This window comes from Peribacillus sp. TH16, from assembly GCF_016651095.1.
Classification (GTDB): Bacteria; Bacillota; Bacilli; order Bacillales; family DSM-1321; genus Peribacillus; species Peribacillus butanolivorans.
The window spans coordinates 2,191,517-2,306,859 of the sequence record NZ_JAEKEM010000009.1; the positions used below are offsets into that span (position 1 = coordinate 2,191,517).

101 protein-coding genes, 22 tRNA genes, 3 rRNA genes, 4 pseudogenes, 2 riboswitches and 1 other annotated feature (2 of these 133 running past the window's edge) are annotated in these 115,343 nt (G+C 39.8%); of the genes and pseudogenes, 45 read left to right on the forward strand and 85 right to left on the reverse strand.

The features are described 5' to 3' along the window. A protein-coding gene (gene gltB / locus JFV29_RS24555) for a glutamate synthase large subunit (RefSeq protein WP_201186968.1) crosses the window boundary here: on the reverse strand, positions 1-3,817 show its 5' portion. The gene continues 734 nt to the left of window position 1, outside the view; the window shows 3,817 of its 4,551 coding nt (coding positions 1-3,817); the start codon lies at positions 3,815-3,817; its stop codon lies off the left edge, out of view. 134 nt (positions 3,818-3,951) lie between these two features. Between gltB and JFV29_RS24560 the strand changes: the two genes are divergently transcribed. From JFV29_RS24560 to JFV29_RS24570, 3 genes are all read left to right on the forward strand, one after another. After that, a complete protein-coding gene (locus tag JFV29_RS24560) occupies positions 3,952-4,854 on the forward strand; it encodes a LysR family transcriptional regulator (RefSeq protein ID WP_056521145.1) in 903 nt (300 codons plus the stop codon). Positions 4,855-5,318: 464 nt separating this feature from the next. Continuing rightward, the gene (locus JFV29_RS24565; RefSeq protein WP_201186969.1) at positions 5,319-5,819 is read left to right on the forward strand and encodes a spore coat protein; all 501 of its coding nucleotides are present in this window, start codon (positions 5,319-5,321) and stop codon (positions 5,817-5,819) included. A gap of 204 nt (positions 5,820-6,023) precedes the next feature. Continuing rightward, positions 6,024-6,599 (forward strand): hypothetical protein, encoded by a 576-nt coding sequence (locus JFV29_RS24570; RefSeq protein ID WP_201186970.1) that lies wholly within the window; start codon positions 6,024-6,026, stop codon positions 6,597-6,599. Positions 6,600-6,823: 224 nt separating this feature from the next. On the opposite strand, the gene JFV29_RS24575 is transcribed toward JFV29_RS24570, so the two are convergent. Both JFV29_RS24575 and JFV29_RS24580 read right to left on the reverse strand, forming a co-directional pair. Further along, positions 6,824-7,825: a hypothetical protein gene (locus tag JFV29_RS24575; protein WP_201186971.1), complete on the reverse strand. Its 1,002-nt coding sequence runs from the start codon at positions 7,823-7,825 to the stop codon at positions 6,824-6,826. Positions 7,826-7,933: 108 nt separating this feature from the next. Then, positions 7,934-8,380, reverse strand: a complete 447-nt coding sequence (locus JFV29_RS24580; RefSeq protein WP_201186972.1) for a hypothetical protein — start codon at positions 8,378-8,380, stop codon at positions 7,934-7,936. 369 nt (positions 8,381-8,749) lie between these two features. Between JFV29_RS24580 and JFV29_RS31810 the strand changes: the two are divergent. Then, positions 8,750-8,937: pseudogene (locus JFV29_RS31810) on the forward strand (hypothetical protein); the annotation flags it as partial. Between the two features lie 110 nt (positions 8,938-9,047). On the opposite strand, the gene JFV29_RS24585 reads toward JFV29_RS31810, so the two are convergent. The 4 genes from JFV29_RS24585 to JFV29_RS24600 all read right to left on the reverse strand — a co-directional run bounded on the left by JFV29_RS24585 (position 9,048) and on the right by JFV29_RS24600 (position 16,362). Next, positions 9,048-12,221 carry an Ig-like domain-containing protein gene (locus JFV29_RS24585; RefSeq protein WP_201186974.1) on the reverse strand — a complete coding sequence of 1,058 codons (3,174 nt, stop codon included), beginning with the start codon at positions 12,219-12,221 and terminating at the stop codon, positions 9,048-9,050. A 370-nt stretch (positions 12,222-12,591) separates the two neighbouring features. Further along, entirely contained in the window at positions 12,592-15,006 is a 2,415-nt protein-coding gene (gene leuS / locus JFV29_RS24590) for a leucine--tRNA ligase (protein ID WP_201186976.1), read from the reverse strand. 54 nt (positions 15,007-15,060) lie between these two features. Continuing rightward, positions 15,061-15,290, reverse strand: a binding site (T-box leader). 158 nt (positions 15,291-15,448) lie between these two features. After that, complete coding sequence (locus JFV29_RS24595; protein ID WP_201186978.1) at positions 15,449-15,712, reverse strand: DUF2524 family protein; 264 nt, start codon at positions 15,710-15,712, stop codon at positions 15,449-15,451. A 98-nt stretch (positions 15,713-15,810) separates the two neighbouring features. Further along, positions 15,811-16,362: an SMI1/KNR4 family protein gene (locus JFV29_RS24600; protein WP_201186980.1), complete on the reverse strand. Its 552-nt coding sequence runs from the start codon at positions 16,360-16,362 to the stop codon at positions 15,811-15,813. 119 nt (positions 16,363-16,481) lie between these two features. Between JFV29_RS24600 and JFV29_RS24605 the strand changes: the two genes are divergently transcribed. The 3 genes from JFV29_RS24605 (at position 16,482) to JFV29_RS24615 (ending at position 18,790) form a co-directional block, all read left to right on the forward strand. Then, positions 16,482-17,444: a TIGR01212 family radical SAM protein gene (locus JFV29_RS24605; protein ID WP_201186982.1), complete on the forward strand. Its 963-nt coding sequence runs from the start codon at positions 16,482-16,484 to the stop codon at positions 17,442-17,444. Further along, positions 17,441-18,013, forward strand: a complete 573-nt coding sequence (locus JFV29_RS24610) for a tRNA (mnm(5)s(2)U34)-methyltransferase (RefSeq protein ID WP_057215376.1) — start codon at positions 17,441-17,443, stop codon at positions 18,011-18,013. Before JFV29_RS24605 ends, JFV29_RS24610 begins: the two co-directional genes overlap by 4 nt. A 381-nt stretch (positions 18,014-18,394) precedes the next feature. After that, a complete protein-coding gene (locus JFV29_RS24615; protein ID WP_056521175.1) occupies positions 18,395-18,790 on the forward strand; it encodes a hypothetical protein in 396 nt (131 codons plus the stop codon). A gap of 62 nt (positions 18,791-18,852) precedes the next feature. On the opposite strand, the gene JFV29_RS24620 is transcribed toward JFV29_RS24615, so the two are convergent. Continuing rightward, positions 18,853-19,656 carry an alpha/beta hydrolase gene (locus JFV29_RS24620; RefSeq protein ID WP_201186983.1) on the reverse strand — a complete coding sequence of 268 codons (804 nt, stop codon included), beginning with the start codon at positions 19,654-19,656 and terminating at the stop codon, positions 18,853-18,855. 212 nt (positions 19,657-19,868) lie between these two features. Between JFV29_RS24620 and JFV29_RS24625 the strand changes: the two genes are divergently transcribed. Continuing rightward, positions 19,869-20,387: a gamma carbonic anhydrase gene (locus tag JFV29_RS24625; RefSeq protein ID WP_201188087.1), complete on the forward strand. Its 519-nt coding sequence runs from the start codon at positions 19,869-19,871 to the stop codon at positions 20,385-20,387. 289 nt (positions 20,388-20,676) lie between these two features. Here the strand turns inward: JFV29_RS24625 and metK are convergent, their stop codons facing one another. After that, complete coding sequence (metK, locus tag JFV29_RS24630; RefSeq protein ID WP_201186985.1) at positions 20,677-21,870, reverse strand: methionine adenosyltransferase; 1,194 nt, start codon at positions 21,868-21,870, stop codon at positions 20,677-20,679. Positions 21,871-22,033: 163 nt separating this feature from the next. After that, positions 22,034-22,197: riboswitch (SAM riboswitch) on the reverse strand. A 553-nt stretch (positions 22,198-22,750) separates the two neighbouring features. Here metK and pckA point away from each other — a divergent pair. Further along, entirely contained in the window at positions 22,751-24,337 is a 1,587-nt protein-coding gene (gene pckA / locus JFV29_RS24635) for a phosphoenolpyruvate carboxykinase (ATP) (protein WP_201186987.1), read from the forward strand. A gap of 538 nt (positions 24,338-24,875) precedes the next feature. Here the strand turns inward: pckA and JFV29_RS24640 are convergent. From JFV29_RS24640 to JFV29_RS24650, 3 genes are read right to left on the reverse strand one after another with little or no spacing between them, the layout of a single operon-like run. After that, complete coding sequence (locus JFV29_RS24640; RefSeq protein ID WP_201186993.1) at positions 24,876-26,177, reverse strand: nucleotide sugar dehydrogenase; 1,302 nt, start codon at positions 26,175-26,177, stop codon at positions 24,876-24,878. 45 nt (positions 26,178-26,222) lie between these two features. After that, complete coding sequence (locus JFV29_RS24645; RefSeq protein WP_242485370.1) at positions 26,223-27,539, reverse strand: glycosyltransferase; 1,317 nt, start codon at positions 27,537-27,539, stop codon at positions 26,223-26,225. 27 nt (positions 27,540-27,566) lie between these two features. Further along, the gene (locus JFV29_RS24650) at positions 27,567-28,775 is read right to left on the reverse strand and encodes a glycosyltransferase family 4 protein (RefSeq protein ID WP_201186994.1); all 1,209 of its coding nucleotides are present in this window, start codon (positions 28,773-28,775) and stop codon (positions 27,567-27,569) included. A 197-nt stretch (positions 28,776-28,972) separates the two neighbouring features. Between JFV29_RS24650 and wecB the strand changes: the two genes are divergently transcribed. After that, positions 28,973-30,130, forward strand: a complete 1,158-nt coding sequence (gene wecB / locus JFV29_RS24655) for a non-hydrolyzing UDP-N-acetylglucosamine 2-epimerase (protein ID WP_201186995.1) — start codon at positions 28,973-28,975, stop codon at positions 30,128-30,130. 99 nt (positions 30,131-30,229) lie between these two features. On the opposite strand, the gene JFV29_RS24660 is transcribed toward wecB, so the two are convergent. The 3 genes from JFV29_RS24660 to JFV29_RS24670 all read right to left on the reverse strand — a co-directional run bounded on the left by JFV29_RS24660 (position 30,230) and on the right by JFV29_RS24670 (position 34,263). Next, the gene (locus JFV29_RS24660; RefSeq protein WP_342366585.1) at positions 30,230-31,936 is read right to left on the reverse strand and encodes a methyl-accepting chemotaxis protein; all 1,707 of its coding nucleotides are present in this window, start codon (positions 31,934-31,936) and stop codon (positions 30,230-30,232) included. A gap of 356 nt (positions 31,937-32,292) precedes the next feature. Continuing rightward, positions 32,293-33,660, reverse strand: coding sequence for an MATE family efflux transporter (locus JFV29_RS24665; protein WP_201186999.1), 1,368 nt, complete (start codon positions 33,658-33,660; stop codon positions 32,293-32,295). A 24-nt stretch (positions 33,661-33,684) separates the two neighbouring features. Continuing rightward, the gene (locus JFV29_RS24670) at positions 33,685-34,263 is read right to left on the reverse strand and encodes a TetR/AcrR family transcriptional regulator (protein WP_201187000.1); all 579 of its coding nucleotides are present in this window, start codon (positions 34,261-34,263) and stop codon (positions 33,685-33,687) included. 249 nt (positions 34,264-34,512) lie between these two features. On the opposite strand from JFV29_RS24670, the gene JFV29_RS31490 reads away from it, so the two are divergent. Both JFV29_RS31490 and JFV29_RS31495 read left to right on the forward strand, forming a co-directional pair. After that, a complete protein-coding gene (locus JFV29_RS31490) occupies positions 34,513-34,692 on the forward strand; it encodes a hypothetical protein (RefSeq protein ID WP_342366586.1) in 180 nt (59 codons plus the stop codon). Between the two features lie 9 nt (positions 34,693-34,701). Next, entirely contained in the window at positions 34,702-34,920 is a 219-nt protein-coding gene (locus tag JFV29_RS31495; RefSeq protein WP_342366601.1) for a VOC family protein, read from the forward strand. A gap of 134 nt (positions 34,921-35,054) precedes the next feature. On the opposite strand, the gene JFV29_RS24680 is transcribed toward JFV29_RS31495, so the two are convergent. The 4 genes from JFV29_RS24680 to JFV29_RS24695 all read right to left on the reverse strand — a co-directional run bounded on the left by JFV29_RS24680 (position 35,055) and on the right by JFV29_RS24695 (position 37,986). Next, positions 35,055-35,825 carry a TSUP family transporter gene (locus JFV29_RS24680; RefSeq protein WP_201187002.1) on the reverse strand — a complete coding sequence of 257 codons (771 nt, stop codon included), beginning with the start codon at positions 35,823-35,825 and terminating at the stop codon, positions 35,055-35,057. Positions 35,826-35,917: 92 nt separating this feature from the next. Further along, positions 35,918-36,385 (reverse strand): DUF523 domain-containing protein, encoded by a 468-nt coding sequence (locus JFV29_RS24685; RefSeq protein WP_201187004.1) that lies wholly within the window; start codon positions 36,383-36,385, stop codon positions 35,918-35,920. Positions 36,386-36,913: 528 nt separating this feature from the next. Next, entirely contained in the window at positions 36,914-37,156 is a 243-nt protein-coding gene (locus JFV29_RS24690) for a DUF2584 domain-containing protein (protein ID WP_053347907.1), read from the reverse strand. Between the two features lie 41 nt (positions 37,157-37,197). After that, the gene (locus tag JFV29_RS24695; RefSeq protein ID WP_201187006.1) at positions 37,198-37,986 is read right to left on the reverse strand and encodes an alpha/beta hydrolase family protein; all 789 of its coding nucleotides are present in this window, start codon (positions 37,984-37,986) and stop codon (positions 37,198-37,200) included. Between the two features lie 161 nt (positions 37,987-38,147). On the opposite strand from JFV29_RS24695, the gene JFV29_RS24700 reads away from it, so the two are divergent. From JFV29_RS24700 to JFV29_RS24710, 3 genes are read left to right on the forward strand one after another with little or no spacing between them, the layout of a single operon-like run. Further along, entirely contained in the window at positions 38,148-39,119 is a 972-nt protein-coding gene (locus JFV29_RS24700) for an ABC transporter substrate-binding protein (RefSeq protein ID WP_201188091.1), read from the forward strand. A 22-nt stretch (positions 39,120-39,141) separates the two neighbouring features. Further along, complete coding sequence (locus JFV29_RS24705; protein WP_201187008.1) at positions 39,142-39,912, forward strand: ABC transporter ATP-binding protein; 771 nt, start codon at positions 39,142-39,144, stop codon at positions 39,910-39,912. Then, positions 39,893-40,693 carry an ABC transporter permease gene (locus JFV29_RS24710; RefSeq protein ID WP_242485369.1) on the forward strand — a complete coding sequence of 267 codons (801 nt, stop codon included), beginning with the start codon at positions 39,893-39,895 and terminating at the stop codon, positions 40,691-40,693. Before JFV29_RS24705 ends, JFV29_RS24710 begins: the two co-directional genes overlap by 20 nt. Before the next feature lie 127 nt (positions 40,694-40,820). On the opposite strand, the gene ytkD is transcribed toward JFV29_RS24710, so the two are convergent. Together ytkD and JFV29_RS24720 are read right to left on the reverse strand one after the other, a co-directional pair. Beyond that, positions 40,821-41,279, reverse strand: a complete 459-nt coding sequence (gene ytkD, locus JFV29_RS24715; protein ID WP_201187012.1) for an RNA deprotection pyrophosphohydrolase — start codon at positions 41,277-41,279, stop codon at positions 40,821-40,823. Between the two features lie 122 nt (positions 41,280-41,401). Then, positions 41,402-41,752, reverse strand: a complete 351-nt coding sequence (locus JFV29_RS24720) for a hydrolase (RefSeq protein WP_201187014.1) — start codon at positions 41,750-41,752, stop codon at positions 41,402-41,404. Positions 41,753-41,979: 227 nt separating this feature from the next. Between JFV29_RS24720 and JFV29_RS24725 the strand changes: the two genes are divergently transcribed. Continuing rightward, the gene (locus JFV29_RS24725) at positions 41,980-42,246 is read left to right on the forward strand and encodes a DUF6154 family protein (RefSeq protein ID WP_376103862.1); all 267 of its coding nucleotides are present in this window, start codon (positions 41,980-41,982) and stop codon (positions 42,244-42,246) included. A gap of 148 nt (positions 42,247-42,394) precedes the next feature. Here JFV29_RS24725 and JFV29_RS24730 read toward each other — a convergent pair whose 3' ends face one another. Then, positions 42,395-42,835 (reverse strand): Dps family protein, encoded by a 441-nt coding sequence (locus JFV29_RS24730; RefSeq protein ID WP_201187016.1) that lies wholly within the window; start codon positions 42,833-42,835, stop codon positions 42,395-42,397. 124 nt (positions 42,836-42,959) lie between these two features. Here JFV29_RS24730 and ytzI point away from each other — a divergent pair, with 124 nt between their 5' ends. After that, positions 42,960-43,115: a YtzI protein gene (ytzI, locus tag JFV29_RS24735; protein ID WP_081113018.1), complete on the forward strand. Its 156-nt coding sequence runs from the start codon at positions 42,960-42,962 to the stop codon at positions 43,113-43,115. Between the two features lie 37 nt (positions 43,116-43,152). Here ytzI and JFV29_RS24740 read toward each other — a convergent pair whose 3' ends face one another. After that, positions 43,153-43,626 carry an S-ribosylhomocysteine lyase gene (locus tag JFV29_RS24740; RefSeq protein ID WP_201187018.1) on the reverse strand — a complete coding sequence of 158 codons (474 nt, stop codon included), beginning with the start codon at positions 43,624-43,626 and terminating at the stop codon, positions 43,153-43,155. Between the two features lie 211 nt (positions 43,627-43,837). Between JFV29_RS24740 and yidD the strand changes: the two genes are divergently transcribed. Next, on the forward strand, positions 43,838-44,059 hold the full coding sequence (yidD, locus tag JFV29_RS24745) for a membrane protein insertion efficiency factor YidD (protein WP_376103936.1): 222 nt from the start codon (positions 43,838-43,840) through the stop codon (positions 44,057-44,059). Between the two features lie 125 nt (positions 44,060-44,184). Then, on the forward strand, positions 44,185-45,132 hold the full coding sequence (locus JFV29_RS24750) for a metal ABC transporter solute-binding protein, Zn/Mn family (protein ID WP_201187023.1): 948 nt from the start codon (positions 44,185-44,187) through the stop codon (positions 45,130-45,132). A 209-nt stretch (positions 45,133-45,341) separates the two neighbouring features. Here the strand turns inward: JFV29_RS24750 and JFV29_RS24755 are convergent, their stop codons facing one another. Further along, positions 45,342-46,406, reverse strand: a complete 1,065-nt coding sequence (locus JFV29_RS24755) for a DctP family TRAP transporter solute-binding subunit (protein WP_201187025.1) — start codon at positions 46,404-46,406, stop codon at positions 45,342-45,344. A 141-nt stretch (positions 46,407-46,547) separates the two neighbouring features. On the opposite strand from JFV29_RS24755, the gene JFV29_RS24760 reads away from it, so the two are divergent. After that, on the forward strand, positions 46,548-48,158 hold the full coding sequence (locus JFV29_RS24760) for an ATP-binding protein (protein ID WP_201187027.1): 1,611 nt from the start codon (positions 46,548-46,550) through the stop codon (positions 48,156-48,158). Then, positions 48,151-48,846 (forward strand): response regulator, encoded by a 696-nt coding sequence (locus tag JFV29_RS24765; RefSeq protein ID WP_053347921.1) that lies wholly within the window; start codon positions 48,151-48,153, stop codon positions 48,844-48,846. The genes JFV29_RS24760 and JFV29_RS24765 overlap by 8 nt, the downstream gene beginning before the upstream one ends. A 51-nt stretch (positions 48,847-48,897) precedes the next feature. Here the strand turns inward: JFV29_RS24765 and JFV29_RS24770 are convergent, their stop codons facing one another. From JFV29_RS24770 to JFV29_RS24800, 7 genes are all read right to left on the reverse strand, one after another. Next, positions 48,898-49,044 (reverse strand): hypothetical protein, encoded by a 147-nt coding sequence (locus JFV29_RS24770; RefSeq protein WP_157443825.1) that lies wholly within the window; start codon positions 49,042-49,044, stop codon positions 48,898-48,900. 652 nt (positions 49,045-49,696) lie between these two features. Then, the gene (menC, locus tag JFV29_RS24775; protein ID WP_201187029.1) at positions 49,697-50,800 is read right to left on the reverse strand and encodes an o-succinylbenzoate synthase; all 1,104 of its coding nucleotides are present in this window, start codon (positions 50,798-50,800) and stop codon (positions 49,697-49,699) included. Beyond that, positions 50,797-52,278, reverse strand: coding sequence for an o-succinylbenzoate--CoA ligase (locus JFV29_RS24780; RefSeq protein WP_201187031.1), 1,482 nt, complete (start codon positions 52,276-52,278; stop codon positions 50,797-50,799). The genes menC and JFV29_RS24780 overlap by 4 nt, the downstream gene beginning before the upstream one ends. 88 nt (positions 52,279-52,366) lie before the next feature. Next, positions 52,367-53,185: a 1,4-dihydroxy-2-naphthoyl-CoA synthase gene (menB, locus tag JFV29_RS24785; protein ID WP_056521242.1), complete on the reverse strand. Its 819-nt coding sequence runs from the start codon at positions 53,183-53,185 to the stop codon at positions 52,367-52,369. Between the two features lie 13 nt (positions 53,186-53,198). Next, the gene (menH, locus tag JFV29_RS24790) at positions 53,199-54,008 is read right to left on the reverse strand and encodes a 2-succinyl-6-hydroxy-2,4-cyclohexadiene-1-carboxylate synthase (RefSeq protein ID WP_201187032.1); all 810 of its coding nucleotides are present in this window, start codon (positions 54,006-54,008) and stop codon (positions 53,199-53,201) included. Next, on the reverse strand, positions 54,005-55,756 hold the full coding sequence (gene menD / locus JFV29_RS24795) for a 2-succinyl-5-enolpyruvyl-6-hydroxy-3-cyclohexene-1-carboxylic-acid synthase (protein WP_201187033.1): 1,752 nt from the start codon (positions 55,754-55,756) through the stop codon (positions 54,005-54,007). Before menD ends, menH begins: the two co-directional genes overlap by 4 nt. Beyond that, positions 55,749-57,158, reverse strand: coding sequence for an isochorismate synthase (locus tag JFV29_RS24800; RefSeq protein ID WP_201187034.1), 1,410 nt, complete (start codon positions 57,156-57,158; stop codon positions 55,749-55,751). The genes menD and JFV29_RS24800 overlap by 8 nt, the downstream gene beginning before the upstream one ends. Positions 57,159-57,455: 297 nt before the next feature. Here JFV29_RS24800 and JFV29_RS24805 point away from each other — a divergent pair, with 297 nt between their 5' ends. Together JFV29_RS24805 and JFV29_RS24810 are read left to right on the forward strand one after the other, a co-directional pair. After that, positions 57,456-58,376 carry a 1,4-dihydroxy-2-naphthoate polyprenyltransferase gene (locus tag JFV29_RS24805; protein ID WP_201187035.1) on the forward strand — a complete coding sequence of 307 codons (921 nt, stop codon included), beginning with the start codon at positions 57,456-57,458 and terminating at the stop codon, positions 58,374-58,376. Positions 58,377-58,521: 145 nt separating this feature from the next. Further along, a complete protein-coding gene (locus JFV29_RS24810; RefSeq protein WP_201187036.1) occupies positions 58,522-59,271 on the forward strand; it encodes a TraR/DksA C4-type zinc finger protein in 750 nt (249 codons plus the stop codon). A gap of 40 nt (positions 59,272-59,311) precedes the next feature. Here JFV29_RS24810 and JFV29_RS24815 read toward each other — a convergent pair. From JFV29_RS24815 to JFV29_RS24930, 24 genes are all read right to left on the reverse strand, one after another. Continuing rightward, a tRNA-Glu gene (locus tag JFV29_RS24815) sits at positions 59,312-59,383 on the reverse strand. 3 nt (positions 59,384-59,386) lie between these two features. Then, positions 59,387-59,477: transfer RNA gene (locus tag JFV29_RS24820), tRNA-Ser, on the reverse strand. Between the two features lies 1 nt (position 59,478). Continuing rightward, positions 59,479-59,553: transfer RNA gene (locus tag JFV29_RS24825), tRNA-Asn, on the reverse strand. A 12-nt stretch (positions 59,554-59,565) separates the two neighbouring features. Further along, a tRNA-Ile gene (locus JFV29_RS24830) sits at positions 59,566-59,642 on the reverse strand. 6 nt (positions 59,643-59,648) lie between these two features. Next, positions 59,649-59,722: transfer RNA gene (locus tag JFV29_RS24835), tRNA-Gly, on the reverse strand. A 4-nt stretch (positions 59,723-59,726) separates the two neighbouring features. Continuing rightward, a tRNA-His gene (locus JFV29_RS24840) sits at positions 59,727-59,802 on the reverse strand. 17 nt (positions 59,803-59,819) lie between these two features. Further along, a tRNA-Phe gene (locus JFV29_RS24845) sits at positions 59,820-59,895 on the reverse strand. A gap of 22 nt (positions 59,896-59,917) precedes the next feature. Continuing rightward, positions 59,918-59,993 (reverse strand) — tRNA-Asp (locus JFV29_RS24850). A gap of 6 nt (positions 59,994-59,999) precedes the next feature. Next, a tRNA-Met gene (locus tag JFV29_RS24855) sits at positions 60,000-60,073 on the reverse strand. Positions 60,074-60,177: 104 nt separating this feature from the next. Further along, a tRNA-Ser gene (locus JFV29_RS24860) sits at positions 60,178-60,270 on the reverse strand. Positions 60,271-60,288: 18 nt separating this feature from the next. Further along, positions 60,289-60,365, reverse strand: a tRNA-Ile gene (locus JFV29_RS24865). A 10-nt stretch (positions 60,366-60,375) separates the two neighbouring features. After that, positions 60,376-60,452 (reverse strand) — tRNA-Met (locus JFV29_RS24870). A 26-nt stretch (positions 60,453-60,478) separates the two neighbouring features. After that, positions 60,479-60,554, reverse strand: a tRNA-Ala gene (locus tag JFV29_RS24875). A gap of 17 nt (positions 60,555-60,571) precedes the next feature. Beyond that, positions 60,572-60,648, reverse strand: a tRNA-Pro gene (locus JFV29_RS24880). Between the two features lie 9 nt (positions 60,649-60,657). Continuing rightward, positions 60,658-60,734: transfer RNA gene (locus JFV29_RS24885), tRNA-Arg, on the reverse strand. A gap of 9 nt (positions 60,735-60,743) precedes the next feature. Beyond that, positions 60,744-60,832: transfer RNA gene (locus tag JFV29_RS24890), tRNA-Leu, on the reverse strand. A 12-nt stretch (positions 60,833-60,844) separates the two neighbouring features. Next, positions 60,845-60,919, reverse strand: a tRNA-Gly gene (locus JFV29_RS24895). An 8-nt stretch (positions 60,920-60,927) separates the two neighbouring features. After that, positions 60,928-61,009 (reverse strand) — tRNA-Leu (locus JFV29_RS24900). Positions 61,010-61,018: 9 nt separating this feature from the next. Continuing rightward, positions 61,019-61,094: transfer RNA gene (locus tag JFV29_RS24905), tRNA-Lys, on the reverse strand. A 20-nt stretch (positions 61,095-61,114) separates the two neighbouring features. Next, positions 61,115-61,190: transfer RNA gene (locus tag JFV29_RS24910), tRNA-Thr, on the reverse strand. A gap of 11 nt (positions 61,191-61,201) precedes the next feature. After that, positions 61,202-61,277, reverse strand: a tRNA-Val gene (locus JFV29_RS24915). A 12-nt stretch (positions 61,278-61,289) separates the two neighbouring features. Further along, positions 61,290-61,405, reverse strand: a 5S ribosomal RNA gene (rrf, locus tag JFV29_RS24920). Between the two features lie 116 nt (positions 61,406-61,521). Next, positions 61,522-64,453 (reverse strand): 23S ribosomal RNA (locus JFV29_RS24925). Between the two features lie 175 nt (positions 64,454-64,628). Further along, a 16S ribosomal RNA gene (locus JFV29_RS24930) occupies positions 64,629-66,178 on the reverse strand. The 16S, 23S and 5S rRNA genes sit together here with 21 tRNA genes alongside, the layout of an rRNA operon. A gap of 454 nt (positions 66,179-66,632) precedes the next feature. Between JFV29_RS24930 and JFV29_RS24935 the strand changes: the two genes are divergently transcribed. Beyond that, positions 66,633-66,818, forward strand: coding sequence for a hypothetical protein (locus JFV29_RS24935; protein WP_141521436.1), 186 nt, complete (start codon positions 66,633-66,635; stop codon positions 66,816-66,818). A gap of 34 nt (positions 66,819-66,852) precedes the next feature. Here JFV29_RS24935 and JFV29_RS24940 read toward each other — a convergent pair whose 3' ends face one another. Beyond that, positions 66,853-67,758, reverse strand: coding sequence for a DMT family transporter (locus tag JFV29_RS24940; RefSeq protein WP_201187037.1), 906 nt, complete (start codon positions 67,756-67,758; stop codon positions 66,853-66,855). Between the two features lie 144 nt (positions 67,759-67,902). On the opposite strand from JFV29_RS24940, the gene JFV29_RS24945 reads away from it, so the two are divergent. The 3 genes from JFV29_RS24945 to JFV29_RS24955 all read left to right on the forward strand — a co-directional run bounded on the left by JFV29_RS24945 (position 67,903) and on the right by JFV29_RS24955 (position 69,840). Beyond that, positions 67,903-68,610 (forward strand): MgtC/SapB family protein, encoded by a 708-nt coding sequence (locus tag JFV29_RS24945; protein WP_053348841.1) that lies wholly within the window; start codon positions 67,903-67,905, stop codon positions 68,608-68,610. A 116-nt stretch (positions 68,611-68,726) separates the two neighbouring features. Next, positions 68,727-68,799 (forward strand) — tRNA-Ala (locus JFV29_RS24950). Positions 68,800-69,609: 810 nt separating this feature from the next. Continuing rightward, positions 69,610-69,840 carry a helix-turn-helix domain-containing protein gene (locus JFV29_RS24955; protein WP_098178080.1) on the forward strand — a complete coding sequence of 77 codons (231 nt, stop codon included), beginning with the start codon at positions 69,610-69,612 and terminating at the stop codon, positions 69,838-69,840. Between the two features lie 332 nt (positions 69,841-70,172). On the opposite strand, the gene JFV29_RS24960 is transcribed toward JFV29_RS24955, so the two are convergent. Both JFV29_RS24960 and JFV29_RS24965 read right to left on the reverse strand, forming a co-directional pair. Next, entirely contained in the window at positions 70,173-70,328 is a 156-nt protein-coding gene (locus JFV29_RS24960; protein WP_201187039.1) for a hypothetical protein, read from the reverse strand. Between the two features lie 792 nt (positions 70,329-71,120). Continuing rightward, complete coding sequence (locus tag JFV29_RS24965; RefSeq protein ID WP_201187041.1) at positions 71,121-71,285, reverse strand: hypothetical protein; 165 nt, start codon at positions 71,283-71,285, stop codon at positions 71,121-71,123. 405 nt (positions 71,286-71,690) lie between these two features. On the opposite strand from JFV29_RS24965, the gene JFV29_RS24970 reads away from it, so the two are divergent. From JFV29_RS24970 to JFV29_RS24985, 4 genes are all read left to right on the forward strand, one after another. Beyond that, positions 71,691-72,608, forward strand: a complete 918-nt coding sequence (locus JFV29_RS24970) for a proline dehydrogenase family protein (RefSeq protein WP_201187043.1) — start codon at positions 71,691-71,693, stop codon at positions 72,606-72,608. Positions 72,609-72,664: 56 nt separating this feature from the next. Then, positions 72,665-74,206 carry an L-glutamate gamma-semialdehyde dehydrogenase gene (gene pruA / locus JFV29_RS24975; protein ID WP_201187047.1) on the forward strand — a complete coding sequence of 514 codons (1,542 nt, stop codon included), beginning with the start codon at positions 72,665-72,667 and terminating at the stop codon, positions 74,204-74,206. A gap of 171 nt (positions 74,207-74,377) precedes the next feature. Next, positions 74,378-75,847, forward strand: coding sequence for a sodium/proline symporter PutP (putP, locus tag JFV29_RS24980; protein ID WP_207205176.1), 1,470 nt, complete (start codon positions 74,378-74,380; stop codon positions 75,845-75,847). A 137-nt stretch (positions 75,848-75,984) separates the two neighbouring features. Continuing rightward, a complete protein-coding gene (locus JFV29_RS24985; protein WP_201187051.1) occupies positions 75,985-77,205 on the forward strand; it encodes a PucR family transcriptional regulator in 1,221 nt (406 codons plus the stop codon). Between the two features lie 214 nt (positions 77,206-77,419). Here JFV29_RS24985 and JFV29_RS24990 read toward each other — a convergent pair whose 3' ends face one another. The 5 genes from JFV29_RS24990 to JFV29_RS25010 all read right to left on the reverse strand — a co-directional run bounded on the left by JFV29_RS24990 (position 77,420) and on the right by JFV29_RS25010 (position 82,373). Next, positions 77,420-78,019 (reverse strand): TetR/AcrR family transcriptional regulator, encoded by a 600-nt coding sequence (locus JFV29_RS24990; RefSeq protein WP_201187053.1) that lies wholly within the window; start codon positions 78,017-78,019, stop codon positions 77,420-77,422. A gap of 19 nt (positions 78,020-78,038) precedes the next feature. Continuing rightward, on the reverse strand, positions 78,039-78,749 hold the full coding sequence (locus JFV29_RS24995; RefSeq protein ID WP_201187055.1) for an MBL fold metallo-hydrolase: 711 nt from the start codon (positions 78,747-78,749) through the stop codon (positions 78,039-78,041). 313 nt (positions 78,750-79,062) lie between these two features. After that, the gene (locus JFV29_RS25000) at positions 79,063-80,715 is read right to left on the reverse strand and encodes a glycerol-3-phosphate dehydrogenase/oxidase (protein ID WP_201187057.1); all 1,653 of its coding nucleotides are present in this window, start codon (positions 80,713-80,715) and stop codon (positions 79,063-79,065) included. 405 nt (positions 80,716-81,120) lie between these two features. Then, positions 81,121-81,366 (reverse strand): DUF2164 domain-containing protein, encoded by a 246-nt coding sequence (locus tag JFV29_RS25005; protein WP_053348825.1) that lies wholly within the window; start codon positions 81,364-81,366, stop codon positions 81,121-81,123. Positions 81,367-81,929: 563 nt separating this feature from the next. After that, complete coding sequence (locus tag JFV29_RS25010; RefSeq protein WP_201187059.1) at positions 81,930-82,373, reverse strand: VOC family protein; 444 nt, start codon at positions 82,371-82,373, stop codon at positions 81,930-81,932. Positions 82,374-82,459: 86 nt separating this feature from the next. Here JFV29_RS25010 and JFV29_RS25015 point away from each other — a divergent pair, with 86 nt between their 5' ends. Further along, on the forward strand, positions 82,460-83,398 hold the full coding sequence (locus JFV29_RS25015) for a helix-turn-helix transcriptional regulator (RefSeq protein ID WP_201187061.1): 939 nt from the start codon (positions 82,460-82,462) through the stop codon (positions 83,396-83,398). 161 nt (positions 83,399-83,559) lie between these two features. Here JFV29_RS25015 and glpK read toward each other — a convergent pair whose 3' ends face one another. The 4 genes from glpK to JFV29_RS25035 form a co-directional block, all read right to left on the reverse strand. Next, the gene (glpK, locus tag JFV29_RS25020; RefSeq protein WP_201187063.1) at positions 83,560-85,050 is read right to left on the reverse strand and encodes a glycerol kinase GlpK; all 1,491 of its coding nucleotides are present in this window, start codon (positions 85,048-85,050) and stop codon (positions 83,560-83,562) included. Between the two features lie 23 nt (positions 85,051-85,073). After that, entirely contained in the window at positions 85,074-85,898 is an 825-nt protein-coding gene (locus JFV29_RS25025; protein ID WP_053348821.1) for an MIP/aquaporin family protein, read from the reverse strand. A 235-nt stretch (positions 85,899-86,133) separates the two neighbouring features. Continuing rightward, positions 86,134-86,676, reverse strand: a complete 543-nt coding sequence (locus JFV29_RS25030) for a glycerol-3-phosphate responsive antiterminator (RefSeq protein WP_053348820.1) — start codon at positions 86,674-86,676, stop codon at positions 86,134-86,136. A 210-nt stretch (positions 86,677-86,886) separates the two neighbouring features. Next, positions 86,887-87,324 (reverse strand): hypothetical protein, encoded by a 438-nt coding sequence (locus JFV29_RS25035; RefSeq protein ID WP_201187065.1) that lies wholly within the window; start codon positions 87,322-87,324, stop codon positions 86,887-86,889. Positions 87,325-87,530: 206 nt separating this feature from the next. After that, positions 87,531-87,626, forward strand: a riboswitch (SAM riboswitch). On the opposite strand from JFV29_RS25035, the pseudogene JFV29_RS25040 reads away from it, so the two are divergent. Continuing rightward, a pseudogene (locus JFV29_RS25040) lies at positions 87,616-88,387 on the forward strand (5-methyltetrahydropteroyltriglutamate--homocysteine S-methyltransferase); the annotation flags it as partial. (Overlaps the previous riboswitch by 11 nt.) Before the next feature lie 99 nt (positions 88,388-88,486). Here JFV29_RS25040 and JFV29_RS25045 read toward each other — a convergent pair. The 4 genes from JFV29_RS25045 to JFV29_RS25060 form a co-directional block, all read right to left on the reverse strand. Further along, a complete protein-coding gene (locus JFV29_RS25045; RefSeq protein WP_098178097.1) occupies positions 88,487-89,524 on the reverse strand; it encodes a PTS transporter subunit IIC in 1,038 nt (345 codons plus the stop codon). A 186-nt stretch (positions 89,525-89,710) separates the two neighbouring features. Further along, positions 89,711-90,244, reverse strand: a complete 534-nt coding sequence (locus JFV29_RS25050) for a hypothetical protein (RefSeq protein ID WP_176527617.1) — start codon at positions 90,242-90,244, stop codon at positions 89,711-89,713. Between the two features lie 714 nt (positions 90,245-90,958). After that, entirely contained in the window at positions 90,959-92,059 is a 1,101-nt protein-coding gene (locus JFV29_RS25055) for a CaiB/BaiF CoA transferase family protein (RefSeq protein WP_201187067.1), read from the reverse strand. Between the two features lie 403 nt (positions 92,060-92,462). Beyond that, positions 92,463-93,947: an amino acid permease gene (locus tag JFV29_RS25060; protein WP_201187069.1), complete on the reverse strand. Its 1,485-nt coding sequence runs from the start codon at positions 93,945-93,947 to the stop codon at positions 92,463-92,465. 473 nt (positions 93,948-94,420) lie between these two features. On the opposite strand from JFV29_RS25060, the gene JFV29_RS25065 reads away from it, so the two are divergent. Continuing rightward, positions 94,421-96,046 (forward strand): M4 family metallopeptidase, encoded by a 1,626-nt coding sequence (locus tag JFV29_RS25065; RefSeq protein ID WP_201187071.1) that lies wholly within the window; start codon positions 94,421-94,423, stop codon positions 96,044-96,046. Between the two features lie 670 nt (positions 96,047-96,716). On the opposite strand, the gene JFV29_RS25070 is transcribed toward JFV29_RS25065, so the two are convergent. From JFV29_RS25070 to JFV29_RS25085, 5 genes are all read right to left on the reverse strand, one after another. Then, complete coding sequence (locus JFV29_RS25070) at positions 96,717-96,923, reverse strand: hypothetical protein (protein ID WP_201187073.1); 207 nt, start codon at positions 96,921-96,923, stop codon at positions 96,717-96,719. A gap of 48 nt (positions 96,924-96,971) precedes the next feature. Next, on the reverse strand, positions 96,972-97,175 hold the full coding sequence (locus JFV29_RS25075) for a helix-turn-helix transcriptional regulator (RefSeq protein WP_034306678.1): 204 nt from the start codon (positions 97,173-97,175) through the stop codon (positions 96,972-96,974). Positions 97,176-97,187: 12 nt separating this feature from the next. Then, entirely contained in the window at positions 97,188-97,586 is a 399-nt protein-coding gene (locus JFV29_RS25080; protein ID WP_201187075.1) for a hypothetical protein, read from the reverse strand. A 295-nt stretch (positions 97,587-97,881) separates the two neighbouring features. Beyond that, entirely contained in the window at positions 97,882-98,010 is a 129-nt protein-coding gene (locus JFV29_RS31280) for a hypothetical protein (protein ID WP_274607083.1), read from the reverse strand. 573 nt (positions 98,011-98,583) lie between these two features. Continuing rightward, positions 98,584-99,147, reverse strand: a complete 564-nt coding sequence (locus JFV29_RS25085) for a hypothetical protein (protein ID WP_201187077.1) — start codon at positions 99,145-99,147, stop codon at positions 98,584-98,586. A gap of 80 nt (positions 99,148-99,227) precedes the next feature. Here JFV29_RS25085 and JFV29_RS25090 point away from each other — a divergent pair, with 80 nt between their 5' ends. Beyond that, positions 99,228-99,479: a hypothetical protein gene (locus JFV29_RS25090; protein WP_201187079.1), complete on the forward strand. Its 252-nt coding sequence runs from the start codon at positions 99,228-99,230 to the stop codon at positions 99,477-99,479. Here JFV29_RS25090 and tnpA read toward each other — a convergent pair. Both tnpA and JFV29_RS25095 read right to left on the reverse strand, forming a co-directional pair. Then, positions 99,435-99,614, reverse strand: coding sequence for an IS66 family insertion sequence element accessory protein TnpA (tnpA, locus tag JFV29_RS31815; RefSeq protein WP_446728264.1), 180 nt, complete (start codon positions 99,612-99,614; stop codon positions 99,435-99,437). The genes JFV29_RS25090 and tnpA overlap by 45 nt on opposite strands. Before the next feature lie 48 nt (positions 99,615-99,662). Then, a complete protein-coding gene (locus JFV29_RS25095) occupies positions 99,663-99,800 on the reverse strand; it encodes a hypothetical protein (RefSeq protein ID WP_201187081.1) in 138 nt (45 codons plus the stop codon). Positions 99,801-100,440: 640 nt separating this feature from the next. Between JFV29_RS25095 and JFV29_RS25100 the strand changes: the two genes are divergently transcribed. Genes JFV29_RS25100 through JFV29_RS31500 form a run of 4 tightly spaced genes read left to right on the forward strand, consistent with a single transcriptional unit; the run spans position 100,441 to position 104,218 of the window. Next, entirely contained in the window at positions 100,441-101,109 is a 669-nt protein-coding gene (locus JFV29_RS25100) for a GntR family transcriptional regulator (RefSeq protein ID WP_053344578.1), read from the forward strand. After that, complete coding sequence (locus JFV29_RS25105) at positions 101,093-101,764, forward strand: DUF2848 family protein (RefSeq protein ID WP_201187083.1); 672 nt, start codon at positions 101,093-101,095, stop codon at positions 101,762-101,764. Before JFV29_RS25100 ends, JFV29_RS25105 begins: the two co-directional genes overlap by 17 nt. Before the next feature lie 12 nt (positions 101,765-101,776). Continuing rightward, complete coding sequence (locus tag JFV29_RS25110) at positions 101,777-103,033, forward strand: MFS transporter (protein WP_201187085.1); 1,257 nt, start codon at positions 101,777-101,779, stop codon at positions 103,031-103,033. 24 nt (positions 103,034-103,057) lie between these two features. Then, positions 103,058-104,218: a nitrilase-related carbon-nitrogen hydrolase gene (locus tag JFV29_RS31500; protein WP_201187087.1), complete on the forward strand. Its 1,161-nt coding sequence runs from the start codon at positions 103,058-103,060 to the stop codon at positions 104,216-104,218. A gap of 194 nt (positions 104,219-104,412) precedes the next feature. Here JFV29_RS31500 and JFV29_RS25120 read toward each other — a convergent pair. After that, positions 104,413-104,616 (reverse strand): annotated as a pseudogene (locus JFV29_RS25120) (AAA family ATPase); the annotation flags it as partial. A gap of 518 nt (positions 104,617-105,134) precedes the next feature. On the opposite strand from JFV29_RS25120, the pseudogene JFV29_RS25125 reads away from it, so the two are divergent. Both JFV29_RS25125 and JFV29_RS25130 read left to right on the forward strand, forming a co-directional pair. After that, positions 105,135-106,351 (forward strand): annotated as a pseudogene (locus tag JFV29_RS25125) (IS110 family transposase). 545 nt (positions 106,352-106,896) lie between these two features. After that, complete coding sequence (locus JFV29_RS25130) at positions 106,897-107,298, forward strand: SET domain-containing protein (protein WP_053348811.1); 402 nt, start codon at positions 106,897-106,899, stop codon at positions 107,296-107,298. 138 nt (positions 107,299-107,436) lie between these two features. Here the strand turns inward: JFV29_RS25130 and JFV29_RS25135 are convergent, their stop codons facing one another. From JFV29_RS25135 to JFV29_RS25145, 3 genes are all read right to left on the reverse strand, one after another. After that, positions 107,437-107,625 (reverse strand): hypothetical protein, encoded by a 189-nt coding sequence (locus JFV29_RS25135; RefSeq protein WP_053348810.1) that lies wholly within the window; start codon positions 107,623-107,625, stop codon positions 107,437-107,439. 181 nt (positions 107,626-107,806) lie between these two features. After that, a complete protein-coding gene (gene nagZ, locus JFV29_RS25140; protein WP_201187088.1) occupies positions 107,807-109,099 on the reverse strand; it encodes a beta-N-acetylhexosaminidase in 1,293 nt (430 codons plus the stop codon). Then, the gene (locus JFV29_RS25145; RefSeq protein ID WP_201187089.1) at positions 109,096-109,296 is read right to left on the reverse strand and encodes a hypothetical protein; all 201 of its coding nucleotides are present in this window, start codon (positions 109,294-109,296) and stop codon (positions 109,096-109,098) included. The genes nagZ and JFV29_RS25145 overlap by 4 nt, the downstream gene beginning before the upstream one ends. A gap of 198 nt (positions 109,297-109,494) precedes the next feature. On the opposite strand from JFV29_RS25145, the gene JFV29_RS25150 reads away from it, so the two are divergent. Beyond that, positions 109,495-109,848: a hypothetical protein gene (locus JFV29_RS25150; protein WP_201187090.1), complete on the forward strand. Its 354-nt coding sequence runs from the start codon at positions 109,495-109,497 to the stop codon at positions 109,846-109,848. Positions 109,849-110,013: 165 nt separating this feature from the next. Here JFV29_RS25150 and JFV29_RS25155 read toward each other — a convergent pair whose 3' ends face one another. After that, positions 110,014-110,796: a TrmB family transcriptional regulator gene (locus JFV29_RS25155; RefSeq protein WP_056523112.1), complete on the reverse strand. Its 783-nt coding sequence runs from the start codon at positions 110,794-110,796 to the stop codon at positions 110,014-110,016. A gap of 239 nt (positions 110,797-111,035) precedes the next feature. On the opposite strand from JFV29_RS25155, the gene JFV29_RS25160 reads away from it, so the two are divergent. Next, positions 111,036-111,806, forward strand: coding sequence for a TSUP family transporter (locus JFV29_RS25160; protein ID WP_201187091.1), 771 nt, complete (start codon positions 111,036-111,038; stop codon positions 111,804-111,806). A 151-nt stretch (positions 111,807-111,957) separates the two neighbouring features. Beyond that, positions 111,958-112,896 carry an oxidoreductase gene (locus JFV29_RS25165; protein WP_201187092.1) on the forward strand — a complete coding sequence of 313 codons (939 nt, stop codon included), beginning with the start codon at positions 111,958-111,960 and terminating at the stop codon, positions 112,894-112,896. Between the two features lie 345 nt (positions 112,897-113,241). Here JFV29_RS25165 and JFV29_RS25170 read toward each other — a convergent pair whose 3' ends face one another. Then, the gene (locus JFV29_RS25170) at positions 113,242-113,682 is read right to left on the reverse strand and encodes a peptidylprolyl isomerase (protein ID WP_053348803.1); all 441 of its coding nucleotides are present in this window, start codon (positions 113,680-113,682) and stop codon (positions 113,242-113,244) included. A gap of 160 nt (positions 113,683-113,842) precedes the next feature. Between JFV29_RS25170 and JFV29_RS25175 the strand changes: the two genes are divergently transcribed. Continuing rightward, on the forward strand, positions 113,843-114,835 hold the full coding sequence (locus JFV29_RS25175; protein ID WP_201187093.1) for an NADPH:quinone oxidoreductase family protein: 993 nt from the start codon (positions 113,843-113,845) through the stop codon (positions 114,833-114,835). 38 nt (positions 114,836-114,873) lie between these two features. On the opposite strand, the gene JFV29_RS25180 is transcribed toward JFV29_RS25175, so the two are convergent. Beyond that, positions 114,874-115,343 carry the final stretch of a PAS domain S-box protein gene (locus JFV29_RS25180; protein WP_201187094.1) on the reverse strand. Its footprint extends 997 nt past the window's final position, so the window shows 470 of its 1,467 coding nt (coding positions 998-1,467); its start codon lies off the right edge, out of view; its stop codon occupies positions 114,874-114,876.

Here is a 115,343-nt window from a genome sequence, read left to right on the forward strand (position 1 = left end):
CTTCAGGCAACCCTTCTTCTCCATAACGTTTGGATACCTCACTACCGACAATCGTTCCGACTACACGGTTCACGTTCGTAATCGGGAAGCTAACATCCACTTGGGTTTGATCATCTAAAGCAGGTTGCACAACCGGTAAGATCTCCCGAATATCTAAGGATTCTTCAATTTTATGATTTTGAGGACGTTGGAAAGTACGAATGCCCTCTGGTTGGAAAAGAAGTGTCGTTAAGTCCAGATGTTTAGCTTTCCAATGCTTTTGAGCGCGTTCACTCACTTGTAAAACATCGGTGCGGCCAACCATTTCCTCCAATGTTCTAAAACCAAGCTCAGCCATTGTTTCACGAACTTCCTCAGCGATGAAGCGCATGAAATTTACTACATGATCCGGATCTCCTGCAAATTTACTGCGGAGCTCAGGATTTTGCGTGGCAACTCCGACCGGACATGTATCCAAATGGCAAGCACGCATCATTACACATCCAAGGACAACAAGTGGTGCAGTTGCAAAACCAAACTCTTCCGCCCCAAGGATCGCTGCCATAACTACATCGCGTCCCGTCATTAACTTTCCATCTGTCTCAAGGACTACACGACTACGAAGGCCGTTCAGCATCAACGTTTGGTGTGCTTCTGCAAGGCCTAGCTCCCAAGGAAGACCTGTATGTTTAATACTCGTTTTAGGCGAAGCACCTGTACCGCCGTCATATCCACTGATAACAATAACATCCGCAGCACCCTTGGCCACACCTGCTGCGATCGTGCCAACACCTGCTTTAGAAACAAGCTTGACGCTGATCCGTGCATCGCGATTTGCATTTTTCAAATCATGAATTAACTGTGCCAAATCTTCAATCGAGTAGATATCATGATGTGGTGGTGGTGAAATCAGACCAACACCCGGTGTAGAGCCACGAACTTCAGCAACCCACGGATAGACTTTGTTCCCCGGCAGCTGACCACCTTCACCTGGTTTCGCACCTTGCGCCATTTTAATTTGAAGCTCATCTGCATTGACAAGGTAATGACTTTTCACACCAAAACGCCCAGATGCAATTTGCTTAATCCCACTGCGGCGGTTATCACCGTTTTCATCCAATTGATAACGGCTTGGATGTTCTCCGCCTTCACCACTATTGCTTTTTCCGCCTAAACGGTTCATCGCAATCGCTAATGTTTCATGTGCTTCCTGACTCAAAGAGCCAAATGACATCGCCCCTGTTTTAAATCGGCTGACGATGGATTCTACGGATTCCACTTCATCTATAGAGATACTTTGGCGCTTCTGATCGAATGAGAATAAATTACGTAAAAACCCGAGTCTCTCTTCATTCGCCAAGTTTGAATATTGTTTAAATAAACTGTAGTCACCTTTTCGGCAAGCCCATTGAAGTGTATGAATCGTTTTGGGGTTGAAAGCATGATGTTCCCCTGTTTTTCTCCACTGAAAGTCACTTCCGCTTTCAAGCGTCTGATCATAAGAATCTGCTGCAGCATTTTGGTGACGAATTAACGCTTCTTCTGCGATAGTTTCTAGCTCAATCCCGCTAAGCTGTGAAGCCGTACCACTGAAATAACGTTCAATCACGTCTGCACTGATTCCTACCGCTTCGAAAATTTGAGCTCCGCGATAACTTTGAATCGTTGAAATACCCATTTTCGACATCACTTTTACGATGCCTTCTGTTAAGGAGCGAACGTATTTGTTTACCGTTTCTTCGTAGCTGATGGATAAACTGCCTTCTGATACAGCCTGCTTGTATGTTTCAAAGGCAAGATACGGATAAATGGCATCTACCCCATACCCGATAAGTGCCGCAAAGTGATGCACTTCCCTTGTTTCTCCTGTTTCAACGATAATGCTCACTTTCGTACGATTTCCATGACGAATAAGCTCTTGATGAAGGGCGCTTGCAGCCAATAAGGAAGGTATAGCAGCCTTTTCTTTGCTCATATTTTTGTCAGACAAAATTAAGAGACTAACGCCTTCAGCAATCGCTTGTTCCGCTTCACGGCAGATTCGATCCAGTTCGCTCTCTAAATCTTCTGAAAATAGAGTTTGAATGACCTTGCTTTTGAATTCCGGATATACAATTTCTTTTAGCTGCTTCATCTGACCTGGCGTCAAAACAGGTGAATCCAATTGAATCCGGCGGCTGTTTGTTTCATTTGGATTCAGAAGATCTCCTTCCGCACCTAAGAAAGTCATCGTTGACGTGACAATTTGCTCACGAAGCGAATCGATTGGCGGATTGGTTACCTGTGCAAAGGATTGCTTGAAATAGTTGAATAACGATTGCGGACGGTCAGATAAGACCGCAAGCGGGATGTCATTCCCCATGGAACCTAATGGATCTTTACCTTCCTTAATAACCGGCAGTAGATATTTTTGAACATCTTCATACGTATAGCCAAACGCTTTTTGTCGGAAAAGTAAATCAGACAACAGTTCCTCTTCAACCACTTGTTCCTCGTTATTTAATTGAACAAGCTGCTCGTCCAGCCATTGCTGGTAGGGATATTCCTGCGCCATTTCGGATTTGATTTCTTCATCTGAAATAATGCGGCCTTCCTCTAAATCTAGTAAAAGCATTCTACCTGGGCTTAAACGATCTTTATATAATACATTCTCCGGCTCCACATCGATCACGCCGACTTCAGAGGAGAAAATAATGTAATCATCTTTGGTCACATAATATCGTGCTGGTCTTAAACCATTACGATCTAAAATGGCTCCAATTTGTTTCCCGTTCGTAAAGGAAATCGCCGTTGGACCATCCCACGGTTCCATCAGCATGCTATGATATTCGTAAAAAGCCTTCTTTTCCTTCGTCATATGTGGGTTTTCTGTCCATGGTTCAGGAATAAGCATCATGGCTGCATGCGCCGGTTTACGACCTGCAAGTACGAAGAACTCAAGTGCATTATCAAGAATCGAAGAATCACTTCCATCTATATCTAATATAGGAAGGACCTTTTGCAAATCATCTCCAAATGCTTCTGAAACAAACTGCTGTTCACGCGCTTTCATCCAGTTTACATTTCCTCTAAGCGTATTGATTTCACCATTATGAATCAGGTAACGGTTTGGATGTGCCCGTTCCCAACTTGGAAATGTATTTGTACTGAAGCGGGAATGTACTAAAGCAAAAGCCGACACAAAATCCTCTTGTTGAAGATCAAGATAAAAAGCATCTACCTGCTCTGGTGTCAACAATCCTTTGTACACAATCGTAGTACTTGAAAGACTAGCAAAATAAAAACGATTACCACGTTCACGAGCCCAGTTTTCAGCTTGTTTTCTAATAATGAATAGTTTACGTTCAAAAGCTAAATCGTCGGATATCTCCTCACTAGCCCCAATGAATACTTGGCGGATCGTCGGACATGTCTCCTTGCCGACCTCTCCGATTTTTGCTACATCGACGGGAACCGTTCTCCAGCCTAAAAGCGTTTGTCCCTCTTGTTCTATAAATGCATTTAGACGTGCTTCAATCTCATTACGTTCCAAATCATTGTTTGAGAAAAAGAGCATCCCCACACCATAGCGCCCTTTAGCTGGCAAATTCATTTCCGGGCATGCCAGTCTGAAGTATTTATCAGGAATTTGCACCATTAATCCTGCGCCATCTCCTGTAAGGGGATCGCTTCCTTGTCCTCCACGATGATCTAATTGACACAGCATCTTTAGTCCTTGTTTGACGATGTCATGTGTAGCAAGCCCTTTTAAATGAGCGTATAAACCGATCCCACATGCATCATGTTCAAATTCAGGATGGTAGAGACCTTGTGCCTTTGGTATTTGATTGTATGTCATATTAATCGCCCCCATCGTATTCTTATACCGTTATTTCACTTACATTTAATTCTAGGTTTTCAAATCAATATAAACAATATATAATTCTATTAAAATCTATCTCATATTGAGATGGATGAATGGAGGATGAATAAATGGAACTACGTCAGTTACGTTATTTTGTTGAAGTCGCTGAAAGAGAACATGTCTCTGAAGCCGCAGCGCACCTGCATATCGCACAATCAGCAATCAGCCGGCAGATCGCCAGACTAGAAGATGAACTTGGGGTCCTTTTATTTGAAAAAGCAGGCCGTAATATTCAGTTAACTCCTATTGGTAAAATATTCTTAACTCATGCAAAAACGGCAATAAAGGCAATAGAATATGCAAAAGATCAAATAGAAGAATTTTTAGACCCTGAACATGGAACAATTAAGATCGGCTTTCCTACAAGTCTCTCCACCCAATTATTACCTACCGTTATTTCCGCATTTAAAGATGAGCAGCCTAATATCGGGTTCCACTTAAGACAGGGTTCGTATTCCGCATTAAAGGAAGCTGTCAAAAACCGCGAAATCGGATTAGCCTTTCTTGGCCCAGTTCCAACACAAGATCCAGATATCGAAGGCCATATTTTATTTACAGAAAACATTTCTGCTTTACTTCCCATCTCCCATCCATTAGCTGATAAGAAGAGTTTGCGACTTAGCGACTTACGAGACGTTCCATTCGTATTGTTTCCAAAAGGATATATTCTCCATAGCATTGCGATCGATGCATGCAAGCAGGCAGGATTCACACCGATCATTGCCTCAGAAGGTGAAGATATGGATTCCATAAAAGGACTCGTATCAGCTGGAATCGGAGTCAGCCTTCTACCTGACAGTACCTTTTATGAAGTAATTCCTAGACTAACTGTAAAAATCCCGATTGATACACCTGACGTCAAGCGGACAGTTGGTATCATCACACCTAAAAACAGGGATTTGGCTCCTTCCGAAAAAGTATTTTACCAGTTTGTCAAAAAGTTTTTCTCGATTCTAGAGCAGTACCAATAATTATTCCAGAATAATATAAATGAATGATACTTACTCAATGCATAGCTCTTGCATAGCCTATTTCCACTTCAATATTGAGAGTATATTGAAAATGGATTAAATATGTGATTGAAATGATGGAACTTTTGAAAAATCGCCCTTCTTCCAAAACTAGCAATTTCGTCAATTGGATTAATGTTCAGTAGATCAGTGTGATGGAAGATAGGAAATTTGAGGTAAAAAGACAGTTGGCCGAGGCACGCAGGAATTCAATCCTAAGTTGCCGAGACCACTGTCTTTTTCTTGTTCTGCCTTTATTTCGGAGTTTGATCAAGCTTGCCGTTGAAAAAACGGAAAGCTTTTCTCTATAAGTAATCTAAGCTAAAATGCAGGTCGATTTTGATCCTCTTTTTTCAAAAGACAACCTTACCAAGAGCCCACTTTACGAATAACGTATCAAGATTATTTGTTCAGGAGGAGTTTATATGAAACCCGCTCATTCACACCTTGCTTGGCACGAAACACTTGAACTTCATGAATTGGTCGCCGCCCAGTCCAATGCACTTATGAAATTGAAAAAAGCTTATCCAAAAGTAAAAGATCCCATTTTAAAAACGATTTACAAGCAAATGATTGATACACTAACTCAAAATATTATGGATTTGCTAAAATTTTATCCGTTGGCACCTAAAACAGAGAGGGATGATGAGGAGGAAGAACAAAGAGACAATATAGCAGCCACGGCTGCCGGAGATTTGCTAGGCTTGGCCAAATCATCTATCAACAATTATGCTACTGCCCTAACTGAAACGGCCACTCCTTCCCTTCGAAAAGTATTTAAAAAGCATTTAAATGGAGCTATTGATAACCATGCCAAAATTTTCAACTATCTATACGAAAGAAACCTATATCCTGCTTATGACTTTAATCAACTGCTTCAAAATGACGTGAATGTAGCTAATAAGGCTCTTTCCCAACAATTCTAAACACAAAAAAGGTAAGTGCACCGAATGGGTGTCCGCTTGCCTTTTTCTCACTTTCCGTTAAATTGCTGGGTCCAGTAGTTTCAATAGCAAACTATGGGACAGATTCGCTTCATTAATATGTTATAATATTAAATAATTGTTTATTATTGGATTACGAATTAAATTTTGGGGGAGAAAATAATAAAAAAAGTATTTCTATCAATCATGATATCCCTGCTCTCATTTTCTTTAGTTGCCTGTAAGAATGCTGAACCGAAATCTGAGACTTCTCTTTCTGTTTCTAAGTTGACTGAAAGAGAAAAGTCCATCCTTACGAATACAAGTGAACACTCCTTTCTTATCGATTTTGATGTTGATGATACATATAAGAAGATGTCCGTTTGGGTCGAAAAATATGAAGCTGGCAAACTTGTTGAAGATGAAATGGGCCTCATGACAACTGGGATTAAAGATAATGGTACGATCATCTTTACAACATCTAAAACGCCCGAAAAACAAAATCTATCGATGTTTAATATCAGTATTCAAAGTGATGATGGTGTGTCTACAGCTACTTATTTAGAAAAGATTGAAGAGAAAGATTCCATCGTAACCGGCAGTATTGAAACGATAAATATGCTGAAAACAAACAAGCTCGTATTAGCGAGTATTTGCTATTCAAGCGGACATGAAGGCATGCATTCTCTTTCTACGGATTTTTATAATGATATGGATAGTCACATAAACGAATTAAAAGATTACGATGTTGTCTATCTTCTGAGAAGTGAATTTACTAAATAAGCTTTTTAGATCTGAATCTAGGGGTATCTAAGATGTTCATTAGCCATGTTCTTTCATTCGTTCTCCCCTAAAGGTTAGGTTATTAACTTTAAGGGTTTTCGTATAGGTTATTTCTATTTCTATTGATTAAATTTACTTCTACCATACAGTTCGAGATTCTATCCTCCCTTATACAGAAAAAAAGACAGCATCCTCGGCTGTCTTTTTTTAATATCTAATAATTGTTATTCTTCAACTTCTATCGTAAATCTATAGGCAGTTTCAGCCATGAAAAAATTATTTTCATTTTTATTCTTAGTTGGGTCAGGTATTATAAAACTTGTAAATTCATATAGTCCTGGTTTATTTGGTGCTATGATGTGAAACGTTCCATATCCTAGTTTTGTTGGTTCATTTTTTAATAACAAATATGTTTTTTCATCCATATTAATTTGATTCCAGTCTAACATCGATAAAATCAAATAGTCTTCTACGTCTTGATATCCTCCTGCTCTATATGCAAGTTTTACTTTTTCCCCTTTTTTAACTTTCAATGAATATGGAGGAAACATCGCCTGATTATCACTTTTAAAATCATTATTTATCATTATTCCTTGAAATTGCACATCCATAATTTTCATTGGATTAGAAGGTTTTTGAATTAATGAAATTTTCCCTTCACCTTCATTGAGAACAAGCTCGTAATCTATTGTTACTCCAAATGTATTGGTCATAGCTTTTATAGTTTTAGCATTTTTTTCAGGAGAAGCATACACTCCTACTGTGATTTTATGTGATTTATTATCCTTTTTTATATCTTTTGTAAGATTCAAGGGGATATTAATGGATTTTAAACTTTCTAGTTGAAATGTATATGACGGATTGTACTCTTCTTCATCTCCAGCTTTAAACTTAATTTCCTCATAATCATAAAATACTTTTAAGATATATTGTCCAGTATTCCCTCTGTTATTGAATTCTATCTCCAATTTATCTTGTGGTGTTTCCATTGAAATTTGACCGTTGAGTTGGCTATCTTCTTCACTATTGGATTTTTTTAATTGTAATCCATAGCCCGCACCAAGTTCTATATCTTCCTTCGATAAATTGGATATTTCGTTGTCATTTTTTATAGATTTAGTAGCCAAATCTTTCTTGTCTTCTTTCAAGAATATAAAAATGATTGCTATTATAGCTAACAATAAAAGAGTGAATGCCACTATACTTTTATTATGTTTCTTAAACATGGCATTGTTCCTCCTATTAAAATATCGATTTTAATTTATAAAAAGTGCAGGGTCATTTGACTCTGCACTTTTTATCCAAAAATCAGTGTAGAATAATTGCTAAGTATTTTAGAATTTTATATTTGTAGTTCTAACCTGCCATGCCGATGTCTTAGTCTTCTTGATTTGATGACTGCCATGGAATTGTGCTTTTTCTGTTGACGCAACAAGTTTCGATGTACTTACTTTACTTGTATTACTTTGTTGTGCCCATCCAGTTGTAGAAGTGCTAGTTCCATTATTGTTAACGTCTACTTTAGCTCTAAGAGATGAAGCGGTGCCACTCTTTGCTGAAGTAGAAGCTACAGCACGGGGTTTTAGACCAATTGGGTTTGAACCTGAAAGTTTAGCATTTCCTACTGATGCACTTATTTCACCAGATGCTGAGTAAGTTGAGGATTCATCTAATATACTAATATTAGCCCCTTCTATTTCAGCCTCCGCTGCGCTGGCATTGATGCCAGATACTGATGTTAAGGTTAAACCTACTACTAATGTTGCTAATACTTTTTTCATTACGATACCTAATTTTCCATATTTTTATTACACTTCCATAATAATACATAAAATTCATTATCACAAAACAAATGTAATATTTTATAACATTTAATAAAAATATGTCATAATATAGACATAAAATAATAAATTTACGAAAATATTGTAATCTTATCAGATTTTGTGTAGCTGTGTCTTTTTAATGAAATGCACCCAAAATAAATGGGGTTAGCAATATATGGTACGGGCGAAGTAAGTTTGAGTGCGATCAAGGCAGAAAAATAACAGGATGTAAAATTCGTCAAGCACTGCGGGCACTAAATCCGCTTGGCCAATTAGCAATTGTAGGTGGTACGCCTGAGATGAATATTAATGTCCATGTAGAATTATCAATTGTTTATTCCTGAATTAGTTGAGTACTACAAGTACGGATTGTTCCCGTTTGATAAATTTGTTAAACCCTATGACTTCGATAAAATAAATGAGGCATTTGAAGATTCAAAAAAGGGGTAGCTATCAAGCCAATTGTTAAAATTAGCTTATATAAACGAAGGAATTTAGCCTGTTATCTTTTATAACGCTTAATAAGGGCTTACTCAAATAAACAGTAACGCCGCCTAAACAAAAAACAGCCGTTTAACATAAATGTTAAACGGCTATACTTTTTATTTTTTATGCTTCTTAACCGTTACTTTTTCTTCTTAACCGTTACTTTTGCTGCTTTACTTGTATTGCCAGCTTTATCTTTTGCTGAGACATATAATACAGAACCTGCTTTTTTCTTGCTGATTTTAACAGAGAATTTCCCATTTTTATCAGCTTTAGCTGTGCCGATATTTTTATCTTGGTACTTCACCGTAACAGTTGAACCGATTTCCGCTTTACCAGTTACGGTGGTGGATTTATCGTTTACTTCATTCACTTTAGGTGCACTTGGAGCTGTTTTATCTTTAACCGTTACTTTTGCTGCTTTCCCTGTATTGCCAGCTTTATCTTTTGCTGAGACGTATAATACAGAACTTGCTTTTTTCTTGCTAATTTTAATAGAGAATTTTCCATTTTTATCAGCTTTAGCTGTGCCGATATTTTTATTTTGGTACTTCACCGTAACAGTCGAACCGATTTCCGCTTTACCAGTTACGTTGGTGGATTTGTCGTTTACTTCGTTCACTTTCGGTGCACTTGGAGCTGTTTTATCAATTACAGTCACGGTTGCTGCTTTACTTTCACGCTTTGCCAAGTCTGTAGCTGTGATTGAAAGCTTAGTCCCCGCTATTTGTTTGCTGATTTTTACTTTAAAATTCCCCTTGCTATCCGTGTTTCCTGAACCAATTACTTTTTTTGCATTATTTTTGATCGTGATTTTCATGTCGGCTTGCGATTGACCAGTTACATACGTATCTTTGTCACTGACAGCCTTAACAGTTGGCTTATTAGGTGTTTCACCCTTCTTCACAAACACTTTGATTGAAGAGACTGCTAGTTTGGAAGAATCAGATATATTCACAGTAAGAAGTTGACTTGCTTTTTGGACTGGAATCTTAATACTGAACGTTCCATTGGCTGCAGTTGTCGTTTTACCAAGCGTTTGCTTTCCATTTTTCACTTCGATTGTCGAACCTTTTTTTGCTGATCCTGCAATTTTTGTTTGCGTATCAATTAATGGATTAACTTTAGCTTGTAAATCCACTGTACTAAGTGCACTATAAGCATTCAGTCTTCCAAATCCCGATACGATATCTTTTCCAATAGGTAATTCTTCTACTGGATATTGGATTTCACCTTCCTCAGGTTGGTAGTCCTCATACGGATCTACATTATCTTCTTCTTCAAAAGCAACATATTCGGATGTCTCGTGAAGAATTTCTCTTACATCATTTAATTTCAAACCAGGATTCCCGGATAATAACAAGGCAGTAGTTGCAGCAACATGAGGAGCTGCCATTGATGTACCATCCATGTAGGTAACATTCCCATTCGGTACAAGGCTTGGAATGCCTGTCCCTGGAGCAACCATGTCTAATTTCGCGCCATAATTAGAATAATCCGATACTAAATCAAGGGCATTGGTTGCACCGACGGAAATGACATATTTAGAAGATGCAGGGTAAGAAAGACCTTCCATCCCATCATTACCGCTTGCTACGACAACCATTACATTTTTGGCAGCAGCATCTTTCAAAGCATGTTCAATTGTTCTGCTGTATTCTCCACCTAAGCTAAGATTTATCACCTTGGCGCCATGGTCCACAGCATATTTAATGCCTAATGCAATTTTCTCCATGTCTCCATATCCTGAAGAATCGAGAACCTTCACAGGCATGATTTTAGCTACTGGATTAATTCCTTGCATGGAATACCCATTATCAGCTTTGGCAGCGATAATCCCAGAAACATGGGTACCGTGACCATTGTCATCAACGGCATTTCCTTTTTTATCAATGAAGTTCTTTCCTAAATCCATGCGAACTGTATCTTTCAAATCCGCCAGGGAATCATCAACACCTGTGTCAACAACTGCTACTAATGTATCCTTTAAATTACGTTTCTTAATAAGGTTTTGCAGTTTTTCGTTATCGATGTCTGCTCCCTTATAGCCCTCTTCTCCACCGGGGTTATTTAAAGACCATTGATACGGTGACTGAATATCGGCTGAAAGTGCTTTGTACGTTTTAACCGCTTCGATATATTCCACTTCTGGAAGTTTCTCAATATTCGATAGAGCTGCTGTGCTCATTTTAGCTTGATTCTTTAACTCAACAACGTACATATCATCATACAGAACCTCTTGTTTCTTAGGTGTCGATAATGTTGCATATCCTTTTCCTTGTACCTTGGATTGGACTGAACTTAAAGACTTCCCAGGTTTAAGTTTGACAATATATTTGTTCTTTGTATTCTTCGAAGTTGGAAGTTCAATTCCTACTTTGCTTGCGATATCGACGATTCTCTCACCTGCAAGCTTATCAAGGTTGATTTTCTTTGCAATGCTGTTCATTTCTTTTTTCAATCCAGCTGGAGCGACGTCTGCTGTCTTATTAAATAATGCTTTAATCGCTTCTTGCTGTTTGTTGCTAATGACTGCCGTACTGCTTACTCCATTTTCATTAAGATCCTCAATTAGAGGCTTAAGGACGACTAAATGATTATAGACAGCTTCTCTAGATGTTTTATTACTAGCCAAATGAAGAGCTAGGAATGGAGAGGCTTTATAGTATAAAGATGAAAGGCTACGTCCCTCAGATGACTTCGTGAGAACTTCGTCTCTAAACACGCGAAGTGTTTTCAACATAGATTCTCCCGTTTTCTTATCGGTTACGCTTACTTCAACTGGGCATGATTCGAGATCCATCTCTTCGTCCCCAGCGGATGGCGGTAGCGTTACAGAATGAGCATTGATAGAGTACTCAGCTTCATTTTTAGCTTCTGGTATAGGATTTCCCTCTTCATCCGTTTCACCAAAATATTCAACTTTAACATAATACGTGCCTTCCCAAGCATATGGGAAATCTACAACAGCCTTTTCATCAGGATAAGCAGAGGCCATGTAATTACTCTCATCTTGTTCTGCTTTTTCTTTATCTTGATAAACGGAAATATTCAAGATTTGCTCCGAATTGACTTCGAACTCAATATGGGAGAATTTTTGTATTTCTTCTGCTGTCGGTTTAATTTGGTACCATTGAACATCCGGTTTTTCAAACTTCCCGACTAAAGTATCTCCATTTTTAATCGGTTTTACGTTCTCAATGGGTGATACAGGATTTGGTGCAGCTTGAGATTGTTGTGGAACCATCAAGCTGAAAATCAGTGCAAAAATAAGTACAAACGCTGTAAATCGACTTACACTCTTAAATTTCACAGTTTCGCCTCCAATAAATAGTAAAAAATTACATCACTATACCAAACTATCATACTGTAAAATTTTATCAACCAATTTTTTCCCTTTTTCATAAAAAATGCTTGATATTACTGAACATTTTGCTGAAAAATGGTTCACATGTACCAATTAAGCAATCTCTAAATGTCCAAAAACAGTATTTTCCTCAAAAATATTAAATGAAATTCACTTAGGCTTCCAATAACTAGTTGATGATTTCAAAATCTGATATTTAATACCGGAAATCGACTTTTATCATAGAAATCACAAAATATGTCGAATTTCAGTTTTATTTCTGCTCATGAAAAAAAAGCTGACCCTGCACAAGACATGCGGGCCAGCTCTCAACTATTTAGTTTGCGACAATGTTGACTAGTTTTCCTGGTACAGCAATGACTTTACGGATGGTTTTGCCATCAATTTGTTCTTTGATGGAGTCATCGCCCATCGCAATTTCTTCTAGTTTTTCTTTCGTTGTGTCAGTTGGAACCATTAATTTGGCTTTGACTTTTCCGTTGATTTGGATGACGATTTCAACTTCGTTGTCGACTAGCTTAGCTTCGTCAAACGCTGGCCATGTTCCGTATGTGATGCTTTCAGAATGGCCAAGTTTAGACCAAAGTTCTTCGGCGATATGCGGTGCAACTGGCGCAAGCAATTTCACGAAGCCTTCGATATATTCTTTAGGAAGCGCATCTGCTTTGTAGGCATCATTGATAAATACCATCAGCTGTGAAATCGCCGTATTGAATTTCAATTCTTCATAGTTCTCGGTCACTTTTTTTACCGTTTGATGATACACTTTTTCAAGCTTTCCGCTGTCATCAGTATCAGCCATTTTATCTGTAATCGTGCCGTCTTCGCTAATTAGTAAACGCCAGATACGATCAAGGAATCGGCGCGAACCGTCCAATCCGTTTGTCGACCAAGCAATGGAAGCGTCCAATGGTCCCATGAACATTTCGTACATACGAAGTGTATCGGCACCATGGCTTTCAACGATGTCATCTGGGTTTACGACATTGCCCTTTGATTTACTCATTTTTTCATTATTCTCTCCAAGGATCATTCCTTGGTTGAATAGGTTTTGGAAAGGTTCACTCGTTGGTACGATACCGATATCGTACAAGAATTTATGCCAGAAGCGAGCGTACAATAAGTGAAGAACTGCATGCTCAGCACCGCCAATATAAATGTCGACTGGCATCCATTCTTTTAATTTTTCCGGATCTGCAAGTGCTTCAGTGTTGTCCGGATCAATATAACGAAGGAAGTACCAGCTGCTACCTGCCCATTGTGGCATTGTATTCGTCTCACGGCGGCCTTTACGTCCGTTTTCATCCGTTACATTCACCCATTCTGCAATGTTCGCAAGCGGTGATTCACCAGTGCCTGAAGGCTTGATGTCTGTTGCTTTCGGTAAAATCAATGGTAGTTCTTCTTCTTTCACCGCGGACATCGTGCCATCTTCCCAATGGATGATTGGAATCGGTTCACCCCAGTAACGTTGGCGGCTGAATAACCAGTCGCGAAGACGGTACGTGATTTTTTTCGTGCCGATTTCTTTTTCTTCCAGCCATTTGATCATGGTTGAAATGCCTTCTTCTTTATTCAATCCATCTAGGAATTCAGAATTCACATGAAGACCGTCGCCTGTGTATGCTTCTTTTGTCACATCTCCACCAGCTACAACTTCTTTAATTGGCAATTCGAATTTAACAGCAAATTCATAATCACGTTCATCATGCGCAGGAACGGCCATGATAGCACCCGTTCCGTAGCTGATTAACACGTAATCAGCAATCCAGATCGGCATTTTCTCGCCATTGACTGGATTTATTGCATAAGCCCCTGTGAACACGCCTGATTTATCTTTTGCCAAGTCTGTTCTTTCCAAGTCGCTTTTATGTTTCACTTCATCTAAATATGCGTCAACTGCAGATCTTTGTTCCGTAGTCGTAATTTTATCAACAAATGAATGCTCTGGAGCCAATACAGCATACGTTGCACCGAATAAAGTATCCGGACGAGTCGTAAACACCGTGAATGTTTCATCGTGGCCATCGATATTGAACGTCACTTCCGCTCCCTCAGAACGGCCAATCCAGTTACGTTGCATATCCTTAATGTTCTCCGGCCAATCCACATCATTCAAATCGTCGATCAAACGGTCTGCATAAGCTGTGATTCGAAGCATCCACTGCTTCATCGGACGGCGCTCAACCGGATGGCCTCCACGCTCACTTTTTCCATCGATGACTTCTTCGTTAGCCAAAACCGTGCCAAGTGCCGGACACCAGTTCACAGCTACTTCATCAATATAAGCAAGACCCTTTTCATATAATTTCAAGAAGATCCATTGCGTCCATTTATAATATTCAGGGTCGGTCGTGTTGATTTCGCGGTCCCAGTCATAAGAGAAACCAAGCGCCTTGATTTGACGGCGGAATGTGTTGATGTTGTGTTCCGTAAATTCCGCTGGGTCATTCCCCGTATCAATCGCATACTGCTCTGCCGGAAGTCCAAAAGCATCCCAGCCGATTGGATGTAACACATTATACCCCTGCGCCCGTTTCATTCTTGCTAAAATATCACTTGCCGTATAACCTTCAGGATGCCCAACATGAAGACCCGCTCCTGATGGGTATGGGAACATATCAAGCGCGTAGAATTTACGTTTTCCGCTCTCTTCCCCCGTTTTAAATGTCTTATTGCCCTCCCAATACTGTTGCCATTTTGTTTCTATACTTCTATGGTCAAAACTCATTTGATTTCCTCCTAATTTCCGTATAAAAAAACAATAAAAAAACCCCTCATCCCAAATAGGGACGAGAGGATTATGTATATCTTCCCGCGGTACCACCCACATTGGCGATACTTAAAAAACCGCCCAGCTCAAACATCCGTAACATGGATTAAACGCCAGGCATTACTATTACCTTCACACCTGTAACTCCAAGGCGAGTTCACAATCATTCCAGGTTGACTTGCACCATCCGTCAACTCTCTATACTGGTTCTAATCGCTACTGCTCCTCATCATAGTCTTTATGAGAATATTTGATTATATTACATTCTAGTCAATTTTACCGATAATTGCAATAGCCGTTCACCAACATTATCAACAGGTTTCTCATTATATATGCATATTTGAGAAAAATCGTTCGAAAATAAATAGGAGGCTATGCATCCATAGCCCCCATTCTTACTTTAATGACGCAGTAAAATCATCTCATTTTTCAGTTCATTCAACTGCTGTTGCATCCGAGCAAGCATATCTCGTTGTTGGGCATTCGAACTGGCATACAATCGTTCCATATCCGTCAAAGCCTCTTCGATATATCTTTGCGAATTTTGAAATTGTTCATCATCATAATGCTCCTGCCGTGAGGCCTCGTTAAATTCAAACTCTGCAAAATGGAGAGCCCCTTCACATTGCTCTAAAAAATGATCGATGGATTGTCTGGTGGCCATTTCAAACCCTCTCCTTCGCGTCTCATTTGGATGATTCGGAATCATCTCGATTAGTTTGAGCAAATAACGAGTGGATTATCAGTTTTTTTGAGGAATCATTATTTATCCCAAAATTTCTCTCCTTGATGGGAAATAAACTGATCAATCCATTCGGCAAAGCCCATATGAAGTTTCTCGCCTTCTTCAAAATCGTCTATATGTCCTTTTACCATTAAATAATTCTTATCGCCTTTCGCAACGGCTTCCCCATCAATCACGATATTATCTTGATAGATGCAGGCAATCTTATAACATCCTTCGTAGGAGTCTTCATATGTGTAATTAATAATATCATCCAGGCTGTATAAATCATTTTCTCCCCCGGATTCGAGGTTATCGAACAGACGGCATCCATTCGTTATTTTCAAAAATTCTTTATAATCATCGGGCAGCAGCAATCCAGTTTTCTGTTCAAAGGAATGAATTTGTTCGTCCGAGGCAGGTGAATTGAAGGTACAAGTGGCTTTATATATAAACCCATCTTCATTTACTTCGATCACCTGATTATTTTCGGCTAATTTCTTTTTCATTTGATTAATTGCTTCTTCAACTTGACCAGTCATGTCCATCAGCTCCCGATTGGATTTATCATTCACTAGATATACTGGCATTAGTAGCCAATGTTTAACCTTCAAGTATACATTATACGCTTATTTTTAGAAAAAAGACCTAGCTGCCAGAATGTTGTATAATATATGTTGCGCTTTATTATTCTTAGGAGGTTGCTGACTTGAATCAAGCAAACCCGTTTATATATGCATCGGATAACAAACGATATCATACTTGGAATTATCACTTACGCAATCACTTTGGACATAAAGTTTTTAAGGTTGCTCTAGACGGCGGTTTTGACTGTCCGAACCGTGATGGCACCGTCGCACATGGAGGCTGTAGCTTCTGCAGTGTCTCTGGATCGGGAGACTTTGCAGGTAACCGCGTTGAGCCGCTCGACGTCCAGTTTAAGAAAGTCAGTGAACGAATGCATCATAAATGGAAAGACGGAAAGTATATGGCCTATTTCCAAGCGTTCACGAATACGCATGCACCCGTGGCAGAGCTTCGTGAAAAATACGAAAGCGTACTGACTCAAGAGGGTGTCGTCGGCCTCTCCATTGCAACACGGCCGGACTGTCTGCCAGATGATGTAGTCGAATATTTAGCGGAACTGAACGAGCGCACTTACCTCTGGGTGGAGCTTGGCCTGCAGACCGTTCATGAAAAAACCGCCACGATGATCAACCGTGCTCATGATTTTGATTGCTACAAAGAAGGCGTTGATAAACTGCGCAAACATGGCATTCGAGTTTGCTCCCACATCATTAATGGCCTTCCTCAAGAAGACTACGAAATGATGATGGAAACAGCTCGTGAAATCGCGAAACTAGATGTGCAGGGCATTAAGATTCACTTACTTCATCTATTAAAAGGGACGCCCATGGTCAAGCAATATGAAAAGGGCCAGCTTGAATTTCTTGACCGAGACGATTATGTCAATCTTGTTTGTGATCAGTTGGAAATAATCCCTCCTGAAATGATCGTTCACCGCATAACTGGAGACGGTCCGATTGATTTGATGATTGGCCCGATGTGGAGCGTCAATAAATGGGATGTATTGAATGCTATTGATGCCGAATTGAAACGCCGCAACAGCTGGCAGGGGAAAAATTATCATATGGAGGTACCATCACGATGAAGCTGGATCGCATTTTGCCATTCGCAAAACTTCTGCTTGAAAAAGCAGTTCAACCCGGGGACATTACCGTTGACGGCACTATGGGCAACGGCTTTGACACTGTCTTTCTTGCAGGACTAACTGGTGAAAAAGGGCATGTCTATAGTTTTGACATCCAAGAAGATGCCATTCAAATCACAGCAGCTAAACTGAAGGCTGAAAGTATGCATGAACGCTGCACTCTTGTTCATGACGGACACGAGCAGATGAACAAATACATCAGCAAAGAACATTTTGGGAATATTACTGGAGCTATTTTTAACCTGGGCTACCTTCCTGGTGGAGACAAATCAATCGTCACCCAAGCTAATACAACGATATCTGCAATTGAACAGCTTTTCGAAATGATGGCTCCCGAAGGTATCATCATCCTCGTCATCTATCACGGTCATCCAGAAGGTGCTACGGAACGGGACGCATTATTACACTATGTTCAGGATCTCCCTCAGCAAAAAGCCCATGTCCTGAAATATGACTTCATTAATCAAACCAATAATCCGCCATTCATAGTGGCAATTGAAAAGAGATAACCACAATTAACACCGTTCATTAAAACGGTGTTTTTCATATTCATCGAAAATCATTCCCATGTGTTATGAGTAAGCAATAGTACACATGTTACAGGGCAAGCCAGTGACTATTACCAAAAAATATGATTTTTTTCCTCTTTGTTAAAGCAAACTTCCTGATAAGAATGAACAAAAAAAGCAGTCATTACTAAATTCGCTCTAGATTACATTTACTTTGAACACCTTTCCCCTTAGATAAGTTGAGATATATTCATCCCCTTGTTAAAGGGATACTATTCTTATTGCAAACAAATTATCTTAAAATATTACCAAACAGAACTTTTTGAATTTTTAGTCTATAACTATTATAATGATTAAAAACAGATAAGTAGGTGCAGAAAAATGGAACATTTGTCGACTGCAATACTGACAGATATATTGACTGAAAAAATCAAACGAGACACAAGTGAGGAATATGGAGAATTTGTCAGCTCCCTTAACTCATTAACAGAGAAACAAACAACGGTAGAAGACCTGAAACAGTTTGAAAATCATTTTGATAAATTCCTGCCTCAACTCGATTTAGTGATTTCCACTCAAGGACATGAAGAGATCATGAATATGAAGGCGACCCTCTTAGACCTATTCGCGAATGACTTAAGCTTCAAATCAATTTACCTTTTGTCTGCTGCCTTATCCAATAAAAAAGAGCTTACACACTTGAACCAATTTATGTATCCGGTTACTTATTGGGCACCCGTCATTAAGTCGAACGAATTACTTACAAACGCTGGATAAAACAAAAAAGCTGCTGATAATCGCTTCAGCAGCTTTTTATATTTATCCAGCAGTATGTACCTTCAAACAACATACCCTAATATTTTTAAACGATTTTCAACAAAACTCAATGCGTATTGGAATACGTCATCCCGCTCTGGTTCGTTGAAGATTTCGTGATACAGTTTTGGCCATTCTTTGTATTGTTTTTCACTAGCCAAGTTATAATTAAACCACTCACGAACCGCCTTTTTATTCACGATTCGGTCATCTCCGCCTTGCATCAACAAAAGAGGCACATCCTGAAATTCAGGAATCTCTTCAAATGCATCCTTCATAGCCTGTGCAAGCTCACGATACCAGCGAATCGAAACCTTTGTAATGTATAATGTATCATTTTTATCTGATTCACGGACTTCAGAACTTCTCGTAGCCATTTCAGGAGTTAAGCCGGAATCGACTCTGAACTTAGGCATCACGAGGTTCAAACCATGCGAAATGGCTGTTAAGAACTTGCGGGGCTTCGTCACGAGGCCCAGACATGGTGAAGATAAAATCACCCCTGCAATATCCCACTCTTCTTCCTGAAGTAAGCGTATCGAAATCAAACCACCCATGCTGTGTCCAAGCAAAAAGACTGGCAGCGAATATTCGTAGGCATCTTCTATCCAGCTTTTTACTTCGTCTAAATATTCGTCAAAGGAATCGATATGTCCCCGGTAGGCACGAGTTGTCATCCCCTGCCCAGGAAGGTCGCCCATGACAACATGATATCCGGCTGAAAGCCACATTTGTGTTACCCACTTATATCGGCCGTGATGCTCCATTGCCCCATGAATGATGACAATGACGCCTTTTGCGTCTCCTTCTGTCTCCCATTTCCACATTCGAAATCCCCCTTTCACTTTTCTCTTGTTGTATACGATCAATGATAGCTGAAAAATAATATATATAAATTATAACCATATTCATGATTTTCGACAAAAAGGAACTCTAATAAGTTCTACATTTTTATTATAAATAGCCAAGTCTATTTACATACGGTATATTAAAATAATACATAAAAACATCTACTTCGGAAAGGAAATGATTAAAAATGATTATTTATCCATTTAAAGGTAAAGAACCTGAAATCTCTGAAAGCGCTTATATTGCTGAAAATGCAGTCGTGACAGGTGATGTGAAAATCGGCGACGAAACGTCAATCTGGTTTAATACCGTTATACGTGGCGACGTAGCCCCTACTATAATCGGTAATAAAGTAAGTGTACAAGATAACAGCGTTCTTCACCAAAGTCCAAATAATCCATTAATTATTGAGGACGAAGTAACCATCGGCCATCAGGTTATTTTACATAGCTGCAAAGTTCGTAAAGGAGCTCTAATCGGCATGGGGACGATTGTACTTGATGCAGCAGAGATCGGGGAAGGAGCTTTTATCGGTGCTGGAAGTCTTGTTCCCCAAGGCAAAGTCATACCACCAAACACATTGGCATTCGGCCGTCCAGCTAAAGTCGTACGCGAAATTAACGATGAAGATCGCAAGGATATGGAACGTATCGTCCGAGAATATGCTGAAAAAGGACAATACTATAAACATGCAGAACGCATTAAATAATTCATGTAAACTCACGAGTAAACTTGCATAACTCACGAGTAAAACACTAAAATTCACGAGTAAAACTACATAATTCACGAGTAAAACCCAAAACTCACGAGTAAAAACTAAAACTCACGAGTAAAACTAAAATTCACGAGTAAAAAACTACATAATTCACGAGTAAAAAAACTAAATGGCTGGTTTAAATAGGATTTCTTGAATTATTCCCTTAGTCGACAAATTTAATCCATTTCACAATTGAAAAAGGTGCCTCGCTAGTTGCGAGGCACCTTTTACTTTTATTTGATTACGCTTGTGCTTTTAAAATTTCAGCTTTATCTGTGCGTTCCCAAGGAAGATCAACATCTGTACGGCCAAAGTGTCCGTAAGCAGCTGTTTGTTTGTAGATTGGGCGACGAAGATCAAGCATTTTGATGATACCAGCTGGACGCAGGTCGAAGTTAGCGCGTACTAGATCAACTAGTACTTCTTCGCTTACTGTTCCTGTTCCGAATGTATCAATCGAGATTGATACAGGCTCTGCCACACCAATTGCGTATGCCAATTGTACTTCCGCTTTGTCAGCAAGGCCAGCAGCTACGATGTTTTTCGCAACGTAACGAGCAGCGTATGCCGCAGAACGGTCAACTTTTGTAGCATCTTTACCGGAGAATGCACCGCCACCGTGACGAGCGTATCCGCCGTACGTATCAACGATGATTTTACGTCCAGTAAGACCAGCATCCCCTTGAGGTCCGCCAATTACAAAACGGCCAGTTGGGTTAATGAAGTACTTAGTCCCAGCATCGATTAATTCAGCTGGTACAACTGCTTTAATCACATGTTCTTTTAAGTCAGCTTGAATTTGCTCAAGAGTTACCTCTGGATCATGTTGTGTTGAAATAACAATTGTGTCAACTCTTACAGGTTGATTATTTTCATCATACTCCACCGTTACCTGTGTTTTACCATCAGGACGTAAGTAAGCAAGCGTTTCATCTTTACGAACTTGAGACAAACGGAATGAAAGTTTATGAGCTAATGAAATCGGAAGTGGCATAAGCTCTTCTGTTTCATTGCAAGCAAAACCGAACATAAGCCCTTGGTCCCCTGCACCGATTGCATCGATTTCTTCATCTGACATATTTCCTTCACGAGCTTCCAACGCTTTGTCTACGCCAGCTGCGATATCAGCAGATTGCTCATCAATAGAACTCAATACGGCACAAGTTTCAGCATCGAAACCGTATTTCGCACGTGTGTAACCAATTCCTGCAATCGTATCACGAACGATACGTGGAATATCCACATAAGCGGACGTTGTAATTTCACCAGCAACAAGTACAAGACCTGTTGTTACACTTGTTTCACACGCAACACGTGCATTTGCATCCTTAGCAAGGATAGCATCTAAAATGGAATCTGAAATCTGATCACAAATCTTGTCCGGATGGCCCTCTGTAACAGATTCAGAAGTAAATAGACGTTTCTTTGACATCATATTTCCTCCTTGGAAGTTAGTATGTTGTAGGCAAAAGCCTGATTTTTTTACGGAACTCGTTTTCCCTTATTAGCTTCAACTATAGACACAGAATTACTAAAAAACACAAAAACCTTCCCTGGCAAATGAGGAAAGGTTTAAAATTCTGTCATCTATCCTTTCACTCTTATCGTTCAAGGGTTTTTTACCTTGCTCAGGTTAGCACCATCACCACTATTCCTTGAAGAACTATCGCTTTATTTTCGGCGATTGATCTTGGAGTCAAGTTCAATATGGCAGGTTGCTGGGTTTCAAAGGGCCTGTCCCTCCACCAACTCGGGATAAGAGAATCCGTACAATTTAAGATATTATCGTATTTGGTCGGAATCTGTCAATGCTTTTCGAAAAAGAACATTTTTCCCCATCACAGCTTTCACGATAAAAAATGTGCTAATCCTCTGTCATTATTGGATTTTCGATGTAGAAAACAAACGAAAATGTAGAAAATTACCATAGATAAAAGAACTTGAAAAATCTGACTTCGAACCGCATAATAACTTTTTAGGATTTTGCCTTTTGATGTAATAGCAAGTTGTTCTTTTCTTAATTTCTTCCTATTAATTAAAAGAATAAAACCTTTTTTATATTCCTGAAACGAGACCCATTCGATCAAGATTCTAATCTTGATAATGGGCTTTCTTCCTAATTACACCACCCAGTTCAGATTCCTCCATTCAAGTATATGCAGGAACCCGAACTCGGTTCATAACGCATTTTAAAAAATGATTAAGGAAACCATATAAAAAATATCACAAAAAAAATAAATAGTATAGACTATTTAAGTGAATGTGTTATACTAATTGTAATATAAAAACTTAAAACAAAGGAAGGTACCTCATATATGAATTCTGTAGATGTTTCTAATGAGTTACACCAATTATTGGCAGGAAATAATGTGCAAACTCAACTTTCAGTTCCCCAATTGGTTGAAAAAGTATTAAGCAGAAACGAAGGCGTTCTGACATCAACTGGCGCAGTAAAAGCTGAAACAGGCAAATATACTGGCCGTTCACCTAAAGATAAATATATCGTAGACGAAGCTTCTGTGAAAGACAAAGTAGATTGGGGTTCCGTAAACCAACCAATCTCTGAAGAAGTATTCAATAAACTATATAATAAAGTAGTTGACTACCTAAAAGCAAAAGAAGAGATTTTTGTTTTCAAAGGTTTCGCTGGCGCGGACGAAACATCACGTCTTCCTATCCAAGTTGTAAATGAATATGCATGGCATAATCTTTTCGCTCACACTTTGTTCATCCGTCCAAATGAAGAAGAACTAAGAGGTCACGAATCAGAATTCACGATTCTTTCTGCACCTAATTTCAAAGCAGATCCAGAAGTAGACGGAACTCAATCCGAAACATTCATCATCGTTTCATTTGAACGCCGTACTATCTTAATCGGTGGAACGGAATATGCAGGTGAAATGAAAAAATCGATCTTCTCAATCATGAACTACCTACTTCCAGAGGCTGGAATCCTTCCAATGCATTGCTCTGCTAACGTAGGACGTGAAGGAGATGTCGCTTTATTCTTCGGACTGTCTGGTACTGGTAAAACAACTTTATCTGCAGACACTAATCGCAAACTGATTGGTGATGACGAGCACGGCTGGTCTTCTAACGGTGTATTCAACATCGAAGGCGGCTGCTATGCAAAAACAATTAACCTTTCACGTGAAAAAGAACCGCAAATTTTCGATGCCATCCGTTTCGGTGCCGTATTGGAAAACGTAGTTGTTGACCCGGAAACACGTGAAGCAAACTACGATGATAGTTCATTAACAGAAAACACTCGTGCTGCATACCAAATGCAAGCGATTGATAACATCGTGAACCCAAGTATCGCAGGACACCCAAATACAATCATTTTCTTAACTGCTGATGCTTCAGGCGTACTGCCTCCAATCAGCAAACTTTCTAAAGAACAAGCAATGTTCCATTTCCTAAGTGGGTACACAAGTAAATTGGCTGGTACTGAAAGAGGAGTAACTTCACCAGAAGCTACATTCTCAACATGCTTCGGTTCACCATTCTTACCTCTTCCTGCTACACGCTATGCTGAAATGCTTGGAGATAAAATTGACGAGCATAGCGCAAAAGTATACCTTGTCAACACTGGATGGACTGGCGGTGCATACGGAACTGGTAGCCGTATGAAACTTGCTTACACTCGTGCAATGGTACAAGCAGCACTTGAAGGCGAATTAGCAAACATCGAGACTATCAAAGACGATATCTTCGGTTTGGATATTCCACTTCATGTTCCTGGTGTTCCTGACGAAGTGCTTCAACCAATCAAGACTTGGGCAGATCCTGCTGCATATAAACAAACAGCAACAGCTCTTGCTGCTCAATTCCGTGCAAACTTTAAAAAATTCGGAAACGTTCCAAGTGAAATTGAAGAACTTGGCGGTCCGACTGCTTAATCTTAATAAATAGAAAACAAAAGGACCAAGCGAAACTTGCTTGGTCCTTTCTTTATAAACTGACTAATCTAAACGATAAATCGGCCATCACGATCTTACTCCTGTAAAAGCCACATTAACCTGAAGCGCCAGTATTTTTGAATTAAAAACAGCCAAGAGGCTGTCTCCTATGTTCCAGCTGGTGTCTTATCCCCTTTGTTTCACAAAAGCCCAGACAAAGGTCTCCTGAGCCAAATCCTCTACAGCCTTGTTTGCCAATATAATAAACTAGAAAGTTCATCATACTTTTTTCATACGTATGATTCCACTCCCTCTTGGTCCGCCACCTATAAATAGGGAGAAGGTGGCGCCAAGCCAACCAATTCTGCTCTTCCCATGTCCCATAGGAAGTCATATTTACAGAACATATAATAATTATCCGATCCCTATTATTATTTCAAATGATTTTTTTAACATGTTGCACAACTATAAAGGGTGCTGACTGAGTCAACACCCTTTAGATCCCTATCATATCCGGCCTTGCAGAATCAGTTGTTTATTAGATAATCATTTTTTTCCTTACTTCTTTCAAATGTTCTGTTTTATATTCGAATACATTGCCTAAGTTGGCAATTTGGATGTTATGTTTATTAGCATCAATGCAATTCCGAGTATCCAAAATCATTTTATGAGCCATCTTGTTCGATAGTTTATCATAATCCATTTCTTTAAATTCATTATGATCGGTTAAGACAAGAATCAGGTCGGCATCTTTTACAGCGTCTTCGACAGAAACGACTGGCATTTTCCCAGATTGGACATGTGGGTCATGCAAGGATACTTCCACCTGATCCATGCTCATTAGTATATTTACAACATCAATGGCCGGGCTTTCACGGATATCATCTACATTTCCTTTGTAGGCAAGTCCAAAAACCGCTACCTTTGGTTTACGGATCCCCTCAAGTAACATCCTGACACAATTGACGATATAATACGGCATCGAAACGTTCGTGTCGCGGGCTAATTTGATGATTCTAGCTGTCTCAGGAGCTTTAGCGACAATGAAATAAGGATCGACCGCGAGACAATGTCCACCTACCCCTGGTCCTGGTTGATGAATATTTACACGTGGATGCTTATTTGCCATTGATATGACATCTAATACATTGATATCCAATTCGAAGCAAACTTTAGCCAACTCATTCGCAAGAGCAATATTAACATCACGGAAGGTATTTTCCATCAGCTTGGACATTTCAGCCGTTTTCGCATCCGTACGAATGATTTCCCCTTTAACAAAAGTTTCATAGACAAGACTTCCTTTATAGGAGCAGGCTTCTGTGATGCCGCCGACTATTCGGTTATTATGAACCAATTCTTCTAGAATTCTCCCTGGCAAGACACGTTCCGGACAATGTACGAGAAAGATGTCTTTCCCGATCGTTAGCCCTGTCATCTCAATCAATGGCTTGATATGATCATCCATGCTCCTTGGTGCAATCGTCGACTCGATAATGATGACATTTCCCTTCTGAACAAAAGGAAGAATCCTTGAAGTTGCTTGCATAACATAGGTAAGATCACAGGATTGGTGTTGATCTTCATTGTTTGGAGTTGGGACCGCAATGATGAAAACATCCGCAGACTCCGGATTCAAGGTAGCACGAAATCGTTTAGCATCTAGCACTTCATCTAACACTTCTTCTAGTCCAGGTTCTTCAATATGGAGCTTTCCATTATTCAATTTAGTAATAACATCAGGATGGATATCCACGCCAACAACATCTACACCGTGTTTTGCGAACATTAAAGATGTTGGAAGTCCTATATAACCTAGTCCCATTGTACATAATTTCATAATAACCACTCCTCATCATATTTTCTTCTAGTATTCTAGTTTTTGTTAAGCTGATTGATAGATTTGGATGAAGATTTCTTTCTCTTGTTTCCAATTGTATTTAAGGCGGGCATTCAGACAGTTGCTGCTCATTTCCGCTCTTTTTTCTGGATGTTTTAATAAATAATTGACTCCGTCCGCAATAGAACGGGGATCATGGGAGTCGACACACACACCAATTTTCTCAGTCTCGACTACCTTTTGAATTTCTGGAAAGCTACAGGCGATGACGGGTACTCCGCTCATCATATATTCAAATAACTTATTGGAAGAAGCAGAATAATGATTAAAGCAGACATTATTCAATACCTGAAAACCTAAATATGCATTTTTCGTATAATGAAGCAAATCGTCAACCGGCACCTTCGGGATAAATTTCACCCGATGTTCGAGACCCATTGCCTCTACCTTTTTTATTAACTCAGGCTTGATCTTTCCATCTCCAATAAAAACTAGCGTTCCTGCTTCCATCATCGGCACAGCCTCAACCACTTTCTCTAACCCCCTGCCCGTTTGAATGCCGCCTTGATATAACAATATCGGCTCGTCCTCTGGCAGCATGAGCAACTCGTGTAAATCCACGACTGTACTTTCCTCAGGCAATGTAGGGATTGGGTAGTTATGGACCACTTTCGGATACAGACCGTATAAGTCTTCATTATATTTAGCACGAGTATGATTTTCGGCGATCATTTCGTCGACAAATTTTAATAGAAACTTCTCTTGTATCCCGTAAATCCGGCTATTATAACCGGTTCTGCTTGTTTGAACTTCATGAGAGTCATATATGAGCTTTTTACGTCTTAGAAATTTACTGCTGATTGCTCCCTGCATTAACGTATTCAAATCATTCGAATGGTAAAAGTCATACCTCTTTTTCCGGCCGTAATGAACCATTTGAAAAAAAATATAGCTTCTTGTCAAAAGAATCGGTAGTTTCGTTTTCGTAACAATTGTGGCGATTATTGCAAGAAGCGCCATAACACCGACTAATACGACAGTACTGATCCAGCCCGTTATCAGGTTCATGTTCAACAAGGTATTCCAAACCAATAAGGTGAGAACAGTCAATTCAAACATCTTATTTTTTGTTTTTTTTACGATATTAAGTACTCTATTAAGTCTTTCCCAGCGATTATTCACTCGAATGACATTAAATCCATTTTTATGTTTCTCTTTTTTGGGTAATTCTTCATTTTTCCAGTTATGAATCGCAATTAAGTCGACTTCATAACCTGCTTCGGTAAGAGCAGTGCATTCCCTTAGAACCCGTGCATCGTTGGTAAAATGATTCCACACAAACATACATACCGTCTTCGCCATTTTTACCTCCACTTTTCCAGATATCCGTCAGCTAGATGCTTCCATCACGTTAATGAGCCCTTGAATATTTTTTGACCATAGAAAATTTTGTTCCGCATATCGATGGCCATTTTCACCAAGCTCTTCGCGTAAAGCTTTCTCAGAAGCCATTGTTAGAATATGTTGACTGATTTCATCAACCTTTCTACTATCTGCCACCATCCCGCATTGCGCTTCTGAAATCATTTGTCTGGCACGCCCGGCGACATCACCGACAATCGGTTTTCCGACGCACATATAGTCGATTATTTTTCCAGGCAGCACCTTGTTAAAGACATCCTTCTCAACTAAGCTTACATACGCAATATGGGAAGAGGATACTTCATTAAGAGTCACCCTCCTATTCATCGCTTTGATGACCTTTATATTGGTCAAGCCTTTAGAGGAAATCTCGTCTTGGACTTCGGACATTCGATATCCATATCCAATAATCGTAAACTCAATTTGTTTATGTTCTTTCAGTTTTTCAGCCACTTCTATTAACTTTTTAATATCTTGGGCAAGTCCGATATTACCCGTATAAACGACTTTAATTCTGTTTTCCGAAATGGGTGGAAGTCTTTTTTTCAAGTTCAGCTCGTCTGCAGTGAGCGAGTTTGGAATGAATTGGATATCATCATTCTTGACTCCTTTTGAAAGGATATAATCCCTAAATCCAGGACTATTGATGATAATTTGATTAGAGTGCTGATATATTTTTCTTTCAAGGAAAAAAGCCATTTTCAAGATCCACTTATTCGTGAATACGCCTACTCCCTGCAGTGATTCGGGCCATAAGTCTCTTACATCGGTTATTAGCTTTGCCTTCATCTTTTTCTTGGCAATCAATGCCGCAAATATCGGGAAAATAGGTGGTGTCGTGACAAACACATAGTCATATTTTTTTTCCAGTCGAATGATTGTGTAAATGAAAAGCCACATCGCTTCCAAATAATGAAGCAAGCGTCTCCCCATATTGCTTGTATACCTCTTCACTTTATCTGGTTGAATCCTGATGATATCTTTCTCCTCAATATCGACTTCATCCCAAAAATGGGCATCTTGATATAAACTTTGGTGAGGATAACTCGGCTTCAAAGTGATGACTGTTACCTCATAGCCGCTTCGCTTCAAATTGAGATATACATTTTTCATCCTGTTTCCTGCACTCCCAATTTCAGGATAAAAGTTTTGTACAATCATCAGGACACTTTTCATATGAGCCTATCACCTCTATTCTTAAAATGTTCATCGTCCTGCTTTTTATTGTAAATGGACGATATTAAGTGGGGATTAAAGAAATATAAAGGTCTTATTAACTTTGTAAATATTCTGTTAATTGTTGTGTCAAAAAATTTTTTCTTAAGAACAACTCGTTATAATAGGGAGGAAATAAAGAAAGCGAGGAAATCATAATGCCTAAAAATCGTTTAAAGGTCATGACTGTGTTTGGGACAAGACCAGAGGCCATTAAAATGGCACCTGTCGTATTGGAGTTGAAAAAGCATCAAGAGTCGATTGAAAGCATTGTAGTGGTCACCGCCCAGCATCGGGATATGCTTGATCAAGTCCTGCAATGTTTCCAAATAAGACCAGACTACGATTTGAATATGATGAAAGAAAGACAAACATTAGAAGAGATCACAACTCGCGGGATTGGGGAACTGAGCGCTCTTATGAAAGAACTACAACCCGATATCGTGCTAGTTCATGGAGATACAACGACGACTTTCATCGCCAGCTTAGCCGCTTTTTATAATAAAATTCAAATTGGTCATGTTGAGGCTGGTCTTCGGACTGGTAATAAGTATTCTCCGTATCCTGAAGAAATGAATAGACAGCTGACAGGCGTCTTAGCTGATTTGCATTTTGCCCCGACAAATCAAGCAGCAGAAAATCTCATTTTGGAAAACAAAAAGAGTGATTCTATCTATATTACCGGCAATACAGCCATCGATGCTTTGAAAACAACAGTACGGAAAGACTATGAGCATCCAATTCTATCTGGTTTGAATGGAGATCGTATGCTATTGATGACAGCGCACAGACGAGAAAATATCGGAAAACCAATGGAAGAAATATTCCGTTCCGTCAAACGACTGCTTGAAGATCACATGGATATCCAAGTCGTTTTCCCACTTCATAAAAACCCAGTAGTCCGTGAAATTGCTTATCGGATTTTTGGTGAAACGGAAAGACTTCACTTAATAGAGCCGCTTGAGGTGCTTGATTTTCATAATTTTGCGGCGCATGCCCATTTAATACTGACAGATTCCGGAGGGGTGCAAGAAGAAGCTCCTTCACTTGGCGTTCCTGTCCTTGTGTTACGCGATACGACAGAACGGCCAGAAGGAATTGAGGCTGGTACCCTTTTATTGGCAGGAATTGAGGAAGAACGAATTTATCAATTAGCCACAGACTTACTTACAAATGAAGAAACCTATAAAAAAATGGCGACAGCTTCTAACCCATATGGAGATGGATTTGCCTCGAAGCGAATAGTCGAAATACTTTTAGAGAAATTGAGTGCTGATAACAATAAGATGATAAATCGGCCAACCCTCTCATCCTAATTTTTATCATTTATTAACGTTAGAAAGAACGATAAATCAAAAGAAGAAGCCTAACACTCTTCAAGAGGTTGCTAGGCTTTTTCTAATTCTTCTTATATATTAGATTTTAAAATGATTCACTTCCATTTTAAGACTCTCGGCCAGGGTTGCTAGTGATTGAGCGCCTTCAGAAATCTGTTCAGTCGCTGCATGCTGTTCTTCAGTTGCAGCACTTGTATCATTTGCCCTTTCTGCTGAAGTAACCGCTATTTCTTTTATTGCATTCGCACCAGCGGCTACATCCTTGGTCATCGCTTGAATTTCTTCTATAGCAGAGGATACGGATTCAATTTGCTCACTCACTCCTCCAACTGCGGATTTAATATGATTGAACACCTGGAGTGAGTTTGCTGAAGCAGAAAGTCCATCTTCTGCTTTCTTACTTCCAATATTAATTGATTCGACGCCTTTTTCGGTAGCTTCTTCGATCAATTTGACCATTTTTTCAATTTCTGAGGCTGATATTTTTGATTGTTCAGCAAGTTTTCTAACTTCATCAGCCACTACTGCAAAACCCTTTCCATTTTCTCCGGCACGGGCCGCTTCAATTGCAGCATTTAATGCCAGTAAGTTTGTTTGCTCAGAAATGTCCGTAATTAATGTCGTAACTCTTTGAATTTCACTTGAATGCTTCGACATTACTTCCATTATGCTCGCTGACTCGTGAATCGTAGTGTTTATATTATTCATTTGGGTAGTTACATCATCTATAATGTTAGATCCTTGTTGAACAAGTGAATTCACAGATTCTGCGGAGGTAAGCATTTCGACATTACTTTCGGTGATCTGCTCGATAGCTGCAGCCATCTCATTCATAGAGTTTACTGAGTTCTCTACTATAGTGACCTGCCGAGCTGTCCCTCTCATATTTTCTTCAGCAGTTGTTGCGACCATCTCCGAAGAAGCCAGGCTTTCTTCAGAGCTTGCCGACATTTGTTCTGCTTGAACCGCAAGTTGTGACGAAGAATCCCTCATATTTAAGACAATCGCTTTAAGTTCCGCAACCATTTTATTAAAAGCACCGGCCATTTCACCAATTTCGTCTTTGTTTCGAATCCTAATTTCTTCTATCTGTAAATTACCGCCTGCAACTTGACCAATTGCTTCTGTAAGTTTGCGAACCGGGCGAGAAATACTGCGACTCAGGACGATTGGTAAAATAATACTAAGGATAAATCCAAAGATTATTAGCAATACAATAATTCTTTCCATATCCTTTACTTTCTCGTTCAAATCTTCCCGAGTCTCTTGTAAATAAGCATTTTGATTGTCACTTAGTTTTTCAGCTTTTTCCAAGATTGTTTTTTCCAAGATACTTGCTTTATCCGTTTTCTCAGTTATATCTAGATCCTTCGCACTATCGCCTTGCTGCATGCTGATAATTATCTCTTCAGCCAATTCCATATATTCAAGTTTTGCGTTATGTATCTCTTCCAACAATTCGATATCGTCTTGTGATGTAAATGTTTTTCCAAGATTTTCGTAAGCCTCCTCAAACATTTCGTTTTTAACTACTCTATTTTCCAAATATGTAGAATCCTTATAGATAATATAACCACGAACATCATTTGAAACAGCTTGCTGTTTGTTAATCATTTCATCTACCAGATTGATCTTTTTTACTCGATCATCCAATAAAAAAGTATATTGTTTATTCAAATCGGTGATGATCCAGAGATAAAAGAAACCTATAGTCATAAGGAATATAAGTATAGACAAAAAACCTGCCCATAATTTTTTTGATACAGATAATTTCACGTTAAACACCCTCCAATTAATCAAAAATTTTTAATTTTCAAACTCTATCAATAATATCGGTTGCATAGTGCCTTTTTTCTAGTCAGTTCACTAAAACACAATAAAATAAACCTATATCAAAAAACTAAGCGGTTTGGGGTAAAGTAAAAAAGAAGATATGATAATAAAGCGGGAAGTGTTGATCAGCATCGTCCATTTGAGGCTTCGTAAAACAGCATGAAACATCCTTTTCGGCTTGCAAATTAGCGTCAAACCTAGTACTCAATTGCATCTTTTGATTACTTCACCTTTAGTAACTTTACGATTTAAAACTAAGCAAAAAAGACCACCAAATTGGTGATCTTTAGGAATTTCTAATTTTCATCTTATCCCTTAATTAACCGGACATTTTTTCCAAAGTTTGAACCTACGCTTTTTAAATAAAGTAAGACGGTTAAGAATATGACTACCTCAGATAATGGAATGGCCAGCCATGCTGCATTTATTCCAAATATAAGCGGCAATGTTAGCAGGAATAACAGCATGAAAATAAATTCGCGTCCAATCGTAATCCAAGCGGCCATCTTTACTTGCCCAATTGATTGGAAATAGGTCATCATAACGAAGTTGACTCCCATTAGGATATATCCGCTAAAGAAGATTCTAATTCCAATTGTAGCAAGTTCTTTTACATCTTGAGAAAAGTCTCCGAATAAATCTACAATATAAGGTGCCGCCACTTGTCCCACCAGGGTAATGGATATTCCTGCACCAATTGCTGTGAAAATGGCAATGCGAACCGTTTCGCTCTTCCGCTTTTCATCTTTTGCACCATGATAATAACTTACTAGTGGCTGTATTGCCGACCCGATGCCAAGAAACATCAACAGCATAACACTATGTGCATAATTGACAATAGAAAATGCAGCTAATCCGTCGGTACCAGCAAGGCGCGAGAACGCATTATTATGAGCAATAGTAAAGACTGATACACCTATCTCAGCTAAGAAACTAGGAAAGCCAATCATCATTGTCATAATGAAAAGTGACTTTTCAAAACGAAACTTGACGAGGCGAAGCGTGTTCTTCTTCGTGAAAAAGTGCGTGCTGAGAACCAGTATGCCCAAGGCAGCTGCAATGATTGTTCCGTATGCAATCTCGCGCACCCCTAAATCTAGTACATACAGGATAATGAAGTTCAAAACGAAATTGGAAATGGCTGTGACGATAAGAGATGCCATGGCCAGATTCGGATTACCATTGTTCCTGACGAATATACTTAAGGTGTTTTCTAGGGTGAAAACAAAACCCAGCATTAAGAATACGTTCATGTAGTCCGTTGCAAAGGGAGCGGTTGCTTCATTGGCCCCTAGTGCATAAACAAGCTGATGGTGAAAAGCGTAGGCAATCAGACCAATGATTACGGTGAATATTGTGATTAGAATGATGGAATGGGTGAAAATAAAGCGTGCCCGATTATAATCCTTTGCCCCCATGCTTTGTGAATAAAGCGTTGCGCCGCCTACCCCGATCCAAATCGACATCGCTACAAAGATTGTATAAATGGGCCCTGCAATATTAACTCCTGCAAGGGCAACCGATCCAAGCTTATTGCCGACCATCACGCCATCGACAACAAAGTTCAATGCCATCAATACCATTCCGATCATAGAAGGAATCAGATAGCGCAGAAAGACCTTTCCTGTCGATTCTATCTCCAATAGATTTTGTTGTTGTTTTTCTCTTAATGACATTTATACCATCTCCTGCTATTGACCTTACTTTGAAATTCCTCTCCAAAAAATAGTCCATGACGCCGCAAGTTTTTCCGCAATTCGGTCTGGATTATCGGCATAAACAAGTTCGACCATAATGGCCACGATGATGCCTGAATACGCCAGTGTCAGGGTTCGCGCATCTCCTGAGTTTAAAACCCCAGCGGATATCCATGTTCTGAATATCTTTTCCATTAAGGCTTCCTGTTGAACCTGAAGATCATCAGTCTCTTTCTGAATTTCACTGTATAGATGTGTTGGTGGAAAGAACCCCATACGAAGCCAGAACTTTAAACTCTCAACCTCCTGGAACATCTTTATCATTTCTTCCAAAAATCCGTATAGCGTCTTTTCCGGATCACTTTTTTTCATGATATTGAAATACTCAACATAAAACGAAAGTTCCATTTCCTTGGCGTCTTTAAGTACAGATAAAAACAGATCGTCTTTCCCTTTAAAATGAGAATATATTGATTGTTTTTTTATCCCAACATCTTCGGCAATTTGAGAAAGTGAAGTACCCTCATAACCATGAATCGTAAAATATTTGAGTGCTGCTTTTTTTATTTCATCGCTTTTCATAATGTTCACCTTTCATTGCTGAATATTATTTTCTGTATTTCTGATAAACCTATCATAACCTAACGAACGTTCGTCAGGCAAGTTCTTTCATTTTGGAAATTTAAGGTTTACCTCCTATTGAAATAAAGATTGGTCCGATTGAAACCATTCTATAAAGGAGGGTTCATGCTGCTACATTATTCCCTAGTATTAAAAGGATTATAATGTCTACCTGTCGAAATGATAGTCATAATAAAAAGGAGGGTTCAAATGAAACATCAGATTACCCCATACTTAACATTTGATGGACAAGCTAGAGATGCATTAGCATTTTATGAGGAAGTATTTCAAGCAGAGGTTTTTAATATACAATCATACGGGGAAGCTGATTTCCCAACACCTGAAGAAGCAAATGATAGGATCTTGCATGCTAAGATTAAAAAAGGTTAGTTATTGGTTATGGTATCTGATACGTTTCCTGGAAATCCCCTTGAGGTCGGGACCAATATTTCTCTCGTGCTGGAGTGTGAAAGCGAATCAGAGATCCAGCATTTATACGAGACATTGCGTGAAAATGGAACAACCTTAATGGAACTTCAAGATACCTTTTGGGGTGCACGATTTGCTAAAGTCAAGGATTGCTTTGGCGTTCATTGGGACTTGAATTACACAAAATGAATCAAAAAAATGGCCGAAAAATACCAATAGTATTTCCGGCCATGTATTATTATTTAAAGTCTTTATTTTTGGTGAAAAAGTCTAAATGAACATATCAAAATAATATCATATATTACTCTTTTGAATGCCTCTTATTAAATCACGTGAAGATAATTCAAGACATTTTTGCCGATCAGTAAAATGGTGACGCAAATAAATAATATACGTACATAGGCAGCACCTTTTTTTATCGCAAAGTTCGATCCTACTAATGCTCCGACAACCATTGCGAGGCCCATCGGAATTCCATAGACAAAATTGACTGACCCCATTGATAAGAAAATAATAAGTGCGGCAATATTGCTACCAAAATTAAGTACTTTTGCATTTCCAGCAGCCTGAACAAAATCAAATCCAATAATCAAAAATGAAAACAATAAAAAAGAGCCTGTACCAGGACCAAGAAAACCATCGTAAAAACCAATAGCAAATATTGCGATGATCAACATAATCATTTTCTTTCGTTTTAACCCTTTATATTTTGCGTCTTTACCCCAATCCTTTTTTAAAATCGTATAAATTGCGACGATAACTAATAAGATTAATATGAGCGGCTTTAGGATTTCAGGGGAAACAAAATGAACCACATATGCCCCTAGAATCGCACCAATCACAGTAAGCGGAAAAAGCTTCATGACAAATTTGAAATTCACTTTTCCAGCTCGAATAAATGAGATTGTACTCGTTAAAGAGCCCATCGAGCTTGCCAATTTATTAGTAGCAAGGGCTGCTGAAGGTGATATCCCTGTAAATAATAAAGCAGGAATGGAAATTAACCCTCCTCCGCCTACAACAGAGTCAATGAACGCAGCAATAAAACCAGCAAGTATTAAAAACAGCAAAGTATAGAGATTAATTTCCTCCATATATTCTCCTCCCTTCAAAAACAATAACTCTATTATACTCCCACTTTCTGTATCTGTATTTCTGGAATTTTAATGAAAATGAATTCTACCGATTACTCTTTTTCATTTAGAAATTCAAACAGTTTTCCCTCTGAAGTTACCGTAAAACCGTGTCGTTTTAGCAACGCAGCCGTAACTCCATTCCCAACCTTTTTCTTCCCCTTAAATTCACCATCATAAATCGTCGAACTCCCACAGGATGGACTGTCTTCTTTTAAAACTACAAGTGTGGCACCTACTTCTTGAGCCTTTTTTAATGTTAAATTTGCCCCCTTTATGTACAAATCCGTTACATCCCTACCAGACTTTTCGATTATTTTTGCTTTCCCATTAAGGACATCTTCACCATCACCGCCAATTATCTCTGCAGGTTCTCTGGGAGTTGAAAAGCCACCAAGCAACTCAGGACATACAGTGATTGCCTTTTTTTCTTCTAACAATCTCAGAATTCTATTATCTAAGCTATGTGTACCATTGTATCTTACCTCTAAACCTGCTAGACAAGAACTTACTAAAATCATTAAAATCACCTCATCATATTAGCTTAACAATATTTTACCATTCTTCTTAAATAATATTATTTGAACGATTAAAATCTGCTGAAGATTGTTATGCTCGATTTATTAGCTACGGGGGTCGATTTATTAGCGTGTAGGACGAATTATTGGCGCCAAGGACGATTTATGAGCGCATAGGTCGATTTATTGGCGTGTAGGACGAATTATTGGCGTGTAGGTCGATTTATCAGTGCAAATGTCGATTTATTAGCGTGTAGGTCGATTTATTAGCACCAAGGACGATTTATTGGCGTGTAGGACGATTTATTGGCGCCAAGGACGATTTATTTAGCGTGTAGGTCGATTTATTGGCACCAAGGACGATTTATTGGCGCGTAGGTCGATTTATCAGTGCAAAGGTCGAATTATTAGCGTGTAGGTCGAATTATTAGCACCAAGGACGAATTATCCGCAAAAAAGGTCAAATTCCACCAACCAAATCAAAAAAAAGCGCTTGCAGAGATACTATTTCTCGGCAAGCACTTCATTTATTCAGTTGGTTGAGTTTAATGATAACAATTGGTACGTAATGGTGGTTTTTTCGTTGGTCCATTCAACTTTTTGAATAACTGCTGTTCCGCTTGAGTCAGATTGAATAGTTTTACGGACGTCAATTGGAATGTCGATTGGATATAACCGATAGCCTGCTTTTGTTAGGCTGAAAATATTTTCTTGTTCTCGAATTTCGTTTCCTTTTGTAACGATCATGGTGTTGAGTTCCATAGGCATGCCCATGTATATCTCCTCCTCTGGCCAATGTATACTTCATTCTAACATTATTCCGTTTTATTTTTCATCCAAGTTGTTAAATCTTCGACTACTTTTCTGTTGACGGCTGGCGGGAAGTAATGTGTGAATTGAGGAAAATACCAGCTTTCTACCTCTTTATCATGGGTTTTCAACCGTTTTTCCAGCCGGTACGCATGTTCAACCGAGACATTGTCATCCAGTTCACCATGAATAATCAGAACAGGAACATTCAATTCTTCAATCGCAAACAACGGAGTCCGGAATTCATATTGGTCTGGGTATTTTTTAGGCGTGCCTCCAATGACTCGCTTCATCATGCGGCGCATATCGACCCGTTCTACATAAGTTAAAAACATATCTGACACACCGCCCCACGTTACAATTGACGCCGCATTCTTACAATAGATTCCAGTCCAAAGCGCCATGATGCCGCCACGGGAAAATCCGAGAATATGAATATGTTCCTTATTCACTCGGGGATGTTGCTCAAGCAGCTTGAATCCAGATATCGCATCGAACCGATCTTCGCCGGCAAAATCCTCATCGCCCTCGCCACCTTGATTCCCCCGGTAAAAAGGGGCAAATACGATAAATCCTTCTGCAGCATACTGGATAATTCTTGCAGGCCTCACCTTGCCTACATTTTTAATTCCACCTCGTAAATATAAGAAGGCATCGTGCATCTCACCATCCACCGGTTCAGCTAGCAATCCCTTAACCTTCAAGCCCTGTGATATGTATGTAATTAAATAAAGATGGATTTCTGGATGCGGTGATGGAAACCGCTGTTTTGAAATAATCGATCCGTTCTCCAATTTCCACGCCCCTTTCTCTTTCCTTTATTGTAAAACATCCAACAGTTTTTATCCCCTGATAGGCATTCACATATTTTTTCTCCCGTTCATACGATAAGGTAGGCAAAATACCTATTTATGAGGAGGAAAGAATTTTGAAAAAATGGTGTAAAGCAGGTGTCATGTTTTTGCTCATGTGTTTGCTTCTGATTCCGCTTGGAGCATGCGGCAGCAAGGAAAAAGAAACAACGAAGGTCAGGGTTGCCGAAGTGACCCGCTCCCTTTTCTATACACCGCAATATGTCGCGATTGAAAAGGGATTTTTTAAAGATGAGGGCTTATCTATTGATTTAAAAACGACAGCAGGCGGCGACAAGACGATGACCGCTCTCATTACGAATGGAGCGGACATTGCTCTCGTGGGCTCTGAAACATCGATTTATGTGGCGCAGGGATCAGACGACCCGGTCATAAACTTTGCTCAATTAACGCAAACAGATGGAACGTTTCTTGTTTCACGTGAAAAAATTGACAATTTCAATTGGGATATGCTGAAAGACTCCACATTTCTTGGTCAGCGTAAGGGCGGAATGCCGCAGATGGCCGGCGAGTTTGTGTTGAAAAAACATAACATTGACCCGCAAAAGGATTTGAATCTCATCCAGAATATTGATTTCGCTAATATCTCAACTGCATTCGCTTCCGGTACAGGTGATTTTGTACAGCTATTTGAACCAACTGCCAGTGTGTTTGAAAAAGAAGGAAAAGGCTATATCGTCGCTTCTTTCGGCACCGAGTCTGGTCATCTTCCTTATACGGTTTATATGGCTAAACAAAGCTATTTAAAGGAAGACAAAGAGACCGTTCAGAAATTCACGCGAGCTTTGAAAAAAGCACAGGACTGGGTTCAGGAAAGTGATGCATCAGAAATTGCTAAAGTCATTCAGCCCTATTTTGAAGATACCAATCTAGACACGATGGAAACAGTCATCAACCGCTACAAAGAACAAGGCTCCTTTGCCACTGATCCCATTCTTGATGAAGAAGAGTGGAACAATCTGCAAGACATCATGGACGAAGCCGATGAGCTCCCTTCAAGAATTAGCCATGATGAACTGGTAAACACCGATTTTGCTGAAAAAGTGTCAAAGTAGCTAGAGGTAAGGAGGATGTCCGATGAGCTTTTTAAAAATCCAAGACATTCACCATACTTATTTTTCAAATAAGACGGCAGCGACCGCACTCGCGGACATTTCCCTCGACATTGAAAAAGGTGAATTTGTCTCTTTTCTTGGTCCGAGCGGCTGCGGAAAGACGACCCTGCTTTCCATCATCGCCGGACTATTCCCGCCCACTTCGGGAAAGATCCTGCTCGAAAACAACCCGCTGAAGGCCGACAGTGACTTATCAATCGGCTATATGCTGCAACAGGATTATCTTTTCCCATGGAAAACGATTGAAGAAAATGTTTTATTAGGATTAAAGCTGATTAATAAGAATGAAGGCCTGGAGAGAATAAAGACGTTGAAACTGTTGAGTGATGTTGGATTGGGAGGCACCGGAAAATTATATCCGCGTGAACTTTCCGGAGGGATGAGGCAACGAGCTGCTCTGGCACGAACACTCGCAGTGGACCCAAAAATCCTCTTGCTTGATGAACCGTTTTCGGCCCTAGATTACCAAACGAAGTTGAAGCTTGAAGACCTTGTTTTTGAAACTCTGAAATCTTTTGGAAAGACGGCAGTGCTTGTCACCCATGATATTGGTGAAGCCATCGCAATGAGCGACCGGATTTATCTATTTTCCGCGAAGCCAGGCAGAATTTACAAAACTTTTGAAGTACCTGATGAACTACGCGAACTAACACCTTTTCATGCCCGTAATCACCCACAATATTCGGTATTATTCCAAACGATCTGGAAGGAGCTTGAGAGCCTTGAATATTGAACAGCTTCATAGCCAGTATAAAACCTCTTTGAAAAAGGAAAACAGGCTAATTCGCTTTTATCAGATCCTGATTTTCATTGTCTTTTTCAGCAGTTGGGAACTTTTTTCTCGGATGAAGTGGATTGACCCGCTCATCTTCAGTTCGCCCTCTAAAGTATGGCATCTATTTATAAAGAAATTAGGTGACGGAACACTTCTTTCCCATTCAGGCGTGACCCTATTCGAAACCGTGCTCGGCTTCATCATCGGGACACTGCTTGGAACGATACTTGCTTCCTTGCTCTGGTGGTCGCCGAGGTTGTCGAAAACGCTCGACCCGTATCTCGTCATTTTAAATGCAATGCCAAAAGTCGCCCTCGGACCTATTATCATCGTAGCATTCGGACCAGGTTTCCCGTCAATCATCTCGATGGGAGCGATCATTTCCATTATCATCACCACTATCGTCGTCTACACAGCATTTCGCGAAGTCGATCCCAACTACCTAAAGGTACTGCAAACATTCGGTGCCACAAGGGCTCAGTCCTTCCGGGAAGCCATATTACCGGCATCCTTCCCGACTATTATCTCGACATTGAAGGTGAATGTAGGCCTCTCCTGGGTCGGCGTCATCGTCGGTGAATTTCTCGTCTCAGCAAAAGGACTCGGCTACTTAATTATTTATGGATTTCAAGTCTTCAATTTTACCCTCGTTATGCTCTCCTTGATGATTATTGCCTTCTTTGCGACAATCATGTACCAACTTGTCGAACTACTCGAGCGAAAATTAATCAAGGATTAACCTAACTGCCGATACTCGTCGGCAGTTTTCATATTTACCGGGTTTACTCGTGAATTAGATGGTTTTACTCGTGAGTTTTCGGGTTTTACTCGTGAATTAGATGGATTTACTCGTGAATCTATGGAATTTACTCGTACAAACCATCCAACCTCGCTAAACTCAACGGCACGATTTCATCTTTCATGATAAAACTAAACTCCTCACCTAGCACATCCGGCAACACATCCAATAGAATCGGTCCATCCGTTTCTAGATAATTTTCTTTCCACTCTATCTCACTCAACTTAGCAAAGTAAATCGATTTTACAAATGGCTTCACTGGATTATGAACTTTATACTGTCCCAAAAATTGCAGGTGTTCCACCACTCCTCCGGTTTCTTCATACACTTCCCGCTTGGCCGCTGCTTCAATTGATTCCCCAGTCTCCCTCTTTCCGCCAGGAAATTCCAATCCCCGCTTACGGTGTTTCGTCAATACCCACTTTCCTTTAATTCTGCAGAGCACGAAAACATGCCAAGCTTCCCCAAAAACAGGATCCACGGAGAATTCCACCTTATATCCGTTCATATCACAAAACTGTTTCATATTTCCCCTCTCTCTATTTAAGAAAAACTATTTCATTTTATTGGAGTCACCATTCATTATATGGAATAAAAATCCCGCTATCCAGCGAGAATTCTCTTCACATTGAAAAAAACGATGGCCTCTCAATATTCGAGGCCATCATCTGTTCGTTTTGCCTGTAAAATTCCCATACTCTCTATATGCCGCTTTCCTTCTTCAGTTCCAAGTTTATGAATCATTTCGTATATCTTTTGAAGCGTGATATCCTGTTTATCATTTTCCCGGTCAAAATGATATTGAAGATACGGGACGTGGGCGCGATAAAAGTTTTCTTCGCCAACTGAATAATTGTAATCAAATAACTCACGCAACTGCAGGATTTCGTTGTCGGTTGCTTCGATTTCAAAATTCCACTCAGAACCTTCCCTATCTTGTGAGATTTGCCCAGTTGGGAGCCAAATGTAATACGTTTTCCTATTTTCAGACACATCCATCCACCCTTTCAATAAATCCTACGCTTATTTTTTCACGTAACTCTCCACTTCATACAATGGAAAATTTTGTTTACAGAAGACCAAAGATGTTAAATAATAGATTAAAGTATCTTTCATAGGGTAAAACATATAATATAGGCAAGCATCCCTACAAATTTTTATATGCACCCAGAGGTTTTTTTGATAACCTACATATAAAGAGATAACGGATTTCTAAAAAATGTGAGGTGAAAGTTTTGAAGTTAATTGAAGAATTATACAATATGTACCGTAATAAGTTGACCGGTGATGAAGAAGACATTGATATGCTTACTTTTGCGGTTCTGGAACAACTGGACAGGAAGGAAATTTTCGAATTGCTTCAAGAGATGGATGATCAAGAACTAACCAATCTAATGGGCCTTTACATTATTGAAACGTTAAAAGGGAAGTTCGCTCAAAACAGCATGAACGATACGAAACCTACACATTTTCCACCTCGGAATATTCATTAATACATACCATTCAGGTATCCCTCTTTATGGGATGCCTTTTTTCTTTCCGCTTTATGAAAGTTATTGGTGAAATAGACACAGAACCTCTTTCTATCGTACAAATATATTAAAAAAAGCCCTACCGAAGTAGAGCTTTTCAAAAGAAACCTTAATGTCCTAAATACGCACGCAGCATCCATGCATGTTTGTTTAAGCTTTTCTTCATGCCTGTCAGCATATCAGCTGTAACCGGATCTTCTTCTTCAGCAACTGCGATAATTTCTAGGAACTCTTCGGAAAGCTTCTCGAAATCGCTGATGACACTTTGCACCATATCTTCTGTATTTTCGGTCCCTGTTGCTTCTTCAATAGTAGTCAATTCCAAATATTCTTTAAGCGTAGCAACTGGTTTTTCACCAATGGCTAAAAGTCGTTCAGCCAGCTCGTCATAATTAGCTGTCACTTCTTTATATAATTCTTCCAATTTTTGGTGAAGTTCAAAGAAGTGCGGTCCATTCACGAACCAGTGGTAATTGTGAATTTTCGTATAAAGAACACTGAAGTTTGCAATTTCCTTATTCACTAAAGTTCCTAATTTTTTCTGAGCCATAAATATCTACCTCCGTAAGTTGGTTATACCTTTATATTTCCCTCTATTCGAAAATTGAAACATTATCTGACTCGGTTCTTATGCTAAAATGAATCTAAATTGTGAACGTTAGGAGCTGTAAAGTATGATTACGGTTTTAGTTATCTCCATTATTGTGATTCTGATTGTATTGGCCTTATCGGTCCTAACAATCGGAAAAGGTTACAGCTACAAGCATACAGTGGATCCGGTCGATCCTTTGCCTGAGGATGAGGGAAAAAAAGAAGAACCCGAAAAATAAAAAAAGTTCCTGTCACAAATGGACAGGAACTTTTTTATTAACCGAAAACTTTATGAAGATCTTCTTTATCTTGTGACAGCCAGAAATTCATTAATTTCTTAGCTCCTTCAAGATCATGCAACTTCGCTTGGCCGCATTGTTTTTCGTTTGCAGCAGGAATTTCTGTAATTGTAACAGCATCCTTGAATGTATCTTCAAGAACATCGATGATTTCCGTCACTGTCGGCTCGCCGCTGACCACAAGGTAATATCCTGTTTGACATCCCATAGGTGATATATCGATAATATCAAAATGATCGAACCGCTCAGAATGCTTACGGATATTGAAAGCTAGCAAATGTTCTAATGTGTGGATTGTATCCGGCTTCATCGCTTGTTTATTCGGCTGACAAAAACGGATATCAAATTTATTAACAACACCATCTGTTCCAACCTTATGGACACCGCAATGTCTAACATATGGGGCTTTAACAGCGTTATGATCTAATTCAAAGCTTTCAACTGAAGGCATTTAATTCACTCCTTAATTGTATGTCATTTCTATTTTACCTTGAATTACAATATATTTCACCCTTTTAAATTAATTCCCATTATTTCAATCGGATTTATCCTTGCGCTTGTTCCTTTATTAACCTTATTGGAAACAAAAAAAATATGCTATAATTAACGGTATTGAATTTTACTCGAAAAGAGATGAAAACGTCTTGCTGAAAAAAGTATTAATGGGAATTATCCGTATTTACCAAGTTGTGATTTCACCATTAAAACCGCCTACCTGCCGTTTTTACCCAACTTGTTCCCATTACGGTTTAGAAGCGATAAGTCGATTCGGGCCGATAAAAGGAAGCTGGTTAGCCATTGTCAGGATTCTTAAATGCCATCCTTTTCATCCAGGCGGTATTGACCTCGTTCCCGAAAAAAAGAAAAAAGGTGAAGATCACTAGAAAAAAACCTTGCTTTCTTGTGTAATCTTTTGTATTATACAGAAGTCAAATCGTAATCATTTCGTTTTTAAATCATAGATCTCAAATCGTAATCAATACGAATTATCTAAAAAGGAGAGTTTTATATGAAAAAAAGTGTACTTCTCTCCCTTTTTCTGGTTACAGCGCTATTTCTTTCAGGCTGTGGCAATTCAAAGGGAGAAACTACTGATACTAATAAAGACATTTTAAACGTGTACACTACCGTTTATCCTTTGCAATACTTCACAGAAGCAATTGGTGGAGAGTACGTAAACGTCGAAACTGTTTATCCACCTGGTACTGATGAACATTCATTTGATCCCTCTCAAAAAGATATTGTAAAAATGGCTGAATCAGACCTATTTTTCTATATTGGTTATAATCTTGAAGGCTTTGTCACAAAAGCAGAACCGATTTTAAGCAAAGAAGGCGTCACTACAGTCGCTATAGGTGAAACGGTTCATTTAGATGAAGATGAGCATGCACACGAAAACGAGCATGCGCATGAAGAAGACGGCCATGATCATGGTGGCGTTAATCCCCATTTGTGGCTAGATCCCATCTATTCCATTGAAATGGCAAAAAGCATTAAGGACGAATTAACGAAGCAAATGCCTGAACAAAAAGACTACTTCGACAACAAATTCAACGAACTTACTGTAAAACTTAAAGCTCTTGATGAAAAATTCGCTACGACAATTAAATCGGGTCGTACCAATAAGATTATCGTTTCTCATTCCGCATATGGTTATTGGGAAGAACGATACGGACTTGAACAAATTGGCGTCACCGGCCTTACGTCTTCAAACGAGCCTTCTCAAAAAGAACTAGGGAAAATCGTAACAATGGCCGACAAAGAAAATCTTCACTACGTCATCTTTGAGCAAAATATCAGTTCTAAACTGACTGAGATTATTCAAAAGGAAATGGGTGCGAAATCACTTGAGCTTCATAACCTTTCCGTCTTGACAGATAAAGATATCGAAGCCGGTGAAGATTACTTTAGTTTAATGGAAAAAAATATCAAGACGCTACAAACTGCGTTGCAATAGACAAAGAAGAGGCAGACTCAAATGGGTCCGCCTCTTCTTTACTATTGCCATTTTTATAGTTTAAAGTTTCTTTCTTTGTCTCGAGCTATATTAGTACCACCATCAAACTGTAAAATATAAGGAGGGACATGGCTCAAGATGTAAAGTGTTCCGTTGACACCTGTTCCTTCTGAAAACATGGCAATCGCTGTGCTGCCTATCCGGTTCTTCTATTTCTCTAAGTGTTTTTCACGGATTCTTTCCATTTTTTCCATCAGTTTCGTCCCAATTGTAGACTCGAATTCCGGATAGATGACCGTCATTTTATCCATCCACTCTTTTTTTTCTTCATCAGATAATGTGTATATGTCGATATTGGATTTTTTCTCAATTTCTCGAAGCTGAGCTTGATTCATTTCATTGGACTTGATCCATAGCCAATTCGTTGTATCGTCCATTGCCCGCTGAATTTGTTGCTGAATGTCCACCGGAAGCTTGTCCCAAAACGGCTTATTCATCATGACAACATAGCCTAAATACCCGTGATTACTGATAGTTAAATATTTTTGAACTTCGTATAGTTTCTTGGAATAGATATTCGAAATCGTATTTTCCTGGCTGTCCGTTTTATTGATTTCCAGGCTTTTGAACGTATCATTAAATTCCAGCTTAGATGTTGTGGCCCCAAAATGCTGAAATTGGCTTTCAATCACCGTACTTGGCATAATCCGGAAGTTCTTCCCTACAAAATCTTCTGGATGGCGAATTGGCTTATTGCTTGTAATTTGCTTGAAGTTATTCGACCAGAATGCTAGCCCTTCTATATCTATCGTATTTAACTGATCTAGTAGCTCATCTCCCACTTCTCCATTCAATGCTTCCTGTAAGGCGGCATCCGTTGGAAAGACATAGGGTAGGTCCAAAAGCATCCACTTTTTCGATATGCTTGTAATTTTAGAAGTGGTCGGGGCAATCATCTGCACCTTATTTTCGTGTAAAGCATTGATTTCTTCATGATCACTATATAAAGATTGATTAGGGTAGACTTCAATTTTGACACGGTGATCGGTATATTCATCAACAAGATCTGCAAATCGGTTCGCTGCTAGCCCTTTAGGCGTATTTTCAGCGACTACATGGCTGAACTTAATTACAATTTGATCTTCCATTCCTACCTGCTCTTCATCCTTAGGCAGATCAAAATTGGAGCTAGAAAAGAACGATTGAAATGAAATATATACCGCAATCAGCAACCCTATTCCAATTAAAACAAAGTACCCCCAAAAAGCACGCATATTGACATCTCCTTACCGCTCGCTTCACAGTATATCTATTCTATCACAGCCTTTTTCCTGTCGTAATACAATGCGCGAAAAATAGCGAAAAGTGTTAGAAATTCTGTTACTATTAAGTATAGAAGTAATGGAGGAAAAATAATGGATAAATCCTTTCATATGCCGATTCAATTGAAGATTACCCTGCTATCATTCGTAATCGTAGCTTTTTCGATTCTAATAGGCGGGATTTTTATATTTGGAAACATCGTTTCAATCAGGGAGGATGAAATTGGCAAACGCTCCATGATTACAGCCCATACCATTGCCGAACTACCTGAAGTACAAAAATTAGTCCGTGAATCAGAAGGTTGGACAAAACTAAACCCTATGATTGAAAACTTAAGAAAAATTCATCAAGCTGATTATATAGTTGTGCTGAACAATCAACATATTCGCTATTCCCACCCGGTTTTCAGCCAATTGGGAACACAATCAAAAAGCAACGACGAAAGCGCTGCTTTTGCTGAACATGAATATCTATCAAAGGCTTCTGGCGAACTTGGAATTTCAGTCCGTGCATTTGTCCCGATCCTTGATAAGGAAAATGAACAAATCGGTGTCGTTCTCGTCGGAAACATATTACCGACAATTCCCGAATTAATCATGGACTTGAAAGGCCAAATCGCGATTATTCTATTACTTACACTGCTGTTCGGCGTATGCGGCTCCTGGCTCATGGCCAGACGGATAAAAAAAGAAACCTTTCAACTTGAGCCTCATGAAATTTCAAGAATGTTAGTCGAAAGGACCGCTGCCTTTAATGCGATGCATGAAGGTGTCATTGCAATAGATAATAATCAAACCATCACAATTTTTAATGAAAAGGCAAAGCAAATGCTAAATATCAGTGGCGCGGTGATTGGCAAGAATATCAATGACATTATTAGTGATACCCGCCTGCCAGAAGTGCTAGACCGGACATCTCCTATCTTCAATCAGGAAATTTCGGTTCAAAACAGAAACCTTCTAAGCAACCGGGTACCTATTAAAATAGCCGATAAAACCATCGGAGCTGTGGCAATCTTTCAGGATCGTACCGATGTAGCGAAGCTTGCTGAAGAATTGACGAGTGTCAAAGCATTCGTTGAAGCCCTACGTGTTCAAAACCATGAACATATGAATAAACTTCATACGATAGCAGGATTGATTCAACTTGGGAATTTAGATGATGCACTACAGTACATTTTTCAAATTACAGAAGAGCAAGAGGAATTGACCAGGTTTTTAACGAAGCACATTCACGATGATAATTTAGTGGGGCTACTATTAAGTAAAATCTCCTTAGGGCGTGAACTTGGAATCGAACTCATCATGGATAAACATACGAAACTGGACCGCTTTCCAAATGATATGGATCATCATGATTTCGTATTGATTATCGGGAACTTGATAGAAAATTCCTTTGCAGCCCTCAAACATTTATCAGAAGAACCAAAGCAAGTCTACCTATCCATCTATCAGGATGAACAGCATTGCCAAATTGTACTTGAAGATAATGGGTCCGGTATCCCCGAGGAGATTCACAAAGATATATTTGAGTATGGTTTTACAACAAAAGGTGCGGAAGGATCAGGAATTGGTCTCTATCTTATAGACCAAATTGTAAAAAAAGCGAATGGCGAAATGAGTTTTACAACACGTCCTAATGAAGGAACAAGCTTTTTTCTTTCTTTTCCCATGCATGATATAGAGGAGAACCAAAATGACTAACCAAATTCGCGTACTTTTAATTGAAGACGACCCAATGGTCCAAGAGGTAAACAAGCAGTTCATTGAGCGGCTACAAGCATTTAAAGTCTTTGATACAGCTTCCAATGGACTTGAAGGTCTTGAAAAAATCAGGCAATCTAAACCGGATCTTGTCATTTTGGACATCTTCATGCCTTCTTTAAACGGGGTAGATACACTCTATCAAATAAGAAAAGAACAAATTGATGTGGATGTCATCATCATTTCGGCAGCTAATGACCAGAAAACCATCCGAAAAATGATACAAAACGGGGCTTTTGACTATTTAATTAAACCATTTAAATTCGAGAGACTAAAACATACACTTGAGCAATATTATGCTTTTCGTATGGAAGTTGAACCCGACCATCAGATTTCTCAAAATCAACTCGACCGAATTCTCTTTCAAAATAAAACATCTCCTGAAACGAGTCCGAAATACGATGTTCCTAAAGGGTTAAATGGTGCGACCCTTGAGCAGGTCACAAAATTCATAAAAACTCAGCCTGGATCTTTATCTGCGGAGGAAGTGGCCGATGGAATTGGAATTGCCAGAGTAACAGCCCGTCGCTATCTAGAATACTTACACGGCGAGGACGTTCTGCAGCTTGATGTCCAGTACGGCAGCATTGGCCGTCCAGTTAATCGATACCGTCTAAAAAAATCTTAGAACATATGGGGACCTACTAGAACCATAGCGGTTCCCTTTTAGCTTCTTAACCTACGCTCCCGTTGTTCTGTTATATATGCCCCACTTTCTCTTCAAGAGAAACAATTCACACTCAGCCAATGCTGTAACTTCTTTAATGACAAAATCCGGAACGCCTCTTCTTAATAGAATTTCTGCAATAAGGTATGGCTTTTTCATATACTCTCCCCTCCCTATTCCTTAGTTGTTTCACTTTTCTCTATTATACAAAATAATCCATAAAAGGAAAAATAGACAAAGCCCCATTTTTCGAAAAAAATATGACTTTTGGAGAATTAGGAATTACTTATTTTTAAACACCGTATCTGTTTTATGAGTCGTTTTATTTAGAGGAATAAGATGAATAGGGTAAAAATCCATTTGTATCATACTATTAAAAAAGTTTATTAAGGGGTGGATTTTAATCCAAGATTGTTTTATTTGTTACTAACACACAGGAATCATTCAGACGGATGGAGGTACAATTTTCGGGGAAAATGATGATTATGTTGGACATATTAATCATTACGAACAATCAAATTATTCAGGTTATATTATAGTTGGCTTCACAAGATACAACCCTATCTTTTGCGGTATGAATATAGAAGAAAAAGCATTTGGGTTCACTAAGACAAGTGATAGAAATGCATTATTAGACAGTAGAAAGCGGAACATATTTATTCACGTGCCTCCCTTCATTCTATTTCCTATCTTCATATGCATCTAGCTCCTCGCTTGTTATCCAAACAGCCTAAGGAATATTAAAGACGATGGCCTTACGAATTAAAAGTACATTCAAAAGAGGAGGTGCGAATTGCACCTCTTTGTCGTTTTACCGGTACAGCTTACTATAGGTCGTCAATTCATTTAGTCGCTTTTCATTTATGGCAAAACCGATTCCTGCTTTTTCCGGAACCTGAATGACGCCACTTTCGACGATGACTTCCGGTTCAATAATATCCTCTTCCCAATAGCGGGACGATGATGATATGTCCCCCGGAATTGTAAAGCCTTTTAATGTGGCTAGCGCGATATTATGAGCTCGGGATATGCCAAATTCAATCATGCCTCCGCACCAAACGGGCACGTTTTTTTCCACGCATAGATCATGGATTTTGACCGCTTCCGACCAGCCACCTACTTTGGCCATCTTAATTGTAATTACCCCGCAGCTCTCGAGTAAGAGTGCATTTTTCACATCATGATAGGAATTGATGCTTTCATCAAGACAAATTGGCGTCTGCAGCTGCTTTTGCAAAACAGAATGTTCGACTATGTCGTCATGCCCTAGTGGTTGCTCAATCATCATCAACTTGAACGCATCAAGCTTTTGCAGGTGCGAAGTGTCTTCAAGCTTGTACGCCGAATTGGCATCCGCCATTAACGGGATATCAGGATAGGTGCGTCGAATTTCTGATAGAAACTCCAAGTCATTTTTAGGATTGATTTTTATTTTATACCGCTGATACCCGAATGCGGAAAAATCGTCAATCTGACGCATCGCATCACCGATATTATCCGATGCAACGACAACACCAGCCGTAACTTCGCTCCGTTCCCCTCCAAACAACTGTCCGAGGTAGAATCCCTTCTGCTTCGCATATAAATCCCAAATCGCCTGATCTAGAGCTGACTTCGCCATCGCATTCCTTCTTATTCCGCTCCATAAGCTTGGCAGTTCATTAGGGTGCTTAAACTGACCAGCCAATGTCAAAGGAATTAAGAAATCCTCCAACATATGAAAGCAGGTTTTAACCGTTTCCTCGGTATACCAAGGACTTGTAAATGGCACCGCTTCACCGTATCCGATTAGCCCATCTTGATCTTTGGCTTCGACAACAATCACTTCGCGTTCGCTTACCATCTCGAGGTGGGTCTTAAACGGTTGCTTTAAAGGGGCCGTAATGAGCCGTAATGAGATGGAGGATAACTTCATCGTTGTTTCCCCACTCTCTTCTTCAATTCCCTTCGCAGCAGCTTACTCGCACCATTCCTGGGAAGCTCCTCACAAAAAATAACATTCCGGGGAATTTTATAAGCAGCCAAGGAGTCCCCGCAATAATTCAAAAGCTCGGTCTCTTTCAACTCTGCACCTTGATGTAAGACGACAAACGCGAGTGGTACCTGTCCCCATTTTTCATCGTCTGTTCCCGTAACTCCCGCCTCGAAAACAGCCGGGTGCTTACTTAGAACATTTTCAATTTCAGCCGGATAGACATTTTCGCCACCGGAGATGATTAAATCGGAGCGTCGGTCAAGCACATATAAAAAGCCTTCTTCATCAAGATAACCAAGATCCCCAGTATAAAGCCATCCCTCCGTAATCGCTTGCTGTGTCGCATCCAATCGTTTGAAATAACCTTTCGTCACATTCGGACCTGAAACAACAATTTCACCCGCTACACCAGGTTCACAGGTCCTACCGTCCTTAACTATCCGTAACTGCGAAGGAAACAAAGGTTTCCCCGCCGACCCGATTTTTGTCATGCTATATTCCGGTGCAAGTGTTACAATCTGCGAAGATGTTTCAGTCATCCCATACGTCTGATAGACAGGAATCCCTTTTCCCTTACATACTTCAAGCAAATGAACCGGTGCCGGGCCGCCGCCTAACAGCATACAGCGGAAGGTTTCTGGATAGCTTGTCTTTCCTAAATCATGCAACATCCGGTTCAGCATCGTCGTCACGACCGAAATAATCGTCACGCCATTTTCCTGAATGCTCCGGTTCGCTTCTCGTTCATCAAACTTCTCTACCAGCACGACCTTCATACCATAAATTACATTTTTCATCAAAATAGACAGGCCGCTAATATGAAAAATCGGGACCGCACAATACCATGTATCTTCTTCCCTCAATCCAAGATTCAACATAGAACCAACCGCACTCCACCAGTGGTTGCCGAATGTTTGTATTACACCCTTTGGATTACCCGTTGTACCCGATGTATACATAATCGTAGCTGTATCTTCAAGATTAAACTCATGGAGAAATTCTGTCGTGCCTTCTTTGGGTAATTCTTCCTTTAAAAGAATCTGGAAACCCGTGAGAATGTCACGAATATCGGAGAGTTTTTCAGAGAAGGAATCCTCCGATATCAGACGTACTGCCTCACTATCCTCGATCTGCCAGGAAAGTTCTTTTGCCGTTAACTTATTATTCAGCATCACGATCTTCACACCCAGATAAAAGAGTGCATGAATCACGACGACACTATCTATATGATTCCGGAGCAAAACCGCACATGATTCGCCAGCCTTCACACCTTTGTTCGCTAGCTTACCGGCCATTTTCCCGGTTAGAGTATGTAGTTCAAGAAAGGTATACGTACGCCCTTCAAATTCAATCGCCGGACGATCCGGTGATAGATGTGCCCGGTTTTTCAGCCAGTTCGGCAACTTTTCTTCTGCCATCGTTGCTTACCCTCCCATACATTTAGATATAGAAAACAGCCCGGCGATTATCCGCCAAGCTGCCTGTCTTATCGATTCACGCGTCTCATTAAGGGAAACGAGGGAATTGTCCGAAGTCCGGATCGCGTTTTTCTTTGAACGCATCGCGGCCTTCTTTTGCTTCTTCTGTTGTATAGTATAAAAGTGTAGCATCGCCAGCCAATTGTTGAAGACCTGCAAGACCATCTGTATCCGCATTCATCGCTGCTTTTAAGAAACGAAGTGCAGTTGGGCTCTTCTCAAGCATTTCTTCACACCATTTAACTGTTTCTGCTTCTAATTGGTCTAAAGGAACAACCGTGTTAACTAGTCCCATATCCAATGCTTCTTGAGCATTGTATTGACGACATAGGTACCAAATTTCACGTGCTTTCTTATGACCAACGATACGTGCTAAATAACCTGAACCATAACCAGCATCAAAGCTTCCTACGTTCGGCCCGGTTTGTCCAAAGACTGCATTGTCAGCGGCAATTGTTAAGTCACATACCACATTCAATACATTACCGCCACCAATCGCATAACCAGCAACCATAGCTACAACTGGTTTCGGAATCACACGGATCAAACGTTGCAAATCAAGTACGTTTAGACGCGGAATATTATCTTCGCCGACATATCCACCGTTTCCGCGTACTTTTTGGTCCCCGCCTGAACAGAATGCTTTGCCGCCTACACCCGTTAAAATAATAACTCCAATGCTAGAATCATCACGCGCTCTTGCGAATGCATCAATCATCTCAGCAGTCGTTTTTGGCGTGAATGCATTATGTACATGCGGACGGTTGATAGACACTTTCGCAATCCCATTATATTTTTCATATAAAATTTCATCATACTCACGTATTGTTTCCCATTGTATTGTCATCTAAAATCCTCCTTTAATTTCGCATTAAAAACTCACTTATTATTTTACCAAACTTTTCTCCATCTTCCACATGAATCGCATGTCCGGCATCATTAATTATTTTCCATTCAGCCTGTTTCAGCATTTTTTGCATCGATTCCGCAATCAGACAAAACTTGGGATCGAGTTCACCAGTAACAAGAAGCACTGGAAAATCAAGAAATTCTAGTTCTTCCCAATAGGAAGCCTGACTGCCGGTTCCCATTCCTAAAAGGCTACTGGAAAGGCCCGAAGGATTATTTTCCAAACGCTGCTGTCGAATCGCCGCCTGGGTTTTAGATGATAACCTTTTCTGACTCTCAAACAGCGGGATGTTTTCCCACTGATCGACAAACGCCTCGATGCCGTTTTCAAGAATCTTTCCGGCAAGCTTCTTATCATTACTTCTGCGGATTTCCCGCTCCTCTTCTGTTAAAAGGCCAGGTGAAGCGCTTTCTAACATCAATGTCTTTACGTACTCAGGATACAAACAGGCAAAGCCCAAAGCAAGCCTCCCTCCCATTGAATATCCAAGGATATGGGTTTTTGGGAAATTTAACTCATCCAAAATATGCTTAAGGTCCTCAGTCACTTGCTTCATCTTATACCGACGATAATCGGCTGGAGATGCAGTCCCTCCATGTCCGATAATATCGACCATGATCAAGGTATATCTTTCACGCAAAAGCGGGATGAGAAATTTCCATGTATCTCGATTTCCCGTAAATCCATGCAAAAGTACAAGAGGTTCTCCATTTCCCACTATTTCAACAGAATAAGTGACATCTCTGCAGACAATTTTCATGATATTCCCCTATCTAATACCACTTTTATTTCCTGGGAAACAAAATTCCACAAATTTCGATGCTTTTGCAAATTGGACTCCCTTTCGGTAGGTACTTCGATTATTTTCAAGCCTTGGATTTCAAACGACTCTGTAAATACCTGCTTCAGTTCATCCCAATTTTGCACCTTGCTGTATTTCCCGCCGTAAAGCTGTGCAGTATGGGAAAAATCAAGCCCGTGGGGAGTGCCGAATAACGTTTCGAAGTGTTCCCTATCATTTGCCTGTGGAAGGAAAGAGAATATACCGCCGCCGTCATTATTAATCAGCAAAATCGTGATATTTTGCTTTTGCAGCTTAGCCGCAAGCAATCCGTTCATATCATGGAAAAAGCTTAAATCTCCGATTGCGAGTACTGTATTTTCTGAAACGGTGCTTACGCCAAGCGCAGTAGAAACTACACCATCAATTCCGTTCGCTCCCCGATTTGCAAAGGTTTTGATTCCTTTTTCATTATTCAAAAAGAATGTATCCAGATCCCGTATTGGCATACTATTTCCGACGAATAACGTCGATTCTATTGGCATCATGTCCTGTATCAGCGAGAACAGCTTTCCTTCACTTAACTCCGCTTCATCACGGATGGAAGATAAGGCATTCTTCGTTGCTCCATTGACAGTTTGCCACAAACCAAGCCAGTTTTTCTCAGTAGCATTCGGAATTTTTCCACATACACGTTGGCAAAAATCTTTTTCTTCGCAGTAAATCATGTTGGTTGCCAGTCCTGCTGGTTCGCGCCATCCTGCTCCGCCATCAATGACCAAAGTAATTGCCTGTTTTTGTTTTTTCATGAATAACAATAAAGGTTTAGATACCGGCATAGAACCGAAACGCAACACTACATCCGGCCGGAAAGCTTCCTTGGCCGCTTCATCACGTAGAAATGTATCGTAGGTATCAATAATACCTTCTTTATCGTGTTTGCCACTTCTTAGCTGAGAAAGAGGGTCAGCTAGTATCGGGAAAGCAAGCTTCTCAGCTAAAGCTACAATTGCTTCCTTCATCTTTGGATGCCGTAATTCTCCACACACGATCATTCCTTGTTTCGCTTGTGATAACGTAGCTGCTAGCGCCTCTATATGTGAATCAGACAGTGATAGTGCACCATTTTCAATCATCACAGCCGGTGTCATTTTATTTTGCCTATATTCTTTAGCTTGTTCCAGATTTGGAATAAGTGGTTCACGAAGAGGGAAGTTCAAATGTACGGGTCCAGCTGGCTCAGTTGCCGCTGTCGAAACTGCCCTTGCACCGATTGTTCTCGCATATCGCATCATTTCATCGGTACTTTCCGGAAGCGCCATTTCGACAAACCACTTCACTTGCCTTCCGTACAGATGAATTTGATCAATGGCCTGTGGAGCCCCTACATCACGCAACTCATGCGGACGATCAGCCGTCAGCACGATCAGTGGCACCCTTGAATAGTAAGCCTCAATGACAGCTGGGTAAAAGTTAGCAGCAGCTGTACCAGACGTACAAAGAAGTCCGACAGGTTTTTTTAATGCCTTAGCCAAACCAAGGGCAAAAAAAGCAGCCGAACGCTCATCCACATTAATATGAACTTCGATATCAGGATGTTCTACCAGCAGCAAAGCGAGCGGTGTGGATCGTGAACCTGGACTTACCACCACATGCTTCATCTTATTTTGTGCAAGCTCATCGACAAATGAAGCAGCATACGCTGTCAATGCATCTCGGTCATTCATTAAGATTTCCTCCTAAAGCACTTAGCATTGGATTAAATTTAATCCCCGTTTCCTGGAATTCACTTTCAGGTGTCGAATCTTCCACTACGCCGCACCCTGCAAAAAGCGATGCCTCATTATCCTGTAGTAGGGCGGAACGAATCCCAACTGCAAATTCCCCGTTCCCATAGGTATCGACCCAGCCCAATGGTCCCGCATAAAAGCCGCGTTCAAGACCTTCTATTTCTCGAATACGGGCGACAGCTTCTTCTTTCGGAAGCCCGCCCATAGCAGGTGTTGGATGCAGATTTTCTACAAACTCAAAAATCGTGACACCCTCATTGCAAATTCCACGGACCGGTGTATACAGATGCTGAATATGACGGTTTTTCATTAATTTCGGTTCGGTCGGAACGATTACCTTTTCACATACCGCCTCAAACGCATTTGATATCATCGAAACGACGTATTGATGCTCTTGTAAATTCTTTTGGTCATGAAGCAGTTCATCACCAAGACAAGCATCCTCTTCTTCAGTTTTCCCCCGTCCCATCGATCCTGCAAGACAGGTAGAAAAGACTTCATTACCCTGCTTCTTTATCAAACGCTCAGGAGTTGCACCCACGAAACAGTCACCGCCCGCTTCCAAACTAAAAATATAGCTTAATGGCTGCTCAGCAATCAATTGCTCGAGTACTTTCTCTGAATCAATGGAGCGCTCAAACACAAGGCGCAGCTCTCTTGCCAAAACAATTTTGTCGAGATCTGTTGTCTTGATTTCCTCAACAGCCTCTGCAACCGTCTGCTTCCATTCCTTAGGTTTGACTTCCTTCTGCTTAACAAGAGTATTGGCACGCAGTTCGGTGCCATTCAAGCTTTCGATAAGGAAAGATTCCCGTTCATTTATCATATCTATGAAGAGTTTTTCTGAATCATCCGGTGAACAAAGTAGGTTTGTCGTTAAGTAAGCTTGCTCCCCCACTAGCGATAGCATGAAGGCAGGTATATAAAACAGATTGTCCCCGAATTGGTTCCAAAGGAGCGTACTGTTAGTTTCATAATCAAAAGAAAAGCCACCAAAGAGTAAAGGACCAGTTGCTTCTACATCGGTCACTCCTGTTTTGACAGCAGTATTCTGCAGTTTGATCCAGCTCATTTCGACTTCTCTATAACGGTCGGCATTTGATGCCGCTTGGAGTTTCTTAACGTTGCCTAAACCAGTAATGGTTATTTCTTTTGCAGGGTCCTCCCAGAAAAAGCGTTCACCCGCATACCGTTCTCTTCCAGCTTGATAAAATGAAAGGGGGTTGTTGCAATTTATTTTCTTAATATGACTGAATAGAACTTGACCATTCAAGTCCTTTGCCTTTTGTATAGCTGAAGCCAGTCCCTGAAACTGTTGAGTTTCTTCTGAGATAGCCAAAAAAATCCCCCCAAATGTACATTTTAAAAGCTTTTTAACCTATTTAAAGATACACCTCTCTTCAACCCAATGTCAATAAAACGCCCCTTTATCGAACGATTCATGACTGCTTTTTTCCTTATTATATGATTCTTAGTGAATGAAGTAGAATACCCTTGATATTGGAAGTGATCGTCTATGAAATTCAATTGACACTTCCCACCACTTTTCCTACACTAAATAGGATAACCTTTTGTGAACAATTTCAATATTTGATATAATTCAAGGGAACTAATAATGATTTTGAGGAGAGAAATAATGCAAACAGAATACGACGACCTTCCCCTTAAACGAACCTGGAAAATTTGGTGGGAGTTAATTCGTCCACATACACTTACCGCAGCTTTTGTTCCAGTCCTACTTGGAACTATGATTGCACTTTTAGAAGATGGCGTAAATTGGCTACTATTTGCAGCCATGATGATTGCAAGTATCCTGATTCAAGCTGCAACGAACTTATTCAATGAATACTATGATTTCAAGAGAGGCTTGGATACAGAAGAATCTGTTGGCATAGGTGGTGGCATTGTCCGTCATGGCATGACTCCAAAACTCATCATGACCTTAGCCCTTAGTATGTATGGCATCGCACTGATACTTGGAATCTATATCTGTGCTGTATCATCTTGGTGGCTTGCTGGGGTAGGACTGGTCTGTATGCTTGTCGGCTACCTTTACACTGGCGGTCCACTGCCTATTTCATACACACCATTTGGAGAACTTTTTTCTGGATTGTTTATGGGCTTTCTGATAATCTTGATTGCCTTTTTCATTCAAACTGGTTTTGTTTCTACCACAGCTATCTTAATTGCAATACCAAGCGGAATTTTAGTTGGGTTAATCAATTTATCCAATAACCTCCGTGACCATGACGGAGATAAGGCACACGGTCGAAAAACGATGCCTGTAGTAATGGGCAGAAAAAATGCCTTAACATTTATGGCGATTATGTTTGCCTTCTCTTACCTATGGCTAGTAGGATTAGTCCTAGCTGGAAGCGTTACAGCATGGATTTTGCTTGCCTTCCTAAGCATTCCGAAAGCCTTGGCAGCTATCAAAGGCTTCGTAGGTAAAACTTCACCTATTACGATGGTCCCTGCGATGAAAGCCACGGCCCAAACGAACACCTTCTTCGGCCTGCTTATGGCCATTGGATTATTCATCAGCTATCTTATTTAATCTCTAAGGACTGAGTCGATTTGACTCAGTCCTTTTTTGCTTCCTATCCAATTTGTTTCCCTCCCCTCCGATTCGGGTAATGAATAAGACACCCATCCAACCATTATTCAAATGAGATATAGACTTTCGAAGGAGTGAAATAAACATGGCAACCAAACAACAAACGCAACATTTAAAAAAAGAACTACTTATAGAAAAAGAAGAACTGAATAATAGGCTAAAAAATGATGAACAATCACTTCTAAATAAAAGTCAGACAGAATCTGTAGGGGAACTATCCTCCTATGACAATCATCCCGCTGACCTTGGAACCGAATTATTCGAAATGGAAAGAAACCAGGCACTAGATGAGCATGCACAATCTGAAATGGAAAAAGTCAAGAATGCATTGAATGCGATAGATGCAGGCTTCTATGGCCATTGTAAAACCTGTGATACTGAAATCCCTTTTGAACGGCTTGAAGCCATCCCTACCACTCTCTACTGTGTCGAGCACGCCCCAGAACGACCGACTATACAAGATCGACCAGTTGAAGAAGACGTACTGATTCCATCAAAGGGAAATAATTTTGAAAACCGTCATGGAAGTGAAATAGTAGATAAAGAAGATAGCTTTGGCGAAGTAGCCAAATTTGGTACATCTGAAACACCTGCGGATTACATGGGCGATCATGACAGCTATAATAATCTTTATAAAACAGAAGATGAAACCGATGGATTTCCTGAAGACTATGAAGGATTTGTAGCAAATGATATCGAAGGAAAAAAAATAAGGGGTATCCCGAATAAAAAGCAAAAGAACTATGAAGATACATTAGATGAAGAAAACGTTGAATCTCAGCTTGGAGACATTCCTTATAAACAAAAAGATAGTTATATCAATGAAGAGAAATAAATAAAAAAAAGAAGCATACAGAATGTATGCTTCTTTTTTATGACCCGTACGGGATTCGAACCCGTGTTACCGCCGTGAAAGGGCGGTGTCTTAACCGCTTGACCAACGGGCCAAATGGCGGAGAAGGAGGGATTTGAACCCTCGCGCCGCTCACGCGACCTACACCCTTAGCAGGGGCGCCTCTTCAGCCTCTTGAGTACTTCCCCATGGCTCCGCAGGTAGGACTCGAACCTACGACCGTTCGGTTAACAGCCGAATGCTCTACCACTGAGCTACTGCGGAACAATATGAATATGGTGGGCCTAAATGGACTCGAACCATCGACCTCACGCTTATCAGGCGTGCGCTCTAACCAGCTGAGCTATAGGCCCATAAATTGGAGCGGGTGAAGGGAATCGAACCCTCATCATCAGCTTGGAAGGCTGAGGTTTTACCACTAAACTACACCCGCGAAATGGGGCGACTGATGGGAATCGAACCCACGAATGCCTGAACCACAATCAGGTGCGTTAACCACTTCGCCACAATCGCCGTAATTTTTGAAATAATGGTGGCTCAGGACGGAATCGAACCGCCGACACAAGGATTTTCAGTCCTTTGCTCTACCGACTGAGCTACTGAGCCACATTTGTATTAAATTTTATAATGGCGGTCCCGACGGGAATCGAACCCGCGATCTCCTGCGTGACAGGCAGGCATGTTAACCGCTACACCACGGGACCTAATAATTGCGGGGACAGGATTTGAACCTGCGACCTTCGGGTTATGAGCCCGACGAGCTACCGGACTGCTCCACCCCGCGACGGTAATAATGAAACGATTTCGCATCAAGTTTTCGTGTAAATTGTTTCTTCCGCTTCCTCTATGTAAAGGTTGTTTCAAAACAACTTGCTGCTTTTAAAGAAATGGAGGAGGTAGAGGGATTCGAACCCCCGCGGGATTTGACTCCCCTGTCGGTTTTCAAGACCGATCCCTTCAGCCGAACTTGGGTATACCTCCGTGGCTAAAAAAATTACATGGTGGACCTTGTAGGACTCGAACCTACGACCGGACGGTTATGAGCCGTCTGCTCTAACCAGCTGAGCTAAAGGTCCTTATATTTATTGGTAGCGGCGGAGGGGATCGAACCCCCGACCTCACGGGTATGAACCGTACGCTCTAGCCAGCTGAGCTACACCGCCAATATAATATAAGTTTTGATGAAAAATGGTGGAGCCTAGCGGGATCGAACCGCTGACCTCCTGCGTGCAAGGCAGGCGCTCTCCCAGCTGAGCTAAGGCCCCATTCATTAGAAATCACGTGGTCGGGAAGACAGGATTCGAACCTGCGACCCCTTGGTCCCAAACCAAGTGCTCTACCAAGCTGAGCTACTTCCCGCAAAAAACATGGTGCGCCCGGCGGGAGTCGAACCTACAACCTTCTGATTCGTAGTCAGATGCTCTATCCAATTGAGCTACGGGCGCATATTAAGATGGTGCCGAGGACCGGAATCGAACCGGTACGGTAGTCACCTACCGCAGGATTTTAAGTCCTGTGCGTCTGCCAGTTCCGCCACCCCGGCACATACGAAAAGTGGAGCGGAAGACGGGATTCGAACCCGCGACCCCAACCTTGGCAAGGTTGTATTCTACCACTGAACTACTTCCGCATGAAAGATGCGGGTGAAGGGACTTGAACCCCCACGCCTTGCGGCGCCAGATCCTAAGTCTGGTGCGTCTGCCAATTCCGCCACACCCGCATAATATAATGGTGAGCCATGAAGGATTCGAACCTTCGACCCTCTGATTAAAAGTCAGATGCTCTACCAACTGAGCTAATGGCTCGTACGTTTAATAATAAAAGATGGTGCCGGCAAGAGGACTTGAACCCCCAACCTACTGATTACAAGTCAGTTGCTCTACCAGTTGAGCTACACCGGCAGGTGTAAAAATGGTGGAGGATGACGGGATCGAACCGCCGACCCTCTGCTTGTAAGGCAGATGCTCTCCCAGCTGAGCTAATCCTCCATATGTGTAACTGCTTGGCGGCGTCCTACTCTCACAGGGGGAAACCCCCAACTACCATCGGCGCTGAAGAGCTTAACTGCCGTGTTCGGAATGGGAACGGGTGTGACCTCTTCGCTATCGCCACCAAACAATGTTAACATTTTTTTAAGACATTTATTATTATAACGTCTTTTTGAAAAAATGCAAGAAGAAATTTTCATTCCTTCAAAACTAGATAATAAGAAGGTATTTCATTTTTTAAAGCGTGGTTAAGTCCTCGATCTATTAGTATCAGTCAGCTCCACATGTCGCCACGCTTCCACCTCTGACCTATCAACCTGATCATCTTTCAGGGATCTTACTAGCTTGCGCTATGGGAAATCTCATCTCGAGGGGGCTTCATGCTTAGATGCTTTCAGCACTTATCCCGTCCGCACGTAGCTACCCAGCTATGCCTTTGGCAAGACAACTGGTACACCAGCGGTGCGTCCATCCCGGTCCTCTCGTACTAAGGACAGCTCCTCTCAAATTTCCTGCGCCCGCGACGGATAGGGACCGAACTGTCTCACGACGTTCTGAACCCAGCTCGCGTACCGCTTTAATGGGCGAACAGCCCAACCCTTGGGACCGACTACAGCCCCAGGATGCGATGAGCCGACATCGAGGTGCCAAACCTCCCCGTCGATGTGGACTCTTGGGGGAGATAAGCCTGTTATCCCCGGGGTAGCTTTTATCCGTTGAGCGATGGCCCTTCCATGCGGAACCACCGGATCACTAAGCCCGACTTTCGTCCCTGCTCGACTTGTAGGTCTCGCAGTCAAGCTCCCTTGTGCCTTTACACTCTACGAATGATTTCCAACCATTCTGAGGGAACCTTTGGGCGCCTCCGTTACTCTTTAGGAGGCGACCGCCCCAGTCAAACTGCCCACCTGACACTGTCTCCCACCCCGATAAGGGGCGCGGGTTAGAATTTCAATACAGCCAGGGTAGTATCCCACCAACGCCTCCACCGAAGCTAGCGCTCCGGCTTCTCAGGCTCCTACCTATCCTGTACAAGCTGTACCAAAATTCAATATCAGGCTGCAGTAAAGCTCCACGGGGTCTTTCCGTCCTGTCGCGGGTAACCTCGCATCTTCACAGGTACTATAATTTCACCGAGTCTCTCGTTGAGACAGTGCCCAGATCGTTACACCTTTCGTGCGGGTCGGAACTTACCCGACAAGGAATTTCGCTACCTTAGGACCGTTATAGTTACGGCCGCCGTTTACTGGGGCTTCGGTTCAAAGCTTCGCTTGCGCTAACCTCTCCCCTTAACCTTCCAGCACCGGGCAGTGTCAGCCCCTATACTTCGCCTTGCGGCTTCGCAGAGACCTGTGTTTTTGCTAAACAGTCGCCTGGGCCTATTCACTGCGGCTTTTCCGGGCTATTCACCCTAAAAAGCACCCCTTCTCCCGAAGTTACGGGGTCATTTTGCCGAGTTCCTTAACGAGAGTTCTCTCGCACACCTTAGGATTCTCTCCTCGCCTACCTGTGTCGGTTTGCGGTACGGGCACCTTACATCTCACTAGAGGCTTTTCTTGGCAGCGTGGAATCAGGAACTTCGGTACTATATTTCCCTCGCCATCACAGCTCCGCCTTAATGGAAACGGGATTTGCCTCGTTTCCGGCCTAACTGCTTGGACGCGCATATCCAACAGCGCGCTTACCCTATCCTTCTGCGTCCCCCCATCGTTCAAACGATGTATAGGTGGTACAGGAATATCAACCTGTTGTCCATCGCCTACGCCTTTCGGCCTCGGCTTAGGTCCCGACTAACCCTGAGCGGACGAGCCTTCCTCAGGAAACCTTAGGCATTCGGTGGAAGGGATTCTCACCCTTCTTTCGCTACTCATACCGGCATTCTCACTTCTAAGCGCTCCACCAGTCCTTCCGGTCTGACTTCAACGCCCTTAGAACGCTCTCCTACCATCGACACCATACGGTGTCAATCCACAGCTTCGGTGATACGTTTAGCCCCGGTACATTTTCGGCGCGGAGTCACTCGACCAGTGAGCTATTACGCACTCTTTAAATGATGGCTGCTTCTGAGCCAACATCCTGGTTGTCTAAGCAACTCCACATCCTTTTCCACTTAACGTATACTTTGGGACCTTAGCTGGTGGTCTGGGCTGTTTCCCTTTCGACTACGGATCTTATCACTCGCAGTCTGACTCCCAAGAATAAGTATTTGGCATTCGGAGTTTGACTGAATTCGGTAACCCGTTGGGGGCCCCTAGTCCAATCAGTGCTCTACCTCCAATACTCTCATCTTGAGGCTAGCCCTAAAGCTATTTCGGAGAGAACCAGCTATCTCCAGGTTCGATTGGAATTTCTCCGCTACCCACACCTCATCCCCGCACTTTTCAACGTGCGTGGGTTCGGGCCTCCATTCAGTGTTACCTGAACTTCACCCTGGACATGGGTAGATCACCTGGTTTCGGGTCTACGACCTCATACTCATTCGCCCTATTCAGACTCGCTTTCGCTGCGGCTCCGTCTTATCAACTTAACCTCGCATGAAATCGTAACTCGCCGGTTCATTCTACAAAAGGCACGCCATTACCCATTAACGGGCTTTGACTACTTGTAGGCACACGGTTTCAGGATCTATTTCACTCCCCTTCCGGGGTGCTTTTCACCTTTCCCTCACGGTACTGGTTCACTATCGGTCACTAGGTAGTATTTAGCCTTGGGAGATGGTCCTCCCTGCTTCCGACGGGATTTCTCGTGTCCCGCCGTACTCAGGATCCACTCAGGAGGGAACGAAGTTTCAACTACAGGGTTTTTACCTTCTTTGACGGACCTTTCCAGATCACTTCATTTACCCCGTTCCTTTGTAACTCCATGTTGAGTGTCCTACAACCCCAAGAGGCAAGCCTCTTGGTTTGGGCTAATTCCGTTTCGCTCGCCGCTACTCAGGAAATCGCATTTGCTTTCTCTTCCTCCGGGTACTTAGATGTTTCAGTTCCCCGGGTCTGCCTTCAGTACCCTATGTATTCAGGTAAAGATACTGTTCCATTACGAACAGTGGGTTTCCCCATTCGGAAATCTCCGGATCAAAGCTTACTTACAGCTCCCCGAAGCATATCGGTGTTAGTCCCGTCCTTCATCGGCTCCTAGTGCCAAGGCATCCACCGTGCGCCCTTTCTAACTTAACCGTTAAAAAAGATCTTACTGATGCTTTGAAAAAATTAATTGCCTTCTATCTATTATCTAGTTTTCAAGGAACAAAGTAGAAAGAATCCCATCACAACGTGATGATGTCTTTCGTATCTGAATGAATTACTCATTCAAAACTGAACAAAACAAAAGCGCTCTCGTATTTATCCTTAGAAAGGAGGTGATCCAGCCGCACCTTCCGATACGGCTACCTTGTTACGACTTCACCCCAATCATCTGTCCCACCTTAGGCGGCTGGCTCCATAAAGGTTACCTCACCGACTTCGGGTGTTACAAACTCTCGTGGTGTGACGGGCGGTGTGTACAAGGCCCGGGAACGTATTCACCGCGGCATGCTGATCCGCGATTACTAGCGATTCCGGCTTCATGTAGGCGAGTTGCAGCCTACAATCCGAACTGAGAATGGCTTTATGGGATTCGCTTACCTTCGCAGGTTTGCAGCCCTTTGTACCATCCATTGTAGCACGTGTGTAGCCCAGGTCATAAGGGGCATGATGATTTGACGTCATCCCCACCTTCCTCCGGTTTGTCACCGGCAGTCACCTTAGAGTGCCCAACTGAATGCTGGCAACTAAGATCAAGGGTTGCGCTCGTTGCGGGACTTAACCCAACATCTCACGACACGAGCTGACGACAACCATGCACCACCTGTCACTCTGTCCCCCGAAGGGGAACGCCCTATCTCTAGGGTTGTCAGAGGATGTCAAGACCTGGTAAGGTTCTTCGCGTTGCTTCGAATTAAACCACATGCTCCACCGCTTGTGCGGGCCCCCGTCAATTCCTTTGAGTTTCAGCCTTGCGGCCGTACTCCCCAGGCGGAGTGCTTAATGCGTTAGCTGCAGCACTAAAGGGCGGAAACCCTCTAACACTTAGCACTCATCGTTTACGGCGTGGACTACCAGGGTATCTAATCCTGTTTGCTCCCCACGCTTTCGCGCCTCAGTGTCAGTTACAGACCAGAAAGTCGCCTTCGCCACTGGTGTTCCTCCAAATCTCTACGCATTTCACCGCTACACTTGGAATTCCACTTTCCTCTTCTGCACTCAAGTTCCCCAGTTTCCAATGACCCTCCACGGTTGAGCCGTGGGCTTTCACATCAGACTTAAGGAACCACCTGCGCGCGCTTTACGCCCAATAATTCCGGACAACGCTTGCCACCTACGTATTACCGCGGCTGCTGGCACGTAGTTAGCCGTGGCTTTCTGGTTAGGTACCGTCAAGGTACCAGCAGTTACTCTGGTACTTGTTCTTCCCTAACAACAGAACTTTACGACCCGAAGGCCTTCTTCGTTCACGCGGCGTTGCTCCGTCAGACTTTCGTCCATTGCGGAAGATTCCCTACTGCTGCCTCCCGTAGGAGTCTGGGCCGTGTCTCAGTCCCAGTGTGGCCGATCACCCTCTCAGGTCGGCTACGCATCGTCGCCTTGGTGAGCCATTACCTCACCAACTAGCTAATGCGCCGCGGGCCCATCTATAAGTGACAGCAAAACCGTCTTTCCATCTTCTCTCATGCGAGAAAAGAACGTATCCGGTATTAGCTCCGGTTTCCCAAAGTTATCCCAGTCTTATAGGCAGGTTGCCCACGTGTTACTCACCCGTCCGCCGCTAATCTCAGGGAGCAAGCTCCCATCGATCCGCTCGACTTGCATGTATTAGGCACGCCGCCAGCGTTCGTCCTGAGCCAGGATCAAACTCTCCGAAGAAATGTTTGACTTGCTCATTTTGCTTTTTTTGATAGTGTGTGCTCACTTAAAAATTAACGTTGGCGCTTTGTTTTGTTCAGTTTTCAAAGAGCAATTTGTTGTCGTTTCTCTCAGAAGCGACTCCTATAATGTAACACATTGTGTCACGTTTCGTCAACAACTTTTTTTAAAAAGTTTTAACAGTTTGTTGAGCTGTTTAAGTTGTTGTCTTAGCGACAAGAAATAATATACCATGTACAAATAATGTTTGCAATATGTTTTTCAAAACTTTTTTTCAAAAAAGTGTTTTTTCATTCTCCTTCTATATATTCCTTTCTAGAATAACTCTTTTTCGAATGCATCAAGCCCCCCTACCTCTTAAACACAGTCCGCCGCTTCAGCTGAATTAACTCGCATATTTCTCCTTAAACCCAAATAGACATATAAAGATATCTTCTTTCTTTGAGGTGAAGCAATGAATCTATCATTAATCGCACTACTCATTTCTTACAGCATGGCTCTTTACTTATTTAGCACTGCTTATTATGAAGCCATAAAGTTCAGTAGGGAAAAAGGGAAAGTGAATGGTACAACGTTTTTGTTTAGCTTTACATTTGCCTTGATCTTCACTCGGATTACCTATTTGTTTTATCCCTATTAAATAAAAGCAGTAAGTCGGGTTCGACTTACTGCTTTTATATGGAGACTGCTTCTTTTTTCTGCACCTTACTTTTCTTTTCATCCTTTAGGAATATCATCAAGCCGGCCAATATGATGGTACCTCCTAGGATTTGCGTCCAGAGTATGGGTTCACCAAGAATGAAGTAAGCTAGAATTGTCGCTCCAATCGGTTCCAGTAAGATTCCCATAGAGATTGTTGAAGTACTTAACCACTTCAATGACCAGTTGAATAATGAATGCCCTAATAGAGTCGGGAAAATAGCAAGCAAAACGAAATAAATCCAGTCGACAGTAGGATATGGTCCCAGTGGCTCTCCCTTAAGGACAACGTAGAAAAACAATGTAAATGCACTAATTGCATACACGACGAATGTGTATGTTATAGAAGAGATACGCTTTCTAACATTTTGACCAAATAGTAAATAACCAGTTACTAACGCACAAGCAACAAGGGAAAGAATGTCTCCCCAAAGCGCCATACCGCTGATTCTAAAATCTCCCCAGCTGATGACAAGACTGCCCGCTATCGCGATGATCCCGCTTAATATTGCCTTCATTGAAAATCGTTCTTTAAAAAACAAGTAAGCCCCTGCAAACGCAAATAACGGCTGAAGGGTGACAAGCACAGTTGAACTCGCAACCGACGTGTAATTGAGCGATTCAAACCATAATATAAAATGAAAAGCTAGGAACACACCTGCCGCAATCGAACACAACCAGTCCTTTTTCTCAATGAATTTAAGTTCATGGCGGTATTTTATTATGAAAACCGGCAACATAAGCAGAACAGTAAATAATAAACGATAAAAGGCTATAACACCTGATGGAGCAGATGCTAATTTAACAAGTATGGCCGAAAATGAAACGGATGCCACACCTATCGCCAATGCAAAATAGGGATTTATTTTAGGTATTTGCATTCTTGTTCCTCTTTTCATGTTGAATTACCTATCATTGTACTCTATTTTACTATGGTAAAATTATTAGAGTGAGTTATTTGAAAAAACGGGTATATTGCACCAAATCATATAATTCTCGATACTCTTTCGGAAGTGGTGAACATTATGGAATGGACATTCGATCCTCAATCAGAACTGCAAATACTTATTAAGCTGGGGATCTCAGCTCTCCTTGGATTAATTATCGGGCTAGAGCGAGAAATGAAACGAAAACCCGTTGGATTAAAAACAAGCTTGGTTATTTCCATCGTCAGCTGTTTATTAACGATTGTTTCCATGGAGTCAGCTTATAAATTCCCCGGAAGTGACGATGTAAATATCACAATGGATCCCTTACGTCTTGCCGCACAGATTGTTTCTGGCGTCGGCTTTATCGGGGCCGGCGTTATTCTCCGCCGTGACAATAACAGCATCTCCGGTTTAACCACCGCTGCCATAATTTGGGGAGCAGCCGGAATTGGGATTGCTGTCGGAGCTGGATTCTTTCTCGAAGCAATTGCCGGAGTCATTCTATTAATCATCAGTGTCGAATTGGTACCCGTAGTCGTCACCTGGCTTGGCCCGATGAAATTACGGCAAAAAGAAATCTTTCTACAACTAGTGGTAAAAGATAAAGATGACATCGCTTTAGTTCTCAAAAAAATCAAAGACGAAAAGATTTTTATCAAAAACCTAAGAATCAAAGATGTTGCAGAAGACCATCACCTCTTAACACTTAAAGTTTTGGTCGATCATAAAGTTAGAACTTCAGAAGTTTATTACACCGTCTCCAACCTTAAAGAAATTGCACGGGTAGAAATCGAGAATGCTTAAGCGAAAAAAACCGTTTGATACCCTCAAACGGTTTTTTCTTACTATTTTGCAAATTTCTCAATTTTATTATTGACTTTTCCTGAAATTTCGATAAAATAATTATTGTACCCTAACCCGGGGCATTAGCTCAGCTGGGAGAGCGCTACGCTGGCAGCGTAGAGGTCAGCGGTTCGATCCCGCTATGCTCCATACTTGAAAACCCTTGTGTATCAAGGGTTTTTTTCTTTTTCCACTTATAGAAACCTGCCGATTCATTTCAAGATTGCACAATGCGTGCACCTTTATCCCACTAAAGTTTTGATCCGTTAAATGCGGAAAGAAGGATTGATCTAGCCGGAGGGCTGCTTCATCTTGGATAACGGATGATGCAATTCCTTAACCGATTTAGGTGACGGTCCTTCATCCAGTTTGTCATTTATAGAACTCATCCAACATCTGAGTAGTGATTTTATCCATTGAATATTGCCGAAATAAGACAAAATATGCTTTTTAACCGAATACCATCTTGCTTCTGCTCTAGTTTCAGCTACACTCCTACGATAGGAAGTATTAAACCATTTTACCATCGTTACGGTATTTCTTCTGCGCCCTGACGTTAAAAACCATATAATAACTACTCCACCACAGCTACCGTCATATCTCCACTTAAAGCTATCTCAACACCTGGCGAACCATAATCCTCCGTTAACTTATTGATGCAACCATTTCTCAGCTTGCTCCTAATATAAATATCAGTTTATATCCCCTCGTATTTCGTGAGGGTTTCCCCCTCGTGATCCCCTTTCCGTTTTCATCCGCTCCGCTTCTTCAAAACACTTTCATCCTTTATCACTTCGCTTACGATTTGGCAAAAACTACTCTAGTAAGGCTACTAGGGTAGTTAACTGTTATTAGCACTTACCGTTTTTCCGTGATACCAATTATTTGCGAAACTATGCGTATATTTTTGTGAAAGATGGACGAGACTGCTAGTACAATAAATACTAGGAGGTACGCGAAATGTTTAGATTCGGGAAGGGAAAGCGTCGGAGTAAGGTCGGCAAATTAATAGATAAGCACGGGTATACACAAGAGGAGTTTGTAAGCGCGTCTGGAATCTCACGCAATACGATTAGCAGAGTTTGCAGCGATCCTAAGTATGTGCCTTCTGCCGGAGTATTAAAGAAAATCATGAAGGCGATTCGGAGTATAGATGCCGGCGCAAAGTCAGACGATTATTTTGATATTTAAGGTTGCGCTGAATATTCGATGTTTAAACGCAAAAAAAGCCCCGACCCAAACAAACGGTTCCAATTAAGGTCGTGGCTTTGCTACGTTACATGAAAACAGATATTTCTTTGAATTGTTTTTTGGTATACCCTATATGCAAGGAGACCTCTTCGTTGGTCTTCGAATTAATTAGGTAGACGTAAGCTTTCGAGTTATCACGGAGACGCCCTCCTACAACAGCTCCGGCAATTGTGCCGATTGGTCCTATGAGAGCCGTTCCGAGGATTGAGCTGACTTCCGGTTAACCTCCGCTACGACGAGCTCTCTTCCCACTCGATACCATCAATCCTTACTTATCCTTTGATAAGTAAGGAATATGAATGACTACCTCGCCATCGCTTGTCTGGCTCCATCATTACGGCTGAGCAAATCCCCGCCGGTATTTCTTTACCCGTTAAGTTCAAATCGATCCCGCCCGCAAGTATATCGAGGCTAATTTTCCGTTTCATTGTGTCCTTCCAAAATCCCATATCAACAACTTCATTTAGCTGCCTCAAAATTGAGTAGAATAAACCCTGCAGGTCAAATTATATTGATCTTCAGGTTATAACAGCAGTAGCAGGGGATTGCGAGTCCGTGCTTGACAGTTGGCTTTAAACCCTCAAAAAAAAATTGTTGGAAGTAAAATACCCCTTAAGTCGGCACGAAACCGGCATATGGGGTATTTTACTTTTTGCGAATTTATTAGAATACTAGTACTATCACCTTTATGGTTTTGAAGAAAGTAAAATGCGCTTTTACCGGTAAGCAGCATAAAGGGCATTCGTATTCTAATATGATTTTCTTAATTTGAAAGAATTGTTCTTGTTCCTAAGAATGACGAATTCATTTACTGAATTTTAAATGCAGAATGACCTTCCAGCCCCAAAGCGCCATGCCTTCGAACAAGATAATCAGCATTATTCGGTGGAGACAAATGCGTGAGATGACATATTAGCTCTTCAGAACCATTATCTCTACTACCATCATGATTACTTATTAATCTAATATGTAAAATCCCCCACTTCTATATTAGAAGTGGGGGATTTTTTTGCTAAAGTTATCTATTGATTACATATGTGAAAGGAAAAGAGTCATTTCAATCTTATTCATCACCGCATCTAATGCTTTGACACTTCATATATAGCGACTTCTTTTTGAGTTTATTCACATACTTCCTACTATTATAGACATACACGGTTGCACCTTCTTCAAGCGGGGCTTGATGGATTAGGGACAAGGGGGTATGTAATCCGCCTTATCTATTTTCGACTAACCATTTTCTTTATCCTTCGAACAACAGGTGACACAATGACTTTATGTGCTTTTGTGAAGGCTAGTCCAATAAACCCTGTTATTACCAGAGCAATTATCAAGCCGATTATCAATCCAGATGTTTCTCTAAGTTCTTCAAATACCGCACCCATTCCTTATCCTCCCCGCCTTACCGATGTCACTTATTTTTCCGGCCCACGCCATTAACTTCCGATCATGTAACAGAAGATGTACTCGGTTGGACCTATAGTCAGATTCATTATATCGCATTGGATTATTATGGTCGAGCTACCACTTTTAAACGCATTCGCAAAGGTTTCATCTTTCACAGGGCTATTTTCTCCTAAGCACCTTTCTTCTAGCTTTTCTTTATAAGATAAATTATAAACCTTCCGTTCTATCCATTAAGATAGGAGAAAATTGAGTACCTCCCCCTTCATTGTCCCTAACCGACAAACAAAAGACAGAATTATTGTATTTTTAGAACATTGCGCAAATTGTCGAAAAACCATAAGATTATCTTGTGATTACAACTTCTTAGGGGGTGTGTTTTTTAAATGGAAGCGATTACAAGGGACTTTTTCTTATTTTTATCTAAAAATAACTTACTTAATAATATTGCAAAGAAAAGCGGCGGTAGTTTTGCAGCCGGAAAAATTATAGGGGGAACTGATTTCCAAAGTTCCATTAAATTCATTAAACAGCTTAATAATAGTGGCTTGTCGGTTACAGTGGACCATCTTGGGGAATTCGTTGATTCTAAGGAAGTGACCCAGGAAAGGACAGCAGAATGCATCGAAACCATTGAAATGATCAGCAGAGAAAAACTGGATTCACAGGTATCTCTCAAAATGACTTCTCTGGGTCTTGATATCGATCATAATCTGGTCATCGAGAACATGACAAGAATTCTTGATACAGCAGAAAAACACAATGTCATGGTCACGATTGACATGGAAGATGAAGTTCGCTGTCAAGCAACAATCGATATATTTAGGCAGTTCAAAGAAAAATACAACTGCATAAGTACTGTTTTACAAGCTTATTTATACCGCACAGAGAAAGATTTGGAAGACCTTGCCCAGTATAAGCCGTTCCTGCGTCTCGTAAAGGGTGCCTACAAGGAATCTGCCGAGGTGGCTTTTCCCGAAAAGAATGATGTAGATGAAAACTATAAAAAGTTGATTAAGCAAAGTCTTCTTAACGGTAATTATACGGCCATTGCCTCACATGATGACCAAATCATCGAATATACAAAAGAGCTGGCTAAAAAGCATAACATTCCAAATACACAATTCGAATTTCAAATGCTTTATGGCATGAGAAACAAAACACAATACGAGTTGGTCAAGCAAGGTTACAAGATGCGCGTCTATGTACCATATGGTCTCGATTGGTATGGATACTTCATGAGAAGGCTTGCGGAAAGGCCATCCAATATTGCCTTTGCCTTCAAAGGGATGGTCAGAAGCTAAATATACATTCAACATTCTAATTGCTACAAAAATTCTATAAAAAGGTGTGATTATCAATGATTTCATATAAACACGAACCATTTGTTGATTTTACAAACGAGGAAAACAAAAAAGCATATCAGGAAGCACTTCAAACTGTTGAGGGCTACTTAGGGCAAGACTACCCTCTTTATATCGGGGCAGAGAAAGTGACGACTGATGAGAAAATCGTTTCATATAACCCTGCTGATAAACAAGAGGTCATCGGCCGAGTATCGAAAGCGAACAGGGCTCTTGCTGAAAAAGCTATGCAGGAAGCTGTTACCGCTTTTGAAAGCTGGAAAAAAGTGAAGCCGGAAATCCGTGCTGACGTTTTGTTCAAAGCTGCTGCCATCATTCGCAGACGCAAGCATGAATTCTCTGCGTTATTGACAAAAGAAGCGGGAAAACCTTGGAATGAGGCTGATGCGGATACAGCGGAAGCGATCGATTTCCTTGAATTCTATGCCCGTCAAATGCTGACGCTTAAAGATGGTGTGCCTGTTCAAAGCCGTCCGGGAGAATTTAACCGCTATGATTACATTCCATTAGGAGTAGGCATCATCATTTCTCCTTGGAACTTCCCATTTGCAATCATGGCAGGTACAGCTGTTGCCGCTATCGTCACTGGTAACACAATCCTGTTGAAACCAGCTTCGACTACTCCTATTGTTGCTGCGAAATTCGTTGAAGTAATGCATGAAGCCGGCCTTCCAGCAGGTGTGTTGAATTTCGTTCCAGGAAGCGGAGCCGAAGTGGGCGACTACCTGGTTGATCATCCTAAAACACGTTTCATTTCCTTCACAGGTTCACGCGATGTAGGTCTGCGCATTTACAAACGTGCATCAGAAGTGAACGAAGGCCAAATTTGGCTGAAGCGTGTCATCGCTGAAATGGGCGGAAAAGATACGATCGTCGTTGACAAAGAGGCAGATCTTGAATTGGCCGCTCAATCGATCGTGAAATCTGCATTTGGCTTCTCTGGACAAAAATGTTCTGCTTGCTCCCGTGCTGTCATCGTAGAAGATGTATACGATCAAGTTTTAGATCGCGCTGTTGAATTAGCAAAACAACTTACTGTTGGTAATCCTGTAGAAAATCATTTCATGGGACCAGTTATCGATCAAGCGGCATTCGATAAAATCATGAGCTATATTGAAATCGGCAAAGAAGAAGGACGCATTCTGACTGGTGGAGAAGGAGATAGTTCAAAAGGATACTTCGTTCAGCCGACAATCGTCGCTGATGTCGATCCGCAAGCCCGTTTGATGCAAGAAGAAATCTTCGGACCAGTCGTTGCTTTTTCAAAAGCGAAAGACTTTAACGAAGCTCTTGAAATTGCCAATAACACAGAATACGGTTTGACTGGGGCTGTCATTACGACAAATCGCCTGAACATGGAAAAAGCACGTGAAGAATTCCATGTGGGGAACTTGTATTTCAACCGCGGCTGTACTGGTGCAATCGTAGGATATCAGCCATTCGGCGGGTTCAACATGTCAGGAACCGATTCCAAGGCAGGCGGACCGGACTACTTGCAACTTCATATGCAAGCCAAAACAACATCAGAAACGTTCTGATCATGTTCTATTAAGCAATTTGAAGAAGAGTTGAATGACCTCGTATTGGTTTTGTATCTTCCATTCTGCGATACAAAACCAATACGAAGTAAAATGGAGGAAGTGACAAATAGGTTGCTTCCTCTTTTCAAACGAAAAATTATATACTTTCATCCTGAAGGGAGTCTTCCTATGATCGATTTCTCATTAATACTTTCCATTAGCATTTATATGGCGGGCATGCTGTTAATCGGATATTTCGCCTACAAAAAAACCTCTAACCTAAATGATTACATGCTGGGCGACCGGGGTCTTGGCCCTGCTGTAACGGCATTAAGCGCCGGTGCTGCCGATATGAGCGGCTGGCTTCTAATGGGTATGCCAGGCGCCATGTTCGCAACTGGACTCAGCTCGATTTGGATCGTAATCGGCCTGACGCTTGGTGCCTATGCAAACTGGTTATATGTTGCACCAAGATTGAGAACCTATACGGAAGTAGCCAATAACTCCATTACGATTCCTGCTTTCCTGGAAAATCGTTTTGGTGAGGGCTCACGGATCTTAAGGCTCATTTCAGCATTGGTTATCCTGATATTCTTTACCTTTTACGTTTCTTCCGGAATGGTGTCCGGCGGAGTCTTATTCCAAAGTACATTTGGCCTTGATTACCATACAGGTCTATGGATCTTGACAGGCGTCACCGTTGCCTATACTTTATTCGGCGGATTCCTGGCAGTAAGCTGGACAGACTTTGTTCAAGGACTCATCATGGTCGTTGCCCTGGTTCTTGTACCGATCGTCACCCTTATTCATGTTGGCGGCTTCGGCCCTTCCATAGATACACCACGTTCCATTGATCCGGCCTTATTGAATATTTTTACCGGAACGAGCTTTTTAGGAATCATCTCATTATTTGCATGGGGACTAGGTTATTTCGGACAACCCCATATCATTGTCCGCTTTATGGCAATCAGTTCTGTTAAGGAAATAAAGAAAGCCCGCACTATCGGGATGAGTTGGATGATCTTTTCAACTGTTGGTGCCATGCTGACTGGATTCATCGGAATAACGTATTATTCCCAGAACGGTCTCAAGTTAGCTGATCCTGAAACGATTTTCATAGAGTTAGGGGAAATTCTTTTCCATCCATTCATTACTGGTTTCTTGATTTCAGCGATACTGGCAGCCGTCATGAGCACGATTTCTTCGCAGCTGTTGGTTACGGCCAGCTCTTTAACGGAGGATATATACAAAACCTTCTTCCGTCGTTCGGCTTCAGATAAAGAGCTTGTCTTCCTAGGCAGACTTTCCGTACTAATCATATCAATCATCGCGCTTATTCTCTCTTGGGAGAAAAATGACACGATTCTTGCACTTGTCGGTTATGCATGGGCTGGGTTCGGTTCATCATTCGGTCCGCTTGTCTTACTCAGTCTCTGTTGGAAACGGATGACAAGATGGGGTGCTTTAGCTGGAATGGTCGTTGGTGCCGGGACTGTCATTTTCTGGTCTATGGCTGGATTATCCGATACGCTTTATGAAATGATCCCTGGTTTTGGCGCAAGCTTGATTGCCATCATCCTGGTCAGTCTTCTTACAGAAAAACCATCAAAAGAAGTAGAAGAGCAATTCGAGGAATTCGAAAGAACATTAAAACAATAATAAATCACCTAAAAGGAACGGTCTATGAAATTTTTTTCATAGACCGTTCCTTCTTTGTGCCCCTATACACATCATCCGTTTAAAAGTATTATTAAACTTAGTTGTCATATACTTCAAAAAATAACAGGGGGCCATATATGTCATTAGAAAAAATCCTGACTCTCACAAACATCAACGATATAACGGATATGGTCAGCACTTATTTAAAAAAACCAGTTGTCATCGAAAATGACCAATTTTTATTGCTGGCATATAGTTCATATTATATCGAACACTTCGACCAAGCCAATCAGCAAACCATCTTCACTAAGCATTGGCCGATTCCAATCTTGGAGAAATTCATGGATGAGGGCATTGTCGAACAGCTTAAAACGGTGGAGCATCCATTTAGAGTGAAACAAATCGAGGAAATCGGTTTAAATCAAAGAGTTGTTGTAAGCGCTGTCCACAAAGGGCAGGTCTTCGGATTCATTTGGGTACAAGAGACGGAAGTGATGCCTGATTCCGATTTGGAATTTTTACATGAGGTTTCCCATCATATCGGCAAGCTCCTCTATCAGAAAAAACAGATAAACATGAAAAAAGATGAAGAAAAAAATGAGTTTTACCAAAAGGTCATCGACGAAGTCTATCAAACGGAAAACCAAATAAAATGGGAAGCAGCCAATATGAGTCTTCTTATTCCGGAAACTTTCCTTGTAAATGTCTTTACCATCGCTCAATCCGATGCGGAACATTTCGATGAATTAACGGATACAGTCAGTCTATTCGCAAATGCATTGAATCATTTTTCCCATGTATTCACAAACCAATTGAAGATCATCGTCTTAATTGGTAGCAACGGAAAAGGGAAAGACCTGCTTTCTGATAGCGCCACTGATTTAACGAACACGGTTCTTTCCCAATTCAATGGCCAAAAGGTGTTCTCAGGAATCGGAAATGAGTATTCTTCGATTCTTCAATTAAGAAAATCCTATCTAGAAGCCCTGGAAGTGATCAATGCAGCCAAGTTCATCGGTAAACCTGAACAGCTTCCTTTCCAATATAGCAAACTTGGGATTTTCCGTTACCTCGAAATGATCTCCAATCATCATGGTAAAACGAATTATATCAATATGGATTTACAGATTCTGCAAAAGAAGGACCAGGAAAGCCAAACAAAGCTCCTTCAAACAATGGAAATATTTCTGTTGAATAATTGCCGGATAAAACCGACAGCTGAACAGCTATACATTCATACCAACACGTTAAAATACAGAATGAACCAAATAGCCGATCTCACTTCAATCGATTTTGATGACTTTCATTCACGGATACAGCTATACGTCGACTTACAACTATTAAAGCAGAAAAAATAGGAAATGCTTCTTTGGCTGGCCAGACTTTCAAGCTATCCTTTAAATCAGCTAAGAAATAAGAAACACGGCAAAGGTTCGATCCCGCTATTATTCATACTTTAAAGCCCTTGTGTAGCAAGGGTTTTTTCTTTTTATCCATCACTCCATTTTGATGTCCTGCTGGTCAGGTTTAAACTACACCTTATTGGTCCAAAAGCATCATGAAAATTCAGGTTTAACCTTCCACCAGCTCATATTTATCTTTATTTATAACTATAGAATGGATTCCCTCAATATAAGTATTTAGCAGTATAGAAAAACTCTTATCGATATCAATCGGCATCCCAAACCCACCCATTTTTTCAATTGAAGTAAATCCATGTAAAATGCTCCTTAATCCTCTCACCAGGTGAATCGCCATTTCTTCCTTCAAATTATAGGCTTGTAGGACTTGGACAACAAGCTCTACAACTGATTGCTGTGCTTGTTGTAACTCCTTGTCTTCAGAATTTGGAAAACGGGTGGTAGCATCATAAAGTCCTGGATGAATTCTAGCAAATTCAACATATGCCTCACTAAGTGCCTTGATTGCATCATCACCGGAGCGTCCCACTGCTGCTTGAAGCATGTATTCATAAAGCTTTTTAACTCCATTTACTGCTAGTTTCTGTTTTAATCCATTTAGGCCGTCTAAATGGTTATATAACGAAGGGGGGCGTATTTGTAATTCTTCAGCCAACTTGCCTAACGAAAGATGATCAAGGCCGTTTTCATCAGCTAGTTCTGTAGCTTTTTGTAAAATGATAGACAAATCTAACCTTATACGTTGAGACATCAATTTTTACCTCCTATTTTCATGATTGAAGTTTTAATTCTGCTTCAACTATTGCTCTGTCAATAGAATTCCCAGGGTGTTCTAGCATCTTCCCATGACCAACAGCAAGTAAACTCGGTTTATAACTTCTTAATTTCTTTGCACTTTCAAGAGCGATGAGTTTATTCCATGTGGCAAAGGCCGGGAACGGAAATAAAGGTTTAATCATTCCAGACACCGCAGTTCCACCTCTAGTTTGTAAGGCATCCCCCACAATTAAACTATGATTCCGGGTGTCAAGAAGAGATATAGAACCAGGGGTATGTCCTGGGGAAAAAATAACTTCCAATGAACCAATACTGTCGCCCTCTTTGAGCAATAAGTCTGGTTGAGTTTGAATATTTTTAGGAACTCCTCCGCGGATTGGAGAGTTTGTTTCATTTTGTAGGAGGGTAGAATCACCAGCCAGTAATAACGCATCCCTAAAAGAAATACTCACTTGTAAATCAGGGATTAACGCTTTAATCCCGTCTAGTGCACCAACATGATCATCATGTGCGTGGGTAACTATTAATCTTGTTATCGGTTTTCCAATAATCCGAGCCGCATTTATTATACTTTTTGTACTGTAGGGTAAGGCTGCATCTATTAGTGTAAGACTATTCTCTTCTTCTACAAAATAACAGTTCACAGGAAATACACTTGGCATAAAAGATAGTTGATATACTGTACCAACCTTAGTCATTTTCATCTTTAATCAAACTCCCCTCAAAACTAATATAATTAATATTATAACTAATATGATTAGTTTTTCAATAATATTCCATGTTTAAAGATTTAAAAGTTAATCGCCAAGTCAATTTCTGCACGTAAGTAGTTCTTTATAAGTTTGTTGAATCTATGAAGGCGTGATTGTTCTATTTGCAAGCATTCTCTCATTGAATATGTAAAAGATGAGCCGCATTGCCACTCATCTTTTACTCACACATCTAATTCAAATAAAATCATGGAAAATAAGATAAACGCCAGCAAAGCCGCTGGCGTCTAATCGTTTCAGGTATAAGTTAAGATACTTTAATAGCACCATGTATTTCTTGTTCCAATTGGTTTGTTCTTTCCGTTTTTGTTGATTCCGTCCAGCCAAAATATTCAGCCATATATTTAATTACTGCACTTTTATGTGTTTGGACTAAATCGATATCAAATAATAGGGTGCCGGTTCTGCGGAAGAAGAAATCAACCGGAGTTGCGGCCATTTCATGATCTAATGCGTATTGCAACTGTACGAACAACTTCTGTGGGAGGCCAGTGCGAGTTTCCACGTCCCCTTCACTTTTTGCGATATTGAACAAAACAGCCGCGTTTGATCCGTACATAGCCAATAATTCTTTGGAATCCTTAGCAGTGAGTCCTGAGTCAACCCCTATTTGAATATGTGTCTGGATATAATCAGAGAAATTGATCGATCCTCCGACATCCCCTCCAGAAATCGGCATTTTTTTGGTACTGCTATTAGGGTAAGATCTATTTGTTTGCTGAGAAAGCTTCCCGGCTACGAGGTCGACTGTAGTTTTTGCCATTTTGCGATATCCCGTTAATTTTCCTCCGGCAATTGTGATAAGACCAGAATCGGACTCCCATATTTCATCTTTTCTTGAAATTTCAGAAGGGTCTTTGCCTTCTTCAAGAATTAACGGTCTAACTCCAGCCCAGCTTGATTCGATATCCTCATCCGAAACTTTCACTTCTGGAAACATATAACCAATCGCCTTTAATAAATAGGCACGATCTTCCGATGTAACGGTAGGGACAGCAGGATCGCCATTATAAAAGGTGTCTGTAGTTCCGACGTAGGCCTTACCAGCTCGCGGTATGGCAAAAATCATCCGGCCATCGGGCGTATCAAAGTAAATCGCCTGCTTCAAAGGAAATTTCGATTGGTCAATTACGACATGAACACCCTTTGATAACTTCAGCGTTTTCCCTTTTTTCGATTGGTCTTTTTCACGGATCGAATCAACCCATGGACCTGCGGCATTGATAACTTTGTCTGCATATATTTCATACTGATTGCCTGATAGTATATCATTGACCTGGACGCCTATTACCTTGCCATTTTCATACAACAGTTTTTCTACTTTTGTATAATTTATCGGTGTCGCGCCTTTACCCACAGCCGCCTTCATCACTTCAATCGTCAGGCGTGCATCATCTGTACGGTATTCAACATAATGGCCTCCGCCTTTAAGTCCTTCTTTCTTTACAAGGGGCTCCATTTTCAGTGTTTCACTAACCGATAGCATTTTCCTTCGTTCACTTTTTTTGACGCCTGCTAGAAAATCATAGACTCGGAGTCCGATGGATGTACTGAATTTTCCAAATGTGCCACCTTTATGCATTGGGAGCAGCATTCTTTCCGGTGTAGTCACATGTGGCCCATTTTCATAAACGATCTCTCTCTCTTTTCCAACCTCAGCAACCATTTTTATTTCAAATTGCTTTAGGTACCGCAAACCACCATGGACAAGCTTTGTTGAACGGCTTGATGTTCCTGCAGCAAAGTCCTGCATTTCCACCAATGCCACTTTCATTCCTCGAGTCGTTGCATCCAGGGAAATCCCTGCACCTGTAATTCCTCCGCCAATGACTAACACATCAAATTTTTCTTTTTTCAGAAGCTCAATTGTTTCTTCTCGATATATATTTGAAAACCTCATGCCTAACTCCTCCTTTGAGTGATACCTGCTTTTGTCGAGTAGTTGTTGGTTCTTGTATTTAAATAAGTTAATTTGTTCTCATAGTTTTCCACTCATATAGATATTAATTACCCTAATCTGCCAATAAAAACAAAAAAAGAGACCATAAATGCACATTATCGAATTCTCGATAACGCATTCATGGTCTCTCCTGTTCTCCGGCCGATTTATTAACTTGATTTTAGTATATCATACTCTAACTCATATTAGAAAGACTTCGCTTTGTTTTTATTTAACAGTTCAACCAAAGGGGCAGATTAGCTGAAGTAAAAACAAGGAAAGATGATTCCTATCTTATGCCGTATAAGACATATTATGTGCAACAATAAGAGTGAATTATTATCAAATTCACTCTTGAAAAATTATTTATCTTTTTATCGGACGTTCTAGAGTTAATATTTCATCTTCAAGTGAAGAAAATTGCTGTTCCACTACATGTTTAACATCTAAGACAGCAGCGTTATAGAAATGAGGAGCAAGTGACTCCTTAACGAAATCTAATACTCTTTCTGCAGCAAATTCAGTTATTTCTTCATCTCTTTCTTGTGAAAAAAAGTATTGAATGTCAGAAATCATTAATTGCTGTTGGTCTTTTGTAAGTTTTATAAACAAGTAAAACACTCCCTAATAAAATATATTACAGCTAACTATACATGTGAAATTCAGTAAATCACAGGCTATATTTTCATAAAATATTATGTACAAGTAAGAGTGGTAAAAACCCTTTATTATGGGTAGTTGAAACTAGATTTAATGCAGATGAGCATACCTCGACATTGTTTGGTTTAGGTTTTCTCGAATTAATTCTTTTATCATACCCGTATATCTTTATTGGATTATCAGTTTTACAGGAACAAAAGAAGAGCGAATTTAAACGTGATTCTAGTTAATAAAAACAAAATTTAAGGGGCGGTAGTTAGTTGAAGAAGATGAATACTTATAATAAAGTCATTTAATTTTATAGCCATCAATCAAGAAAACCGATACTACTGATGTAGAATCGGTTTTCTAAGTTCGTTAATTTAGTTGGAAAGTGGGTACTACAGAGTAAAAACTTTAACTATAAAGTTGTTTAATCATTCTTTCACTAACGCCCCAAACTGTTAAATAATCTTATAAATTACTGAAATTTAATACAAACGTCATATAGCTGTACATGTAATAAATCACCTAAATTAAAAATCATGCACGGTTACACAAAGTTGGATAATTACTCCAAACGGATCTCGTACAATGGCATATCCTGGACTAAACGCATTGGGTTCATATGGTACTAAAATGGCCACCTGTTCATGTTGAATAAGCGAGTCATAGAGATGTTTAATTACAATCTTATCTTGAGACTGAATACATAAAGATGAACTATTACCTAATTGCCAAGGTTGTGTATTGTCCATTTCTTTCTCTGCAAGCATAAGCTTATTCGCACCGATTTGCAAAACAGAATGTGTAATATACTCATCTTGACCTTCTCCATAAATAAAATTAGGATTCATTTCCTTCATCTCTTTATAATTTTTCTTAAAAAGAACGGTCGCCCCTAAATATTCCTTATAAAACTCAATAGCAGCTGCACCTTTACCATTCATCGATAGAAAGGGAATTACTTCAAAATTCATTTTATTGCCTCCTCAACAATTATTTATTACACTTACAAGTATATAAAATAAAGGTGACAAAAAACGGCACCATTAGGGGTCATTTTATGAAAAAATCAGAACGCTTAAATCAAATGCTGCGTTTTATCAATCAAAAACAACAGTTTACGCTCCAAGATTTAATGCAAGAATTTCATATTTCTAAAAGAACTGCATTACGAGACATTTCTTCACTAGAGGAAATTGGCGCACCAATTTATGCAGAATATGGTCGGTATGGAGGTTATCATTTACTTAATCAAATGACACTACCCCCCATTTCTTTTAACAGTCAAGAAATTTATGCGCTTTATTTTGCAATGCAGGCACTACGCAGCTTTTCAAATCTACCTTTTCAAGTATCGCTTCATTCTATTCATGAGAAATTTATAAACGCGTTAGCAGAAAAACAACGTCAGCATATAGAGAGAATTCAAGATCGGATAACCTTTCGACACACGGAGCAAATCAAAGAAAGCGCACATTTAGAAACTTTATTACTTGCAGCCATTAAAAATGAAGTATTAAAAATCAGTTATCAAACAATGCATCAAAAAAGCACTCGTAGCATTCAGCCAATCGCTATTTATGCAATGAAAGGCTATTGGTACTGCCAGGCTTATGATGTAACTAAAAAAGCTTATCGAGTATTCCGGTGTGATCGTATTACAACAGTGGAAATAACGAACATCGAACCATTAATTGACTTAAAGGAGATTAATGTTCACAATGCACATTCACTCTGGAAACCATCTGAAAAGGCAATTCAATTCAAGTGTCTAATAAATCAAGAAGGGGTTGAGCATTTTCAACAGCAACATTTCCCATCTATGAAGTTAATCACCGAGAGTGAAAGTACCTATATTGTTGGTTCGTATGAGCCAAATGAGCTTGAGTTTATAGTTAACTATATTGCTAGCTTTGGTAAGTCCATAAAAATAGTAGAACCTAATATATTAAGAGAACTTTTAAGAAAGTATTATATAGATTTACTAGATAATTTATAGAAGGCTAGTTTGTAAATTATTTCGTCTTATTTAAAGACTTTATTATGGTAATCTGCCCACATATTTAAAGCATTTTATTACTTTATTGTAAATTTAACAACAAAAAGACCACTATATAAGTGGCCTTCTTTATTTGTTAAATTTAGTGTTTATCAGAACCTTTATTTAAAAGCCATTGCTGCTTGAACAGCTTTTTTCCATCCGTCATATAATTTTTCACTTTCTTGCTCATCCATGGATGGTTTAAAGGTTTTGTCTATTGCCCACTGCTGAGCGATTTCCTCTTGGTCCTTCCAATAGCCAACAGCTAGTCCAGCCAAATACGCTGCACCGAGTGCTGTCGTTTCGTTTATAGTCGGCCTTTCAACAGGGACACGTAGTAGATCGCTTTGGAATTGCATTAAGAAGTCGTTCTTAACTGCACCGCCATCCACTCTCAATGTCTTCAGCTCAATACCTGAATCTGCCTCCATTGCATCGAGTACATCCTTCGTTTGATATGCAAGCGATTCAAGGGTAGCACGGACAAAATGCTCTTTAGATGTTCCACGAGTTAAGCCAAAAACCGCACCTCGGACATCGCTGTCCCAATACGGAGTCCCAAGCCCAACAAATGCAGGAACAACATAAACTCCATCAGTACTTTCTACACGTTTTGCATAGGCTTCACTGTCCTCGGCATTTTTTAGCATCCGTAAGCCATCACGCAGCCATTGAATCGCTGATCCTGCTACAAATATGCTGCCTTCTAATGCATATTCAACCTTGCCATTCAATCCCCAAGCAAGAGTTGTCAATAACCCGTGCTCGGAACTGACAGCCTTTTCACCCGTATTCATAAGCATGAAACAACCTGTTCCATACGTATTTTTAGCCATTCCTTCATTAAAACAAGCTTGGCCAAATAATGCTGCCTGTTGGTCACCTGCTGCTCCTGCAATTGGAATCGACTGGCCGAAGAAGTGATATTCGATCGTATGGGCATACACTTCGGAAGAAGGTCTAACCTCTGGTAGCATTGATTTTGGAACAGTCAATATCTCCAGAAGCTCCTCGTCCCATTTCAGCTCATGAATATTATACATTAATGTCCGAGAAGCATTAGAATAGTCTGTTACATAGGCCTTGCCTCCTGATAGCTTCCAAATCAGCCAGGTATCAATGGTTCCGAATAACAACTTGCCTTCATCTGCTTTTTGGCGAGCTCCTTCCACATTATCGAGGATCCACTTCACTTTTGTACCGGAAAAATAGGCGTCTATTAACAATCCTGTTTTTTCTCGGAACAGATCATTAAGACCTCTTCCTTTCAATTCATCACAAATTTCGCTAGTTTGTCTGGACTGCCATACTATCGCATTATACACAGGGGTTCCTGTTTCTTTATCCCAAACGACTGTCGTTTCACGCTGATTAGTGATTCCAATACCAGCAATTTGCTCAGGCTTTACACTAGATTCCGATAGTACACCAGCAATCACTGCTAAAATTGATCCCCAAATCTCATTGGCGTTATGCTCTACCCAGCCTGGCTTAGGGAAATGCTGTGTGAATTCCTTTTGGGCCGAGTGGACGATCTCGCCCTTTTCGTTAAACAAAATCGCCCGTGAACTAGTTGTTCCTTGATCCAATGATAAGATATATTTTTCCATAATGTGTTTCCCCCCTTTTTAATTTAACTAGCAATGTTGCTAGTTTCTAACTCACGCGACTGCTTTTTTCCAAAAGTATATGCTAATACCAATATTATTAGGCTTGCTCCTAAAACAGTCCAAAAGACTGTCGTCAATTCACCTAAAAAGACTGCTTTATAGAAGACAGCTCCAAGTGCTCCACCGACAATCGGGCCAACAACCGGAATCCAAGCATAGCCCCAATTCGAATTTCCCTTACCTGGTATTGGCAGCAGGAAGTGAGCAATACGAGGTCCAAGATCACGTGCAGGGTTTATGGCATAGCCTGTTGTTCCTCCGAGCGACATCCCGATAACAACAATCAATAAACCGACAGCAAATGGGTTCAGACCTTCTGTAAACTTGCCGGCTCCAATAAATAATAAGCCAAGAACAAGGATGAATGTACCAATCATTTCACTTAATAGATTTGAAAAAGTATGTGGGATAGCTGGTGAGGTTGCAAACACACCAAGCTTTGTACCTGGATCCTCCGTAGCTTTCCAGTGAGGCAAATAATGCAGGAATACAAGAGTCGCACCTATAATTGCCCCTATCATTTGCGCCACGATGTACCCTGGCACATCAGCCCAAGGAAAATCTCCATTGATAGCTAATGCTACTGTAACAGCCGGGTTTAAATGTGCTCCGCTTATGGAACCCACTGCAAAGACACCCATTGTAACAGCCAGTCCCCATGCAATCGTGATGACAATCCAGCCTGCATCTTTGGCATAAGATCCCTTTAAGGAAGATCCTGCCCCAATACCTGCACCAAATAAAATTAAAATCATCGTGCCTACTACTTCTCCCCAAAATGGAGTCATACATAACCCCTCCTCTTATAGAATGATGCCTTACCAACAAATAAAAGGAGATTCACAGCAGAACTTTCCTCAAAAAATGAGTATGTCTGGTGTGAATCTCCTAATCTCCGTCACATGTATTAACTTGTAATGTAAATATACTAGGTAGTGAAAACGCTGTCAATTAATTTATATAAAAACAAATGATTTTTTCTGTATTTTTTTTCCTCTATCACACATCAACTCCTATCTGAAATTAAAACATCTCCCATAATTCAGTTTTTGAAGTCGTGATTGACGAAGCTCCTGCCTCAAGGGCATTCAGGACTTCATCTGAAGAACGTATGAGCCCTCCAGCAAAGATAGGAGTTTGTAAGCGTTCCTTTACCTCTTTAATCATCCAAGGCATTGCGCCAGGCAAAACTTCGATATAATCAGGCTTTGTTTTCTGTACCAGCTTATAACTTTTCTCTAACGCATGTGAGTCAATTAAAAAGATTCGTTGAATGGCAATAACACCCTTTTGCTTCGCTTTCAAAATCACGCTGGATTTTGTTGAAATCAGGCCATATGGGCAATACTCCTGACAAATAAATTCTGTAGCGTATTCATCACTTTTAATACCATGAATTAAATCGACATGATAAATCATTTTCTTATTATGCTGCTTTGCCATTAAGCTTACATTTTTCAATTGTGATATATGCAAATCAAGAAACACACCTATTTCATAGGAACTTTCTAGAAATCTTTCGAAATCCTTCATGCTTGCCGAAGCAGGCAAAATTTTCTGGTCCATTCATTTTCCCCCTTATCTACCGGAAAAACTCAAAACTTTTAGTTATTTAGTATATTTTAAAGAACTTGATTTATCAAACACAATATTTCTTATTGAAGAATCGTCCTTTACCATATCCTTACACTAACATACCTGGTATCCCCTTTAAAATAGTACAGGTAAGAATGCTATGTAAACATTTCCTTCATTGCTTACCCTTTCTTCGATTCATCATAATGAAAGTTTAATTTTTAATGCACCTTCCACCAACTCATACGATTTAATAGTGCCCACGGGTATTCTTTTCACGATGTTCCAAGCATTAAAATTCATTTTGATCATTCTATTTTCAAATTCAAAAAATGGCGGTCTGTTAAATATCTTTTGGTTAATAAAATTCCTATCAATAGGCTTCATTTCTACTAATTCAAATGAAATCGTTCTTTTTTCCACGTGAATCGGTTTTAATGTAATACGGAAAGGCACGTTTTTCTTAAACATCATTTTTTTCACTTCCGTCGTTCCGAAAAGCACTATATGTACTGGCGTAATCTCGACTTTAACATCCTGCTCACCTGATTTCATCTTTATAATTCGCTCTAGCATAGACGCAGTTAACGTTATCGGTAAACCATTCCCGGAAATATTAGATGGATTGAACGTATTCATCGTGGTTTTCCCCCTCCAACTTAACTTACAGGTAACTTCATTCCATATGGAACGTCAGTTATAGCATATGCTGTCTTCACGAATGTAGTTACCCCTTCATAACATGCAAGGTCCTGGTGAATAATCGGTATATTCTAAATTTTACACCTTTCACCCTTGACCTTTATTAAAACTATCTGTATAGTCATACTTAATTTAATAGACAACTCTTATCAAGAGAGGTGGAGGGACTGGCCCTTTGATACCTCAGCAACAGACTTTAATGTACTGTGCTAATTCCAGAAGTGCAATACTGGGAAGGTTTCATTCAATCCTGAACATCCCTTCATTCATGACTTTATTGAATTGAACAAAATCGTTGCCGGACGTGCTGTTACGAAACAAACCATTCCTAGTCCCAATCAATTATTTGCTGTGGGTGTTTATAATGAAGACATCTACCCTGATATCGAAGACTATGCAAATGACATCATTAAAGCGTATCAATATGCTTTAAAGGCCTTTTATGAAGCTGGTGTTACAATTGGATGATGTTTATATTGCTAGACTTTCCTCTCCAGAATTTCAGTTCAAAGATGGAAAATACTCTAGAGAACAATTAATTGATTTAGCATTGCGCGTAATTAATGGGGCTTTGGAGGGAAAACCAGAGGATTTGGTCGTCACGACACACTTATGTCGCGGGAACTATCAATCAACGTGGGCGTTTGAAGGAAGCTATGCACGTATCGCACCAACATTATTGGCAAAAGAAAAAGTAAATGGATTCTTCCTGGAATATGACGATAACCGTTCAGGAGATTTCAAACCGTTAGAATACATTCCAAATGGCGGAGCACGAGTTGTTCTAGGAGTCGTCACTTCAAAAAATGGAGAAATCGAAGACAAAGAAGCAGTTATAGCTCGTATTAAAGAAGCTTCACAATTCGTGCCACTCGAACAATTATGCTTAAGTCCACAATGCGGATTCGCTTCCACCCATCATGGCAATAAGCTAACGGAAGAACAACAATGGGAAAAGTTGAAATTTATTGTTGATGTAGCGAAAGAAGTTTGGGGATAAAGAAATATTATAGAAAGAGCAACGCATTCAAATAAAGCGTTGCTCTTTCTATATTGTCTATATATCAGCATCCTCTATTTCATGAGGAAGTTTGAGTTATTAATCAAAATGCAATTTATAATCCTCTGCTTTAATCAGTTTTAATTTTTTCGAGAATATATAGATAAGACCTAGGTTCAATACAATCGGAAGAATAAAGAAAGTACTTAGCATGATTGCTACATTCTCAACGGCCCATCCACCTTCAGCCAGTTTCATATAATTTAATGGACCAACTAGACCTGATAAACCGAACCCAGCACTATAGGGTGTGCCTTGAATATTTAACAGACCGGCCAAAGCACCAAGAATCGCAGCTGTGATCAACATCGGAAAAGCGATCTTCGGTTTCATGAAGAAGTTTCTCATTTGAATTTTTGGTGAGCCTAATACATGTGCTAATGCCGTTCCAAGGGAGTTTGCTTTATAACTTGCAATGGCCAGACCAACGCCTGCTGCAACAATGCCTAGATTAGCCGCACCAGAGCCAATACCTGAAAGCATGATCACAGTGGCTACCCCTACTGTTGAAATAGGCGACAAAATTATGAGACAGAACACAACAGAAATAATAGCTCCCATTATAATTGGTTGTAATGATGTCACATTTGAAATAGCGACTCCCAGTAAACCAGTGGAAGATTTCACAAATGGTAGAATTAAATACCCAATCATCCCTGGCACTAATATGCTTAAAGTCGGCATCAATAAAATGGAATATGCTTTTAATCGGTCACCAATTAATTGAACAAATAACACAGTCAGTGCGGCTGTAATTCCTGTATTAATAACGATTCCAATACCATTTAGGGCAAATAAACCATCAGCCGTTTTTTGAATAGCACCACTACCGACCATTGCCGCGATCCCAACACTTGCTGTTTGTATAGATGTTAGCTTAAATGTAATCCCTACCATCACACCAATCATAACAGGTAACAAACTCATCACAAAAACTGTAATATCGAATATATGTTGTAATACTGGAAAATGAGGAATCAATAACTTAAGTACTTCCCCTAACAAAGCATTTGGAATTAAGGAAACAACAATCCCTATACTCATTCCAGTTAGTAATTTACTGAAAAAATCTTTCATCCTACTAATCTCCTATCCCGTCTCTATAATGTAGAATATTATAAGGAATATTCTGATAATAGTCAAAGGATTTTTTTAGTACTTTACCGCGAAAGCGCGAAAAAGTTTATGAGGTTCTCCTACGTCTTTACCCTATTCTATTTCATCCAAGCACAAAAAAAGAACGAGCATCAAGAACGTCCCTTTTTACTTGCAACTATCATCATCATCCATTTTCTTCACCAATATATCATCAGTCACCCTATCTTCCAACTTGTTCCTCAAGGCCAATTCTGCAGCCTTCCCATCACTAGGCGACCCGTCCGAGAAATACATTGGAAACAAGGAGAAAAACATAATATAGAAGGAAAAATATATGAATTGGTACCATATTACTGAGCTTTCCAAGATATTCTGATACACTAAGCTATATATGATTAGCATACTGACTAAATTAAAGATAGAGCCCCCTAAATAAATCAGCATATTCGTCAATCGATTATCATGTTTCAATCCCCTAAACTCGCATGTCCCATTCCAAAAATAATATTTCCTCACCTCTATGTTACAAAAGGAGAAAAGTTTATTCCCACATCCGATCAAGATTCTCTTTTCTGATCCTCCGAAGATCGTAACAAAGAAGATATGCCCGCTCAAATGTATCAGTGTAACGATTGGCATAATCAGAAAAAAAGAAAATAGAAATTTAATGATATCATAGAGACCAAAGATTATTATCATCCTCCTATCTAGAGCTTTTTCTTATAAATCCTTTGTTGAAGGATGATACTCTGATACCCGGTAAACGCTAGTTGTAACTGGTAATTTTTAGCACACACGTCTTGTTGCTTTCATTGATAAAAGATTAATTCGACCTTCCTCCACTTATTTCGTCCTTTCTTCATTTAGTTCGACCTTTCACCTACTTATTTCGTCCTTCCTCCACTTAATTCGTCCTTCATCCACTTAATTCGACCTTTCTCCTACTTATTTCTACCTTCCTCCGATTAATTCGTCCTTCATCCACTTATTTCGACCTTTCTCCTACTTATTTCGTCCTTCCTCCGCTTTATTCGTCCTTCATCCACTTAATTCGTCCTTCATCCACTTAATTCGGCCTTCCTCCTACTTATTTCGTCCTTCATCCACTTTATTCGTCCTTCATCCACTTTATTCGTCCTTCATCCACTTAATTCGACCTTCATCCACTTAATTCGTCCTTCCTCCGCTTTATTCGTCCTTCATCCACTTATTTCGACCTTTCTCCTACTTATTTCGTCCTTCCTCCATTTAGCTCGGCCTCATAAATGTTACAGCACTATGAGTACAGGAGTATTTACGTCGTTGCAGCGAAGATTGAATTCAAAAAAATTAGGCTATCTCTCTCCAAAAAGATTTTGGAAAAGTGACAGCCTTTAAATATATATATCATTTTAGCTAGGTCCGTTTCTTTATTTAGCGATTAAAGGTGCGGAGAACTTCTTCATTGCTTTGTCCTGGCTTCAGCCCTGTATGTTTATAATCAGGGGTAAAAACCGATGTTTTGATTGGACAGGCAATTTGCTTCTGGATGCTTCCTTTTCCGTCAGGTATTTCAACAATCATGCCCCGTTCCTTAAGTTGGGGATGATTGGTCGCTTCGGTAAAAGTCAGTACTGGTTCTACACAGGCCTCAGAATCAGCAAATATTTCTTTCCATTCATCAAAGTTCTTTTCAAGAAAAGCACGTTGGACAGCTGTTTTAAATCTACTTCCACTCTCAGCATCTCTACTCAAGCTTAGTTCATACAATTCGGGCTTGAGGATTGCTTCACATAGAGCTTTACGGAATGGAGGCTCCAGGCTTCCTACCGAAAAATAACGCCCATCTTTCGTTTCGTAAAAGTCATAAAATGACCCTCCGTTTAACATCAATTTCTCTGGCTCAAGCTCCATGCCCCCTTGTAAATTCAGAGGTGCGGATATGGCATTTAAAGCGAAACTGCAGTCGGTCATGCTGATGTCGATGTATTGGCCTTCCCCCGTTCTGTCTCTATAAATGACTGCGGACAAAATACCGATAATAGCATGCAATGACCCTCCTGCAAGATCAGCTATTTGCGTTCCGTTCTTTGCTGGGCCGTCTTTTTGCGTACCGGAATAGCCTGATAATCCTGCAATCGAAATATAATTGATGTCATGACCCGGGCGGTCTTTGTATGGACCGGTTTGGCCAAATCCTGTGATTGAACAATAAATTAACTTCGGATTGATTTGTTTTAAAACCTCGTACCCCAGCCCTAAGCGTTCCATGACACCTGGCCGGAATTGTTCAAGGACGATATCGTATTCTTTCACTAAATTTTTTACGGCTTCGATGGACTCCGACTGTTTTAAATCAAGGGTAATCGATTGCTTTGATCTGTTAAGATATTGATTCACACCCCATGAATCCCCTGCTGCCGGCCTTTCTACCTTCAAAACATCTGCTCCTAAATCAGCTAGCATCAAAGTGGCAAATGGTCCGGGCAGTAGCGTTGAAAAGTCCAATACTTTCAAATTAGTTAATAGAGTCATAAGCGGGCACCTTCCTTTTCTAGGATTAGATACTTCAAACGGTTAAAGTCTGGCTTTCTCTTCTCGAAGATGGCAGTTCCCCCGTCGTACTAGCATGCATTCCTTTGCTTTTTTTAAAAAATTTGAAAGAGATTAGAATGATACATAGAGTCTCCTTTAGCTAATTTTATAGAAAAACACACATAGAGATTACGTTTATCATATAACATCCCTCTTTGAATTTGTATTAATTTCCATTTATCACAAAATAAAAAAGGCCAGGAATCCCGCTCCCGGCTTTAAATAAAAATTTTGAATGGCGAAGATAAATAAACCTACATGCACATAGCTGTTTTACATATAGACAAATAAAAACCGGACAACTTAAAACAACGTTGTCCGGCTGATTTTACTTAAAGCATTATCATTCGTATTTTTTGTCAAAGTCAAACTCCACTTCCTCAAGTTTAACGAATTTAGTTTTCCTTACCAGTTTATATCCAAACCATAGACCAAGGAAAAGTGGGATTCCTAGGTATGCAGCTATTACACTGCCCCAATCAATGTGGTCTGAAAAAAACGCTTGAAAATTTTGAGATAGAATAACGATTAAGCCAATCACAATAGCAAAAATCGGTCCAATCGGAAACCATAATGCCTTATATGGCAGCTTCTCCAATGAATGGCCTTGAGCTATATAAGCTTTACGGAAACGATAATGACTGATAGAAATACCTAGCCAGAAGATAAATCCTGTAATACCAATAGCATTCATTAACCATATATACACTTTACCATCACCAAATATAGAAGCTAAAAATGCAAGCATACCGATGGCACATGTCAAAATCATACCCGCAACCGGCACTCCGCGTTTGTTAAGTTTTGCAAAAATGCGTGGTGCTTGCCCATCTTTAGCCATTGAATATAACATACGCGTCGAAGCATATAAACTAGAGTTACCTGCTGACAATACCGCTGTTAAAATGACTGCATTCATGAGCGAAGCTGCAAATGCAACTCCAGCCTTTTCAAATATAAGCGTGAATGGGCTGACCATAACATTATCCCCTTGTAAACTTTGGCTTGTATAAGGGATAAGTAACCCTATCACAAAGATTGCCAATACGTAAAAGAGTAGGATTCTCCAAAAAACGCTTTTAATAGCCTTTGGTATATTTTTGGCTGGGTCTTCACTTTCACCTGCAGCCACACCGACGATTTCTGTACCTTGAAAAGAAAAGCCAGCTGCAATAAACACAATGAAGACACCCATAAAACCACCCGGGAAAGGCGCGTCATCGATTGTAAAGTTCTTAAAACCTACTGCTTCGCCACCCATGATGCCAACAATCATTAGTATGCCAACGATTATAAAAATAACGATGGCCGTTACTTTTATGAAGGAAAACCAGTATTCCCCTTCACCATATCCTTTAACGGATAAATAGTTTAATAGGAAAATGAGCACCAAGAATGATGAACTCCACAACAATGATGGACTATTCGGAAACCAAAATTTCATAATCATTGTTGAGGCTGCCAACTCCGCCGCTATGGTCATCGACCAATTGAACCAGTACGTCCATCCCAAGGCAAACCCAAATGCCGGATCGACGAATTTCGTTCCATAGGTACTGAATGAACCGCTTGTCGGCATAAAGGCTGCCAGTTCCCCTAAGCTGGTCATCACGAAGTACACCATTGCCCCAACTAAGGCATAAGCAAGTAATGCGCCGCCTGGCCCAGCTGTATGAATGGCTGCCCCGCTGCTAAGAAACAGCCCGGTGCCAATAGCCCCTCCAATAGAAATCATCGTTAAATGACGGGATTTCAAACCGCGCTTTAATTCTTGTTCTTCTTGCTTTGGAGGATGCTGAAAGATGTCATTTTCTTGTTTTGGTATCATAACTTTTCATCCCTTTCTATATAAGCGCTTACATGTATGGGGAAATCCATTTAATAAATTTTCCTATTTCATAGACTTTCAAATAGACCTAATTTACAATTCGAATATTCCTTTTCTGAATATATGCAATTTTCATGCCAAATTTTCAAACCGCAATATTCAACAAATTATTTTAAAAAACGCTTTCAATAGACAAAATATTTTGCACTTTATGCCATGTTTTTTTGCACTTTATGCCATGTTTTTTTGCAGCATTAAAAAAGCGGGACTTATAAAATACTAAGCTCATTTCATACGCCCTTAAATATATTCCAAATATTACTAGAAGAATATTCGGAAAGAACATTTCTATTAAAAACCATTTTCCTCCATTTTATTCCTTTAAATGTCATATTTTTTGCTTGTTTTCTCCATTTGATAATAATATGAAACGATGTAAAAATGAGGTATTCTCATGAAGGAGTTGAAAGGTTATGAAAGGTAAGGTATTTTTAGGAACTGCACTATCTATCGGTCTATTATTTTCTGCTATTCCCCAACAAGAAGCTTTAGCGGCAAAAAACGTGTTAAGCGTTGAAAAGTATAATAAGCATAGAGATTCGCTAGAATTCAAGTCTGGGAAACTCACAGAACCTTCAAAGCAGACGGCAGAGGATATCATTCTTACCTTTTTTGATAAAAACACAAAGTCTTACAAGTTAGAGAAGCAAAAGGCGAAAGACTCCTTCATTATCCAAAAAGAAAGTAAGGATGAACTTGGAAATACCGCTCTAAGATTGCAACAAACCTATAAGGGCGTACCTGTATGGAATTCTACACAGGCAGTATTAATTGACGCTCAAGGTGTTTTAACAGTCGTGTCCGGAACAGTTGAAGCCAATTTAAACACTAAATTAGGGAAAAAGGCTAAAAAAGGCATCAGTAAATCAGAAGCAATCCAAATAGCCGAAACAGATATTGGATTCACTCCTTCCTACGAACAATCTCCTGAATCAGAGCTATATGTATACGCCAATGAAGGAAAGGCTGACTATGTATATAAGGTCAATTTAAATTTCTTAGATCCGGAACCAGGAAACTATAATTATTTCATTTCAGTCAAAACAGGTGAAATATTGAATAAATATAACACCCTTGATGAAGTGACGGGGACCAATTCCGTCGGTACGGGCGTCGGAGTCCTAAACAATACCGTATCGGTAAACACTACCTTATCGAGCGGTAAATATTATCTACAAGACAATACACGTGGCAAAGGTATTTTCACCTATAATGCTAATAACCGGTCAAAATTGCCTGGTACACTCTTATCCAATACAACCAACGCTTTTACTTCTTCTACCGATAAAGCTGCAGTGGATGCTCATTTTTATGCTGGTAAAACCTATGATTATTACAAATCCACGTTTGGACGGAACTCTTACGATGGAAATGGAGCCATCCTAAAGTCAACCGTTCATTATGGTTCGAAATACAATAATGCTTTTTGGGATGGTACACAAATGGTTTACGGTGATGGGGACGGCACGACGTTCATCCCATTGTCAGGCGGCTTAGACGTTGTTTCACATGAATTGACACATGCTGTAACTTCTACGGAATCGAATTTGACCTATCAGAATGAATCCGGTGCTTTGAATGAAGCGATTTCTGATATTTTTGGCACCGCTGTTGAATTTAAGAATCAAAGTGCAAAAGCGGACTATCTGATAGGAGAAGATATTTATACACCTAATATTTCCGGTGATGCCCTCCGTTCAATGGCCAACCCAACATTGAATGGCGACCCTGACCATTATACGAACCGTTATACAGGATCGGGCGACAATGGCGGCGTCCATACGAACAGCGGAATCATTAATAAGGCAGCTTATCTTATCTCCGCGGGCGGCACTCACCATGGTGTGACCGTAACTGGAATTGGCATTGATAAACTAGGAACCATCTTTTACCGGGCCAACACGACTTATTTAACTTCCTCGTCCACTTTTTCACAAGCCAGAGCAGCAGTCGTCCAATCTGCCGCTGATTTATATGGTTCAAGCAGTGCAGAAGCCACTGCAGTCAAAAACGCTTTTACAGCTGTCGGTGTGAATTAAGAGATCCACCCTATGAATTTTTATATGTCTAGGCTAATCTAATAAGTAGGACAACCTTAACACCTCCCTAAATGTACAGAAAAAAGTACATGTTAGCTGAGGTGTTTTTTTATAAGTATAAATGTAAGCAACAACCCGCACCCAAACCTGAGTACATAGGATTTAGAATAGTATAGAAGAAGACAAAAGCATTAAAAAACAGTCACTTTTGGAAAGAGACTGTTTTTCATTAAATACACTGGTGGCTTTTAAACGATTGTGCCCCACAGTATGAATGTATGCCGTGCCACTTACAATTTACGGACAGGAAAGGAGTACAGCTCCTACTGTGTATGACGCATGAGTTACCATTTCCGCACAGGGAAACGCGTCCTACTATAAATCCATCATTTATCATTTCAGGACGCCCTTACTAAAAATAATAAGCACAATATTAAAAAGTCGCGCACCTTATAGGAAGTTCGTTCCGGACGTTCGTAAAAGGACGCGAGAGTAAAGGACATTCGTATAGTATTTTCGTGCTTTAACGAACGTGAATAACGGCTGTTTTGAGAAGAAACTCCACCGTTCGAGAAGTCGGTCTCTTCTACGTTATAGAACTAAAGCACCCGTTTGTTTAAGTGATTTTATTCACAATATTTCAGTGTAAAAATGAAATTCTTATATATTACTACCTTACAAAAAATGCAATAACCCCTAGGATTATGCACAAAATCCCACCCAAAAATTGTCCTAATCCTGATGCTTCTCCCATTATTAATAAATTAAATATATTCTTACTTTTTTGATTTTTTCCGAATAAACCATCGTCAGTTTTCATACGATAAATACTCCAAACTATTAAAACTGCCCCAAAAATAAATAATATAATCTGCATTTAAAATCCTCCGTTGTTTGTTTAATATGTGCATCTTTTTAAAATGGATTATTTGTCATCCTCATCAAAAATAAAAGTTTCTTCAATTGATAAATTAAAAACTGAAGCTATTTTATACGCAAGTAGCACAGATGGATTATACTGTTGTTTTTCTAATGAGATGATTGTTCTAGAAGATACACTTACTTTATCAGCTAATTCTTGTTGTGTTATTTCATGCTCTATTCGTAATTCTTTTACTCTATTTTTCATAAATCCCCCTAATTAAAGGACATGATTATAATATTTTCTAGCCCAAAATTCACTAATTATTAATGATACTAAGACAACAAACAATACAGTTTTTGTTGCGATTACCACAAAATTAGTTAAAAACATAAGAATAAAGATTTCGTATATCAGAATTTGCAAAGAAAAGCGAGCAACTTTTCCATCAATTAAAGCGTCTCTTTCATCATATTCCTTTGCTAATTCCTTTTCTAGAGATTTATTCTTTCGGGATTTAATATAAGAAATTGTTGAGGAAACCAAGATTATTCCCCCTAAGAATAATATGAAATACCCAAAATTAAATCCTACTGATTTATCGAGAGTTATTTGAATGATTCCCAATACAATTATCAAGATTGATACAAAAAAGCGCTGTATGAATAGATTTTTCAAACATACCTCTCCTAACCAATTTAAATTCTCCTGAAGTGAAGTTTGTTTCACGTGAAGTTTTCTTCACATGAAGTTAACTTAACGTTACTCATTCTCAAAGCAAAAGTCAATAAGTAAATGTTGATTATTAAAATCATTTTAGTTTTCATTGTGTTGAACTAACCTGCCCCCATAGTTCATTAATCAAAAAGGCCACCACGTGGTAGCCCTGAATCTCAACTAACGCACCTATAGTCAGACTCGATCATTTCCAAGATTTCTTCAGCCGTATATTTTTTCTCAAAACCTCCTTCAATTATTTTTGACTGATGAATTTTTCAAGTTCTTCTACTATCTTCCCATCAGCATGATATGTGTATCCAGTCAGTTCTTTTCCTTTTATACCATTTGCGACAATATCAAGGTCGTTAAACAAATACTTCATGTATGTTATAGCTTGTTTCTGTCTGTCTGTCGGTGGATTCCAATACTTATGAGCTTCCCATTTATCTGTCCCTTTCGGTAGGGTAACTCCATCTAAAACTTTGCCTTGTTCTTCTTGAATTATGTAGGATAGTTCTAAGAGATTGTTGAAGTCTTGTACTAAAACTTTTGGTATATCGTTAGCATCTTCTTCACTCGTAAATGATTGAGCTTCTGCTAAGTAGTAGTATTCAATTGGGTTGCGATATTGCTATCGGATTCATCAACTAAAATTCTTCTTCTAACATCTCATGATCTCGTTAATTATTTTCAAATTTGGCTTGTACATCTTCAATGGTTTCTTTAGGTGCTTAAGGAGCAAGTTTCATATCCTCAAATGTCATCTCGGTTCGAGCGATTTTCTTATCATATGTTAGATGTTTTACCCTTATTTTGAGAGCCGTTTTTTGCTTTGTTTTTTCTAGATTGATGTTGGACGACATAGGACAGACCACCGGACATTTGATAAACAATTCTGATACTTGGAATAATAAAAATAAAAAGCCCTTCTCACACGAGAGGGGCTTTTTTGTTATTAATATTCACTTACAGAATAACTTTTGTATGTTAACTTGTTGTTTTCAAAAGCCATATCAACAAATATGTGAGTAGTGTCATTGAACAGGCTCCAGATATAATCTTTTTCGGTAATACCGCCAGAGGTATATGTTGAATCTAATTTCATATATTCACCTGTGATAGATACCATTTGATTATAAGTCATTCCTTTTTTTACATTCGTATATTCATTGAAAGTTATACCATTTTTAATGGGAGTAAAGAAATATCCTTTGGCTGTTTTTGTATACTTGACCCACTTTGTTCCTACTTTATCATAATCTACAAATGTTACTGTAGCATATGAAAAGTTTTTATTTGTTGCATATGGAGTTAACGTTACAGCTTTAGTTGTTTTTGCATTAATTGTATTACCTTTATAATCTTGAACCTTATAGGTAGTACCTACTAAGGCGCTCTTATAGAAAGTTGAACCGATCGGCTTTGTTACTGTTGCAGCTTCTCCTTTATTTGCTCCAACTCCTGCCAGTAATCCTAGAGCTAATACTCCTACAGTTAATGCCTTTGCTAGTTTTTTCATCTTAATTTCTCCCCCAACCCGTTAGTTCTTATGAATTTATATGTACATTTGTAGAATACCAAATCTTTTTCAATGGGTCTATGACTTTTCGTAGAGAACGGGTATTTACAATATCCATCTTAGGCAATGCGGCTTTTGACTTCAGTAAACTTCAACACAAACCAATGCTCCATATTCATGAGTTCTTAGAAAAAGACGCAATTGCACCTCAATATATAATTAACATTCCAAACATGTTAAAGCGGATTGAAGAATTTAATCCAGAAGCACATAAAAAATACCGTTGCTTAGATGTAATAGAAGATACTTGTTGGACAATCAGCTTGAGGTGATAATTTCTTGAGCCAATAATATAGCCGATGAACCGGCAGGTTCTGTTTTTGACACCAAGCAGCTTTTGATAATCCAATTTCTTTAAAATCTTGAATGTGAGCTTCCCATCCTTTCTTTATAAGGCGCCTTTTCATAAAAAAACCTCCACATGTAGGATGTAAGGAGATTATCTCATGAGCTATTTACAAGTAGTAGGTGGGGAATATTTGACGCTTACTTTTATCTACTGCTTTTTCTTCTTGCATACATGCACCAAGCAATCCAATTGAGATAACACTTGCTGCTAAAATAAAATAATTCCTTATAAAATTTTCCCCCATTTTCTCTCATATAGTAAAGATTAACTAATCCACCTTAATCTAATTGAACTAGAAAAGCACTATGATTATTCAGAGTACCTAAACAAAAAACTTTGATAAATAAATAGAAAGGGCATGTTTAGAAAAAAGATTATCAAAACATGCCCTTATACTACTATTAAATTGGATTATTCTTTTATAAAAACGCTGATCTTTTGTCTTCCTTAATCAACTAACGCACCCTTTAGTTGAAGAAGAAGTCATCATTTTAATAACTCAGTCTTATACCTATATCGTACATTTTCAAGAATTTAGTTAATAATATGCAAAGGGATTCCTACTTTATCTTTAATTTCTATTTCTTTTCCCGAATCAAGGTATGTAAGGAATCCCCAATAAGAAATGAAAAAGTTATAAGTTGGTTCTTAAATAAACTCCATCCACCCCCCTGCAATATGTTTATCTTTTTCATTGAATATATTAATTCCTGAGAAGTTTTCCACTACCCCATCTAAATAAATAGCATCATCTCCTTCTATACAACTAATCTGCCCCTTTAGTTCAATAAGAAAAGGGCTACCGAAGAAAACGTATAATTTTGAATTGACTGAATTTTCACTTTGTAATATACTTGGTATACCACATACCAATAGGAGGAAAAATGAAAAAAATAGAGACAGTTATGCCGTTAAGAGATATAGCTTTTGAGGCAATTAAGAAATCAATTTTGAATTATGAACTTCTACCGGGTCAAGCAATTTATGAAAGAGACCTAAGTGAAAAGTTAGGTGTAAGTAGAACTCCTGTAAGAGAATCTCTGTCGTTGTTAGAAAGAGAAAAATGGATAATTTCAAAACCACGGGTTGGTACGTTTATTAATGAAATAACAGAAGAAAATGTAATTGAAGTAATGGAAATTCGAATGATTTTTGACCGATTCTCACTAGAAAAAATCTGTGGAAATATTACTCCAGAACAAATAAAAGTATTAGAAGGTTACATAGAGGAGCAAGAAAAAAATAAAACAGATCACCAAAGATTTATTGAATTAGATAAAGAGTTCCATTCTGAAATTGTATTATTAACTAAAAATCAGCGATTAGAAAAATGGTTTGAAGAAATTGGTGATCAGATTAGATGGTTTGGGTTAAAAGCCATAACTGAGAAGTCGCGTATTGAGGAAACAATATCTGAACATAAAGCAATTGTACAAGGTATAAAATCACAAGATATTAATCAACTTCTGGTAGCATCAAATAACCATGTGGAAAATACCAAAAATGAAATTATTAATCAATTGAGGAGGAATTCAAATGAGAAAAGTAATTAATTTACATCTTTCTAATGGAGAGGTTAAAAAACATGAAATTAATATTAATAGAGTAATTGTTGTTGGATATGGGGGACGAAATATAGAAAAAATTCAAGAACACATAGATGAATTAAAAGAATTAGGTATTGCACCTCCACCCCATGTACCAATGATATATCCACAAAAAATAGAACAACTGAATTTTTCTAATGAATGTAATGGAAGCAAATTTTCCTCAGGGGAAACAGAATATGTGTTATTCCATGATGGAAAAGAATGGTTGGTTACCCTTGGCAGCGATCATACTGATCGAGAAGTAGAAAAAGAAGATATTTTAAAGTCCAAATCAATATGTGATAAACCTCTTGCAACTGATTTTTGGAGATTAGCAGATTTAATAGAAGACTGGGATAATATTATCTTACGTTCTTATGTTACTTCAAATGGGGAAAAATATTTATATCAAGAAGACACTTTAGACGCACTCTTAGAGGTTGATGTTTTATTGGAAAAGCTGGACAAGTTCGGGGAAAAGGATCTAGAACATACTGTTATTTTTTCAGGTACTGTTCCTACAAAAAATGGATTTATTTTTGGTGATAAATTTGAATATGAAATTGAACACCCCAAGTTAAACAGAAAAATTAAACATCATTATTCCATTATTTATTAAGGGGTGATTGTTTTGAAAAAGGAACCTACAAAAGTTAGATGGGGACTAGCATTCTTTTTCTTTATAATAGGTGTAATCGCTTACATGGACAGATCAAATATTTCAATAATAGCAAAACCAATGATGGATGATTTAGGCTTAGATAAAGTTCAGTTTGGTATGCTTGCATCATTATTCTCATTAGGTTACGCGTTAGTTCAAATTCCAGCAGGACTTATGGCAGAAAAGTTTGGTCCAAGAAAAATGATCACTTTTGCTCTAGTATGGTGGTCAGTATTTACGGGTTTGACGGGTTTAGTTAAATCTCACGGTCTATTGTTTATGGTGAGATTCTTATTTGGGATAGGTGAAGGACCGATGTTTCCTGCTAACGCCGTATTTAATACAAACTGGTTTAGAAGAGATGAAAAGGCCAGAGCATCTAGTGCTTTATTGGCCGGTTCATATTTTGGACCAGTTATAGCCCCTATCGTTACGGTTTATATCTATCAATATTTTGGCTGGCAAGCTGTATTTTATATTTTCGGATTAATAGGAATAATCATTGCGGGTGTCTGGTACGTTATAGCCCGAGACTATCCTGAAATTCATAAACTTGTGAATGAACAAGAAAAAGAATATATACTTGAAGACAGAGAAATTGTTGATACCGCTAAAGTTAGAGCCCCATGGAATTCTTTTCTGAAAAGCTATAGATTTTGGGCGTTAGGATTACAATATTTTGTTGTTTTATATATTATTACTTTCTTTTTAGTTTGGTTACCTACCTATTTACTGGAAGATAGAGGATTCTCATTAAGTAAAATGGGATTTGCTGCAAGCCTACCTTGGTTAGCAATACTGATAACTGTAATGACTGGTGGTATTCTTTCTGACTACTTAGTACGTAAAGGTTTTTCAAAGCAAATATCAAGATCCTCTTTAGCTATATCAGGTTTAATAGTATTTATTATTTCAATGTACCTTGCTGTTATGACAGTATCGCCTTATATGAATGTTTTATGGTTATCATTATGCTTGGGTTCACTAGGATTCACAGTAGTGTGTTCATGGGCTTCTGCTACAGACTTAGGAAGAAACTTTTCTGGTTCCGTTTCAGGTTGGATGAACTTGTGGGGAAATCTAGGAGCATTTGTATCACCGTTATTATGTGGTTGGTTAGCAGAAAACTTTGGGTGGAATATCACATTAGGAGTAACTATAATCCCTGTGTTTATTGCAGCTATATTATGGTTGTTTGTGAAACCAGATACTTCATTACTAAACTAAATACAATTAAGAGGAGTGACCAATGTGAATTATCTAGTATTTCAAATGGATTTAGTAGTTGGAAATCCTGAAGAGAATAGGAAAATCATTGAACGCTGGTTAGAAGCTCACTATAGTGATGATGTGGATGTCGTAGTACTTCCTGAAATGTGGTCTACGGGCTATGTGTTAGAGGAACTGGAAGAAATCTGCAATGTGGATGGTAAGCGTTCCATTGAATTTTTACAATCACTGGCTAAGAAGTTTAATGTAAACTTGGTGGGTGGCTCGATTGCCGTATTAGAAGGTAAAGATATCTTTAATCGTGCGGTTATAGTTAATCGAATGGGTGAGATTGTTCACACATATGACAAGATGCACCTTGTTCCGATGTTAGATGAACCAAAGTTTTTAACGGGCGGTCGTAATCAAGTGGAAGTATTTGAACTTGAAGGTGTGAAGATGGGGGTTATTATTTGTTACGATTTACGATTCCCTGAAATTATTCGTGACTTAGCATTACAAGGTATTCAAGTGTTACATATCGTCGCAGAATGGCCACTTGCAAGGGAAACACATTGGAATACGTTACTTCGTGCGCGCGCAATTGAGAACCAAATGTATGTTGTTGCTTCAAATGTGGCGGGGACAAAGTTAGGAGTGGAATTCGCAGGTTGCTCACAAATTGTAGATCCATGGGGAGACATTGTTCAAAAATTAGATCAAGAAGTTGGTGAATTAAAAGCAACTTTAAATTTAGAGACAGTCCCGCAAGTCAGGAAAGATGTGCCGATCTTTAGTAGTCGTGTACCATCACTTTATAGGTCCAACCTAAGATTCTTCTTAGACGGAGTGGAGAAAATATCGAGACCTGAAATTGAATTCACAGACTATAAGAATTTTAAACTTGAGCCAATTGATGGGTTGGTAGAAGGGCTGTCACAAAGGGTCATTTCAGAGAATTCGTCAACACAGGAAATGGTTCGTATTTTGGAGTTCGCACCCGGTACAGACACGACGCCTAATGGAGTTCAAGTCCATCATTATTGGGAAGAGCTATATGTCGTTAAAGGGTCTGTCATAGATTTAACTTTAAATAAGATATTCACTGCGGGAATGGTTGCTTCACGTCCCCCCGGAATGCAACATGGTCCATGGAAGTCAACGGATGGTTGCGTAATGTTTGAAGTGCGATACAGTCGATAATAAAGTGCTGATAATTTGATAATGAGTGGAGTTTTTAATAATGGGGTACCACCTATTTCGATGACAAAAAGACGACAATCCAAATGAAAGTTGTCATTTCCCCCGATTATTTGCTCTTATTTTAAGTGTTATTTTGCACATCCAACTTTAAAACCCAGCTACCTTCACATGAGAAGATTAGCTGGGTTTCTTAATTATTTACGTCCAATCACTAAGCTATTTCGTGCAGCTTCTACGGCTTCTGTTGTAATGGATGTCAGGTGATTGATTTCGAGAATACGTTCAATTTGAGTAAATAACCGGTGAATGAGTCTAAAATTACAGTTTGTGACTTTCATGATGTTAGTGAGTGCCTCATAGTCGGAAAAGTCCTCCCGTTTGATGGAGATGCCGAGTTCATCCCCTGTGTTGAGATGGAAGTCTATTTTTAAATTCGCTAAGCCAATTTTTAAAATCATCTTCTTTTAATGGTCTTATTACTAATCTTTCCGTTTCTGAAATGCAGGTAAATTTGTTCAAATAAAACTTCCTTTCTAATTACGTCTTTTCTTAATTCTTAAAATCTCTCCCTTTCAAAATAAATCCAATTATTAACTATTCGCATTAACAGTAATAATCCCTTTTTGCAACGTATTCAATCTTCAACTAAACTGCCCCGTTAGCCAACCATGCAGCGCACGACCAGCGCTGCACCACAGAGAATGAAAATGGTGGAAAACCGTCCATACTGATTCTATGGCTGGGTGAGGAAGGTCGATGAACTATGGTGCCATTAGAGCCCATCCGTTAGTCTGACTCCAACGACCTCGGTGCATCACAGACTGTCGCTCCCTTACGGGAAGCACTCATGGTAGATTAATCCTATTCTGGTTTTTGCACCAGCCTCTAATTTTTTGCCATAGAAAGGATGGTTTCAATGGAAGTTATCATTGAACGAGTATGCGGAATGGATGTACATAAAGATAACATTACCGCCTGCATTATGACCCCCGAAGGAAAGGAGATTCAAACATTTTCTACAAAAACGGTGTTTTTAATTCAACTGATGGATTGGATTAAATCACATGGTTGCACTCATGTCGCTATGGAGAGCACAGGTGTGTTTTGGAAGCCTATCGTGAACTTAATTGAGGCTGAAGAAATGGAATTTTTAGTTGTTAACGCACAACATATGAAAGCAGTCCCTGGTCGAAAAACAGATGTCAAGGATGCTGAGTGGATCGCTCAACTTCTTCGTCATGGTTTATTGAAGGCAAGCTTTATCCCTGATCGAAATCAACGAGAATTGCGTGAGCTTGTTCGGTATCGTAGAAGTATTATTGAAGAACGAGCCAGACAGCATAATCGAATTCAAAAGGTGCTTGAGGGTGCAAATATCAAATTAGGCTCTGTCGTATCGGATATTATGGGTGTTTCATCAAAGGACATGCTTCATGCGATCGCATTTGGTGAGGATGATCCTGAGAAACTAGCAAACCTTGCGCGACGTTCGATGAAGAAGAAAAAAGATGATTTAATCCTTGCCCTGAATGGGTATGTGAATCCTCATCAACGCATGATGCTTAAATCGATTCTAACTCATATTGATTTTCTGACTGAACAGATTGAAAACCTCGATCAAGAGGTTGCCCAAAGAGTTAGTGTGTATCAAGAAGACATAGAACGACTGGATTCAATACCTGGGATTGCCACTCGAATGGCAGAACAAATTCTAGCTGAAATCGGAACGGACGTTGAAAAACAGTTCGAAAGTACAGCCAGATTATGTTCATGGGCCGCCCTCGTACCAGGACACAATGAAAGTGCAGGAAAAAGGAAATCAACCAGAGGCAAAAAGGGAAATAATATTTAAAATCTGCTTTAACTGAGGCTGCTCATTCAGTTGGTGCCTCCAAAAACTATCTTGGCGCTCTATACAGACGGACAGCTGCGCGAAAAGGAAGAAAACGAGCTGGAATTGTCGTTGCCCACGCCATGTTAAGAATTTCTTATTATCTTTTAACAAGGAAAGAAATGTATGTAGACTTAGGCGAAGATTATTTTGATAAGCAAAAGCAAGCTTCCATTGTACGAAATTCGGTCCGAAGGTTAGAAAACTTAGGATATACCGTAAATATATCAGAGGCATCCTAACCACCGATTTATTAGGAGATCTAATAGGGCGCTGCTTTTTTTCAAAAAAATTGAAGCTTGCGTTTTATTTAATATGGTCTTTTTTCTTATTATTAGTGTTTAATTTTCATGGTAGTTGAAGAAGAAAAATCAAAAGCATTGTTTAACAGATTCTATTTTAAAGAAGTAACAATCAAAAAAAGTTCGTAAAAGTGTAATTAAACGAACGGATAGCTAATAAACAGATTAAGGTTTATTTGTGCACATGGGTCTGTACATACCTATTCACGCTTACAGCCATAAGGATTCTATGTATGGTAAAATGTTGGTTAGGAGATTATATTATTGCCGGCCCTGATTCTTCTACGAGGTCTAGGGAAGCAGCAATAGTTTTTACATCCCACTTTCATTCTTTCAATTTAAATGGAAGTGGTTATTATACATATAACAATCCCTTCTTTTTCATTTGAAAAAGATTAATTCCCTAAAATAGTTGCTTTTCTTCTTATTAACTGTCAAGCTTAGATGATCTAGACTATAAAGAATAGAACAAGTAGGTGACGAACATGATTGAAGTTAAAACTTCCACACTCAGTGATGGTGAGTTCAATAGAGGCGTATTCGCTACGCAAGACATTAAAAAAGGTGAGCTTTTACATGAAGCACCTGTTATTGCTTATCCAAACGAAGAGCATGTTTTCATAGAGAAAACATTGCTTGCAGATTACGCGTTTGAGTATGGAATTAACCATACTGCCATGCTTTTAGGATATGGCATGCTGTTTAATCACTCTTATACTCCCAATGCTACTTATGACATAAACTTTAAGAACCACACGTTTGATTTCTTCGCTTACACCGACATAAAAGCAGGAGAAGAAATTCTTATTAATTATAATGGTGAAGTCGATAATGAAGATCCATTATGGTTCAATAAAGAAGATAATGGTGAAGATGACGCTGAGTAACAACACCATTACTTTTGAATGACCTGAAGGTAATAATTTATTAATGAGAGCCATTTACACAGACAACAAGGTTTAATAAAAAATCCCCTTTAAAAGGATTGTGGCAATTACACAATCACTTAAGGGGATTTTTTTTACTTAATGAGCGGAAGGCTTATTCGATTTTGATTTTGTTAAGGATTGGAGTTGGCTCTTAACCTTATCAATGTTTTCTGGAGTGGCTAGGGATTTTATTTGACTCATGGTTTTTTCACGAGTTTTTTTATTGCGCATTAAGTATGCTGCTGCTCCTATCACGACAGTTCCAATCATTTTATTTGATGGCATATGAGTTTCCTCCTTGAAGTTGGTTAATTATAGTATTCCCTCTATCGATTGATTTAAACAACAGGCCGCAGCTTCAGCCTGCATTGAATAGACTGGTAAAAACGCTTAAACTTGACCCGCGAAACCCAGCCTTCGCTGTTTTATTTGAGCGAGGGCTAAGCTTTGATAGTTGATTTTCCTTTTATTTCTCCAAGTTCAGACTGTTAATATACTCTAAGCTTTCTGGGCTTTTCACCACTTTTGCAGCTTGACCTGGATCTACCTTTGTTTGTTTCATATTGTAGAGTTTATAGGTTAGAACTCTTTTCGTTGACTCGTTAATTCGCTCCATAGGAACTTCTCCTGCTTTCACCGCTTCAAGTAAACCGTTATATACCTCAAGCTCATGCGAATATTCATGACAGACCAATAATAAATCCGCTCCTGCAAGGATTGCTTCTTTCCCCATATCTTTATAGGAAAAATACTTATTCACTGCGCCCATTTCCAAATCATCCGTGACGACAAGCCCTTCAAATCCAAGTTTCCCCCGAAGCAAGTCTTCAATGATAACCTTGGACAGGCTTGCCGGTTTTTCTTTATCATAAGCTGGATATTTAATGTGGGTCACCATAACGAAAAACTTTTGGTTATCCATTTCACTAATAATTTTCTTGAAAGGATAGATATCTGAGTTTTCCAGATCGAGCTGGTTTGCTTCCACAGAAGATGTTTCGACATGCGGGTCAATCTCGCTGCGTCCGTTTCCTGGAAAATGCTTCAAAGCTCCTGTAACGGAAGCATCGTTCAAGCCTTGAATCGCTTTCGTTCCGTATTGATAAACCTTTTCTGGATCTTTTCCCAGTGAACGGTTGTCCGTCTTTGATAAATCCAGAACAGGAGCAAAATTTATATTAATCCCCATAGAGTTCAGTTCTGTCCCGTTCAATTTTGCCACCCTGTACATGTCTTCGACAGAAGCATTTTCCCCAAGTTCCTGTTGCGAAGGGATTGGCGATACTCGTTCCCTCATTCGGATTATGTCTCCGCCTTCCTGATCGACGGCTACCATAAGCGGAAGCGAATGCGAACTACGATCAGCCGATTGCTGAAGCGAATTGGATAACTTCGCCACTTGTTTTGGCGATTTCATATTGCGGTCAAAATAAATGACGCCCCCTATATGTTTTTGTTCGATAAGCTCCGTAATTTCACTGCTCTTCTCAGTTCCCTTGAAACCGACCATCATTAGCTGTCCAATTTTTTCTTCAAGCGTCATGTTTTCAAGCAATTCTTCTATTTTTTTATCAGTACCTGTGATGACATTGATGTCGGTTTCTTCCTTACCGCCTTGCTCTTTCTCTTTATCTGCTGTGTTTTCTACCTTCTCGGTTTCTTTGGATTTCGTATCCATATTTATTTGAACGAGCACCACCGTTAATAACGAAATGATAGCAATGAAGAGCAGTACGATATACTTATTTTTTTTCTTCATTGTACTTTTTTATCCTTTCGTTCCATATCAGAATCCGCAAGCTTCCTTCCGGAGCTTCCCTTCATTAGATACCCATTGCTTCCCCATATATGGACTAACGTTAAGCCCTCCTTACAGTCCTCGTTGAAAATATCAATAGAGACAGTCTCTTTACTATTCATTAAGTCTACTTTTGCTAATGACACTTCATTACTCATATTGTCCGTCATTCCTTTTCTGCTAAATTTATTTTTCCTTTTACGGCTGTACTGCTTAAATTGTATTTTCTATTTGTTCTCTCTTAATAATGTTCATAAATGACCTATTCTATTTCTTCCTTAGGAATTTATTGCATAAAGCATAAGCCACGTACCCCATACTATACATACCCCAATACAAAGGAGATACAAACCCTTATGGACGGAATCTTAAAGAATCTTGCCGATACTATTAGTCATGCAGTTGATTATGCAAAAGAAAAAGTAACAGACATCACAAGATCAACATCTGTTACGATTTTGCAGTTGAGTGAGCATATTATGAATCAGCCTGAAACCAAGCAAATAGAAAAAGACCTTTTAGGTATAGCTTATTCTTTTTATCATTTACAAAAAGAAGATGTTTCGTATTATTTGGAAATGAAAAGCTCACATATTCTACAGTTGGACGTGTATTCTCACGACCACACGATTGTTTCTTACCGGTCTTATCGCGATCATTCTAGCTTACCCACTCCAATAAAATTTCCAAAAAACCTTTTATCCGAATGAATATCCTGAATCGTTTAAATATAAGTATATCCACAAATCAACAACACAGAATCAGAAGCTAAGGTAGATAATTAAAAAAGCTGATATCCCACCACATTGGGGATATCAGCTTTTTTGAACTTTATTTGAATTGTGCACTAGAAACAAAGGTAAAACAGGATCTAACTAGAGTGAGAAAAACTGATCTCTTTCTCTCGATATCCAATTCTCAGCATCTTCATTATCCTTTTTAACTAGTCGGTTAACGAGGATATCATGCCAAATGTAGTTTTCTAGAAAATTGATATGAACCGGATCATCTGTGTAAAACGCTGTTTCTCTTTCTTCAGAAGAGGGGCCGTAAATTGTCTCCTTGCCATCAATGGATAAGATAAACCATTTGTTCTCTCCAATATTGTCTACATAGCTGGTTTTACGATGAATATCTATCCCTGGTAATGGGTTGTCAACTTGAAAAACAATACCTTTGAGATTACAATATGCTGCTGTATCTTTTAGCTCTTGTTCAAGCTTCTCATACATCTTATCCCATATGGAAACAATCACTCTTTTCTCAGCTTTTTGTAATAAAGTACGACAAAAGGATAGAATATGCCGTTCTCCTTTAAGAGTCATTACACGGTTATCGGAAATGGGCTCTGTTTTTTCAAATTGCTTTAATGTATCACTTATGGATTGATAGGTATTGTTCCATTTTGTTTGAACAGATTCTAAAAATACATCGACAGGTAAAGGTGAATATTGAACCGAATCATTAATTTCTTCTTTTAACACGATTCCCTCTTCTTGAAGCCCATTTAATATTTCATAGATACGTGCTCTAGGAATTCCTGATTCCTTGCTCACTTGATAGGCACTTGTTGGTCCTTGACGTACCAAAGAAACATAAGCCTTTGCTTCATATTGACTAAATCCTAGAGACTGAATTTTTTGAATGATATCTTGCATAGTACCTCCTAGTGCAATTAGTAAGTTATATCTATCATACCAAATCTCTATTTGAAAAGTTAAGAAGTTATAAAATCGTAAAAGTCTTATTTACATGGATAATTTTTTTAGTTACTATTTAAGTAGTAACTAAAAAATGTCTTACTCTAATTTTTTTAGTAAAGTAGATAACTTTGGATTAAGGAGCCCCCATCAGCGAGTGATTCGTCCTTAATTCTATTGATACGGAGGTTTCTTAGATGGAAGATATTAATATTTCTACACTTTTGTTGTTAGTATGTTTCGGATTTCTAGCAGCATTTATTGATTCTGTAGTCGGAGGCGGAGGTCTCATTTCTATACCTGCTTTATTATTTTCAGGTCTCTCCCCTACAGCGGCAATTGCTACGAATAAATTGGCCAGTTCAATGGGATCTTTAACAAGTACCATTGCCTTTATCCGTTCAGGAAAAGTCGATTTTCAATTAGTAGCAAAGTTGTTTCCTCTTATTTTCACAGGGTCCTTACTAGGTGCCTGGGTAGTCAATTTTGTCTCACCCGAATTATTAAAGCCATTGGTATTAGTTCTCTTAATAGCCGTTGCTATTTATACGATTCTAAAGAAAAACTGGGGACATGAATCGACTTACCAAAAACTATCTTTGCAAAAAGCCCTTCTATTTTCATTTACTATATTTGCAATTGGTTTTTATGATGGATTTTTAGGTGCTGGAACAGGATCCTTTATATTATTTGCCTTTTTGATTATTGGTTTCGATTTTTTACACTCAGCGGGAAACGCAAAATTTCTAAACTTCGGAAGTAATATTGCGGCGCTCATCATGTTCATTTTTCTTGATGCGGTCAACTTTTCCTATGGGATACCGATGGGGATATCTATGATAGTAGGAGCTTTAGTAGGTTCTAAATTCGCCATTAAGAAAGGAGTAGCATATGTAAGAGTGTTATTTATCTTTGTTACTGTTTTCTTAATCATAAAAAATATTATTGATTACATAAAAATTTTGTAATCGTTTATAAGCCGGCATACCTTTAAGTTAAATTAGACTTAACATGTTTTTCGATTTGATTACACTCTTTCACACCTCTAAATGTGACATATAGGAATTATTTGGGTATATGATAGATAGATATAGAATGTGTGGAAAGGTGTGGTTGGTGATGAGTGAAAAGTGGAATGGTGAAGAAATGGTAGATGTAACTGGGAAAACGATTGTGATTACCGGAGCTAATAGCGGTATTGGCTTTGAAACAGCCTTTGTGCTCGCTAGTAAAGGGGCAGAGATAATTCTTGCGGTTCGGAATGCTTCAAAGGGCGAAAAGGCTGTCGAAAGAATTACCTCCGTCTACCCTAAGGCGGACGTACGAGTGATGCAGCTCGATTTAAGTGATTTAAGCAGCATTCGTCATTTTACTGATTCCTATTTGGAAAACTATGACTCACTTTCTGTTCTTATCAATAATGCAGGTGTCATGATCCCACCTTACAGTAAGACGAAGGACGGTTTCGAGCTACAATTAGGAAGCAATCATCTCGGTCATTTTGCTTTGACAGGTCTGCTTCTTCCGTGTATTTTCTCTACACCAAAATCGAGGGTTGTCACATTAAGCAGCTTAGCCGCCATCAATGGATTTATTGACTTCGATAACTTAAATGGTGAAACTAATTATAAACCCATGAAATACTATGGGCAAAGTAAGCTCGCCAATCTTCTCTTCGCCCGCGAATTACAGAACAAGTTCAATCAGCACCAAGCCGACTCGATTAGTGTTGCCTGTCACCCTGGCCTTGCTCATACGAATCTTATGTCACGCGGATCAGGAAGACCGGTAAATAAGTTCGTCCACTTTCTTTCCAAAACTATCACCCAGCCTGCAAGCATGGGGGCGCTTCCGACTCTGTACGCCGCGACGGAACCTGCCTTAACGGGCGGAGAATACATCGGACCCGATGGAAAGAAAGGCAGAAAAGGCTTTCCTAAAAAAGACGATATTATTGATACTTTATATAATAAGGAAACCTCGAAGAAATTGTGGGATATTTCGGAAACTATGACAGGTGTCAAATATAGTTTCACCGCAGACATATACAATAAATAATTATCGAGTCAATCACTTATAAAACATTCGTTAAAAGAGCAATTTTCAATGCTCTTTTTTATTTTTCCCTTTTCAATAGAATGGGTGAGCCTATAAAAGAAAGAAACTAAAAACATTAAAGAGGTGCGTAAATGCTTAATAATGAAAAAATCACTTTATATCCACTATTCTCAATGAAAGCAAAAGAGACCGAATGAATAAAAGGCAGGCAAGTTTTTATCTCAAATAGGTTAGCTGTTGCCTCCCCCCTCTCATCTTCTTTCCAGATATGCTATGCGGTCCACACTAACATGGATTTTAAGACCAAAAAAAGAGGAAGCATAATGCTTCCTCTTTCTACATCCATTATTCAGCGTCAAAAACTTCGACTTTCTCCATTTTGTCGCCATTTTTCATAGCTTTAGCTGTTTCAAGTCCAGATGTTACTTTACCGAATACCGTGTGGACACCGTTAAGATGTGGTTGCGGTGCGTGAACGATAAAGAATTGGCTTGAGCCAGTGTCTTTTCCAGCATGTGCCATAGATAGGCTGCCTGCTTCATGTTTATGAGGATTTCCTACAGTTTCACACTTGATCTGTGTGCCGCTTCCGCCTGCACCTGTACCTGTTGGATCTCCACCTTGGCTTACGAAACCTGGGATGACACGGTGAAATACTACGCCGTTATAAAATCCTGTGTTCGCTAAGTTTTCGAAGTTAGCTACTGTGTTTGGTGCTTCGTTCGGGAAAAGATCGAATTCGATTTTTTCTCCATTTTCCATAAGTATGTATCCTTTTTTAGCCATGTAAAACATCTCCTTTAATATAAACTGAATCAAACCTTATAGTAACATTTTTAGAAGAAGAAAGAAAAGATAGAGCCATTTATTTTGAATTCAATCATTATACAGCTTACCGTCTTTTCTTATATAATTAGAATGATTTAAATCAAAGGGGGAACTAATTATGGTACAACGATTTGATGCATTAGTCGTGGACAAGCAAGAGGACCAATTTTCCGTTAGCATTCAGGAACTAACACTTGATGACTTACCTCAAGGCGAAGTGCTCATCCGCGTTCATTATTCAGGTGTGAATTATAAAGATAGCCTAGCTAGCATTCCGAATGGAAACATAGTCACAAACTATCCAATTGTTCCGGGAATTGATTTAGCTGGTGTTGTCGTTTCATCAGAGAATCCCCGTTTTAAAGAGGGAGACGAAGTCATTGCGACTTCCTATGGAATCGGCGTTTCCCAATCCGGGGGCTATAGTGAATTTGCCCGCGTTCCTGCAGAGTGGATTGTTCCACTTCCTGAGGGCCTTACATTGAAAGAAGCGATGGTTATCGGGACGGCTGGTTTTACTGCGGCCTTATCGGTTCTCCGTCTAGAAGAAAATAACCTCACTCCTGATCAAGGAAGTGTTCTCGTAACTGGTGCAACAGGTGGGGTCGGCAGCTTTGCAGTCTCGATACTTTCCAAACTTGGCTATTCGGTTGAGGCGAGTACAGGAAAAGAATCAGAACACGGGTACCTAAAGGAAATTGGTGCCTCAACAATTGTATCACGTGAAGATGTCTACAATGGCAAGCTTCGGGCACTAGGCAAACAAAAGTGGAGTGGTGCGGTTGACCCAGTTGGCGGAGAACCACTTGCTTCTGTCCTTAGTCAAATTCAATACGGAGGTTCTGTTGCGGTAAGTGGATTAACAGCAGGTACCAATCTACCAGCTACTGTCTTTCCATTCATCCTAAGAGGTGTTAATTTACTCGGAATTGATTCCGTGAATTGCCCAATGGATACGAGATTGAAGGTTTGGCAGCGACTCGCTACCGATTTTAAGCTGGCACATTTAGAACAGCTCATACAACGGGAAATTACCCTTAAAGATTTACCGGATGTCCTTCCTACCCTTTTAAAAGGGGAAGCAAGAGGCAGAACAATCGTTAAACTATAAACCAAAAAGTGACGAGAGCATTGACTTCTCGTCACTTTTCATTGTGAATTTTTATCGATAGGGAGAATGATATCAACGATGGTTCCTTTTCCTACTTCACTACTAAATTGGATTTCACCCTTATGCTCATGAATGATTTTAGTACTGACCATGAGTCCTAATCCTGTTCCTTTTTCCGTTGTACTATAAAAAGGCTGTCCTAAATGCTTTATACGCTCTTCTGAGATTCCACTACCCTGATCAATAAAGGAGATAACTATGGATTCCCCTTCATATTTTAACTGAATATGCAGTTTCCCTCCTTTAGGCATTGCTTCTATCGCATTATTAACGACATTAGTAAACACCTGTTTTAACTGAGTAGGCTCACCAAGGACCCATGCAAAATTCTTTTTATATTCTTTGATAATTTCAACGTCATTTATTATCGCCTGAAACTCGGCTAACATAATTACACTGTCTAATATATCGGTAAGCTGAATCGATTCCCAAACCTTCGCTTCAGGCT

Coding starts and splice junctions, on each gene's coding strand:
- JFV29_RS24560 (WP_056521145.1), top strand. CDS start 3,952: ATGGAACTACGTCAGTTACGTTATTTTGTTGAAGTCGCTGAAAGAGAA.
- JFV29_RS24565 (WP_201186969.1), top strand. CDS start 5,319: ATGAAACCCGCTCATTCACACCTTGCTTGGCACGAAACACTTGAACTT.
- JFV29_RS24570 (WP_201186970.1), top strand. CDS start 6,024: ATGATATCCCTGCTCTCATTTTCTTTAGTTGCCTGTAAGAATGCTGAA.
- JFV29_RS24575 (WP_201186971.1), bottom strand. CDS start 7,825: ATGTTTAAGAAACATAATAAAAGTATAGTGGCATTCACTCTTTTATTG.
- JFV29_RS24580 (WP_201186972.1), bottom strand. CDS start 8,380: ATGAAAAAAGTATTAGCAACATTAGTAGTAGGTTTAACCTTAACATCA.
- leuS (WP_201186976.1), bottom strand. CDS start 15,006: ATGAGTTTTGACCATAGAAGTATAGAAACAAAATGGCAACAGTATTGG.
- JFV29_RS24595 (WP_201186978.1), bottom strand. CDS start 15,712: ATGGCCACCAGACAATCCATCGATCATTTTTTAGAGCAATGTGAAGGG.
- JFV29_RS24600 (WP_201186980.1), bottom strand. CDS start 16,362: ATGCCAGTATATCTAGTGAATGATAAATCCAATCGGGAGCTGATGGAC.
- JFV29_RS24610 (WP_057215376.1), top strand. CDS start 17,441: ATGAAGCTGGATCGCATTTTGCCATTCGCAAAACTTCTGCTTGAAAAA.
- JFV29_RS24615 (WP_056521175.1), top strand. CDS start 18,395: ATGGAACATTTGTCGACTGCAATACTGACAGATATATTGACTGAAAAA.
- JFV29_RS24620 (WP_201186983.1), bottom strand. CDS start 19,656: ATGTGGAAATGGGAGACAGAAGGAGACGCAAAAGGCGTCATTGTCATC.
- metK (WP_201186985.1), bottom strand. CDS start 21,870: ATGATGTCAAAGAAACGTCTATTTACTTCTGAATCTGTTACAGAGGGC.
- pckA (WP_201186987.1), top strand. CDS start 22,751: ATGAATTCTGTAGATGTTTCTAATGAGTTACACCAATTATTGGCAGGA.
- JFV29_RS24640 (WP_201186993.1), bottom strand. CDS start 26,177: ATGAAATTATGTACAATGGGACTAGGTTATATAGGACTTCCAACATCT.
- JFV29_RS24645 (WP_242485370.1), bottom strand. CDS start 27,539: ATGGCGAAGACGGTATGTATGTTTGTGTGGAATCATTTTACCAACGAT.
- JFV29_RS24650 (WP_201186994.1), bottom strand. CDS start 28,775: ATGAAAAGTGTCCTGATGATTGTACAAAACTTTTATCCTGAAATTGGG.
- wecB (WP_201186995.1), top strand. CDS start 28,973: ATGCCTAAAAATCGTTTAAAGGTCATGACTGTGTTTGGGACAAGACCA.
- JFV29_RS24665 (WP_201186999.1), bottom strand. CDS start 33,660: ATGTCATTAAGAGAAAAACAACAACAAAATCTATTGGAGATAGAATCG.
- JFV29_RS24670 (WP_201187000.1), bottom strand. CDS start 34,263: ATGAAAAGCGATGAAATAAAAAAAGCAGCACTCAAATATTTTACGATT.
- JFV29_RS31490 (WP_342366586.1), top strand. CDS start 34,513: ATGAAACATCAGATTACCCCATACTTAACATTTGATGGACAAGCTAGA.
- JFV29_RS31495 (WP_342366601.1), top strand. CDS start 34,702: ATGGTATCTGATACGTTTCCTGGAAATCCCCTTGAGGTCGGGACCAAT.
- JFV29_RS24680 (WP_201187002.1), bottom strand. CDS start 35,825: ATGGAGGAAATTAATCTCTATACTTTGCTGTTTTTAATACTTGCTGGT.
- JFV29_RS24685 (WP_201187004.1), bottom strand. CDS start 36,385: ATGATTTTAGTAAGTTCTTGTCTAGCAGGTTTAGAGGTAAGATACAAT.
- JFV29_RS24690 (WP_053347907.1), bottom strand. CDS start 37,156: ATGGGCATGCCTATGGAACTCAACACCATGATCGTTACAAAAGGAAAC.
- JFV29_RS24700 (WP_201188091.1), top strand. CDS start 38,148: ATGTTTTTGCTCATGTGTTTGCTTCTGATTCCGCTTGGAGCATGCGGC.
- JFV29_RS24705 (WP_201187008.1), top strand. CDS start 39,142: ATGAGCTTTTTAAAAATCCAAGACATTCACCATACTTATTTTTCAAAT.
- ytkD (WP_201187012.1), bottom strand. CDS start 41,279: ATGAAACAGTTTTGTGATATGAACGGATATAAGGTGGAATTCTCCGTG.
- JFV29_RS24720 (WP_201187014.1), bottom strand. CDS start 41,752: ATGGATGTGTCTGAAAATAGGAAAACGTATTACATTTGGCTCCCAACT.
- JFV29_RS24730 (WP_201187016.1), bottom strand. CDS start 42,835: ATGGCTCAGAAAAAATTAGGAACTTTAGTGAATAAGGAAATTGCAAAC.
- ytzI (WP_081113018.1), top strand. CDS start 42,960: ATGATTACGGTTTTAGTTATCTCCATTATTGTGATTCTGATTGTATTG.
- JFV29_RS24740 (WP_201187018.1), bottom strand. CDS start 43,626: ATGCCTTCAGTTGAAAGCTTTGAATTAGATCATAACGCTGTTAAAGCC.
- yidD (WP_376103936.1), top strand. CDS start 43,838: ATGGGAATTATCCGTATTTACCAAGTTGTGATTTCACCATTAAAACCG.
- JFV29_RS24750 (WP_201187023.1), top strand. CDS start 44,185: ATGAAAAAAAGTGTACTTCTCTCCCTTTTTCTGGTTACAGCGCTATTT.
- JFV29_RS24755 (WP_201187025.1), bottom strand. CDS start 46,406: ATGCGTGCTTTTTGGGGGTACTTTGTTTTAATTGGAATAGGGTTGCTG.
- JFV29_RS24760 (WP_201187027.1), top strand. CDS start 46,548: ATGGATAAATCCTTTCATATGCCGATTCAATTGAAGATTACCCTGCTA.
- JFV29_RS24765 (WP_053347921.1), top strand. CDS start 48,151: ATGACTAACCAAATTCGCGTACTTTTAATTGAAGACGACCCAATGGTC.
- JFV29_RS24770 (WP_157443825.1), bottom strand. CDS start 49,044: ATGAAAAAGCCATACCTTATTGCAGAAATTCTATTAAGAAGAGGCGTT.
- menC (WP_201187029.1), bottom strand. CDS start 50,800: ATGAAGTTATCCTCCATCTCATTACGGCTCATTACGGCCCCTTTAAAG.
- JFV29_RS24780 (WP_201187031.1), bottom strand. CDS start 52,278: ATGGCAGAAGAAAAGTTGCCGAACTGGCTGAAAAACCGGGCACATCTA.
- menB (WP_056521242.1), bottom strand. CDS start 53,185: ATGACAATACAATGGGAAACAATACGTGAGTATGATGAAATTTTATAT.
- menH (WP_201187032.1), bottom strand. CDS start 54,008: ATGAAAATTGTCTGCAGAGATGTCACTTATTCTGTTGAAATAGTGGGA.
- menD (WP_201187033.1), bottom strand. CDS start 55,756: ATGAATGACCGAGATGCATTGACAGCGTATGCTGCTTCATTTGTCGAT.
- JFV29_RS24805 (WP_201187035.1), top strand. CDS start 57,456: ATGCAAACAGAATACGACGACCTTCCCCTTAAACGAACCTGGAAAATT.
- JFV29_RS24810 (WP_201187036.1), top strand. CDS start 58,522: ATGGCAACCAAACAACAAACGCAACATTTAAAAAAAGAACTACTTATA.
- JFV29_RS24935 (WP_141521436.1), top strand. CDS start 66,633: ATGAATCTATCATTAATCGCACTACTCATTTCTTACAGCATGGCTCTT.
- JFV29_RS24940 (WP_201187037.1), bottom strand. CDS start 67,758: ATGCAAATACCTAAAATAAATCCCTATTTTGCATTGGCGATAGGTGTG.
- JFV29_RS24945 (WP_053348841.1), top strand. CDS start 67,903: ATGGAATGGACATTCGATCCTCAATCAGAACTGCAAATACTTATTAAG.
- JFV29_RS24955 (WP_098178080.1), top strand. CDS start 69,610: ATGTTTAGATTCGGGAAGGGAAAGCGTCGGAGTAAGGTCGGCAAATTA.
- JFV29_RS24960 (WP_201187039.1), bottom strand. CDS start 70,328: ATGAAACGGAAAATTAGCCTCGATATACTTGCGGGCGGGATCGATTTG.
- JFV29_RS24965 (WP_201187041.1), bottom strand. CDS start 71,285: ATGGGTGCGGTATTTGAAGAACTTAGAGAAACATCTGGATTGATAATC.
- JFV29_RS24970 (WP_201187043.1), top strand. CDS start 71,691: ATGGAAGCGATTACAAGGGACTTTTTCTTATTTTTATCTAAAAATAAC.
- pruA (WP_201187047.1), top strand. CDS start 72,665: ATGATTTCATATAAACACGAACCATTTGTTGATTTTACAAACGAGGAA.
- putP (WP_207205176.1), top strand. CDS start 74,378: ATGATCGATTTCTCATTAATACTTTCCATTAGCATTTATATGGCGGGC.
- JFV29_RS24985 (WP_201187051.1), top strand. CDS start 75,985: ATGTCATTAGAAAAAATCCTGACTCTCACAAACATCAACGATATAACG.
- JFV29_RS24990 (WP_201187053.1), bottom strand. CDS start 78,019: ATGTCTCAACGTATAAGGTTAGATTTGTCTATCATTTTACAAAAAGCT.
- JFV29_RS24995 (WP_201187055.1), bottom strand. CDS start 78,749: ATGAAAATGACTAAGGTTGGTACAGTATATCAACTATCTTTTATGCCA.
- JFV29_RS25000 (WP_201187057.1), bottom strand. CDS start 80,715: ATGAGGTTTTCAAATATATATCGAGAAGAAACAATTGAGCTTCTGAAA.
- JFV29_RS25010 (WP_201187059.1), bottom strand. CDS start 82,373: ATGAATTTTGAAGTAATTCCCTTTCTATCGATGAATGGTAAAGGTGCA.
- JFV29_RS25015 (WP_201187061.1), top strand. CDS start 82,460: ATGAAAAAATCAGAACGCTTAAATCAAATGCTGCGTTTTATCAATCAA.
- glpK (WP_201187063.1), bottom strand. CDS start 85,050: ATGGAAAAATATATCTTATCATTGGATCAAGGAACAACTAGTTCACGG.
- JFV29_RS25025 (WP_053348821.1), bottom strand. CDS start 85,898: ATGACTCCATTTTGGGGAGAAGTAGTAGGCACGATGATTTTAATTTTA.
- JFV29_RS25030 (WP_053348820.1), bottom strand. CDS start 86,676: ATGGACCAGAAAATTTTGCCTGCTTCGGCAAGCATGAAGGATTTCGAA.
- JFV29_RS25035 (WP_201187065.1), bottom strand. CDS start 87,324: ATGAATACGTTCAATCCATCTAATATTTCCGGGAATGGTTTACCGATA.
- JFV29_RS25045 (WP_098178097.1), bottom strand. CDS start 89,524: ATGAAAGATTTTTTCAGTAAATTACTAACTGGAATGAGTATAGGGATT.
- JFV29_RS25050 (WP_176527617.1), bottom strand. CDS start 90,244: ATGATAATAATCTTTGGTCTCTATGATATCATTAAATTTCTATTTTCT.
- JFV29_RS25055 (WP_201187067.1), bottom strand. CDS start 92,059: ATGACTCTATTAACTAATTTGAAAGTATTGGACTTTTCAACGCTACTG.
- JFV29_RS25060 (WP_201187069.1), bottom strand. CDS start 93,947: ATGATACCAAAACAAGAAAATGACATCTTTCAGCATCCTCCAAAGCAA.
- JFV29_RS25065 (WP_201187071.1), top strand. CDS start 94,421: ATGAAAGGTAAGGTATTTTTAGGAACTGCACTATCTATCGGTCTATTA.
- JFV29_RS25070 (WP_201187073.1), bottom strand. CDS start 96,923: ATGCAGATTATATTATTTATTTTTGGGGCAGTTTTAATAGTTTGGAGT.
- JFV29_RS25075 (WP_034306678.1), bottom strand. CDS start 97,175: ATGAAAAATAGAGTAAAAGAATTACGAATAGAGCATGAAATAACACAA.
- JFV29_RS31280 (WP_274607083.1), bottom strand. CDS start 98,010: ATGAAGTATTTGTTTAACGACCTTGATATTGTCGCAAATGGTATAAAA.
- JFV29_RS25085 (WP_201187077.1), bottom strand. CDS start 99,147: ATGAAAAAACTAGCAAAGGCATTAACTGTAGGAGTATTAGCTCTAGGA.
- JFV29_RS25090 (WP_201187079.1), top strand. CDS start 99,228: ATGACTTTTCGTAGAGAACGGGTATTTACAATATCCATCTTAGGCAAT.
- tnpA (WP_446728264.1), bottom strand. CDS start 99,614: ATGAAAAGGCGCCTTATAAAGAAAGGATGGGAAGCTCACATTCAAGAT.
- JFV29_RS25095 (WP_201187081.1), bottom strand. CDS start 99,800: ATGGGGGAAAATTTTATAAGGAATTATTTTATTTTAGCAGCAAGTGTT.
- JFV29_RS25100 (WP_053344578.1), top strand. CDS start 100,441: ATGAAAAAAATAGAGACAGTTATGCCGTTAAGAGATATAGCTTTTGAG.
- JFV29_RS25105 (WP_201187083.1), top strand. CDS start 101,093: ATGAGAAAAGTAATTAATTTACATCTTTCTAATGGAGAGGTTAAAAAA.
- JFV29_RS25130 (WP_053348811.1), top strand. CDS start 106,897: ATGATTGAAGTTAAAACTTCCACACTCAGTGATGGTGAGTTCAATAGA.
- JFV29_RS25135 (WP_053348810.1), bottom strand. CDS start 107,625: ATGCCATCAAATAAAATGATTGGAACTGTCGTGATAGGAGCAGCAGCA.
- nagZ (WP_201187088.1), bottom strand. CDS start 109,099: ATGAAGAAAAAAAATAAGTATATCGTACTGCTCTTCATTGCTATCATT.
- JFV29_RS25145 (WP_201187089.1), bottom strand. CDS start 109,296: ATGAGTAATGAAGTGTCATTAGCAAAAGTAGACTTAATGAATAGTAAA.
- JFV29_RS25150 (WP_201187090.1), top strand. CDS start 109,495: ATGGACGGAATCTTAAAGAATCTTGCCGATACTATTAGTCATGCAGTT.
- JFV29_RS25155 (WP_056523112.1), bottom strand. CDS start 110,796: ATGCAAGATATCATTCAAAAAATTCAGTCTCTAGGATTTAGTCAATAT.
- JFV29_RS25160 (WP_201187091.1), top strand. CDS start 111,036: ATGGAAGATATTAATATTTCTACACTTTTGTTGTTAGTATGTTTCGGA.
- JFV29_RS25165 (WP_201187092.1), top strand. CDS start 111,958: ATGAGTGAAAAGTGGAATGGTGAAGAAATGGTAGATGTAACTGGGAAA.
- JFV29_RS25170 (WP_053348803.1), bottom strand. CDS start 113,682: ATGGCTAAAAAAGGATACATACTTATGGAAAATGGAGAAAAAATCGAA.
- JFV29_RS25175 (WP_201187093.1), top strand. CDS start 113,843: ATGGTACAACGATTTGATGCATTAGTCGTGGACAAGCAAGAGGACCAA.